The organism is Stenotrophomonas sp. Br8 (assembly GCF_014763005.1).
GTDB classification, from domain to species: domain Bacteria; phylum Pseudomonadota; class Gammaproteobacteria; order Xanthomonadales; family Xanthomonadaceae; genus Stenotrophomonas; species Stenotrophomonas lactitubi.
Window position 1 is genome coordinate 54,988 of the sequence record NZ_JACGTN010000016.1, and the last position, 113,464, is coordinate 168,451.

105 protein-coding genes and 2 riboswitches (1 of these 107 cut by a window edge) are annotated in these 113,464 nt (G+C 66.4%); of the genes, 45 read left to right on the top strand and 60 right to left on the bottom strand.

The window, feature by feature from the left end:
* Nucleotide 1 precedes the first annotated feature (1 nt).
* Complete coding sequence (locus tag H3005_RS14335; protein WP_100554437.1) at nt 2-352, bottom strand: head-tail adaptor protein; 351 nt, start codon at nt 350-352, stop codon at nt 2-4.
* Nucleotides 349-861, bottom strand: coding sequence for a head-tail connector protein (locus H3005_RS14340; protein ID WP_191078463.1), 513 nt, complete (start codon nt 859-861; stop codon nt 349-351). The genes H3005_RS14335 and H3005_RS14340 overlap by 4 nt, the downstream gene beginning before the upstream one ends.
* Nucleotides 862-1,243: 382 nt before the next feature.
* Here H3005_RS14340 and H3005_RS14345 point away from each other — a divergent pair, with 382 nt between their 5' ends.
* On the top strand, nt 1,244-2,200 hold the full coding sequence (locus H3005_RS14345) for a cation transporter (RefSeq protein WP_100554435.1): 957 nt from the start codon (nt 1,244-1,246) through the stop codon (nt 2,198-2,200).
* A 111-nt stretch (nt 2,201-2,311) separates the two neighbouring features.
* Nucleotides 2,312-2,737, top strand: coding sequence for an organic hydroperoxide resistance protein (locus H3005_RS14350; protein ID WP_004153735.1), 426 nt, complete (start codon nt 2,312-2,314; stop codon nt 2,735-2,737).
* A 148-nt stretch (nt 2,738-2,885) separates the two neighbouring features.
* Here the strand turns inward: H3005_RS14350 and mmsB are convergent, their stop codons facing one another.
* The 5 genes from mmsB to H3005_RS14375 are packed head-to-tail and all read right to left on the bottom strand — an operon-like array spanning nt 2,886 to nt 8,429.
* Nucleotides 2,886-3,776, bottom strand: a complete 891-nt coding sequence (mmsB, locus tag H3005_RS14355; RefSeq protein WP_089241468.1) for a 3-hydroxyisobutyrate dehydrogenase — start codon at nt 3,774-3,776, stop codon at nt 2,886-2,888.
* Entirely contained in the window at nt 3,773-4,951 is a 1,179-nt protein-coding gene (locus H3005_RS14360) for an enoyl-CoA hydratase/isomerase family protein (protein WP_100554434.1), read from the bottom strand. Before H3005_RS14360 ends, mmsB begins: the two co-directional genes overlap by 4 nt.
* Nucleotides 4,948-5,745 carry an enoyl-CoA hydratase gene (locus tag H3005_RS14365; RefSeq protein ID WP_100554433.1) on the bottom strand — a complete coding sequence of 266 codons (798 nt, stop codon included), beginning with the start codon at nt 5,743-5,745 and terminating at the stop codon, nt 4,948-4,950. The genes H3005_RS14360 and H3005_RS14365 overlap by 4 nt, the downstream gene beginning before the upstream one ends.
* Complete coding sequence (locus H3005_RS14370; protein WP_191078464.1) at nt 5,742-6,908, bottom strand: acyl-CoA dehydrogenase family protein; 1,167 nt, start codon at nt 6,906-6,908, stop codon at nt 5,742-5,744. The genes H3005_RS14365 and H3005_RS14370 overlap by 4 nt, the downstream gene beginning before the upstream one ends.
* Before the next feature lie 15 nt (nt 6,909-6,923).
* Nucleotides 6,924-8,429, bottom strand: a complete 1,506-nt coding sequence (locus tag H3005_RS14375; RefSeq protein ID WP_100554431.1) for a CoA-acylating methylmalonate-semialdehyde dehydrogenase — start codon at nt 8,427-8,429, stop codon at nt 6,924-6,926.
* An 87-nt stretch (nt 8,430-8,516) separates the two neighbouring features.
* Between H3005_RS14375 and H3005_RS14380 the strand changes: the two genes are divergently transcribed.
* Nucleotides 8,517-9,911 carry a short-chain fatty acyl-CoA regulator family protein gene (locus H3005_RS14380; protein WP_191078465.1) on the top strand — a complete coding sequence of 465 codons (1,395 nt, stop codon included), beginning with the start codon at nt 8,517-8,519 and terminating at the stop codon, nt 9,909-9,911.
* A 336-nt stretch (nt 9,912-10,247) separates the two neighbouring features.
* On the opposite strand, the gene H3005_RS14385 is transcribed toward H3005_RS14380, so the two are convergent.
* Together H3005_RS14385 and H3005_RS14390 are read right to left on the bottom strand one after the other, a co-directional pair.
* A complete protein-coding gene (locus tag H3005_RS14385; protein ID WP_100554428.1) occupies nt 10,248-10,685 on the bottom strand; it encodes a hypothetical protein in 438 nt (145 codons plus the stop codon).
* 42 nt (nt 10,686-10,727) lie between these two features.
* A complete protein-coding gene (locus tag H3005_RS14390; protein WP_331273769.1) occupies nt 10,728-12,605 on the bottom strand; it encodes a patatin-like phospholipase family protein in 1,878 nt (625 codons plus the stop codon).
* A 332-nt stretch (nt 12,606-12,937) separates the two neighbouring features.
* Between H3005_RS14390 and H3005_RS14395 the strand changes: the two genes are divergently transcribed.
* The 5 genes from H3005_RS14395 to H3005_RS14415 all read left to right on the top strand — a co-directional run bounded on the left by H3005_RS14395 (nt 12,938) and on the right by H3005_RS14415 (nt 18,172).
* Nucleotides 12,938-13,993, top strand: coding sequence for a bifunctional nicotinamide-nucleotide adenylyltransferase/Nudix hydroxylase (locus tag H3005_RS14395; RefSeq protein ID WP_191078506.1), 1,056 nt, complete (start codon nt 12,938-12,940; stop codon nt 13,991-13,993).
* Between the two features lie 80 nt (nt 13,994-14,073).
* Nucleotides 14,074-15,483 (top strand): nicotinate phosphoribosyltransferase, encoded by a 1,410-nt coding sequence (locus H3005_RS14400; protein WP_191078466.1) that lies wholly within the window; start codon nt 14,074-14,076, stop codon nt 15,481-15,483.
* 114 nt (nt 15,484-15,597) lie between these two features.
* A riboswitch (cobalamin riboswitch) is annotated at nt 15,598-15,813 on the top strand.
* A gap of 140 nt (nt 15,814-15,953) precedes the next feature.
* A complete protein-coding gene (locus H3005_RS14405) occupies nt 15,954-16,625 on the top strand; it encodes an epoxyqueuosine reductase QueH (RefSeq protein WP_191078467.1) in 672 nt (223 codons plus the stop codon).
* A 57-nt stretch (nt 16,626-16,682) separates the two neighbouring features.
* Nucleotides 16,683-17,309 (top strand): bifunctional nicotinamidase/pyrazinamidase, encoded by a 627-nt coding sequence (gene pncA, locus H3005_RS14410; protein ID WP_100554423.1) that lies wholly within the window; start codon nt 16,683-16,685, stop codon nt 17,307-17,309.
* A 143-nt stretch (nt 17,310-17,452) separates the two neighbouring features.
* Nucleotides 17,453-18,172, top strand: coding sequence for an NYN domain-containing protein (locus H3005_RS14415; RefSeq protein WP_100554422.1), 720 nt, complete (start codon nt 17,453-17,455; stop codon nt 18,170-18,172).
* On the opposite strand, the gene purU is transcribed toward H3005_RS14415, so the two are convergent.
* Nucleotides 18,165-19,016, bottom strand: a complete 852-nt coding sequence (purU, locus tag H3005_RS14420; RefSeq protein ID WP_191078468.1) for a formyltetrahydrofolate deformylase — start codon at nt 19,014-19,016, stop codon at nt 18,165-18,167. The genes H3005_RS14415 and purU overlap by 8 nt on opposite strands.
* Before the next feature lie 113 nt (nt 19,017-19,129).
* Between purU and H3005_RS14425 the strand changes: the two genes are divergently transcribed.
* Nucleotides 19,130-20,038 carry a LysR family transcriptional regulator gene (locus H3005_RS14425; RefSeq protein ID WP_191078469.1) on the top strand — a complete coding sequence of 303 codons (909 nt, stop codon included), beginning with the start codon at nt 19,130-19,132 and terminating at the stop codon, nt 20,036-20,038.
* Between the two features lie 3 nt (nt 20,039-20,041).
* On the opposite strand, the gene H3005_RS14430 is transcribed toward H3005_RS14425, so the two are convergent.
* The 3 genes from H3005_RS14430 to H3005_RS14440 all read right to left on the bottom strand — a co-directional run bounded on the left by H3005_RS14430 (nt 20,042) and on the right by H3005_RS14440 (nt 22,520).
* Nucleotides 20,042-21,145 carry an NADH:flavin oxidoreductase/NADH oxidase gene (locus H3005_RS14430; protein ID WP_191078470.1) on the bottom strand — a complete coding sequence of 368 codons (1,104 nt, stop codon included), beginning with the start codon at nt 21,143-21,145 and terminating at the stop codon, nt 20,042-20,044.
* A 114-nt stretch (nt 21,146-21,259) separates the two neighbouring features.
* Nucleotides 21,260-22,066 (bottom strand): NAD-dependent protein deacetylase, encoded by an 807-nt coding sequence (locus tag H3005_RS14435; protein ID WP_191078471.1) that lies wholly within the window; start codon nt 22,064-22,066, stop codon nt 21,260-21,262.
* Nucleotides 22,067-22,109: 43 nt separating this feature from the next.
* Entirely contained in the window at nt 22,110-22,520 is a 411-nt protein-coding gene (locus H3005_RS14440; RefSeq protein ID WP_089241503.1) for an acyl-CoA thioesterase, read from the bottom strand.
* Nucleotides 22,521-22,612: 92 nt separating this feature from the next.
* Here H3005_RS14440 and H3005_RS14445 point away from each other — a divergent pair, with 92 nt between their 5' ends.
* A complete protein-coding gene (locus H3005_RS14445) occupies nt 22,613-23,248 on the top strand; it encodes a LysE family translocator (RefSeq protein WP_100554417.1) in 636 nt (211 codons plus the stop codon).
* Between the two features lie 77 nt (nt 23,249-23,325).
* On the opposite strand, the gene H3005_RS14450 is transcribed toward H3005_RS14445, so the two are convergent.
* The 4 genes from H3005_RS14450 to H3005_RS14465 all read right to left on the bottom strand — a co-directional run bounded on the left by H3005_RS14450 (nt 23,326) and on the right by H3005_RS14465 (nt 29,231).
* Nucleotides 23,326-24,345, bottom strand: a complete 1,020-nt coding sequence (locus H3005_RS14450; protein ID WP_089241511.1) for a ribonucleotide-diphosphate reductase subunit beta — start codon at nt 24,343-24,345, stop codon at nt 23,326-23,328.
* Nucleotides 24,346-24,464: 119 nt separating this feature from the next.
* Nucleotides 24,465-26,876 (bottom strand): ribonucleoside-diphosphate reductase subunit alpha, encoded by a 2,412-nt coding sequence (locus tag H3005_RS14455; protein WP_100554414.1) that lies wholly within the window; start codon nt 26,874-26,876, stop codon nt 24,465-24,467.
* A 586-nt stretch (nt 26,877-27,462) separates the two neighbouring features.
* A complete protein-coding gene (gene zapE / locus H3005_RS14460; RefSeq protein ID WP_191078472.1) occupies nt 27,463-28,563 on the bottom strand; it encodes a cell division protein ZapE in 1,101 nt (366 codons plus the stop codon).
* Complete coding sequence (locus H3005_RS14465; RefSeq protein ID WP_191078473.1) at nt 28,560-29,231, bottom strand: CocE/NonD family hydrolase; 672 nt, start codon at nt 29,229-29,231, stop codon at nt 28,560-28,562. The genes zapE and H3005_RS14465 overlap by 4 nt, the downstream gene beginning before the upstream one ends.
* 43 nt (nt 29,232-29,274) lie before the next feature.
* Between H3005_RS14465 and H3005_RS14470 the strand changes: the two genes are divergently transcribed.
* On the top strand, nt 29,275-30,132 hold the full coding sequence (locus H3005_RS14470; protein WP_191078474.1) for an EamA/RhaT family transporter: 858 nt from the start codon (nt 29,275-29,277) through the stop codon (nt 30,130-30,132).
* Between the two features lie 57 nt (nt 30,133-30,189).
* Here the strand turns inward: H3005_RS14470 and H3005_RS14475 are convergent, their stop codons facing one another.
* The 3 genes from H3005_RS14475 to H3005_RS14485 form a co-directional block, all read right to left on the bottom strand.
* The gene (locus tag H3005_RS14475) at nt 30,190-31,629 is read right to left on the bottom strand and encodes an ExeM/NucH family extracellular endonuclease (protein WP_191078475.1); all 1,440 of its coding nucleotides are present in this window, start codon (nt 31,627-31,629) and stop codon (nt 30,190-30,192) included.
* A gap of 209 nt (nt 31,630-31,838) precedes the next feature.
* A complete protein-coding gene (locus tag H3005_RS14480; protein WP_088100772.1) occupies nt 31,839-32,357 on the bottom strand; it encodes a c-type cytochrome in 519 nt (172 codons plus the stop codon).
* Between the two features lie 195 nt (nt 32,358-32,552).
* Nucleotides 32,553-33,161, bottom strand: coding sequence for a TetR/AcrR family transcriptional regulator (locus tag H3005_RS14485; protein WP_089241525.1), 609 nt, complete (start codon nt 33,159-33,161; stop codon nt 32,553-32,555).
* Between the two features lie 160 nt (nt 33,162-33,321).
* Between H3005_RS14485 and H3005_RS14490 the strand changes: the two genes are divergently transcribed.
* From H3005_RS14490 to H3005_RS14505, 4 genes are all read left to right on the top strand, one after another.
* A complete protein-coding gene (locus H3005_RS14490; RefSeq protein ID WP_089241527.1) occupies nt 33,322-34,485 on the top strand; it encodes an isovaleryl-CoA dehydrogenase in 1,164 nt (387 codons plus the stop codon).
* A gap of 8 nt (nt 34,486-34,493) precedes the next feature.
* Nucleotides 34,494-36,104 carry a carboxyl transferase domain-containing protein gene (locus H3005_RS14495; protein WP_100554410.1) on the top strand — a complete coding sequence of 537 codons (1,611 nt, stop codon included), beginning with the start codon at nt 34,494-34,496 and terminating at the stop codon, nt 36,102-36,104.
* A 26-nt stretch (nt 36,105-36,130) separates the two neighbouring features.
* The gene (locus H3005_RS14500) at nt 36,131-38,113 is read left to right on the top strand and encodes an acetyl/propionyl/methylcrotonyl-CoA carboxylase subunit alpha (RefSeq protein ID WP_191078476.1); all 1,983 of its coding nucleotides are present in this window, start codon (nt 36,131-36,133) and stop codon (nt 38,111-38,113) included.
* Between the two features lie 221 nt (nt 38,114-38,334).
* Nucleotides 38,335-38,649: an NHLP-related RiPP peptide gene (locus H3005_RS14505; protein ID WP_165781032.1), complete on the top strand. Its 315-nt coding sequence runs from the start codon at nt 38,335-38,337 to the stop codon at nt 38,647-38,649.
* 24 nt (nt 38,650-38,673) lie between these two features.
* Here the strand turns inward: H3005_RS14505 and H3005_RS14510 are convergent, their stop codons facing one another.
* Nucleotides 38,674-39,831: a putative peptide maturation dehydrogenase gene (locus H3005_RS14510; RefSeq protein ID WP_191078477.1), complete on the bottom strand. Its 1,158-nt coding sequence runs from the start codon at nt 39,829-39,831 to the stop codon at nt 38,674-38,676.
* A 147-nt stretch (nt 39,832-39,978) separates the two neighbouring features.
* Here H3005_RS14510 and H3005_RS14515 point away from each other — a divergent pair, with 147 nt between their 5' ends.
* On the top strand, nt 39,979-40,275 hold the full coding sequence (locus tag H3005_RS14515; RefSeq protein ID WP_099819686.1) for an NHLP-related RiPP peptide: 297 nt from the start codon (nt 39,979-39,981) through the stop codon (nt 40,273-40,275).
* Between the two features lie 8 nt (nt 40,276-40,283).
* On the opposite strand, the gene H3005_RS14520 is transcribed toward H3005_RS14515, so the two are convergent.
* The 4 genes from H3005_RS14520 to aceB form a co-directional block, all read right to left on the bottom strand.
* Nucleotides 40,284-42,779, bottom strand: a complete 2,496-nt coding sequence (locus H3005_RS14520) for a putative peptide modification system cyclase (RefSeq protein WP_191078478.1) — start codon at nt 42,777-42,779, stop codon at nt 40,284-40,286.
* 15 nt (nt 42,780-42,794) lie between these two features.
* Nucleotides 42,795-43,835, bottom strand: coding sequence for a GGDEF domain-containing protein (locus H3005_RS14525; protein WP_191078479.1), 1,041 nt, complete (start codon nt 43,833-43,835; stop codon nt 42,795-42,797).
* A 368-nt stretch (nt 43,836-44,203) separates the two neighbouring features.
* On the bottom strand, nt 44,204-45,505 hold the full coding sequence (gene aceA / locus H3005_RS14530; protein ID WP_100554403.1) for an isocitrate lyase: 1,302 nt from the start codon (nt 45,503-45,505) through the stop codon (nt 44,204-44,206).
* A 69-nt stretch (nt 45,506-45,574) separates the two neighbouring features.
* Complete coding sequence (aceB, locus tag H3005_RS14535; protein WP_191078480.1) at nt 45,575-47,212, bottom strand: malate synthase A; 1,638 nt, start codon at nt 47,210-47,212, stop codon at nt 45,575-45,577.
* A 109-nt stretch (nt 47,213-47,321) separates the two neighbouring features.
* Here aceB and H3005_RS14540 point away from each other — a divergent pair, with 109 nt between their 5' ends.
* Together H3005_RS14540 and H3005_RS14545 are read left to right on the top strand one after the other, a co-directional pair.
* Entirely contained in the window at nt 47,322-48,290 is a 969-nt protein-coding gene (locus H3005_RS14540) for a LysR family transcriptional regulator (RefSeq protein WP_089241546.1), read from the top strand.
* Between the two features lie 364 nt (nt 48,291-48,654).
* Nucleotides 48,655-49,563 carry a LysR family transcriptional regulator gene (locus tag H3005_RS14545; RefSeq protein WP_100554401.1) on the top strand — a complete coding sequence of 303 codons (909 nt, stop codon included), beginning with the start codon at nt 48,655-48,657 and terminating at the stop codon, nt 49,561-49,563.
* A gap of 82 nt (nt 49,564-49,645) precedes the next feature.
* Here H3005_RS14545 and H3005_RS14550 read toward each other — a convergent pair whose 3' ends face one another.
* Together H3005_RS14550 and lepB are read right to left on the bottom strand one after the other, a co-directional pair.
* Entirely contained in the window at nt 49,646-50,902 is a 1,257-nt protein-coding gene (locus tag H3005_RS14550; RefSeq protein ID WP_100554400.1) for an MFS transporter, read from the bottom strand.
* Between the two features lie 122 nt (nt 50,903-51,024).
* Nucleotides 51,025-51,651: a signal peptidase I gene (gene lepB / locus H3005_RS14555; RefSeq protein WP_099819572.1), complete on the bottom strand. Its 627-nt coding sequence runs from the start codon at nt 51,649-51,651 to the stop codon at nt 51,025-51,027.
* A 254-nt stretch (nt 51,652-51,905) separates the two neighbouring features.
* Here lepB and H3005_RS14560 point away from each other — a divergent pair, with 254 nt between their 5' ends.
* Nucleotides 51,906-52,307 (top strand): hypothetical protein, encoded by a 402-nt coding sequence (locus tag H3005_RS14560; protein WP_100554399.1) that lies wholly within the window; start codon nt 51,906-51,908, stop codon nt 52,305-52,307.
* A gap of 3 nt (nt 52,308-52,310) precedes the next feature.
* A complete protein-coding gene (locus H3005_RS14565) occupies nt 52,311-52,757 on the top strand; it encodes a hypothetical protein (RefSeq protein WP_025875822.1) in 447 nt (148 codons plus the stop codon).
* A gap of 375 nt (nt 52,758-53,132) precedes the next feature.
* Here H3005_RS14565 and dcp read toward each other — a convergent pair whose 3' ends face one another.
* The 3 genes from dcp to arfB form a co-directional block, all read right to left on the bottom strand.
* Nucleotides 53,133-55,289, bottom strand: a complete 2,157-nt coding sequence (gene dcp / locus H3005_RS14570) for a peptidyl-dipeptidase Dcp (protein ID WP_100554398.1) — start codon at nt 55,287-55,289, stop codon at nt 53,133-53,135.
* Nucleotides 55,290-55,400: 111 nt separating this feature from the next.
* Nucleotides 55,401-56,003, bottom strand: a complete 603-nt coding sequence (locus tag H3005_RS14575) for a lysophospholipid acyltransferase family protein (protein WP_100554397.1) — start codon at nt 56,001-56,003, stop codon at nt 55,401-55,403.
* A 4-nt stretch (nt 56,004-56,007) separates the two neighbouring features.
* Nucleotides 56,008-56,439 (bottom strand): alternative ribosome rescue aminoacyl-tRNA hydrolase ArfB, encoded by a 432-nt coding sequence (gene arfB / locus H3005_RS14580; protein ID WP_089241560.1) that lies wholly within the window; start codon nt 56,437-56,439, stop codon nt 56,008-56,010.
* A gap of 134 nt (nt 56,440-56,573) precedes the next feature.
* Here arfB and H3005_RS14585 point away from each other — a divergent pair, with 134 nt between their 5' ends.
* Nucleotides 56,574-57,092 (top strand): DUF2059 domain-containing protein, encoded by a 519-nt coding sequence (locus tag H3005_RS14585; RefSeq protein ID WP_100554396.1) that lies wholly within the window; start codon nt 56,574-56,576, stop codon nt 57,090-57,092.
* An 84-nt stretch (nt 57,093-57,176) separates the two neighbouring features.
* On the opposite strand, the gene H3005_RS14590 is transcribed toward H3005_RS14585, so the two are convergent.
* The 4 genes from H3005_RS14590 to H3005_RS14605 form a co-directional block, all read right to left on the bottom strand.
* Entirely contained in the window at nt 57,177-57,914 is a 738-nt protein-coding gene (locus H3005_RS14590) for a pseudouridine synthase (RefSeq protein WP_100554395.1), read from the bottom strand.
* 146 nt (nt 57,915-58,060) lie between these two features.
* Nucleotides 58,061-58,648: an O-methyltransferase gene (locus H3005_RS14595; RefSeq protein ID WP_100554522.1), complete on the bottom strand. Its 588-nt coding sequence runs from the start codon at nt 58,646-58,648 to the stop codon at nt 58,061-58,063.
* Entirely contained in the window at nt 58,645-60,300 is a 1,656-nt protein-coding gene (gene ubiB / locus H3005_RS14600; RefSeq protein WP_100461861.1) for a ubiquinone biosynthesis regulatory protein kinase UbiB, read from the bottom strand. The genes H3005_RS14595 and ubiB overlap by 4 nt, the downstream gene beginning before the upstream one ends.
* A complete protein-coding gene (locus tag H3005_RS14605; protein ID WP_100554394.1) occupies nt 60,297-60,932 on the bottom strand; it encodes an SCP2 sterol-binding domain-containing protein in 636 nt (211 codons plus the stop codon). The genes ubiB and H3005_RS14605 overlap by 4 nt, the downstream gene beginning before the upstream one ends.
* 402 nt (nt 60,933-61,334) lie before the next feature.
* Between H3005_RS14605 and ddlA the strand changes: the two genes are divergently transcribed.
* Complete coding sequence (ddlA, locus tag H3005_RS14610) at nt 61,335-62,432, top strand: D-alanine--D-alanine ligase (protein WP_100554393.1); 1,098 nt, start codon at nt 61,335-61,337, stop codon at nt 62,430-62,432.
* A gap of 85 nt (nt 62,433-62,517) precedes the next feature.
* Here ddlA and H3005_RS14615 read toward each other — a convergent pair whose 3' ends face one another.
* The 3 genes from H3005_RS14615 to oleC form a co-directional block, all read right to left on the bottom strand.
* Nucleotides 62,518-62,673: a DUF1328 domain-containing protein gene (locus tag H3005_RS14615; RefSeq protein ID WP_025875842.1), complete on the bottom strand. Its 156-nt coding sequence runs from the start codon at nt 62,671-62,673 to the stop codon at nt 62,518-62,520.
* A 121-nt stretch (nt 62,674-62,794) separates the two neighbouring features.
* Nucleotides 62,795-63,781 (bottom strand): 2-alkyl-3-oxoalkanoate reductase, encoded by a 987-nt coding sequence (oleD, locus tag H3005_RS14620; RefSeq protein ID WP_100554392.1) that lies wholly within the window; start codon nt 63,779-63,781, stop codon nt 62,795-62,797.
* The gene (oleC, locus tag H3005_RS14625) at nt 63,778-65,436 is read right to left on the bottom strand and encodes an olefin beta-lactone synthetase (protein ID WP_100554391.1); all 1,659 of its coding nucleotides are present in this window, start codon (nt 65,434-65,436) and stop codon (nt 63,778-63,780) included. Before oleC ends, oleD begins: the two co-directional genes overlap by 4 nt.
* 102 nt (nt 65,437-65,538) lie before the next feature.
* On the opposite strand from oleC, the gene H3005_RS14630 reads away from it, so the two are divergent.
* Nucleotides 65,539-65,964, top strand: a complete 426-nt coding sequence (locus H3005_RS14630; RefSeq protein ID WP_004135417.1) for a YkgJ family cysteine cluster protein — start codon at nt 65,539-65,541, stop codon at nt 65,962-65,964.
* Between the two features lie 237 nt (nt 65,965-66,201).
* Here H3005_RS14630 and H3005_RS14635 read toward each other — a convergent pair whose 3' ends face one another.
* The 4 genes from H3005_RS14635 to H3005_RS14650 all read right to left on the bottom strand — a co-directional run bounded on the left by H3005_RS14635 (nt 66,202) and on the right by H3005_RS14650 (nt 71,717).
* Nucleotides 66,202-67,092 (bottom strand): alpha/beta fold hydrolase, encoded by an 891-nt coding sequence (locus H3005_RS14635; protein WP_191078481.1) that lies wholly within the window; start codon nt 67,090-67,092, stop codon nt 66,202-66,204.
* A gap of 141 nt (nt 67,093-67,233) precedes the next feature.
* Nucleotides 67,234-68,250, bottom strand: coding sequence for a 3-oxoacyl-ACP synthase III (locus tag H3005_RS14640; protein ID WP_100554389.1), 1,017 nt, complete (start codon nt 68,248-68,250; stop codon nt 67,234-67,236).
* A gap of 102 nt (nt 68,251-68,352) precedes the next feature.
* The gene (locus H3005_RS14645) at nt 68,353-68,670 is read right to left on the bottom strand and encodes a DUF4156 domain-containing protein (protein ID WP_025875855.1); all 318 of its coding nucleotides are present in this window, start codon (nt 68,668-68,670) and stop codon (nt 68,353-68,355) included.
* A gap of 197 nt (nt 68,671-68,867) precedes the next feature.
* The gene (locus H3005_RS14650) at nt 68,868-71,717 is read right to left on the bottom strand and encodes a pitrilysin family protein (protein ID WP_191078482.1); all 2,850 of its coding nucleotides are present in this window, start codon (nt 71,715-71,717) and stop codon (nt 68,868-68,870) included.
* Nucleotides 71,718-72,121: 404 nt separating this feature from the next.
* On the opposite strand from H3005_RS14650, the gene H3005_RS14655 reads away from it, so the two are divergent.
* Nucleotides 72,122-72,598 (top strand): hypothetical protein, encoded by a 477-nt coding sequence (locus H3005_RS14655; protein ID WP_108267397.1) that lies wholly within the window; start codon nt 72,122-72,124, stop codon nt 72,596-72,598.
* A 70-nt stretch (nt 72,599-72,668) separates the two neighbouring features.
* On the top strand, nt 72,669-73,148 hold the full coding sequence (locus tag H3005_RS14660) for a tRNA (cytidine(34)-2'-O)-methyltransferase (RefSeq protein WP_005407625.1): 480 nt from the start codon (nt 72,669-72,671) through the stop codon (nt 73,146-73,148).
* 314 nt (nt 73,149-73,462) lie between these two features.
* Here the strand turns inward: H3005_RS14660 and H3005_RS14665 are convergent, their stop codons facing one another.
* Entirely contained in the window at nt 73,463-73,927 is a 465-nt protein-coding gene (locus H3005_RS14665) for a hypothetical protein (RefSeq protein ID WP_191078483.1), read from the bottom strand.
* A gap of 82 nt (nt 73,928-74,009) precedes the next feature.
* Nucleotides 74,010-75,173 (bottom strand): acyl-CoA dehydrogenase family protein, encoded by a 1,164-nt coding sequence (locus tag H3005_RS14670; RefSeq protein WP_108267387.1) that lies wholly within the window; start codon nt 75,171-75,173, stop codon nt 74,010-74,012.
* Between the two features lie 303 nt (nt 75,174-75,476).
* On the opposite strand from H3005_RS14670, the gene H3005_RS14675 reads away from it, so the two are divergent.
* A complete protein-coding gene (locus tag H3005_RS14675) occupies nt 75,477-77,153 on the top strand; it encodes an electron transfer flavoprotein-ubiquinone oxidoreductase (RefSeq protein ID WP_191078484.1) in 1,677 nt (558 codons plus the stop codon).
* A 65-nt stretch (nt 77,154-77,218) separates the two neighbouring features.
* Entirely contained in the window at nt 77,219-77,620 is a 402-nt protein-coding gene (locus H3005_RS14680; RefSeq protein ID WP_191078485.1) for a c-type cytochrome, read from the top strand.
* Here H3005_RS14680 and H3005_RS14685 read toward each other — a convergent pair.
* Nucleotides 77,614-81,228 carry a transporter substrate-binding domain-containing protein gene (locus H3005_RS14685; protein WP_191078486.1) on the bottom strand — a complete coding sequence of 1,205 codons (3,615 nt, stop codon included), beginning with the start codon at nt 81,226-81,228 and terminating at the stop codon, nt 77,614-77,616. The two genes, H3005_RS14680 and H3005_RS14685, sit on opposite strands and share 7 nt — an antisense overlap.
* 75 nt (nt 81,229-81,303) lie before the next feature.
* Here H3005_RS14685 and H3005_RS14690 point away from each other — a divergent pair, with 75 nt between their 5' ends.
* The 7 genes from H3005_RS14690 (at nt 81,304) to pnuC (ending at nt 90,209) form a co-directional block, all read left to right on the top strand.
* Nucleotides 81,304-81,942: a response regulator transcription factor gene (locus H3005_RS14690; protein ID WP_100554383.1), complete on the top strand. Its 639-nt coding sequence runs from the start codon at nt 81,304-81,306 to the stop codon at nt 81,940-81,942.
* A 204-nt stretch (nt 81,943-82,146) separates the two neighbouring features.
* On the top strand, nt 82,147-83,082 hold the full coding sequence (locus tag H3005_RS14695) for a hypothetical protein (RefSeq protein ID WP_191078487.1): 936 nt from the start codon (nt 82,147-82,149) through the stop codon (nt 83,080-83,082).
* Between the two features lie 107 nt (nt 83,083-83,189).
* Entirely contained in the window at nt 83,190-85,217 is a 2,028-nt protein-coding gene (locus H3005_RS14700; protein ID WP_100554381.1) for a peptidoglycan-binding protein, read from the top strand.
* Between the two features lie 244 nt (nt 85,218-85,461).
* Entirely contained in the window at nt 85,462-85,872 is a 411-nt protein-coding gene (locus H3005_RS14705; protein WP_059063181.1) for a glycine zipper 2TM domain-containing protein, read from the top strand.
* 129 nt (nt 85,873-86,001) lie between these two features.
* Nucleotides 86,002-87,129, top strand: a complete 1,128-nt coding sequence (locus H3005_RS14710; RefSeq protein ID WP_100554380.1) for a phosphotransferase — start codon at nt 86,002-86,004, stop codon at nt 87,127-87,129.
* A 155-nt stretch (nt 87,130-87,284) separates the two neighbouring features.
* Nucleotides 87,285-87,380: riboswitch (TPP riboswitch) on the top strand.
* A 70-nt stretch (nt 87,381-87,450) separates the two neighbouring features.
* On the top strand, nt 87,451-89,631 hold the full coding sequence (locus H3005_RS14715; protein ID WP_191078488.1) for a TonB-dependent siderophore receptor: 2,181 nt from the start codon (nt 87,451-87,453) through the stop codon (nt 89,629-89,631).
* Nucleotides 89,628-90,209, top strand: coding sequence for a nicotinamide riboside transporter PnuC (gene pnuC / locus H3005_RS14720; RefSeq protein ID WP_089241607.1), 582 nt, complete (start codon nt 89,628-89,630; stop codon nt 90,207-90,209). The genes H3005_RS14715 and pnuC overlap by 4 nt, the downstream gene beginning before the upstream one ends.
* A gap of 108 nt (nt 90,210-90,317) precedes the next feature.
* Here pnuC and H3005_RS14725 read toward each other — a convergent pair whose 3' ends face one another.
* Both H3005_RS14725 and H3005_RS14730 read right to left on the bottom strand, forming a co-directional pair.
* On the bottom strand, nt 90,318-90,737 hold the full coding sequence (locus H3005_RS14725) for a hypothetical protein (protein ID WP_191078507.1): 420 nt from the start codon (nt 90,735-90,737) through the stop codon (nt 90,318-90,320).
* 159 nt (nt 90,738-90,896) lie between these two features.
* Nucleotides 90,897-91,871, bottom strand: coding sequence for a Dyp-type peroxidase (locus H3005_RS14730; RefSeq protein ID WP_100554377.1), 975 nt, complete (start codon nt 91,869-91,871; stop codon nt 90,897-90,899).
* A gap of 276 nt (nt 91,872-92,147) precedes the next feature.
* On the opposite strand from H3005_RS14730, the gene H3005_RS14735 reads away from it, so the two are divergent.
* Nucleotides 92,148-93,077: a DUF6624 domain-containing protein gene (locus H3005_RS14735; protein ID WP_100554376.1), complete on the top strand. Its 930-nt coding sequence runs from the start codon at nt 92,148-92,150 to the stop codon at nt 93,075-93,077.
* Nucleotides 93,078-93,095: 18 nt separating this feature from the next.
* Here the strand turns inward: H3005_RS14735 and H3005_RS14740 are convergent, their stop codons facing one another.
* The 3 genes from H3005_RS14740 to H3005_RS14750 form a co-directional block, all read right to left on the bottom strand.
* Nucleotides 93,096-93,464, bottom strand: coding sequence for a VOC family protein (locus H3005_RS14740; protein ID WP_100554375.1), 369 nt, complete (start codon nt 93,462-93,464; stop codon nt 93,096-93,098).
* A 69-nt stretch (nt 93,465-93,533) separates the two neighbouring features.
* Nucleotides 93,534-94,301 carry a helix-turn-helix domain-containing protein gene (locus tag H3005_RS14745; RefSeq protein ID WP_191078489.1) on the bottom strand — a complete coding sequence of 256 codons (768 nt, stop codon included), beginning with the start codon at nt 94,299-94,301 and terminating at the stop codon, nt 93,534-93,536.
* A gap of 115 nt (nt 94,302-94,416) precedes the next feature.
* Entirely contained in the window at nt 94,417-94,989 is a 573-nt protein-coding gene (locus H3005_RS14750; protein WP_191078508.1) for an Ax21 family protein, read from the bottom strand.
* A 513-nt stretch (nt 94,990-95,502) separates the two neighbouring features.
* Between H3005_RS14750 and H3005_RS14755 the strand changes: the two genes are divergently transcribed.
* A complete protein-coding gene (locus tag H3005_RS14755; RefSeq protein ID WP_089241667.1) occupies nt 95,503-95,772 on the top strand; it encodes a hypothetical protein in 270 nt (89 codons plus the stop codon).
* Nucleotides 95,773-95,928: 156 nt separating this feature from the next.
* Complete coding sequence (locus H3005_RS14760) at nt 95,929-96,630, top strand: hypothetical protein (protein WP_100554519.1); 702 nt, start codon at nt 95,929-95,931, stop codon at nt 96,628-96,630.
* 55 nt (nt 96,631-96,685) lie between these two features.
* On the opposite strand, the gene H3005_RS14765 is transcribed toward H3005_RS14760, so the two are convergent.
* On the bottom strand, nt 96,686-97,882 hold the full coding sequence (locus H3005_RS14765; RefSeq protein WP_100554373.1) for an ATP-binding protein: 1,197 nt from the start codon (nt 97,880-97,882) through the stop codon (nt 96,686-96,688).
* Nucleotides 97,883-98,125: 243 nt separating this feature from the next.
* Nucleotides 98,126-99,673, bottom strand: a complete 1,548-nt coding sequence (locus H3005_RS14770; protein WP_100554372.1) for an MFS transporter — start codon at nt 99,671-99,673, stop codon at nt 98,126-98,128.
* Nucleotides 99,674-99,824: 151 nt separating this feature from the next.
* Here H3005_RS14770 and H3005_RS14775 point away from each other — a divergent pair, with 151 nt between their 5' ends.
* The 3 genes from H3005_RS14775 to H3005_RS14785 all read left to right on the top strand — a co-directional run bounded on the left by H3005_RS14775 (nt 99,825) and on the right by H3005_RS14785 (nt 102,112).
* Complete coding sequence (locus tag H3005_RS14775; protein ID WP_100554371.1) at nt 99,825-100,709, top strand: LysR family transcriptional regulator; 885 nt, start codon at nt 99,825-99,827, stop codon at nt 100,707-100,709.
* A 206-nt stretch (nt 100,710-100,915) separates the two neighbouring features.
* Entirely contained in the window at nt 100,916-101,275 is a 360-nt protein-coding gene (locus tag H3005_RS14780; protein WP_165781034.1) for a helix-turn-helix domain-containing protein, read from the top strand.
* A 468-nt stretch (nt 101,276-101,743) separates the two neighbouring features.
* A complete protein-coding gene (locus H3005_RS14785) occupies nt 101,744-102,112 on the top strand; it encodes a hypothetical protein (protein WP_100554370.1) in 369 nt (122 codons plus the stop codon).
* Between the two features lie 30 nt (nt 102,113-102,142).
* Here the strand turns inward: H3005_RS14785 and H3005_RS14790 are convergent, their stop codons facing one another.
* Nucleotides 102,143-102,814 carry a hypothetical protein gene (locus H3005_RS14790; protein WP_100554369.1) on the bottom strand — a complete coding sequence of 224 codons (672 nt, stop codon included), beginning with the start codon at nt 102,812-102,814 and terminating at the stop codon, nt 102,143-102,145.
* A gap of 108 nt (nt 102,815-102,922) precedes the next feature.
* Here H3005_RS14790 and H3005_RS14795 point away from each other — a divergent pair, with 108 nt between their 5' ends.
* Nucleotides 102,923-103,399: a nuclear transport factor 2 family protein gene (locus H3005_RS14795; RefSeq protein ID WP_165781030.1), complete on the top strand. Its 477-nt coding sequence runs from the start codon at nt 102,923-102,925 to the stop codon at nt 103,397-103,399.
* A 96-nt stretch (nt 103,400-103,495) separates the two neighbouring features.
* Here H3005_RS14795 and H3005_RS14800 read toward each other — a convergent pair whose 3' ends face one another.
* The 5 genes from H3005_RS14800 to H3005_RS14820 form a co-directional block, all read right to left on the bottom strand.
* Entirely contained in the window at nt 103,496-104,521 is a 1,026-nt protein-coding gene (locus tag H3005_RS14800) for an NAD(P)H-dependent glycerol-3-phosphate dehydrogenase (protein ID WP_025875929.1), read from the bottom strand.
* Nucleotides 104,522-104,541: 20 nt separating this feature from the next.
* Nucleotides 104,542-105,060: a protein-export chaperone SecB gene (gene secB, locus H3005_RS14805; protein ID WP_025875931.1), complete on the bottom strand. Its 519-nt coding sequence runs from the start codon at nt 105,058-105,060 to the stop codon at nt 104,542-104,544.
* A gap of 99 nt (nt 105,061-105,159) precedes the next feature.
* Nucleotides 105,160-105,597: a rhodanese-like domain-containing protein gene (locus H3005_RS14810; protein ID WP_025875933.1), complete on the bottom strand. Its 438-nt coding sequence runs from the start codon at nt 105,595-105,597 to the stop codon at nt 105,160-105,162.
* 57 nt (nt 105,598-105,654) lie between these two features.
* Nucleotides 105,655-106,086: a hypothetical protein gene (locus H3005_RS14815; RefSeq protein WP_100554367.1), complete on the bottom strand. Its 432-nt coding sequence runs from the start codon at nt 106,084-106,086 to the stop codon at nt 105,655-105,657.
* 32 nt (nt 106,087-106,118) lie between these two features.
* On the bottom strand, nt 106,119-106,586 hold the full coding sequence (locus tag H3005_RS14820) for a YiiD C-terminal domain-containing protein (protein ID WP_089242022.1): 468 nt from the start codon (nt 106,584-106,586) through the stop codon (nt 106,119-106,121).
* A gap of 33 nt (nt 106,587-106,619) precedes the next feature.
* On the opposite strand from H3005_RS14820, the gene H3005_RS14825 reads away from it, so the two are divergent.
* From H3005_RS14825 to H3005_RS14835, 3 genes are all read left to right on the top strand, one after another.
* Nucleotides 106,620-107,408 carry a uroporphyrinogen-III synthase gene (locus H3005_RS14825; RefSeq protein ID WP_100554366.1) on the top strand — a complete coding sequence of 263 codons (789 nt, stop codon included), beginning with the start codon at nt 106,620-106,622 and terminating at the stop codon, nt 107,406-107,408.
* A gap of 104 nt (nt 107,409-107,512) precedes the next feature.
* On the top strand, nt 107,513-108,493 hold the full coding sequence (locus tag H3005_RS14830) for a uroporphyrinogen-III C-methyltransferase (RefSeq protein WP_100554365.1): 981 nt from the start codon (nt 107,513-107,515) through the stop codon (nt 108,491-108,493).
* Between the two features lie 6 nt (nt 108,494-108,499).
* Complete coding sequence (locus tag H3005_RS14835; RefSeq protein ID WP_191078490.1) at nt 108,500-109,807, top strand: heme biosynthesis HemY N-terminal domain-containing protein; 1,308 nt, start codon at nt 108,500-108,502, stop codon at nt 109,805-109,807.
* Nucleotides 109,808-109,964: 157 nt separating this feature from the next.
* On the opposite strand, the gene H3005_RS14840 is transcribed toward H3005_RS14835, so the two are convergent.
* Nucleotides 109,965-111,260, bottom strand: coding sequence for an acetyl-CoA C-acetyltransferase (locus H3005_RS14840; protein ID WP_100461806.1), 1,296 nt, complete (start codon nt 111,258-111,260; stop codon nt 109,965-109,967).
* A gap of 93 nt (nt 111,261-111,353) precedes the next feature.
* Between H3005_RS14840 and H3005_RS14845 the strand changes: the two genes are divergently transcribed.
* Nucleotides 111,354-112,241: a hypothetical protein gene (locus tag H3005_RS14845; RefSeq protein WP_100554363.1), complete on the top strand. Its 888-nt coding sequence runs from the start codon at nt 111,354-111,356 to the stop codon at nt 112,239-112,241.
* A gap of 141 nt (nt 112,242-112,382) precedes the next feature.
* Here the strand turns inward: H3005_RS14845 and H3005_RS14850 are convergent, their stop codons facing one another.
* Nucleotides 112,383-113,015 carry a superoxide dismutase family protein gene (locus H3005_RS14850; protein WP_100554362.1) on the bottom strand — a complete coding sequence of 211 codons (633 nt, stop codon included), beginning with the start codon at nt 113,013-113,015 and terminating at the stop codon, nt 112,383-112,385.
* Nucleotides 113,016-113,048: 33 nt separating this feature from the next.
* Nucleotides 113,049-113,464, bottom strand: the 3' portion of a protein-coding gene (locus H3005_RS14855; protein ID WP_100554361.1) for a superoxide dismutase family protein. It continues 154 nt past the right edge of the window; the window shows 416 of its 570 coding nt (coding positions 155-570); its start codon lies beyond the right edge, outside the window; the stop codon is at nt 113,049-113,051.

Here is a 113,464-nt window from a genome sequence, read left to right on the forward strand (position 1 = left end):
CTCAGGCCGTGCCTGAAGACTGTTCGGTGAACAGCACCGTGGTCTGGCGCCGACTGAAGTCCGGGGCAACACCGGTGATGTCGAAGACCCTGCCGTCGTGCACGATGCGCATGCCAGCCTGGATGCCGGCCTGCCGCGCGGCCGCAAGGCGGACATGGAACCGCTGGCGGCGGATCGTTGCCGGCAGTCGGCTCTCAAGCGTCAGCCGCTGCACGCTGTCGGTGGCATCGGCGGTGATGGCGGTCCATAGTTCCGCCACCGCTTGCCAGGCATCCAGCGGCTGTCCCCACGCATCTACGCGCCCATCCTGGCGCTCGATGCGGATGCGACGGTTGAAGTGACCGGCGTTCATGGGGTCGCCGCCAGTCGGTAGGGATCGAGCAGCGCGGCGACGCCGAACGGCAGCGCCATCGCGATGGCGACACTGCCAATCGGCACGTCGATGGCGGATGTGGAAACCACCACCGCTTCCCGATGCGCATACAGGTGGCCCAGCAGCAGGCGCACTGCAGCGCGGATGCTGTCGTTGGCCGGCAGGCCCTGCAGCAGCTGCGCGCTGCGCTCGGTGGCCACGGCCAAGCGGCGATCAGCAACGTCGCGCATGGCCTTTGCCTTGGCCGCGTTGGTCTCGGCATTGGCGGCGGCAACCGCGGCTTCATGCCCGGTCACCGCCGCCGCCATGTCCTGCGGCAACTGGTCAAGCGCCAGGTCCAGTGCCGGCTGGTCGGCAAACAGCGTCCGTCCCAGGTAGGCCGACGCCGCGTCGGTTGCGGCCGCCAGCAGGTCGCCCAGGATCGCGTCGTCGTAGTCGCCGTCGATACGGCAGTGCGTGCGGCACTGCTCAAGTGTCAGCAGGGGCATCGAATCCTCCTTCGTTGATGGATGTTGGATGCCCCGACCCTGCGCACGCGGCTACGCCGCACGCTGTCATCTAGGACGGCGCGAAAAGGGGCAGGGTCGGGGCGGAAACAGAAACGGCCCCACCAGGAATGGCAGGGCCGCAAGCACGATGACAAGGCGCCGCGGGCGGCATAAACGCAAAAAGCCCCCGGCGGTCGCCAGAGGCTTGTATGTCATCGTGGTTGAAAAGATACGCTGCAGGTGTGCACCCGTCAATCCGTAAACCGTCACCAGTCTGGTGACTTTTCCGGGGCCTGCGTCAGTGCGGTCACAGAGGCGTGCGGTCGTCTGGATAGAATGGTGTAGCGCCGCTTCCGCAGCGCGTTCACCGCTGGATTCCCGCATGCCTGCCACCACCGAACGCTATTTCGATACACGCACCGAACAGGGCGTGCTGCGCCTGTCCATCGTCGGCTCGCTGCTGTTGGCTGCAGCGGCGGTGGTGTTCGGCCTGCTGGCCAATTCTTCGCTGATCATCTTCGATGGCATCTACGGCCTGATCGACGTGGTGATGACCTGGCTGTCGCTGCTGGTCGCGCGGCTGATCGCGCTGTCCACCCAGACCGACGCCCTGCAGTCGCGCCTCAACCAGCGCTTCACCATGGGGTTCTGGCACCTGGAACCGATCGTGCTGGGAGTGAGCGGTACGTTGATGATTGGTGCAGCGCTGTATGCACTGGTCAATGCGATCGATGCGCTGATGTCCGGTGGGCGGCAGATCGCGCTTGGCCCCGCGATCATTTTCGCGGCGCTGTCGATCGTGGCCGAGAGCGCGCTGGCCTGGTTCGTGCTGCGTGCGAACCGGCGCATCGGCTCGGAGTTCATCGCGCTGGATGCGAAGAACTGGGTGATCGCCGCGAGCATGTCGGCCTGCTACCTGGCGGCCTTCCTCGGCGGTGTGCTGGTGCACGGCACGTCGTGGGCATGGGTCGGACCGTACATCGATCCGGCCATCCTGGCGTTCGTCTGCGTGCTGGTGATGATCGCGCCGCTGGGCACGGTGCGGCGCGCGCTGGCCGGCATCCTGCTGGTCACGCCGCCGGAACTGCAGGCGCACGTGGATGCGGTGGCGCGGGCGATCGTTGCAAAGCACGGCTTCGTCGAACACCGCAGCTATGTGGCGCAGGTAGGCCGTGGTGAACAGATCGAGCTGTTCTTCGTGGTGCGCGAGGACGACCCACCGCGGCCCCTGCTGGAGTGGGACCACCTGCGCGACGAAATCGGTGATGCGCTGGGCGAATCGTCGCCGGACCGCTGGCTGACCATCATGTTCACCACTGACCGGGAATGGACGATCTAGGCTGGCAGGACGTTCAATCAAATTTTTCGGACTTGTTGTAACCCAACGTGTTCAGAATCCGGGCAAAGTAGGCTCCAACGCACCACCCACCCACTGACCAGGAGCATCCCGATGTCCATCGAAAAGGTTCTGTACACCGCCCAGGCCACCTCCACCGGCGGCCGTGAAGGCCGTTCCGTGTCCTCCGACAACGTGCTGGACATCCAGCTGTCGACCCCGCGCGAGCTGGGCGGCGCTGGCGGCCCGGGCACCAATCCGGAACAGCTGTTCGCTGCGGGCTATTCGGCCTGCTTCCTCGGCGCACTGAAGTTCGTCGCCGGCCAGGCCAAGGTCGCACTGCCGGCCGACACCACCGTGACCGGCAAGGTCGGCATCGGCCAGATCCCGACCGGTTTCGGCATCGAAGCCGAGCTGACCATCAACGTGCCGGGCGTGCCGCGCGAGCAGGTGGAAGAGCTGGTGCAGAAGGCGCACATCGTCTGCCCGTACTCCAACGCTACCCGCGGCAACATCGACGTGACGCTGATCGTTGCCTGATGCGGTGATGCCGGCCAGCGGCCGGCACTACCAAACGACTGGGCAAAAAAATGGGCGGATGCCGGTCGAAACCGTGCATCCGCCCATCCCACCTTCGCTGTCCCGCAAGGGGGCATGAGGTTGCCGGCCAGCGGCCGGCACTACCAGGTCACTTCTCGCTCGTAATGAGCTGCACGACGCTGGAGAAATCCAGCTTGCCGCGGCCGGCCTGGTGATTCATCGAATACAGATTGCGGGCCACTTCGCCCAGCGGGATCGAGGCGCCGACGCTCATCGCCGCTTCCACCGCCAGGCCCATGTCCTTCAGCATCAGGTCGCTGCCGAAGCCGCCGCTGTAGCCGCGCGACGCCGGTGCGTTTTCCAGCACGCCCGGCCAGGGGTTGCACACTTCGGTAGCCCAGCTGCGGCCAGTGCTGACCGCCATCATCTGCGACAGCACCTTGGGGTCCAGCCCGTGCGCCACGCCAAGCGCGATGGCTTCGCCGGTGACGGCCATGATCACACCCAACGCCATGTTGTTGCAAAGCTTGGCAACCTGGCCGGCGCCACTGGCGCCCACATGGAAGATGTTCTTGCCCATTGCCTGCAGCACCGGGCGGGCGCGTTCCAGCGCGTCCTCCTCACCACCGACGATGAAGGTCAGCGTGCCAGCCTGCGCGCCAGCAGTGCCGCCGGACACCGGCGCGTCGATCATCTGCAGGCCTCGTGCGGCGGCCGCTTCGGAAACCTTGCGCGCGCTGGCCGGGGCGATCGTGCTGCAGTCGATGACCAGCGCACCGGCGGGAATCGCGGCAAGGATGCCGTCGTCGCCCAGGTACACGCCTTCGACGTGGCGACTGGCCGGCAGCATCGAGATCACCACCTCGGCGTCAGCCAGGGTTTCGCGTGCCGATGCAGAAGCACTGGCGCCCGCGTCGACTGCGGCCTGTACAGCAGCCGGCACCAGATCGAACACGCGCACGGTGTGGCCGTTCTTGACCAGATTGGCGGCCATCGGGCCACCCATGTTGCCCAACCCAATGAATGCAATGCGGCTCATGCCAGGCTCCTTTCAGCGACAGGGGTACCCAGGTCGGCCAGCGGATGCGCGGCATCGGCCCAGGGAGAAGCGAAGAACGTATCGGCCCATGCGCGGCTGGCATCGACCAACGTGGCCGGGTTCCACGATGGAGTGCGGTCCTTGTCGATCAGCAGCGCGCGGATGCCTTCGGCAAAATTGCCATGCGCAGCACAATGCAGGGCCGTGATGTATTCCAGCCGGTACACGCTCGCCAGGTCCTGACCAGCACTGCGGCGCTGCAGTTCGAAGGCCAGCCGTGCCGAACCCGGCGCACCGGCAGCCAGCGTCTTCTGTGCGGCCTGCAACCAGGCGTCATCGGTCTGCAGGGTGCTGATGCGTTCGACGATGGCGGCGAGATCATCGCCTTCGCACAGCGCATCGACCTGCGCGGCATTGGCCAGCAGCGGGCCGGTAGCCGCGTCGCTGGCGAACGACAGCAGCAGCTGCGACAGGCGCTCGTGGTTGCGTGCGGCATCGGCCGACCACGCGACCTGCAGCAGCGCATCGAACACCGCGCTGCGGCGCTCCTCGGCCACATGCACGTCGGCCAAACCTGCATAGATCGCATCGCCGGGGTTGAGCAGCGCACCGGTCAGGGCCAGGAACAGGCCGCCGTTGCCCGGCACACGCGGCAGCAGCCAGCTGCCACCCACGTCAGGGAACAGGCCGACCGTGATTTCCGGGAAGGCCAGCTTGGAACGCTCGCTGACCACGCGATGGCTGGCGCCGGACATCAGGCCGATGCCGCCGCCCATCACGATGCCATGGCCCCAGCACAGGATCGGCTTGGCGTAGGTATGGATCAGGTAGTCGACGCGGTACTCGACGTCGAAGAACTCGGCGGCGTAGTCGTTCTCGCGGATGTCCGTGTGGCCGGCCTCGCGGTAGGCGAGCATGCTCTGGTACAGGCTGTGCAGATCACCGCCGGCACAGAATGCCTTTTCGCCCGCGCCCTGCAGCACCACCAGCGCGATGCCGTCGTCGTCGGCCCAGGCGTTGAGCTGCTTCAGCAGCAGGTGCGCCATCGGCAGCGAGAAGCCATTGAGCGTACGCGGTGCGTTGAGCGTGGCGATGCCGATGCGCGTGCCGTTGCCAGCGGCGCGTTCTTCGAACAGTACCGGTGCTTCGGCAACGTTCGTGTCAACCGCGGTCATGCGTTCTTCCACTGCGCGGCGCGCTTTTCAAGGAAGGCACTCACGCCCTCGACCTGATCGGCGGTGTCGAACAGATCGACGAAGGCCTCGCGCTCGGCCACCAGTGCTGAAGCATGGGTGCCGGTGCGGGTGGACTGCACCAGGGTCTTGCAGGCGGCGATGCTGGTCGGGCTCTGCTTGCCAGCCTTCTTCGCCCATTCCAGTGCCAGCGCCTTGGATTCGCCCTTGCCGACCTTTTCTTCGGCAAGACCAATCCGCACCGCTGTCTCAGCGTTGATGCGCTCGCCGAGCAGGATCATGCGCTTGGCCCAGCCCTCGCCGACCAGGCGCGGCAGGTTCTGGGTGCCACCGGCGCACGGCAGCAGGCCAACGGTGGCCTCCGGCAGCGCGACCTGGGCATGGTCTTCGATGATGCGCAGATCGCAGGCCAGCGCGCATTCCAGGCCGCCGCCCATGGCGTAGCCGTTGATCGCGGCAATCGATACGCCACGGAACGCGGACAGCGCCTCGAAGGCTTCACCGAAACGGCGCGCCGCTTCGCGTGCGGCCGCCTTGTCGCCGGAGGCAAACTGGTTGAGGTCGGCACCGGCGGAGAAGAACTTCTCGCCGTCACCGGTGATCACCAGCGCGTAGATGTCGCGGTCTGCGTTGAGCGCGCCCACCAGGTCGCGCAGCGCCGACAGGCTGTGCACGGTCCAGGTATGCGCTGGCGGGTTGTTCAGGGTGACCACGGCGGTGTGGCCATCGGCCTCGACCTTCAGGCCCACGTGCTCCTGGGTACGCCAATCCTTCATCGCAGTTCCTCTTCGGTGTTGAGCAGGTGACGGGCAACGATCACCCGCATGATCTCGTTGGTGCCTTCCAGGATCTGGTGCACGCGGCTGTCGCGCAGCAGGCGCTCGATCGGATATTCGCGGATGTAGCCATAGCCACCGTGGATCTGCAGGGCTTCGTTGCAGATGTTGAAGCCGGCATCGGTGGCGAAACGCTTGGCCATCGCGCACCACACGTTGGCATCGCTGGCACCGGCATCGAGCTTGCGCGCAGCGGTATGCACCATCTGCCGCGCCGCGACCAGCTCGATGGCCATGTCGGCCAGCTTGAACTGCAGTGCCTGGAATTCGGACAACGCCTTGCCGAACTGGCGGCGCTCGCCCATGTAGCGGCGCGCTGCATCCAGCGCACCCTGCGCAGCACCCAGCGAGCAGGCGGCGATGTTGATGCGGCCACCATCGAGCCCCTTCATCGCCAGCTTGAAGCCGCCGCCTTCCTCTCCCAGAAGATGGCTGACCGGCACGCGGACGTTTTCGAAGGTGATGCCGCGGGTGGGCTGGCTGTTCCAGCCCATCTTCTCTTCCTTGCGGCCGTAGCTGATGCCCGGCAGGTCGGCTGGCACGGCGATCGCGCTGACCCCGCCTGCACCAGCACCGCCGGTGCGTGCCATCACCACCAGCAGTTCGGTGGCACCGGCGCCGGAAATGAAGGCCTTGGAGCCATTCAACACGTAGAAATCGTCATCGCGCACGGCGCTGGTCTTCAGCGAGGCCGCATCCGAACCGGCACCCGGCTCGGTCAGGCAGTACGAGGCCAGCTTGCTGCCCGATGACAGGTCATTGCCCCATGCATCGCGCAGGGCCGGCTGGCCCCACTTGGACACCATCCACGAGGCCATGTTGTGGATGCTGATGTAGGCCGCGGTCGACGGATCGACGTTGGCGAGCTCCTCGATGACGACGGCGGCGTCCAGTCGGCTCAGGCCGCTGCCACCTACTTCCGGGTCCATGTACAGACCGCAGAAGCCCAGTTCACCGGCCTTGGCGATCGCCTCGCGCGGAAAGATGCCCTCCGCATCCCATCGCGCGGCGTGCGGCGCCAGTTCGGCCTGTGCGAAGTCGCGCGCCGCTTCGCGGTACGCCTGCTGCGCTTCTTCCTGTTCCGTCGTCATCGAGTGGCTCATGGCTGCTCCCTGCTGTTACTTCAGGCTGATCGTGGTGTTGACGCCGTGGCTCAGCGTCTCGTCGTCGAACCAGCGCGCGGTGACGGTCTTGGTCTGCGTGTAGAACAGCACCACCTGCTTGCCGTACGGGCCCAGGTCGCCGAGCTTGGAAGCGCGCGAACCGGTGAACGAGAACAGCGGCACCGGCACCGGGATCGGCACGTTGATGCCGACCTGGCCGACGTCGATGTCTTCCTGGAACCGGCGTGCGGCTGCACCGCTCTGGGTGAACAGCGCGGTGCCGTTGCCGTTCGGGTTGCTGTTGACCATGGCGATGGCCTCATCCAGCGTTTCCGCTTCGAGGATGACCAGCACCGGCCCGAAGATTTCATCCTGGTAGATGCGCATGTCGGTGGTGACACCGGCAAAGATGGTCGGGCCGACGAAGTTGCCCTTCTCGAACCCATCGACCTGCGGCTTGCGGCCATCGAGCACCAGCTTGGCGCCCTGCTCCACACCCGACGCGATCAGGCCTTCGACACGCTCACGGGCGCTGCAGGAAATGACCGGACCGACGTCGGTGCCGGCGACCGTGCCACCACTGACCTTCAGGGTCTTGGCCTTCTCGACCAGGTCCTGCACCCAACCGCGCGCTTCACCGACCAGCACCAGGGTCGAGGCGGCCATGCAGCGCTGGCCAGCCGCACCAAAAGCGGCGCCGACCATCGCGTTGAGGGTCTGCTCCTTGTTGGCGTCCGGCAAGACCACGGCGTGGTTCTTGGCGCCCATCATGCACTGCACGCGCTTGCCGGCCAGCGAGGCGCGGTTGTACACGTGGGTGCCGACGCGGGTGGAACCGACGAACGAAACGGCCTTGATGTCGGGGTGGTCGCAGATGGCGTTGACCACTTCTTCGCCACCGTGGACGACATTCAGCACGCCCTTCGGAATGCCCGCTTCCAAGGCAAGCTCGACCAGGCGCATGGTGACCATCGGGTCCTGCTCGGACGGCTTGAGGATGAAGGTGTTGCCGGTGGCGATGGCCATCGGGAACATCCACAGCGGGATCATCGCCGGGAAGTTGAACGGGGTGATGCCTGCGCACACGCCCAGCGGCTGCATGATCGAGTAGGTGTCCACGCCGTTGGCCACGTTGTTGGCCAGTTCGCCCAGCTGCAGGTTGCCGATGGCGGCTGCATGCTCGACCACTTCCAGTCCGCGGAACACATCGCCTTCGGCGTCCGGCAGGGTCTTGCCCTGTTCGGCGGTGAGGATGTGCGCCAGCTCGCTCATGTTTTCGCGGATCAGCTGCTGGTACTTCAGGAAGATGCGCGCGCGGGTACCGATCGGGGTCTTGCGCCAGGTCTTGAAGGCTTCCTTGGCGGCGGCCACGGCCGCGTCGACTTCACCCGTGGTGGCGAACGGCACCTGGGCCAGCACGTCCTGGGTGGCCGGATTGATCACGTCCTGCCAGTGGGAGGTGGCCGATTCTACGAACTGGCCATCGATCAGCATGCGGATACGGGGCGCTGCAACAGTCATGACGACAATCCACGGGGTGCGAAAGATGCTTGGCATTATTCACAGCACCCGCCTCGATTTCCGGGCTGAATCCGCTTAATCTGGCCAATGCCCGCCACGATTACTGTTAATTCTGTGAATTATTCAGCCCCCCAGCGCCAACTCGGTCTGCGTCTGCTGCGCCTGCGCGAGCAGCGCGGCTATAGCCAGGCCGACCTTGCCCGCGCACTGGGGCTGTCGGCCAGCTACCTGAACCAGATCGAGCGCAACAAGCGCCCGCTGACGCCAGCGGTGCAGAAGAAGCTGGGCGAGGTGTTGGGCGATGTTTCCGCCCTGTTCGACGACAATGAGCCCGCCGCGCTGCAGGAGTCGCTGGGTGAGACCCTGCGCGACCTGGGCCTGGCCGACGTCAGCGCCACCGAACTGCGGGCGCTGGCCGGCAACCTGCCGCAGGTCAGCCGCGCGTTGCTGGACCTGCACCGCCGCCACCTGGCGCTGCGCGAACATGCCGCCGCGCTGGAATTCCAGTTGGGCGAGCCAGGCGCCGGCAGCACGCTGCCGGCCGGTGACCAAGTGCGCGAGTTCTTCAACCGCATGCACAACCACATCCCCGAACTGGATGAACTGGCCGAGCAGCTGTTCGCCGAATGGGGGCTGGCGCCGGGACACGTGGCACCCCGGCTGCGCCAGTTGCTGGCCGATCGCCACGGTGTGCTGGTGGAAGTGGCCGCGCTGCAGGCCGGCCGGGAGAAGCGCCAGTACGATGCCGGCAGCCGCACGTTGTGGCTGCCCGATTACCTGGAGCCGGGCCAGCAGGCGTTCCAGATGGCGGTCGAGCTCGCACTGCGCGGTTATCTGCCGCAGATCGACGCGGTGATCGCGCGCACCGGCTTCACCGACGAGGCCCGCATCGCGCAGGCACGCGTCGGCCTGTCCAATTACTTCGCCGGCGCGCTGGTGATGCCGTACATGCGCTTTCTGCGCGCGGCCGAGGCCAGCAGCTATGACATCGAGCTGCTGGCGCACCAGTTCGGCGTGGGATTCGAGGCGGTCTGCCATCGCTTGAGCACGCTGGCACGCCGCAGCGCGCCGGGCCTGCCGTTCTTCTTCATCCGCGTGGACCGCGCCGGCAACGTGTCCAAGCGCCACTCGGCCACCGATTTCCACTTCTCGCAGGTGGGCGGTTCGTGCCCGTTGTGGATCGTCTACGAGGCGTTCAACCAGCCCGGACGCATCCTCACCCAGACCGCGCGCATGCCCGATGGCCGCCGTCATTTCTGGCTGGCACGGCAGGTCAGCAGCGGCCCGGTGGGCCACGGCCAGCCACGCAAGACCTTCGCGGTGGCACTGGGCTGTGACCTGCAGCATGCCGACAGGCTGGTGTATTCGCTGGGGCTGGACGTGCAGAGCCCGGGTAATTCAGTGTCGATCGGGCCGGGCTGCCGGGTGTGCCCGCGCGAGGACTGCATGCAGCGCGCGTTTACCCAGTTGCCGGGAAGGTAGGGGTTGGTTCGGCAGGGCTGCGCCCTGCACCCGCCGAAGCGGTAGTGCCGGCTGCTGGCCGGCAACCTCAACAGCAACAGCGGGGATTCCGTGGGATGGCGGGGTGGGTCCGGTTGCGGGGGACGCCGTAAACCCATCCCTGGGGGCTTGGCCGCGGCATCCATGCCGCGGACACCCCCGTAACCGGACCCGCCCCGCCTTCGACAGGTTCCCGCCGCTGTTGGTGGGTGTCGACCTTGGTCGACACAGTAGATCCACGCCATGCGTGGATGCTCTTCGATGAATTGTCGACTATTCGATTTCGATGGAGATTCATCCACGCATGGCGTGGATCTACTAATCCCAGAACACGGTCAGCACGCGATTGCCCGCAGACGGCACCGGTGCATCGATGTGCTGTCCATATGGCCAACCTTCGCCGACGCCATCGCATTCCAAGCCCTGCAGCCAACCTTCCACGGTTGCCGTGTCGGTGCTGGTCAGCACGTGCACGTTCTCCGCCGCAGGCCATTCGCTGTCGTCTTCCAGCGCACTGCCCCAATCCTGGTGCAAGCCCACGTAGACACCTTCCACTTCGGGCATTGCGGCAATCGCGGCCAGGCGTGCGTATAGCTCGGCGATCGGCGGGCGGCCGTAGCCCCACTGGTTAGGTGCGATGCACTCTTCGAAATCGTTGCCTTCGAAGTACGTGACCAGCGGCACCACCGGCAGGTGTTCCGGGTCACGGGCGTCGAGACGTTCGAGCAGATCCAGCAGTTGCTGACGGGCGGACATCGGGCGTTCCTTGCAGAGGGGCAGTGATTGTATCGATCGCACTCAATAGATCGGCGTCACCTTCATCTGCGGCAACGGCCGTGGCGAGCCGTCGGTGAGGTCGGGACCGAGGTCATCCCAACTGCGTCCCTGCTCCACCATCAACCCCCACAGCTGCTGCGACGCCAACCGCTTGTCTTCCGAGCCCAACTTGTAGGAGGGCGGCGGCGGCGCGCCGGTGGCCACCATCGCATAGGCCGCGCGATAGGCCAGCACCTGCTGCGCCGGATCGTCGGTGCGCGAAATCTCCAGCGTGTAGCGCTGGTAGGCCGAGGCCAGGTTGCGCCAACGGATCCAGTAATGGTTCTCGAACGAGAACGAACAAAAGCGTGCGCCGGCCAGGCTGCCCTTGTCGGCGATGCGGGTCAGCACCTCCTGTGGCATGTCCAGGTTCATGCCGCCCTCGTCGCCCTGCAGGCTCACATGCACGATGCGGTCGCGATAACCGGGCGCACGCGCCTGCAGCAGGTCGCGCCAGTTCTGCATGGTGGCCACCACCGCAAACAGGAAGCGCCCCAGTTCGCCGGCAGCCAGTGGCGTGGCAATGGACTGGTAATGCCGCTGCCATCCATGACGGTTCTCGGTGGGCAGGAACACCGAGCGTTCCAGCGCCTGGCGGCTGTCGCTCTCGCGCACCACCGGCTCGGGGCGTTGCGGGTAAACCAGGTTGATGGCGAAGGTCGGCCAGCGCGGCAGCGCCGCATCGAACAGGTGGATCGGGAAGTTGCTGCTGATGCCGCCATCGGAGAACCAGCACACCCGGAACGCGGTGATCACCGGACCGCAGGCCTGCCCGGCGCTGGTCAGGCCCTCCATGCTGTCGGCCACGTTGTGCCCGGCCTCACCTCCCGCAGTCGACGTCGGCTCGCAGCGACGCTCGCGACGCGAGGGCTCATGCAGCGGCACCGCGCTGATCAGCAGCGGGAAGCTGAGGCTCATGCGCGTGGCCACCAGTACCGGCAGCGACGCGCCCTGCGGCAGGTGGTAATAGCTGCGGCCTTCAACCTCGCGCGGTGGACCAGCATGGTCGACCATCCACTGCACCACGCTGGCCGGAAACAGCTGCTCGAATTCCTCGCGCAGGAACCAGAACTGCGCGCCGCCCAGCGGCAATGTACGCGGTTCATTGTGCGACACGCAGGTGGTGATCATCTGCAGCGTGATCGCATGCGGGCTGTCCGGCTCGCCCGCATAACGCGGCGCGTCGTGCAGATCGGCGAAGGTCAGCGGTGCATCCATCGGTTTGCCTGACAACTGCTGCAGGCTTTCATGCAGCCACTCGGTCAGCGCCGGCGTGCCTGTGTCCCGGCTCAGTCCACTGCACAGGCCCAGCAGGTTGCGCCGCGCCACCCGTGCCACGCGCAGCGCCGCCCCGGCTACACCTGCACCATAGGCACACAACAGCGACGGCAGCAGGGTCGCCGCCACGCCGCTCCAGCCACCGCCCCACCAGCCCAGGCCGAGCAACAGTGCCAGCGACACCAGCACTTCCAGCGGCGCGATCTGGAACACCGCGATAGCCAGGCACAGCAGCTTGCGCGGCCAGCCGGCGTTGCCGGTCAGCACCACCAGCAGCCGATACGCTGCGCGCGCGCCAGCGGCGGGTTGGAACAGGCTGTAGATGAATCCACGCCGCGACAGCTGTGCCGACACCGCCGACAGGCCGCCATATCCCGCATCGCCCGGCAGGTGTTCGCCCAGTTGCTGGCGGCGGTCGCCGTATGCCGCAGCGGCCGCCACGGCAGCGGCGATCGCACCGGCCGAGGTGCCGCCGATGCTCTTGAAACGGTATTCGCGGGCCAGTGCGAGCACCGCGTTGGGATACACGATGCCGCTGGTGATGCCGCCTTTCATGACCAGATCGCAGTACTTGTCTGCCACTACCCTTCCTCCGCTTGCCAACGGCGCGCCGCAGCGCGTACTGCCATCCCTGGACCGGTGAGACCTGCCTGTCATTGCCATAGCGCTTGGGCGCGGCGCACGGGAACGTGTGAAAGGCTCCCATCCAACGCCAGGAATGCAGTATGACGTGGAGCCCTCTCACCGCCTGAGACCACCGCCGCAGTTGTGCAGGCACGTCGCCGGCAGGCAGCCACCACACCGTGCTGGCAGCTGTCTGGCACCACTGGCGGATACTTGACCGGCGGCACCGAAGGCGTAGCATCTGCAGCAAGCCAAGGGACAGACCCTTCGCTGCCACAACGACATGAGGGATTCTCATGGAATTCGACTATTTCGTCTTCATCGGGCGTTTCGAGCCCTTCCACAACGGCCATGCCGCCGTTGCCCGCCTTGCCCTGAGCAGGGCCCGCAAGCTGATCTTCCTGGTCGGCTCTGCCGATACCCCCCGCAGCCTGCGCAATCCCTGGACCGTGGCCGAACGCGCCGTGATGATCCAGGCCGCCCTCGATGGCAACGCCGATCGCCTGCTGATCCAGCCACTGCGTGACCACCTGTACAACGAAGCCCAGTGGATCGCCAGCGTGCAGCGTCATGTGGCCGAAGCCCTGCGCAACGATGGTGCCGCACCCGATGCGAAGGTCGGCCTGATCGGCATGGACAAGGATGCTTCCAGCTACTACCTGCGGGAGTTCCCGCAATGGCCGCTGGTCGACGTGCAGCACACTGCTACCTTGTCGGCCACCGAGCTGCGTCGTTACCTGTTCGAAGCCGGCGACGTGGATTTCCACGGTGCACTGCTTATGCTGCGCGGTAATGTGCCGGCACCGGTGTACGAGATGCTCGAGGCGTTCCGCAGAAGCTCACCGGCCTACGCGCAGCTGGTGGCCGAGTACCGTTTCATCGAGCAGTACAAGGCCGCCTGGAAGGATGCGCCATATGCGCCTACCTTCGTCACCACCGATGCGGTGGTGGTGCACTCGGGCCACGTACTGCTGGTCCGCCGTCGTTCGGCACCGGGCAAGGGCCTGTGGGCGCTGCCCGGCGGCTTCGTCGGCCAGGAACAGAGCCTGCTCGACAGCTGCCTGCGCGAACTGCGCGAGGAAACCCGGCTGAAGATTCCACTGCCGGTGCTGAAGGGCTCGCTGAAGGGCCAGCAGGTGTTCGACCACCCCGAGCGCAGCCAGCGCGGCCGCACCATCACCCATGCCTTCCACTTCGAATTCCCCGCTGGCGAACTGCCGGCGGTGCGCGGTGGCGACGACGCCGACAAGGCGCGCTGGATTCCGGTCAGCGAGGCGCTGGACATGGGCCCGCAGCTGTTTGAAGACCACCTGCACATCCTGGAGTACTTCCTGGGCCGGGGCTGATCCGACCGGGCCCTGCAGAACCCGTTTTCCCCACCGGCGGACAGACCGCCGGTGCCACTCGACGCGAAGGAGCTTCCGTCATGCATTACCTCGATAACCTTCTCCTCAACACCGACAGCTACAAGGCCAGCCACTGGCTGCAGTACCCGCCGGGTACCGACGCCACGTTCTTCTACGTGGAATCACGCGGCGGCCTGCACGATCGCACGGTGTTCTTCGGCCTGCAGGCGATCCTCAAGGATGCCCTGGCACGGCCCGTCACCCACGCCGACATCGATGACGCCGCAGCGCTGTTCGCCGCGCATGGCGAACCGTTCAACGAAGCCGGCTGGCGCGATATCGTCGACCGTCTCGGCGGCCATCTGCCGGTACGCATCCGCGCCGTACCCGAAGGCAGCGTGGTGCCCACGCACCAGGCACTGATGACCATCGAGTCGACCGACCCCGCCGCCTTCTGGGTGCCGTCCTACCTGGAAACCCTGCTGCTGCGCGTGTGGTACCCGGTCACCGTGGCGACCATCAGCTGGCATGCGCGGCAGACCATCGCCGGCTTCCTGCAGCAGACCAGCGATGACCCGCAGGGGCAGCTGCCGTTCAAGCTGCACGACTTCGGCGCACGCGGCGTCTCCAGCCTGGAATCTGCCGCACTTGGCGGTGCCGCGCACCTGGTCAACTTCCTCGGCACCGATACGGTGTCGGCGCTGTGCCTTGCACGTGCGCACTACCACGCGCCGATGGCGGGCTATTCGATTCCGGCCGCCGAGCACAGCACCATCACCAGCTGGGGCCGCGAGCGCGAAGTGGATGCGTACCGCAACATGCTGCGCCAGTTCGGCACGCCCGGTGCGATCGTAGCGGTGGTGTCGGACAGCTATGACATCTACCGTGCCATCAGCGAACACTGGGGTACCACCCTGCGCGAGGAAGTGATCGCTTCCGGCGCCACCCTGGTCATCCGCCCGGATTCTGGCGACCCGGTCGAGGTGGTCGCCGAGAGTCTGCTGCGGTTGGATGCCGCGTTCGGTCACACGATCAACGGCAAGGGCTACAAGGTGCTCAACCATGTCCGCGTCATCCAGGGCGATGGCATCAACCCGGATACGATCCGCGCGATCCTGCAGCGCACCACCGATGATGGCTACTCGGCCGACAACGTGGCCTTCGGCATGGGCGGCGCGCTGCTGCAGCGGCTGGACCGTGATACGCAGAAGTTCGCACTGAAGTGCTCGGCCGCGCGGGTGGACGGTGACTGGATCGATGTCTACAAGGATCCGGTCACCGATGCCGGCAAGGCCAGCAAGCGCGGCCGTATGCGCCTGCTGCGCCGTCTGGACGACGGCAGCCTGCATACGGTGCCGCTGCCGGCCGGTGGCGATGACACCCTTCCGGCCGGCTTCGAGGATGCGATGGTGACCGTGTGGGAGAACGGCCGACTACTGCACGACCAGCGCCTGGATGACATCCGCGCGCGGGCCGCTGCCCAGCGTTGAGGACCCATCCACGCATGGCGTGGATCCAGCTGGGTGTCAGAGCCTGTTGCGGGGCAACGGGATCCGGCCCCTGGGCCTTGACCGGCGCCGTCAACGCGTCCACCGTGGGCGCGCCGAAGGTATCCCTGCCGTGGTCTGGATGACGACAGGGATTTAAACGGGAATCCGGTGAAGGCGCCTCGCGCGCCCATTCCGGAGCTGCCCCGCAGCGGTGAATGGAAACGAATCCTGCCAACAGCACTGGGCTCGCGCCTGGGAAGCGGCAGGTAGTAGGTGGGCTGCGGCCCGTGTCCATCAGCCCGAATACCGGCCCCGGCCGGGGGACTCGACCGTCCCCTGACTCGACCTGGAATCTCCGCGGGGAGGTTGCCGGGGCCATCGTCGTCCTGCGCGTGCAGGCTGCGTGGCCGCGCGCGTCCTGTTCACGGTTTCCGGCCAGACCCGTTGCCCACGCCCAGACGCACCCGACGATGACCGAGCTCCAACGCCCCACCCTGACCCTTCCCGACGACGGCCAGCGCCTGTTGCTGCATTCGTGCTGCGCGCCGTGCTCGGGCGAAGTGATGGAGGCGATCACCGCCTCCGGGATCGACTACGCGATCTTCTTCTACAACCCCAACATCCACCCGGTGAAGGAATACGAGCTGCGCAAGCAGGAGAACATCCGCTTCGCCGAACAGCACGGCATTCCCTTCATCGACTGCGACTACGACACCGACAACTGGTTCAGCCGTGCGCGTGGCATGGAGAATGAACCCGAACGCGGCATCCGCTGCACGATGTGCTTCGACATGCGCTTCGAGCGCACCGCGCTGTACGCGCATGAACACGGCTACGACACCATCAGCTCCTCGCTGGGCATCTCGCGCTGGAAGAACATGGCGCAGATCAACGACTGCGGCGTGCGCGCCGCCTCGCACTACGAAGGCCTGCAGTACTGGGACTACAACTGGCGCAAGGGTGGTGGTGCCAGCCGCATGGTCGAGATCAGCAAACGCGAGCAGTTCTATCAGCAGGAATACTGTGGCTGCGTATATTCGCTGCGCGATGCCAACCGCCACCGCCGCGAGAATGGCCGCGAGCGCATCAAGATCGGCCTGCTGTATTACGGGCAGGACAACGACGCCGCCAGCGGCGATTGACGTGCGCGCGAGGGGCGGCCACGCTGGTCGCCCTTCTTCCGTTGTGCCGGACCTGCCATGACCGCCCTGCCCGCTGACGTCGCCCTGCTGGTGATCGACCTGCAGCCGGACTTCATGCCCGGTGGCGCCCTCGCCTGCGAAGAGGGCGATGCGCTGGTGGCGCCGATCACGGCACTGCTGGCCGAGCGCCGCTACCGCACCGTGGTCGCAACCCAGGACTGGCACCCGGCCGACCATGCCTCGTTTGCCAGCCAGCATCCGGGGCATCTGCCTTTTGAAGCCATCCTGCTGCACGCGCAGCCGCAGACGCTGTGGCCGGACCACTGCGTGCAGGGCAGCGCGGGCGCCGCACTGCACCCGGGAGTGGACTGGACCGTGGCCGACCTGATCCTGCGCAAAGGCACGCGCCAGCAGGTGGATTCGTACAGCGCCTTCCGCGAAAACCACGGCCCCGACGGCACGCGCCCGGCGACCGGACTGGCCGGCTGGCTGCACGAACGAGGGATCCGCGAGGTGCACGTGTGCGGGTTGGCGCGCGATTACTGTGTGCTGTGGAGCGCGCAGGACGCGGTGAAGTCCGGCTTCCGGGTGAAGTTCCTGTGGGAGCTGACCCGCCCGGTGACCGATGCCAACGACGGCATGGTGCGCGAGGCCCTGGCGAAAGCGAGGATTGCGGTCCTGTAAGCAGCATGTCGCCTCTGCCGCTTGTGTGCCTGATTCGCAACCTGCAGAATCGAGCCATCCAGCCCTCCCAGTACGCCCCCCAACAGATCGCGGGACGGCCGAACCGAGGGCTTTTCATTGGATGAAGCCAGGAGGGCAAAGGTATGCCGACGGCAGTTCTCATTGATGGCGGCTACTTCATCAAGCGCTTTCGCCGCATCGAGCCCCACAACGCTTACAACGCTCAACGCGCCGCCGAGGTCGCCCACCGATGGGCCATCGCCCATCTGAAGCATGCAAGTGGCGAGCGACGGGACCTCTATCGCATCTTCTTCTACGACTGCCCGCCGTTGCGCAAGAAGATGCACAACCCGATTTCCGGTTTGTGCATCGACTATTCGCGATCCGACGAAGCGCTGTTCAGAACCAGCCTGCACGAGGCACTGAAGCAGAAGCGGAAGGTCGCCCTGCGTCTTGGCCATCTCACCGACTTCAGTTCGTGGACGACCGGGTCACGAACCTTCGACGACCTGCTCAAGGGAAAGCGAACGTTCGGCGATCTTCAGGCCGACGAGCTGCAACCGAATGTGCGACAGAAAGGCGTGGATATGCGCATCGGCATCGATATCTCGTCACTCGCCCTCAAGCGTCAGGTCCGCCAGATCATTCTGATGGCGGGTGATGCTGACTTCGTGCCGGCCGCGAAGCTTGCCCGGCGTGAAGGAGTCGATTTCGTTCTGGATCCGATGTGGTCGTCCATTCCCAAAGGGCTGATGGAACACATTGATGGCGTGCGCTCTACCTGCCCCAGACCATTGGAGCAACAACGGGCGCATCGCGGGCAATTGCCTTGTGCCATCCCGGGAACCGCCAGCGCTACCTGAACACCACCGTGCGGTGCCCGTTGAGCAGGATTCGGTGCTCCACGTGCCGGCGTACCGCCCGCGCCAGCACCTGCGATTCGGTATCGCTGCCCAGCCGCACCAGCTCGCGGGGAGTCATCGCGTGGTCCACGCGGGCCACGTCCTGTTCGATGATCGGACCTTCGTCCAGGTCTTCGGTGACGTAGTGCGCGGTGGCGCCGATGATCTTGACCCCGCGCGCGTGCGCCTGGTGGTACGGCTGCGCGCCCTTGAAGCTGGGCAGGAAGCTGTGGTGGATGTTGATTGCCCTGCCCGCCAGCGCACGGCACAGCATGGGCGAGAGAATCTGCATGTAGCGCGCCAGCACCACCAGATCGATGCGCTCGCGCTCGACCAGATCGATGATCTGCTGTTCCTGCGCCGCGCGCGTGTCGGCGTTCACCGGCAAGTGATGGAACGGCACCTGGTAGGACGCCGCCAGCGCTGCGAAGTCCGCGTGGTTGGAGGCCACCGCTGCGATGTCCACCTTCAGCTGGCCGCTGTGTGCACGGAACAGCAGGTCGTTCAGGCAATGGCCCTGCTTGCTGACCAGTACCAGCAGCCGTGGGCGATGGCGCCCGTCATGCAGTTGCCAGTCCATGCCGAAGTCCGCTGCCAGTGCAGCCATCGCGTTGTGCACGGTATCCAGCGGCAGGCCCGCATCGCGGTCGAAGTGCACGCGCAGGAAGAAGCGACCGCTCTCCTCGTCGCCGAACTGCTGGGCGTCGAGGATGTTGCAGCCGTGGTCGAACAACAGGCCCGACACGCGGTAGACGATGCCGGTGCGGTCGGGACAGGAGAGGGTGAGGATGGAATCGGGGCGCATTGCCCGAGTGTAGGGCAGCATCGTTGCGCGGTGGACGATGGTCACCGATGCAACCGACTGCTTGGTACAGACCCAAGCGATACTTGGCCTTCCGCATGGCAAGCTGGTCGGTCATGAACCTGTTGCAGCTCATCCGCAGCTTCACCCGCACCGCAGAGACCGGCAGCATTGCCGCTGCGGCACGCACCCTTGGCATCAGCGCCACCGCCGTGGGCCAGAACATCAACCGCCTGGAAGCCCACCTGGGCGTGCGCCTGCTGAACCGGAGTACGCGCCAACTGGCGCTGAGCGAGGCCGGCACGGTGTACCTGGCACAGGTGCGGCATCTCGAAGCGGACCTCGCCCGCGCGCAGGCCATGGTCACCGGCGACGTGGAACCGGCCGGGCCCCTTCGCATCGCCAGCAGCAGCGCGTTCGGCCGGCACGTGCTGGCACCGCTGCTGCCCTCACTGCAGCAGCGCTACCCTCAGCTGCAGCTGGAACTGCGCCTGACCGATCGCGCCGTGCAGCACGGTGCCGAGGCGGTGGATGCAAGCATCCGCATCGGCGCGCAGCTGGAGGACGGGCTGGTGGCGCGGCCCTTGGCACGCATTCCGTTCGTGTTCTGCGCATCGCCTGCGTACCTGCAGGCACACGGCATGCCGCTGGAGCCGGCGCAGCTGGCCGCCCATCGCGGCCTGCTGCACCGCTTCCCCACCGATGGCCGGCCACTGCGCTGGGGCCTGCTGAAAGACGGTCAACGCGTGGACGCAGCACTGCCGCCGAGCATGGTCTGCGATGACATCGATGCGCTGGCCGAACTGGCCGCCGCCGGTGCCGGTATCACCCGGCTGGCGGCATTCGTGGCCGAACCGTACCTGCGCGACGGGCGCCTGCAGGCGGTGTTCGGTTGCGGCACCGACTGGCAGCCGGAACCGATGGACGTCTATTTCTGCGTCAGCGACCGCCGCGATTTCACCGCCAAGATCCGCGCGCTGTTCGAGCACCTGCAGGCCGGCCTGCCGCCGGCCTGGCAGGTGTAATGCTCAGCGCGGACTGAACACGCCGCGTGCGTCGCGCGGCTCGCAGCGCAGGTACTGCGGCGCCGGCACCACGCTGTCACCCAGCGCAGCAGCGGCGTGCCACGGCCAACGCGGGTCGTACAGGATGCCGCGGGCCAGCGCGATGGCATCGGCCTGGTTGTGGCGCAGGATCGATTCGGCCTGCTCGGGCTCGGTGATCATGCCCACCGCGATCACCGGCATGCGCACCTTCTTGGCCTTGATCGCCGCCGCGAACGGCACCTGGTAGCCGGGGCCGACGCTGATCTTCTGGCGCTCGTGCAGGCCGCCACTGGAGACGTGCAGGAAATTGCAGCCACGCGCGTCCAGCACCTGTGCCAGCGCCTCGCTCTGCACGATGTCCCAGCCGCCCTCGACCCAGTCGCTGGCGGAGATGCGCACGCCCACGGCCACCTTGTCCGACACCGCGGCACGCACCGCGTCGAACACTTCCACCAGCATCCGCAGCCGGTTCGGCAGCGAGCCGCCGTAGCCATCGGTGCGGCGGTTGCTCAGCGGCGACAGGAACTGGTGCAGCAGATAACCGTGCGCGGCATGGATCTCGATCAGCTCGAAGCCCAGGCGCTCGGCGCGCACCGCGCTGGCGGCGAAGGCAGCAACGATCTCGGCGATGCCGGCCTCGTCCAGTTCCTGCGGCGCCGGATCGGCGGCATGGAACGGCAGCGGCGACGGTGCGACCGTGGCCCAACCACGCGCATCGTCGGCCGGCAGCTGGCCACCGCCATCCCACGGGCGCGCCGTAGAGGCCTTACGGCCGGCATGGGCCAGCTGCACACCCAACGGCATCGGCGACCAGCGGCGAACGCTGGCCAGCACCTGCGCCAATGCCGCTTCGGTGCCGTCATCCCACAGGCCCAGGTCTGCCCAGCTGATGCGGCCGCGCGCTTCGACCGCAGTGGCCTCCAGGATCAGCAGGCCCGCACCGGACTGCGCCAGGTTGCCCAGATGCATGGCGTGCCAGTCGCTGGCGCGGCCGTCTTCGGCGGAGTACTGGCACATCGGCGCGACGACGATGCGGTTGGACAGGGTCAGGGGGCCGAAGGAGATCGGCGAAAACAGCTGGCTCACGGCAGTGGGGGGTGTATCAAAGGGGGGACGTATTGCACCGCTGTACGGCCGATAGATCAACCGTGTGGGTAGATCGCTGTTTCGTGGGAAGGCGCAGCCGAGCCCATGCTTGGCTCAGCGCGTGGTCCAGCCGGCCAGCGCCTCGGCGCAATCGCGCTCGTCCTTGAACTGCAGCAGGTCGTCGGCACGGGTGCGGCCACGGTTCAGCGCGGCCACCGGCAGGCCAGCCTTGGCTGCGGCCTGCACGAAGCGGAAGCCGGAATAGACCATCAGCGAGGAGCCCACCACCAGCACCGCATCCGCCTGCTGCAGGTGGTCGTGCACGGCATCCACACGCTCACGCGGCACGTTTTCGCCGAAGAACACCACGTCCGGCTTCAGCAGGCCGCCGCAGCGCGGGCAGTCCGGCACCGCGAACGTCGAGAAGTCGGTTTCCAGGTCGGCGTCGCCGTCGGGCGCGATACCGGCCTCCAGCGATTCCCAGCCGGGGTTGGCGTCCAGCAACTGCTGCTGGAAGCCCTCACGCTCGCTGCGACGTTCGCAGCCCATGCAGCGCACCAGATCCAGGCGGCCGTGCAGGTCGATCACGTTGCGGCTGCCGGCACGCTGGTGCAGGCCATCCACGTTCTGGGTCAGCAATACCTGCAGCTTGCCGCTGTCCTCCAGTGCGGCCAGCGCCTGATGCGTGCCGTTGGGCCGGGCCTGGCCGAAGCGCGGCCAGCCCAGCAGGCTGCGCGCCCAGTAACGCTGGCGGGTGGCGGCCTCGCCCATGAAGGCCTGGTAGGTCACCGGCGGCGTGCGCTTCCACTGGCCATCGGCATCGCGGTAATCGGGAATGCCCGAAGCGGTGCTGCAGCCGGCGCCGGTCAGCACGAACAGGCGTTGGGCGCGGTCGATGAAGTCGGTGAGCGGCAGGGTCATGGCAGCCAGATGGGGGCGCGCGGGCGCCCCCGCAAGCACGGGCTCAGGCCGCCGGCGCGCCGGGAAGCTGCGGCACGGTCACCGGGTGGCCATCCTCGCCCAGCGCGATCATCACGAAGTGGCCGCGGGTGCACAGCTTGCGCTCGCCGCTGTGCAGATCCTCGGCGATCAGCTCCACCTCGACCTTCATCGAGCTGCGGCCGACCTCGACGATGCGGCCGATGGTCTCCACCATCTGGCCGATGCGGATCGGCAGCTTGAAATCGACCTGGTCGCTGCGCGCGGTCACCACGGTGCGGCGCGAGTAGCGGGCGGCGGCCAGGAAGGCGGCCTTGTCCATCCATGCCAGTGCCTGGCCACCGAACAGGGTGCCCATATGGTTGGTGTGGTTGGGGAAGACGATTTCGGCCATGCGCACTTCGGTCGGCGGCACGGTCTCGGGAATGGGGGTCATGGGGGCGGTTCGGGTGTGGGGTAAGACGGATTTTAAGGCAGGTGGCGTGCAGGCGGCGCTACACTTCGGCACCCCCACTGCGTGAACCCACCATGCCCGCCACGTCCGACCTGCTGGCCTTCGCCCTTGTCTCGCTGGCCATGGTGCTGACACCTGGGCCGAACATGATCTACGTGATCTCGCGTTCGATCTGCCAGGGCCGCGTGGCCGGGCTGATTTCGCTGGGCGGGGTGGCGATGGGCTTCGTGTTCTACATGCTGTGCGCGGCGCTGGGCATCACCGCGCTGCTGATGACCGTGCCGTTCGCCTACGACGCGCTGCGCATCGGCGGCGCGCTGTACCTGCTGTACCTGGCCTGGCAGGCGTTGAAGCCGGGCGGCCGCTCGCCGTTCGCGGTGCGCGACCTGCCGGTGGACGGCCCGCGCAAGCTGTTTGCGATGGGCTTCCTGACCAATGTGCTGAATCCGAAGGTGGCGGTGATGTACCTGTCCCTGCTGCCGCAGTTCCTGCACCCGGACAGCGAAGGCGGCGTGTTGATGCAGTCGCTGGTGCTGGGTTCCACCCAGCTGCTGGTCAGCGTGAGCGTGAACGGCATCATCGCGATGATGGCCGGCAGCATTGCCGGCTTCCTGGCTGCGCGTCCCACCTGGCAGGCGGTGCAGCGGTGGTTCATGGGCATGGTGCTGGCCGGGTTGGCCGTGCGCATGGCGGTGGATGGGCGGCGGTAGCGCCAGGCCATGCCGTGGAAACGAAAAACCCCGGCGTTGGCCGGGGTTTCTCGTTGCGACAGTCCTGACCGGTTCGATCAGAAGTTCATGTCGAAGGCGACTTCGCCCTTCACGCCCACCTGGTAGGCCGAGGCGCGGCGTTCGAAGAAGTTGGTCAGTTCCTGCACGTCCTGCAGTTCCATGAAGCTCAGCGGGTTGCGCACGTTGTACTTGCGCTCCATGCCCAGGCGATGGAAATGGTTGTCGGCGCAGTGCTGCAGGTACTGGCGCATGTCACGGGTGGAAATGCCTGCCACGCCACCGGACAGCACGTCCTCGGCGAACTGCACTTCACACTCGATGGCTTCGGCCAGCATGTCGTAGACATCCTGCTTCATCTTGTCGTCGAACAGATCCGGCTCTTCCTCGCGGATCACGTCCACGCACTCGAAGGCGAATTCCATGTGCGCGCTTTCGTCGCGGAACACCCAGTTGGTGCCCGAGGCCAGGCCGTTGAGCAGGCCGCGCGAACGGAAGTAGTACACGTAGGCGAACGCGGCGAAGAAGAACAGGCCTTCGATGCACGCAGCGAAACAGATCTGGTTGAGCAGGAACTGGCGGCGCTCGTCGCGGGTCTCGATGCGCTTCAGGTCCTGGATCGAGTCGATCCACTTGAAGCAGAAATCGGCCTTTTTCTTGATCGAGTCGATGTTCTCCACCGCGGCGAAGGCTTTGACGCGCTCGTCCGGATCCGGCAGGTAGTTGTCCAGCAGGGTCAGGTAGAACTGCACGTGCAGCGCTTCTTCATACAACTGGCGCGACAGGTACATGCGCGCTTCGGGCGCGTTCAAGTGCTGGTACAGGTTCAGCACCAGGTTGTTGGACACGATCGAATCGCCGGTGGCGAAGAACGCGACCAGGCGGTGGATCAGGTGACGCTCGCCCGGCGACATCTTGCTGTGCAGGTCGCTGATGTCGATCTGGAAGTTGATCTCTTCCACCGTCCAGGTGTTCTTGATCGCGTTCCGGTACATGTCATAGAACTGCGGGTAGCGCATCGGGCGCAGGGTCAGTTCAAAACCGGGATCGAGCAGCATCTGCTTGGGCTTGTCGGCCATGGGTGTTTCCTTGAATTCCTGGGTGAGCGGCCGGGCATGGCCCGGCGCTACCGTGGGTGATGATCATCGGCCGGGGTTGCCGGCCAGCGGCCGGCACTACCACGCGGCGGTGCCGCGTATTACTGGCAGGCCTCGCAGGCTTCCGGGTTCTCCAGCGAGCAGGCGATGGCCTCTTCCGGGCTGAACACCTTTTCCGGTGCAACGCTGGCCACGTGGCTGACCGTGGTCTTGGCGATCTTGGTGGCCGGACGCGAACGCAGGTAGTAGGTGGTCTTGATGCCCTGCTTCCAGGCGTACATGTACATGGACGACATCGCGCCGATGCTCGGGCTTTCCATGAACAGGTTGAGCGAGGCGGACTGGTCGATGAAGGCGCCACGGTCGGCGGCCATGTCGATCAGCGAACGCATCGGCAGCTCCCACGCGGTGCGATAGACGTGGCGCAGCGTTTCGGGGATCTGGGTGATGGCCTGGATCGAGCCGTCGGCCAGCTTGATCGCATCGCGCATTTCCGGGGTCCAGTGGCCCAGCTTCTTCAGCTCGTTCACCAGGTAGCGGTTCACCTGCAGGAAGTCACCGGACAGGGTCTCGCGCTTGAACAGGTTGGACACCTGCGGTTCCACACACTCGTAGCAGCCGGCGATGGACGCGATGGTCGCGGTCGGGGCAATCGCGATCATCAGCGAGTTGCGCAGGCCGTGTTCCTTGATGCGCTCACGCAGGGCATCCCAGCGTGCGGCATCTTCCGGCACCACGTTCCAGGCATCGAACTGCAGCTCGCCGCTGGCCGCACGGGTGTCGGCGAAGGACGGATGCTTGCCACGTTCCTGGGCCAGTTCCACCGAGGTTTCCAGCGCGTGGAAGTAGATGGTCTCGGCAATCTTCTTCGACAGCGCGCGGGCTTCGGCGCCATCGAACGGCAGGCGCTTGCGGAAGAACACGTCCTGCAGGCCCATGCAGCCCAGGCCGACCGGACGCCAGCGCAGGTTGCCGCGACGTGCCGATTCGATCGGGTAGAAGTTCAGGTCGATCACGCGGTCCAGCTGGCGCACGGCCAGGCGCACGGTGTCGGCCAGCTTGTCGAAATCGAACTCGCCGTTGCCGTCGAAGTGATTGCCCAGGTTGATCGAACCCAGGTTGCACACCGCGGTCTCTTCAGCCGAGGTGACTTCCAGGATTTCGGTGCACAGGTTGGACAGGTGGATCACGTTGCCAGCGCGCAGGGTCTGGTTGCTGGCGCGGTTGCACTTGTCCTTGAAGGTCATCCAGCCGTTGCCGGTCTCGGCCAGGGTGCGCATCATCCGCGAGTACAGCTTGCGTGCGGAGATGGTGCGGTTGGCCTTGCCCTGTGCTTCGGCCTGCAGGTAGGCGGCCTCGAAGGCTTCGCCGAACAGGTCGGTGAACTCGGGCACCACGCGCGGATCGAACAGCGACCATTCCTGGTCCGATTCGACACGCTTCATGAACAGGTCCGGGATCCAGTTGGCCAGGTTCAGGTTGTGCGCACGGCGCGATTCGTCGCCGGTGTTGTCACGCAGCTCGAGGAAGTCCTCGATGTCGGCGTGCCAGGTTTCCAGGTACACACAGGCCGCGCCCTTGCGCTTGCCGCCCTGGTTCACCGCAGCCACCGACGAATCCATGGTCTTCAGCCACGGCACGATGCCATTGGAATGGCCGTTGGTCGACTTGATCAGCGAGCCACGCGAACGCACGCGGGTGTAGCTGACGCCGATGCCGCCGGAGAACTTGGACAGCTGGGCGATGTCGCCGTACTTGGAATAGATCGATTCCAGCGAATCCTGCGGCGAGTCCAGCAGGAAGCACGAGGACAGCTGCTCGTGGGTGGTGCCGGAGTTGAACAGCGTCGGGCTGGACGGCAGGTAGTCCAGGTTGCCCATGCGCTTGTACAGCGCCAGGGTTTCCGGCACGTCTTCGCTCAGCGCGCTGGCGATGCGCAGGAAGAACTGCTGCGGGGTCTCGATCACCTTGCGGGTGTGCGGATGGCGCAGCAGGTAGCGGTCGTACAGGGTACGCAGGCCGAAGTAATCGAAGTTCAGGTCCAGCGAGATGTCGATGGCATCGTTGAGCTTGCGTGCGTTGGTCTGCACGAAGTTCAGCAGGCGGTCGTTGATCAGGCCCACTTCGTGGCCACGACCCACCGACTGCGAGAACGCGTGGATTTCCTGGTTGGACACTTCCTTGGCGATGAAGTTGGCCAGCAGGCGCGCGGCCAGGCGGCCGTACTCGGGTTCTTCGCCGATCAGCAGCGCCGCGGTGCGGATGGACAGTTCGTCCAGCTCCTGGGTGGTGGCGCCGTTGTACAGGCCGGAAATGGTGCGGGTGGCCACGCGCATCGGATCGACGGCGTGCAGGCCTTCAGAGGAACGCTGCACCGCGCGGACGATCTTGTTCAGATCCACCAGTTCGGTCGTGCCATTGCGCTTGGTCACACTCATCGCGTTGGACGTCGGCGGCGACGTCAACAGGAATTCGCTTTCCTTCTCGATGGTGGCGCTGGTCTCGGTGGTCACGGCGTGTGTCCTCTTGGCGTGATGGATGGTGGCTCGGTGCATCGGATGACGCGGCCCGGGACGTGACACCCCAGGGTGGCAGACCGGTGTCGCAGGAATTGAGACCTGCGCCTGTGGCTGCTGCTGGCAGTGCTGACCGGTGCCGCTGCGGGCATGGAGGGCGTATCACCGGAGGCTCCGGCGATCCCTTCCATGGACCCGGCGGCTTGGGGTCCCCACAACCGACAGCCACAAGATAGTGGGGGTAGTGGGGTCCGTCAACGCCAAATGTAGTGAAATTCGGCAATCCCTTGCGCCGCAAGGATCGTGCCATCGGCGCCCGGTTTGGACGCTTTGGACCTGCTGGATCGGGCTGCGCAGTCAAGCCCGAAAAGCGTCGTGGTGGCGGTAATCAGCGCCCCACCAGCGGAACAATGACAGCTTCACATGACAGGGCCATGCAGGCGAGGGACAAGTCTGTGGATAGGTGGTGGGCAGCCAGTGGGCAGCCGGTGGACGGGCAGCACCGGGTAGTGCCGGCCGCTGGCCGGCAGCCCAAGGGCCTGGATGCATCGAGCGGATGCCGGCCAGCGGCCGGCACTACCCCTCACGCCCGGTGCGGGGTGCCCAGGTACTCGGCGCTCTGCATTTCGATCAGGCGCGAGGCCGTGCGCTCGAACGCGCCCTGCAGGCGTGTACCGGTGTACAGCTCTACCGGCGAGGTGCTGGCGGTGCAGACCAGGTTGACGTGGCGGTCGTACAGTTCGTCGATCAGGTTGACGAAGCGGCGCGCGGCATCCTCATTCAGGCGGTCGAAGGCCGGAATGCCGCCCAGCAGCACGGTGTTGAACTCGTGCGCGATCTCGATGTAATCCGACGGCCCACGCGGGCCTTCACACAGGGCGGCGAAGTCGAACCAGGCAATGCTCTTGCCACGCGCGCGCACCGGGATCTTGCGGCTCTCGATCTCGATGTTGCCGGCCTTGGCCGGTTGGCCGCCGCTCAGTTCGCCCCAGCGCGTGGCCAGCCAGGCGTCGCTGTCGGCGGCCAGCGGCGCGCGGTACACCGGCGAACGGGTCAGCGCGCGCATCCGGTAGTCCTCGGTGCCCTCGGCGTACAGCTCCACGCAGTAGCGCTGCAGCAGGCCGATGGCCGGCAGGAAGCTCTCGCGCTGCAGGCCGTTGAGGTACAGATTTTCCACCGCCGTGTTGGAAGTGGTGACCAGGGTCACGCCCTCGGCGAACATCCGCTCCAGCAGGCGCGCCAACAGCATGGCATCACCGATGTCGGTGACGAAGAACTCGTCCAGCACCAGCACGCGCAGGTTGCTGCGCCATTCCTGGGCGATCTTCGCCAGCGGGTCGCTCTGGCCCTGGTGCTCGCGCAGGCGCTCGTGGACGCTGCGCATGAAGCGATGGAAGTGGGTGCGGTACTTCTGCTTGATCGGCAGGCCGTCGTAGAACAGGTCGACCAGGAAGGTCTTGCCGCGGCCGACGCCGCCCCAGAAGTACAGGCCCTTGACCGGCTCGGGTTTCTTCCAGAACGAGGACAGGCGGTCCAGCCAGCCGTCCTCGGCGCTGTCCACCAGGGCCAGGTGGATCCGGTCCAGCTCGGCCAGGGCCGCATGCTGGGCCGGGTCGTTCTGCCAATCGCCGCGTTCCACCCCGACCGCGTAGCGCTGCGTCGGGGTCAGTTCCACCTCGCTCATGCCGCCGTGCCCAGCCAATGCTTGACGCCGTGGGTGAGCGCGCCGCGCAGGTCGATCAGCTTGCGGTGGAAGAAGTGGCTGGTGTCCGGCATGCGCACCAGCTCATGCGGCGCATCGAGGGTGTCCAGCCACTGGTAGACGGCCTGCGGGTCGACGATTTCATCCTGCTCGCCCTGGATCACCAGCCAGCGCGCCGGCGGCGCGATGCCGTCGAAGTCCCAACGGCCCGCCGGCGGCGCGATCGAGATCAGCGCTTCGGGCTGCAGTTCGGCAGCGGCCTTCAGCGAAACGAACGCGCCAAAGCTGAAGCCGGCCAGCCACAGGCGGTCGTCGGGACGCTGCTGGCGGACCCAGGCGGTGACGGCCTTCAGGTCCTCCTGCTCGCCCACGCCATGGTCGAATTCACCGGCAGAACCACCGACGCTGCGGAAGTTGAAGCGCACCGTGGCGATGCCCAGCTCGCGCAGGGTGGTGGCGGTCATGGTGACCACCTTGTTGTGCAGGGTGCCGCCTTCGGTGGACAGCGGATGGCAGATGACGGCCACGATCGGCTGCACCGGCACATCGGCCTTGGGCAGGTCGACGAGCACTTCCAGCGGGCCAACCGGGCCTTCCAGTGAGATGCAGGCGGTTTCGCCGGGGGCGACGGGGAACGAGGGCTTGTGCATGGCACCATGATAGCGTCCCCCGCCGCTGCCCTGTGCCCGCCCCATGCTCTACCTGTCCCTGGCCGTGATCTGCAGTGTGCTGGTTTCGGTGTTGTTGAAGGTGGCCGGACGCCGCCAGCTGGATGTTGCGCAGATGGTGACCTGGAACTATCTGGTCGCCGCGACGATGACGGCAGTGGTGCTGCAGCCGCCGCTGGATGCCTTGCGCGCACCGCATGCACCGTGGGTGTCACTGCTGGCGCTGGCGGTGGTGCTGCCCTCGATCTTCCTGGTGCTGGGTCGCGCGGTAGCGGTGGCCGGCATCGTCCGCAGTGATGTGGCGCAGCGGTTGTCGCTGCTGCTGTCGCTGGCAGCGGCATTCCTGTTCTTCGGGCAGACCGCCACGCCGTGGAAGCTGGCCGGGCTTGGCCTGGGCCTGCTGGCGATGGTGGCCATCAGCCTGCGTCCACGCGGCCCTGCAGTGGCCGCTTCCGCCGGTGGCTGGGGCTGGTTGCTGGGCGTGTGGGCCGGGTTCGCAGTGGTGGATGTGCTGCTGAAGCAGGTGGCGCTGTCCGGCACGCCGTCGATGGCGGCGGTGCTGGCCAGTTTCAGCGTGGCCTTCGTACTGATGCTGGTGCTGCAGCTGTGGCGGCATTTCAGTGGGCGCAGCCGTCTGGCCTGGCGCAACCTCGGTGCCGGCGCGCTGCTGGGCCTGCTCAACGGCGGCAATATCCTGTTCTACGTACATGCGCACCAGTCGATGCCGGAAAGCCCGGCCACCGTGTTCGCCGGCATGAACATCGGCGTGGTGGTGCTGGGTGCGCTGGTGGGCGTGTTCGCCTTCGGCGAGGCGACCACGCGCTGGAACCGCGCCGGCCTGGCGCTGGCGGTGCTGGCGATTGGTTTGATCGCCTGGGGGTAAGTGATGCCTGGGATCAGAGCCCATTCCGTGGGAATGGGATCCGACCCCGGCGCCAGGTTATCTGTCGAAGCCCAGCAGCAGCGGGTCGTGGTCGGAGCTGCGCCATGGGCCCTGCACGTTGCGGCCCTGGTAGCCGCTGGCGTCCTGCTCGTCAGCGTTGCTGTGCCACTCGGCAGCGCCACGCAGGCGCTTGGCCATCGTCGGGCTGAGCAGCGCGTGATCGAGGCGACCGGTATAGCCGTTGTAGACGTAGCTGTAGGGCTGTTCGACCTTCGCTACCTTGAAGGCATCCTGCCAGCCCAGGTCGTGCAGGGTGCGGATCGGATCTTCCATGGCGTAGGCGTTGAAGTCGCCCATCAGCACCACGTCCGTCACCTTCAGGCGCGCGGCTTCGGCCTGCACCCAGGTGTTGAGCTGCCTGGCCGATTCCACACGCGTGGCGTTCCAGCAGCCCTGCCCGTCATTGCGGTCGGCGTCGGCGCCGCTGGCCTCGCGGCAGCCCTTGGACTTGAAATGGTTGGCGACCACCATGAATGGTGCGCCCTTGCCCTGGAACGCCTGTGCCAGCGGCGCGCGGCTGTGTTCGACGAAGGGGCCGTCGAGCTTGGTCAGCGGCTTGCCGAGCGGTTTGAATTCGCTCCTGCGGTAGATGATGCCGACGCGGATCGGATTGCTGCCGGGGCCTTCACCGGCATCGACGAACGCCCACTGCTTGTCGGCCGCGAGACCGGCGTTGAGTGCGTTGACCAGTTCAGCGATGGCCGACTGCGGGCCGTAGCCGTCGTTCTCCAGTTCCATCAGCGCGGCGATATCGGCGCCCAGCGCGTTGACGGTAGCGACCAGCTTGCCGACCTGCGCCTTGTGCTCGTCCAGCGTGCGCGCGCCGCGCAGGGTCGGGAATCCGCCGCCCTGGCCGTCACCATTGAAGAAGTTCTCCAGGTTGAAGGCGGCGATATGCAGGCTGCCGGGCACGCTCGGCACGGCCGGCCGCTGCAGTTCCGGCAGCTTCAACGTGCCGTCGACCTGCAGGCTGGGGCGGCCCTGCGCATCGACGCGCACGGTGCCTTCCACGTTGCGCAGCTGCATGCCGGTACGCAGCACCGGGTTGCCCGGCAGATAGGCGACGCTGGCCGGGTCACGTGCATCGCTCCCGTCGTCCAGCACCAAGCGGCGCCGCTGGTTGTCGACCATCACCTGTTCGATACCGGCACTGCCGGGCACGGCTACTTCGGTCGGCTGCCAGAGGCGGCCATCGAAGGCGACGGTGAGCTGGCCGAAGCGTTCCAGGCCATCGGTGCCGGCCAGGGTGAGCGGCGCGGCGATGCGCACGTGCTGGCCCTCCAGTGCACGCCAGTCGGCCGGCGCGGCGGCCAGGGTGACGGTGGCCGGGCTGCGCGGCGCGGGCGCCGGGGTCGGCGCAACCTGCGGCTGGGCCTGGGCGAAAGCGGATGCCGGCAGCAGCAGGGACAGGGCAAGGGCGAGGGAACGGCGACGCATCGACAGACGACTCCACGGAAGAGGCGCACAGACTAACCCTGAAATGCGAAACCCCGCCTGCGCAGCGGGGTTTCGGCCTTGGTGGGCAAAGGGAGTGCCGGCCGCTGGCCGGCAACCTCATGACCTTTGTGCGATACGTGGTTGCCGGCCACCTGAGCGGGCACGCGTATCCGCAGTAGATCCACGCCATGCGTGGATGCGGCCGCGCGCTATTTCAGATTGCCCAGCATCCAGTCCACGGTGGCGTGGATCTGCTCCTCGGTGAGCGCCGGGTTGCCGCCCTTGGGCGGCATGATGCCGCCGTCAGGGCCGGTGTAGCCCTCGATGGCGTGCTTGTAGAGAGTGTCCTTGCCCTGCGCCAGGCGCTTGTCCCAGTGCGAGTGGTCCAGCGTCGGCGCCATGCCCACGCCAGTGGTGTGGCAGGCGGTGCACAGGTTGTCGAAGATCACCTTGCCGTCCTTGGTACCGCCGTAGGCCACCTGCGAGGCGGCCTTGGCCAGCGCGGCGGCATGCGCTGCAGCCTGCGCGGCCGCGCCGGTGCTGCCGGCGTACACCGCGCCGGTGGGCGAAATGCGCTGTTCGGTGCGTTTGGCGGCGGTAGGTGACACCTCGGGCGGAATCCGGGTGTGGATGAACGCGGCCAGGAGGATCAGACCGAGGGTGATGGCCATCAACAGCGCGATCACCATGGAGAAGCGTTTCAGGAACTCCAGATCGTAATTCCGCACTCTTCGTTACCCCTGGCTGATAGTCGTTGGACCACGGCTGAGCGACTGCGTGATGGGCCGAGTATAGAACGCACGCCGCGCCCGACAACAGGCGTCAGGGCTGGTGCGGCGCAGCATGCGGCCGTGGCCGCATGCGGGTAGCGCCCGGCGAGCGCGCAGCGCGGCAGAAGCCGCCCGGCACCCGCAATGGCGACATCACCCTGCGCCAACAGCCCGCAGGCAGAAACTGCAGATGGCCTCGACCAGCGCGTCCTCGTCGCGGTGCGCTTCGCGGCTGGGCGCGGTGGGGCCGACCATCGCTTCGGTGAAGGCACCCACCAGGCAAGCGGCGGCAGCGTGCGCGTCCTGCGCCGGCAGTTCACCGGCCGCCACACCCTCTTCCACCAGGCGCAGGAACACGTCGCCGAAGGCTCGGCGGCCGCGCATGCGCTCGGCTTCCACGTCCGGGTCCACCGGCTCGACGATGAAGGCGTGGGCCAGACCCGGACCGGCAAGGGCGCGGCGGACAAAGGCGGTGATGGCCTGCCGCAGGCGCACGCTGGCCGGCTCCGGCGCACTGGCAATGCGCTCCATGATCGCCACCTCGTGGGCCACGGCGGCGTTGAGCACTTCCACGAACAGCTCGGCCTTGGACGGGAAGTGGCGGTAGATCAAGCCGGTGGAGACCCCAGCCTGGGTTGCCACGGCCGTTACCGGCGCGTTGCGCCAGCCGCCGGTGGCGACCAGTTCGCGGGTGGCCAGCAGGATCCGTTCACGGGCCCCGGCCAGGCGTTCTTCCATCAATGCTGAGCGTTTATAGGCCATGTTCTGAGTCTGGTTTCAATTTTTGAATTTGTATTCACTTCTTACCCGAACCCCGCTACGCTGGGGTCCAATCGCCCGCGCGGGCTGCTGCTGTGAACAGCTGCCCGCTTCCCCCTTCCGGGTGCGTCCATTCCCCACCTTCCCTCGTGGAGCCATCGCAATGCACGTGCCATCCCTGAACTTCGACCTCGGCGAAGATATCGACCTGCTGCGCCAGAGCGTGGCCCATTTTGCCGCTGCCGAGATCGCGCCGCTCGCGGCCGAGACCGATGCGACCAACCAGTTCCCGTTGGCACTATGGCCCAAGCTGGGCGAGCAGGGCCTGCTGGGCCTGACCGTGGAAGAAGAATACGGCGGCACCGGCATGGGCTACCTGGCCCATGTGGTGGCGATGGAAGAAGTCTCGCGTGCTTCCGGTGGCATCGGCCTGTCCTACGGCGCGCACTCGAACCTGTGCGTGAACCAGCTGCGCAAGAACGGCACCGAGGCGCAGAAGCAGCGCTTCCTGCCGGACCTGTGCAGCGGCGCCAAGATCGGTGCGCTGGCGATGAGCGAACCGGGTGCGGGTTCGGACGTGGTGTCGATGAAGCTGCGCGCAGACAAGCGCGGCGACCGCTACGTGCTCAACGGCAACAAGATGTGGATCACCAACGGCCCCGACGCCGACGTGCTGGTGGTGTACGCCAAGACCGACGTCGAGGCCGGTGCCAAGGGCATCACCGCCTTCCTGGTCGAAAAGGGCATGAAGGGTTTCTCCACCGCGCAGAAGCTGGACAAGCTGGGCATGCGCTCCTCGCCCACCTGCGAACTGGTGTTCCAGGACTGCGAGATTCCGGAAGAGAACGTGCTGGGCGCGGTCGGTGGCGGCGTGCGCGTGCTGATGTCCGGCCTGGACTACGAGCGCGTGGTGCTGTCCGGCGGCCCGCTGGGCCTGATGGCTGCAGCGATGGACGTGGTGATGCCGTACGTGCACGAACGCCACCAGTTCGGTGAGCCGATCGGCAGCTTCCAGCTGATCCAGGCCAAGATCGCCGACATGTACGTGGGCCTGGGCGCCTGCCGCGCCTATGTGTATGCCGTAGCACGCGCCTGTGACCAGGGCCGCACCACCCGCCAGGATGCGGCCGGCGCGATCCTGTACGCCGCCGAGAAGGCGACCTGGCTGACCGGCCAGGCGATCCAGATCCTCGGCGGCAACGGTTACATCAACGAATACCCGACCGGCCGCTTGTGGCGCGACGCCAAGCTGTATGAAATCGGCGCCGGCACTTCGGAGATCCGCCGCATGCTGATCGGCCGCGAACTGTTCCAGCGCACCCTGTAAGGCACCCCATGAGCATCCTAGGCAGCCAGCTGCAACCGGGCAGCGATACGTTTGAAAGCAACCGCGCGGCGATGCAGGCAGTAGTCGACGACCTGCACGCCACCCTCGCCCGCACCGCCCTTGGCGGCAGCGAAGCGGCGCGCGCCAAGCACACCGCACGCGGCAAGCTGCTGGTGCGCGACCGCATCGATGCCCTGCTCGATCCGGGCAGCGCCTTCCTGGAAATCGCGCCGCTGGCCGCGCACGGCATGTATGACGATGCCGTGCCCGCCGCTGGCGTGGTTGCCGGCATCGGCCGCGTGAGTGGCGTGGAGTGCGTGATCGTGGCCAACGATGCCACGGTCAAGGGCGGCACCTACTACCCGGTGACGGTGAAGAAGCATCTGCGCGCGCAGGAGATCGCCGAGCAGAACCACCTGCCGTGCATCTACCTGGTCGATTCCGGTGGCGCCTTCCTGCCGCTGCAGGATGAAGTGTTCCCCGACCGCGATCATTTCGGCCGCATCTTCTACAACCAGGCCAACCTGTCGGCGCAGGGCATTCCGCAGATCGCCTGCGTGATGGGCAGCTGCACCGCCGGTGGCGCCTATGTGCCGGCGATGAGCGACGAGACGGTGATCGTGCGCGAGCAGGGCACGATCTTCCTCGGTGGCCCGCCGCTGGTGAAGGCGGCTACCGGTGAAGTGGTGACGGCCGAAGAGCTGGGCGGTGCCGACGTGCACACGCGTATTTCCGGCGTGGCCGACCACATGGCCGACAACGACCTGCAGGCACTGGCACGGGTACGCGCGATCATCGCCCAGCTCAACTGGCGCAAGCCCGAAGCAGCGATGGCGCTGCAGCCGGTGGAAGAACCGCTGCTGCCGGCGCACGAACTGTACGGGGTGATCCCGGCAGATACGCGCAAGCCCTACGACGTGCGCGAGGTTATCGCGCGGCTGGTCGATGGTTCGCGTTTCGACGAGTTCAAGCCGCGCTATGGCGCCACGCTGGTGACCGGCTTCGCCCATCTGCATGGCTATCCGATCGGCATCATCGCCAACAACGGCATCCTGTTCTCCGAGTCCGCACTGAAGGGCGCGCACTTCATCGAGCTGTGCACCCAGCGCAACATTCCGCTGCTGTTCCTGCAGAACATCACCGGCTTCATGGTCGGTCGCAAGTACGAACAGGGCGGCATCGCCAAGGACGGCGCCAAGCTGGTGATGGCGGTGGCCTGCGCCAAGGTGCCCAAGTTCACCGTGGTGATCGGCGGCTCGTTCGGTGCCGGTAACTACGGCATGTGCGGCCGCGCGTACTCGCCCAACTTCCTGTGGATGTGGCCGAACGCACGCATCGGCGTGATGGGCGGCGAACAGGCGGCCAGCGTGCTGGCCACGGTCAAGCGTGATGGCATCGAAGCCAAGGGCGGGCAGTGGCCGGGCGAAGAAGAGGATGCATTCAAGGCACCGATCCGCGACCAGTTCGAACAGCAGGGCCACCCGTATTACGCCAGTGCGCGGCTGTGGGACGACGGTGTGATCGATCCGGTCGATACCCGCCGGGTACTGGCCCTGGCCCTGTCGGCCAGCCTCAACGCTCCCCCGCAGCAGACGCGCTTCGGCGTGTTCCGCATGTGACCTGTGCCATGACCGAGTCTGTTGCCATGTTCAGCAAAGTCCTGATCGCCAACCGCGGTGAGATCGCCTGCCGCGTCATCGCCACCTGCCGTCGCCTCGGCATCGCCACCGTGGCGGTGTATTCCGATGCGGACCGCAATGCACGCCATGTGCGCCTGGCCGACGAAGCCATCCACATCGGCCCGGCTGCCGCGCGCGAGAGCTACCTGCGCAGCGATGCGATCCTCGATGCCGCACGCCGCACCGGCGCGCAGGCCATCCATCCCGGCTACGGCTTCCTGTCCGAGAACGCCGACTTCGCCGACGCCTGCGTCGCAGCGGGGATCACCTTCATCGGTCCGCCCGCCAGTGCGATCCGCGCGATGGGCGACAAGAGCGCGGCCAAGGCCTTGATGGCCAAGGCCGGCGTGCCACTGACGCCGGGCTACCACGGTGACCAGCAGGCGCCGGAGTTCCTGCGCACCCAGGCCGATGGCATCGGCTACCCGGTGCTGATCAAGGCCAGCGCTGGCGGCGGCGGCAAGGGCATGCGCAAGGTCGAGCGCAGCGAGGACTTCGTCGACGCGCTGGCCAGCTGCCAGCGCGAGGCCGCCTCGGCGTTCGGCAACGACCACGTGCTGGTCGAGAAGTATGTCGAGCGCCCGCGCCATATCGAGATCCAGGTGTTCGGCGGTGGTCATGGCGAGGCGGTGTATCTGTTTGAGCGCGACTGCTCGGTGCAGCGCCGCCACCAGAAGGTGCTGGAAGAAGCGCCGGCCCCGGGCATGAGTGCCGACCGCCGCGCCGCGATGGGCAAGGCCGCCGTCGATGCCGCGCGCGCGGTGGGCTACATCGGTGCGGGCACGGTGGAGTTCATCGCCGGCCCGGACGGCGATTTCTACTTCATGGAAATGAACACCCGCCTGCAGGTCGAACACCCGGTCACCGAATTCATCACCGGCACCGACCTGGTGGAATGGCAGCTGCGCGTGGCCGCCGGCCAGCCGCTGCCCAAGCGCCAGGACGAACTGACCATCCACGGCCATGCCCTCGAAGCGCGCTTGTACGCCGAAGATGCCGACCGTGGCTTCCTGCCGTCCACCGGCACCCTGCGCCGCCTGCGCCTGCCGACCCCGTCGGCGAACGTGCGGGTGGACACCGGTGTGGAGGAAGGCGACAGCATCACCCCGTACTACGACCCGATGATCGCCAAGCTGATCGTCTGGGACGTGGACCGCGACGCCGCGCTGCGGCGCATGAGCCAGGCCCTGGCCGACTGCCAGGTGGTGGGCGTGACCACCAATGCCGGCTTCCTGCGCCGCCTGCTGCACACCGATTCGTTCGCCAACGCAAAGCTGGATACCGCGCTGATCGAGCGTGAGCAGGCCGCACTGGCGGTGACCGGTGACGGTGAGCAGGCGCTGTGGGAACTGGCAGCGATCGCCGCGGTAGCAAGCACACCGGCCGCTGCCGCCGATGTGCGCGACCCGCATTCGCCGTGGCAGGCACAGGATGGCTGGCGGTTGGGTGCGCCTGCCGCGCGCGTGGTGCCGCTGCAGCAAGGAGAGCGGGCGCACACGCTGAAGGTGTGGGTCACGGCCGATGGCTGGCGTGTGCAGTGCGATGACGCCGCACCGAAGCAGGTCGTCGGCCGTGCCGATGGCCACACCTTGTCGGTGCAGCTGGACGAGCGTCGCTGGCGTTTGCAGCTGCAGCGCGATGGCGATCAGCTGTACCTGTTCGGCGACGATGGCCAGCACCGCTTCACCCTGCACGATCCGGTGGGCGAATCTGAACAGGCCAGCGCCGACGCCGGCAGCCTGCTGGCACCGATGCCCGGCAGGATCGTGGCAACGCTGGTGGCGGCAGGCACGCAGGTGAAGCGCGGCACGCCGCTGGTGGTGCTGGAAGCGATGAAGATGGAGCACACCCTGCAGGCACCGGCCGATGGCACGGTGAAGGGTTATCGTGCCAAGGCCGGTGACCAGGTGGGTGATGGTGCGGTGCTGGTGGATTTCGAAGCGGTGTGATGAATGGTGAGCCGGGCGCAGCCCGGCTCACAAATCGTTGGGCGTCTTGCGCCTGCGGACCACAGACTGCCTTGCAGGGCGTCGCTTCGCGGACAACCTTCAACGCGCTGTCGTCGCGGCACATACAGTGCCTTGATCATTTCAGCACGTCGCCGCCTGCTGATAGTCTTCGTTTGCCGCTCTGCGGCGCATCCATCACTTCGGCTATCACAGGAGTCACCATGTACCGAAAGCCCCCGCTGTCCACCGACAACGCCGTACGCCTGCTCGATCTGCTGTGCGACGATGACGCGTTCCGCAACGAATTCTCCGTTGATCCCAGTGCAGCGTTGGTTCGACATGGCCTGCAGCCGATGGCGGGTGGCAGCCCGTGTGCAATCCATGGCGTGCTGGCCAGCAAGGAAGAGTTTTCCGCCGTCCGTTCCCAGCTGGTGGCATCGCTGATCTGCGGCGGCCCCTTCAATGTCCCCTTCATGTTCGAGTCGGAGCAGCTGGGTACGGTGCTGTCGCCGGCGGTGATGAAGCACGCGGCCTGACCCGGCTTCCGCAGTTCTGGCGGCTTACTCCCGCCAGACCTGCTGCAGCGGGTCGAATTCACTGGTGACCTGGGCGGCCGCGCGCCACCCCAGGCCACATATCATCACCGGGCTGGCGTCGATGCCATCCAGCCCCAGCGCCTTCTCCACGTTGATTTCGTTGATCGCCGCAGTCACGTACGCGGCCAGCCCAAGTTCGGTGGCTGACAGCATCCACTGTTGCGAAAGGTGCCCCGCATCAAGCAGCACGGCCCTGTAGGCCTTTGGATGGCTGCGGTATTTCCAGAAGCTGCGTGGGAAGCGTGCCACCTGGATGATGTGCAGCGGAGCGTCGGCGAACCAGTCCTGCCCGGAAACAAAACCCAGCACCATGCTGCGCAGGTCATCGGTGGCGACGGCGACCGATCGCAATGCGTGTTCCATCGGATGGTAGTGATAGACGCCTGGCGCAAGACCGTCGACAGCCAGGGCGACCACATAGGTTTCCAACGGATGCAGGCCGCCGCCGGAAGGAATGTTCTTCTTCAGGAATTCCATGCCGTCCCCCGGCCGCAGAGCAGCGTGTGCCTGCACGGTCCGCTTGAGCACCTGCGCCACCAGCGGAAGCGCCAGCGCACGCTGCGCATCGAAGTTGCGGCAGGTTGCACGCTTTCGCAGCAGCTGGTCACGCGCATCGTCAGGCGTATCGGGTAACACCAAGGGATCGGTATCGGGCGCGTCCACTGCGACGGGCGGCGCACCGAACCTGGCATGCAGATCCTGCGCCGTGACCAGCTTGTGTTCACGCATCTCACGCGCGCTGTTGATATCTCCCCAGCGACCCATCCGGTGCTGTAGCGCCGACAGAGGCCACCAGTTGGCGTCGCGCACGCGCTGGTCGCGGTCCCGATGCGCCGCCCCACCAGGCGCCTGACTGATCACCAGACCAACCTCCAGCAGCCTTGCCAGCACGGCGCCTTCGATGCCGACCTGTGCAGGCTCCACCCAGCGATCCGACGCGATGCGGCCCAGCACGTCGACTTCCTCGATGCTCACCTCCACGGGTGCCTCCAGGTGGGCAGCAAGGGCCTGCCAATGCATGCGCGTGGCCAGGCCCGCCTGGCCCTGCAGCAGCAGGGAGAGGTCCAGCGAGACTTCGCTGCGGGGTTCGAACATCACGATCGCGCAACGTCGGATCTGCATCATTGGTCTTCCACCAGTTGAACCCATAGTATGCGGGTTGCCCACACCCGCCGCGGTACTGCGGCCGTGTTCGTGTGCAATGCACACGTCGCCCTAAATGCCGAGCGCTGGTGGCCGATACCGTAGGTTCTACTCTGGATGATCGACATGGCTACCGACCCCCGCCTTTCCGCTGAAGACGCCGGCGTACTGCTGGACAACCTCATCAACGATGCCGCGTTCCGCGAACGATTCGCCGAATCACCGGCTCAGGCCCTCTCCAGCATCGGCCTGGACGCCGCCTTGGGTGAGAAGGACTGCATGAAGATCGACTCGCTCGCCTCGGTGGAAGAACTCACCCGCGTTCGTGACGGCCTGCAGAAGCACCTGGCCAGCTCGCTGACCGCAATGAATGTGGTGTTCTGCTTCGAAGCCGGCAAAGTCGACGAGCGCATCGGCGGCTGATTACTGCCTCAGGGCGCGCCGACCGCTTTGGACGGTGCGGCCCAGGTCGATACATCGTGCACGTTCAGCGGCTGCCAGACCTGCATCGCCGTGACCTCAGCAATGGCCTGACCACGGTGACGGGCCAGCCATTCCTGCTCGCGGCGCACGCCGGCCTCATCGCGCTGCGCACGTAACGCATGCAGCAGCACCACGTGTGCCTGCACCGGTTCACTGCCATCGAGCATCGGCTCGATCAGCGCGCGCGCGGCGTCCGGCCGTTGCCCCTGCAGTTCGCCCATCGCAGCAACCACGCGCATCCATTTAGCGACCATCGGGCTGCGCTGTGCGCGCAGCAGCGCCTCGTTGGCATGCAGCCAGCCTTCGGCGACATCGGTCTGTCCCTGCCGCTGGGCCAGATAGACAAGGGCCAGCCACTGCAGGCTGCGGGCCTGCTGCATGGGATCGTCGCGATCTTCCAGCAGCGGCTGCAGCTGCGCTGCGATGGCCTGCAGCTCGGCTTTGTCGCCCGCCGCGCACAACGTGGTTACGCTGGCGTGCTGCAATCGCTGCTGCACCTGCATGTCCGCAAGCTCAGGTGCCGGTGCGTCCTCGCGCAAGGCCGCCTGCATCGACGCGCAATCACCCTGGTCAGCGGCCAGCAGCAGCTGTGCACGCAGTCGCATACGCTGCGCCAGCGCATCACCGGTGCGCAGCTTCACCAGCAGCTGTCCGGCCTGCACATAACGGCGCTGCGCCACCAACACATCGACCCCGGTGTCATCGGGATCATCGCGGCCGCGCAGCCCCTGTGCCTGCACCAGCGTTTCGGCGGCGAGCTGCGGTTGGTTGTGCGCGATCTGGATGCGTGCCAGCTGCACCATCGGATACAGCCGCAGCGGATCCTGCGGTACGGACGCCGCATGGGCGTAGGATTCGGCTTCGCTGAAACGATTGTCCTGCAGCAGCAGCCAGGTCGTGTTGGACAACCCGGCGAAGGAGTCGGGATAGACCTTGGCCAGCGTCCGCCACTGCTCCAGGGCCCAGCCGCCCGGTTCCAGCTCCGCCTGCCAGGCCTTCAGGTACAGGCGCTCGCGCGGTGGCAGGCGTTCCTGCTGGGCGAGCGCGTGCTGCATCGCCTCGCGGGCCTGCCGCCCTTCTTCGGTGCGGGCCAGCAGCTTGGCCACGCCCATGTAGGCCAGCGCAAAACCGGGGTCGATGTCGATCGCCGCCTGGTAGAGATTGCGTGCTTCCTCGAAGCGGCGCTGGCCCAGGGCATTCTCGGCCAGGGCATAGGCGCGCAGGGCGCGCAGGTCGCGGGTGGAAGCCTTCGGCAGCGGCAGGGACTGTTCCAGGCTGGCCACCGATTCGCCAAGACCGCGGCGCAGACGACCGACGACATCGTCCACCGCGAACATCATCTGGTCAGGGCCGTCGGCGGCGACGGTGAAGCTGCGCACCACCTGCCCGCTGCCGGGCGCCACCACATCGATTCCCAGCTGATAGCCCCCTGCCTTGGGGCGTACGGTCGGCAGCAGGACCGCTCGCGCACCTTCGCGCATGGCCACATCGATGGCTGCACCGCGGTTCAAGCGCGTATCGCCGGACAAGCGCGCCATTTCCAGGCTTTCGCGGATCTTGCCCTCGGACAGCACATTCACGTAGCGCGACTGTTCCAGCGCGATCAGGATCGCGTGGCGTGTCGATTCATCGAACACCGGCTCGCCGGTGAAATTCTCAAGGTCGGCCAGCACCACCCAATCGCGTTCTGAGAATGCGATGGCCGGCTCCGGGCGCAACAGAAACCAACCACCCACCACGACAGACGCCAGGATCAGGCTTTCCGCCAGCAACACCACCGGCTGTCGCCACAACGGCAGATCACGCCGCGCCTTGGCGTTGCCGCGCGGCAGTCGCAGCGGAGCAAAGCCGATCTCGCCAACTTCAATCACTTCCTGGACGGTCGGCATGCCCTTGAACCGCCAACGCCCGTGCGACTTCCACAGCAGGCGTTCGCCACGCTCGCCCAAGGCATCGGTGGCACGTCGGGTCAGCGACTCGGCAACGGCGGACATCAGGATCTGGCCAGGACGCGCCAGGGTCATCAGGCGCGCGGCCATCGGCTTGGCCAGGCCTTCGACTTCCATCGACTTGGCGCCGACCTTGACCGCTTCGGGACTGTTTTCCCAGGTCAGCACATCACCCACATGCAGGCCCGCCCGTGCACGCAGTTCAACCCTGCGCTGTTCGCCAAGTGCCTGCAGGTCGCGTTGGTAATCCAGTGCAAACCCGAGTGCATCCACCGGGCGTTCGAACAGCAGGAACAGACCATCCGAACGGTCGATCAGCTGTCCGTTCCAGCGATGCTGCAGCACCAGCACCAGACGGTCGTGTTCCTGGAACAGGGTGGCTGCGGCGGCGTCGCCGATACGCTCCACCAGCTGCAGCGAATCGCACAGATCGGTGAACAGCAGCGCCCGCAGTTGGGCGTTATGCGGGGTCGACGTTCCGTTGTCGCCATTCATCGCCTGGATCTCCGCTCATTGTCCATCTGGACCATCGGTCCACCGCAGGCAGTTGCCGCCTGCGCGCTTGGCTTGGTACAGCGCACGATCGGCGCGAGCGTACCACTCGCTCCAGTCCGCGTCAGGGGCCAGCAGGCTGGCCCCGATGCTGGCCAGACTCACGTGCGGGGTGCCATGGCTGCGTTCGAGCAGGCCGTGCACCGCACTCAGGATGAACTCGGCGGCGTGCTGCACGATCTCGACGTTGGCCCGGCGCAGGATCAGGCAGAACTCGTCGCCGCCCAAGCGACAGGCCAGGTCATGTTCACCAGCCATCGAGCGCAGGATGTTGCCCATGCTCTGCAGCACCCGATCGCCGGCCTGGTGGCCGTGGCGGTCGTTGATCTGCTTGAAGCGGTCACAGTCGATCAGCAGCAGGGCCTGTGGGGGCCCTTCTTCCTGCGTGCGGCATTCCTGCAGGTACAGGGCCAGGCCGCGGCGGTTGTGCAGGCCGGTCAGTTCGTCGGTGCGCACCAGCTCACGCGTGTGCGTCAGCTGGTGTGTGGTGATGTACAGGTTGTCCAGCGCAGCTTCCAGGTCATGGTTGCGCCGCCGCAGCTGGCTGATCAGGGCCTGCTCGTTGGTCAGCACGCGCAGGATCGTGCGTCGCAGGAAGTAGGCCACCAGGCCCGGGTCGGACTCGACCAGGCGATGGAAATCCGCCGGCCCCAGTTCCAGCACGTGGCAGTCGGCCATCACCCGCGCGCTGGCGCTGCGCAGATGGTCGCCCATCAACAGGCCGAGCTCACCGAAAAATTCATGCCGGCCGAGCGTCTTGAGCACCAGGTCCTCGCCGAAATCCAGCTCGATCAGGCCTTCGAGGATGATGTACATGCACTCGCCGCGGTGGCCGCGATGGAACAGCCACTGGCCCGCCTGCAGCCTGCAGGGCTGGGCGAACCGGGCGAACAGGGCAACCTCTTCTTCGGAGAGCAGCGCGTGCACGATCTCGGCCATCGCCACCTTGGCGATACCGGTTGTCGTGTCGATGTTCTCGGCCGCACCCCTGCCGGTCATTCCCTGCACCCGCCGCCAGCGTCCCCTGGTGAGCCGCGGAGCATATCAGTGAATCAAACTGTGCGCCGCTTCTCATTTTTGTGAAGACGCGGCACTCCGCCTCATTCACAGAGAAACGCCTCATTCACGCGTGTTGGCGGCAAAAGGAAAGCAAGCCATATCAATATCTTGGCGTGGCCGCGACGCCGATTGTCGCAGCGGCCACAGATACAACGACGCCGGCAGATCCCCCGATCTGCCGGCGTCGTCTGGCCCTTCCCTGGCCACCCTGATCGGATCCGCAGCCCCGGTAGAGCCGGCCGCTGGCCGGCTGCCACGCAGCGCCCGGAGCATCGTGTGGTTGCCGGCCAGCGGCCGGCACTACCGGATCACGCGGCGCGTTCGCTGCGCTCGCCGTGGAACTGCTCTTCCTCGGTCGAGCCGGTCAGCGCGGTGGTCGAGGACTGCCCCTGCTGGATGGCCTGGGTCACCGCATCGAAGTAGCCGGTGCCGACCTCGCGCTGGTGCTTGACCGCGGTGAAGCCGCGCTCGGCCGCTTCGAACTCGGCTTCCTGCAGTTCCACGAAGGCGCTCATCTGCCGGCGCGCATAGCCATGGGCCAGGTTGAACATGCCGTAGTTCAGCGCATGGAAACCGGCCAGGGTGATGAACTGGAACTTGTAGCCGTAGCTGCCCAGCTCCTTCTGGAACTTGGCGATGGTGGCGTCGTCCAGGTTCTTCTTCCAGTTGAAGCTGGGCGAGCAGTTGTAGGCCAGCAGCTTGCCCGGGAACTTCGCATGGATCGCCTCGGCGAATTTCCGCGCGAATTCCAGATCCGGCTTGCCGGTCTCGCACCACACCAGATCGGCATAGGGCGCGTACGCCAGGCCACGGCTGATGGCCTGGTCCAGGCCGTTGCGGGTCTTGTAGAAGCCTTCCACGGTGCGCTCGCCGGTAGCGAACGGCGTGTCGTTGCCATCGATGTCGCTGGTCAGCAGATCAGCAGCCTCGGCGTCGGTACGCGCCACCAGCAGGGTCGGCACACCCAGCACGTCGGCGGCCAGTCGCGCGGCGTTGAGCTTCTCGATCGCCTCGCGGGTCGGCACCAGCACCTTGCCGCCCATGTGCCCGCACTTCTTCACCGAAGCCAGCTGGTCTTCGAAGTGCACGCCGGCCGCACCGGCTTCGATCATCGCCTTCATCAGTTCGAAGGCGTTGAGCACGCCGCCGAAACCGGCTTCGGCGTCGGCCACGATCGGCTGCAGGAAGTCGATGTCATCCTTGCCTTCGGCATGGTGCAGCTGGTCGGCACGCAACAGCGTGTTGTTGATGCGCTTGACCACCGCCGGCACCGAATCGGCCGGATACAGCGATTGGTCCGGGTACATCTGACCGGCCAGGTTGGCATCGGCCGCCACCTGCCAACCGGACAGATAGATCGCCTTCAGCCCGGCCTTCACCTGCTGCATGGCCTGGTTGCCGGTCAGCGCGCCGAGCGCGTTGACGAAGTCGCGCTCATGCAGCGATTTCCACAGCTTTTCCGCACCCAGCCGGGCCAGCGAATGCTCGATATGGACGGTGCCACGCAGGCGCACCACGTCGGCGGCGCTGTAGTTGCGCTGGATGCCTTCCCAGCGCGGATTGGTGTCCCAGTCGTGCTGGATCTGTTCGGCAGTGGGCAGCGTGCTCATGTCTATCTCCAGTTCGGTTCGTGCGGATGCAGCGGGGAAGGAAGCGTCGAGAAAAGTGGCGTGCAGCGATCAGTCGATGCGCGCGTACGCCGGCAGGGTCAGGAAATCGGTCAGCTCGTTGCTGCGGCTCAGCTCGGCCAGCAGGGTGATGGCTTCTTCGATGCGGCCGCCACCGGGCAGCGCCGAGGTATCGCCGAGGCGCGCCGGCAGCTGCGCCAGGGTGGTATCGAGCAGCGCCAGATCAATCGCGGTGCCGTCGTCCAGCTGCTGGCCCGGCGTGTGCAGCCACTGCCACAACTGGCTGCGGCTGATTTCGGCGGTCGCTGCGTCCTCCATCAGGTGGTGGATCGGCACGCAGCCGTTGCCATCCAGCCATGCGGCCAGGTAGCGCACGCAGACTTCGACATTGCCTTCGAAGCCGGCGCGGGTGATCGTGCCCGGCGGACGCGCGATCAGTTCGTCGCGGCCCACGCGCACGTCCTGGCGCAACACGTGGTGCTGGTTGGGCGTGGGCATGTGCTCGTCGAAGATCGCCATCGCCACCGGAATCAGCGCCGGGTGCGCGACCCACGTGCCATCGTGGCCGGCGCTCACTTCGCGCAGCTTGTCGGCACGCACCCGCGCCATCGCCTGCTCGTTGGCGGCCGCATCGTTGTTGATCGGAATCTGCGCGGCCATGCCACCCATCGCATGTGCGCCGCGGCGATGGCAGGTCTGGATCAGCAGTTCCGAATAGGCCTTCAGGAACGGCTGGGTCATGGTCACCTGGCCACGCTCGGGCAGCACGCGGTCAGCGTGGCGGCGGAAGGTCTTCAGGTACGAGAAGATGTAATCCCAGCGCCCACAGTTGAGGCCGACGATGCGATCGCGCAGGGCATGCAGGATCTCGTCCATCTCGAACACTGCCGGCAGCGTTTCGATCAGCACGGTCACCTTGATCTGCCCGTGCGGCAGGCCGAGCATGCCTTCGATGTGCGACAGCGCGGTCTCCCACAGCGCCGCCTCTTCCATGCTCTGCAGCTTGGGCAGATAGAAGTACGGGCCGCGATCCCTGGACTGCAGCGCGCGCGCATTGTGGAAGGCGAACACCGCCGCATCGAACAGGCCGCCGGCGAGGAACTGGCCATCGACGCGCACATGCTTTTCGTCCAGGTGCCAGCCGCGCGGACGCACGATCAGCACCGCCTGCTCGTCGTAGGGGCGCAGCGCGTAGTGCTTGCCCGCCTTGCCGTTGGACGCCGGTGCGGTGTACTGCAGGTCGCCGCGCACCGCGGCAGCCAGCGATTGCTGACCGGCCAGCAGGTTGCGCCAGGTCGGCGAGGTCGAATCCTCGAAGTCGGCCATGAACACCTTGGCGCCGGAGTTCAGCGCGTTGATGACCATCTTCGGGTCGGTCGGCCCGGTAATCTCGACGCGGCGGTCCTGCAGCGCGGCCGGCAGCGGCGCCACGACCCAGCCACCGCTGCGGATCGCGGTGGTGTCCTGGCGGAAGTCCGGCAGGCCACCCTGGTCGAAGAACGCCTGACGCTCGCGGCGGGCCTGCAGCCGCGCCTGCCGGCCGGGTTCCACTGCCCGGTGCAGGGACACCAGCAGGGCCAGCAACGGCGCCGGCAGCACGGTGGCCTGGCCCGCCACCTGGGTCGCCAGGGCGATGCCCGGCGTGGCCTTGGCGGCGGTGGAGGGAACAGCGGAAGCGACGGCGGACATGGGAGGACTCCAGCGTGGGGGAACGACTCCACCGTGCCGCCGCAGCCCTGTATTTGGCAAAACAGTTTTTGCAATGCTTTACATAAATTGTGCTAATACTTGTGACGCCATGACCACGCGTCCCTCGCCAAGCCCCCGTTTTTCCTACAAATCCGATCGGCTGAAGCCGCTGCGCGCGTTCTGTCAGACCGTGCGTCTGGGCTCGGTCTCACGGGCGGCTGAGGCGCTTTTCGTCAGCCAACCGGCCATCAGCCTGCAGTTGCAGGCGCTGGAGCGCGAACTGGGGGTGCCGCTGTTCGAGCGCAGCGGCCGGCGCCTGGTGCCCAGCCGCGAGGGCCAGCTGCTGTATGAAATGGCACAGCCGCTGGTGGAGAGCCTGGACGGCCTGGAAGCGCGCTTCCGCGACAAGGTGCGCGGACTGGACGCGGGCGAACTGAACATCGCCGCCAACAGCTCGACCATCCTGTACCTGCTGCCGAAGATCGTCGAACGCTTCCGCCAGCATTACCCCGACGTACGCCTGACCCTGCACAACGCCATCAGCGCCGACGGCACCGACCTGCTGCGCGAGGATGCCGCCGATCTGGCGATCGGCTCGATGACCGATGTGCCGGCCGACCTCAGCTACGCCCCGGCCTACCGTTTCGAACAGGTGCTGATCGCCCCGCATGACCATCCGCTGGCCAGCGGTGGCGAGCTGGAACTGGCCGACATCGCCCGTTACCCGCTGGTGCTGCCGCCGAAGCGGCAGATCACTTACCGGCTGGTCGACCAGGTGTTCCAGCGCCACCGCATCGCCTACACGGTTGCGCTGGAAGTGGGCGGCTGGGAAGTGATCAAGCAGTACGTGGCGATGGGCATGGGCATTTCCATCGTGCCGGCGCTGTGCCTGAACGATGCCGACCACGAGCGGTTGGCCGCACGCTCGATGAAGCGTTGGTTCCCCGAACGCAGTTACGGGGTGATCGTGCGCCGCGGCAAGGCGCTGTCGGCGCAGGCGCGGGCGTTTGTCGAGCTGATCCAGCCGGAGTTGTTCAGTCCGCGCGATTACGACCAGAGCGGGCATTCGGAACGGTGAGGGGTGTTCGGCAGGGCTGCGCCCTGCACCTGCCGAAGCAACGGCAACGGCAACAGCCTGCATTCCGTGGATGGCGGGTCGGTGTGGGTGGGCAGGACACGCCGTAAACCCGTCCATGGGGGCTCGATGGCGCCATCCATGGCGCCAACGGTCCTGCCCACCCACACCGCCCCGCCTCTGACAGATTTGCGCGATCTGTCGGGGGTCGGATCCCGTTGCTGCGCAACGGGCGCTGACCCCTGCATCGTTCTGTGCTGCTGTTGGTAGGTGTCGACCTTGGTCGACACGGTAGATCCACGCCATGCGTGGATGACGTACGAATGATCTGGGCCCATTTGTGGCTGGCGATGCATAGACTGGGCGCATGTCCATCGAACTCCGCCATCTGCGTTACTTCCTCGCCGTTGCCGATACGCTGCACTTTGGCCAGGCGGCCGAGCGGTTGGGGATGTCGCAGCCGCCGCTCAGCCAGCAGATCCGGCAGCTGGAGGAGCTGATCGGTGCGCGGTTGTTCGTGCGCAGCCATCGACGTGTGCAGCTGACGGCTGCGGGGGAACTCCTGCAGGAACGTGCGCGCGGCATCGTGCAGCAGGTGGAATCGGCGGTGGATGAAGTGCAGCGCGCGCAGCGTGGCGAGCAGGGTGAGCTGCGTATCGGCCTGACCCGGGCTACGCCGTTGTCGCCACAGATTCCACGTTCGATCCTGCAGTACCGTCAGCAGTACCCGCAGGTGCGGTTGCAGCTGAGCGAGATGAATACCCTGCAACAGATCGATGCGCTGCTAGATGGTTCACTGGACGTGGGCATCATCCGCAAGCGCACGCTGCCGGCCGAGCTGGTGGCGCACAGCCTGTTCGTCGATCCACTGGCGTTGATCGTGCATGCCGGCCACCCTGCCCTGCGCCGACTGTCGAAAGGCGGCACGCTGGCGTTGCGTGACTTGGCGCAGGAACCATTCGTGGCATTCCGCCGCAGCGCCGGGGCGGGCATCCATGACCACATGATCGCGCTGTGTGCGGCGGCGGGCTTCACTCCACGCATCGTGCAGGAGGCCGGTGAGGCGTCGACGCTGATCAGCCTGGCTGCAGCGGGACTGGGTGCGGCGATCCTGCCTTCGTCGTGCGACCACATCCGGGTGGAAGGTGCGCGCTTCGTGCCGCTGGCCGATGCCGGCGCGCATTCGGAAGTGCAGCTGGCGTGGCGCCGCGAGGGTGTGACGCCGTTGATCCGCAATTTCGCCGGGCTGCTGCGCGAGGCGTTTGCCGAAGAATGAGGTGCATCGCACCCGGTAGTGGCCAACCGTGGTTGGCCCAGGGGCACAACGCCGACCAAGGTCGGCATCTACCGGAGCAGGATCAGGCCGTCACCGGCTGCGGCGCGCGCTGCTGCAGCGCCCAGACGATGCCACCGCCGATCAGGGTCAGCAGCGCGGCGAACGCGCACACGCCCAGCCAGTCCCACGCGGCATAGGCCAGGCCGCCCACGCCGCCCAGCACGCTGGAACCCAGGTAATAAGCGAACAGGTACAGCGCCGACGCTTCCGCTCGCATCGAACCGGCGCGGCTGCCGACCCAGCTGCTGGCCACCGAATGGCCACCGAAGAAACCGAACGTCACCAGCGCGATGCCCACGGCCATCGCCGACAGCCACGGCATCGCCAGCAGCACGATGCCGGCGGCGATCAGGCCGAAGGAGATCGACAGGATGCGGCCGCGCCCATAGCGCGTCGCCTGCTGGCCCATCCACGCCGAACTGAAGGTACCGACGAGGTACACGCTGAAGATCAACCCGACCACGGTCTGGCTGAGGTGGTACGGCGGCGCCAGCAGGTGGTAACCGAGGTAGTTGTAGAGGGTGACGAACACGCCCATAAGCACGAACGAGGTGGCGAACAACCACGGCAGGCCAGGATCGGCGAACAGCGTGCGCCAGCGCGCGGGCAACTGGCGCAGGCCACTGCGGCTCGCCTGGAAGTGGCGCGACGGCGGCAGCTGCAGCCACAGCAGCACGGTGCTGGCCACGGCGATGATCGAGACCACGCCGATGCCCCAGCGCCAGCCCCAATGGTCGGCGATGATGCCCGCCAGCAGGCGCCCGCTCATGCCACCGATGGCATTGCCGCCGATGTACAGGCCCATCGCCAGGCCCAGCGCGCGGCTGTCCATCTCTTCGACCAGATAGGTCATCGCCACTGCCGGTACGCCGCTCAGCGCCAGCCCCAGCAGGGTGCGCAGCACCAGCAGGGTGGCCCAGTCATCGACCAGGGCCGTGCAAAGCGACAACGTGGCCGAGGCCAGCAATGCAACGATCATCAGCGGGCGCCGGCCAACCGCATCGGACAGCAGGCCGGCCAGCAGCATGGCCACGGCCAGGGTGCCGGTGGTCAGCGACAGCGACATCGCGCTGCCCGCAGCGGACACGCCGAAGTGGCGGCTGAACTCGGGCAGCAGCGGCTGCACCGTGTACAGCAGGCCGAAGGTCGAAAAGCCGGCCAGGAACAGTGCCAGCGCGGTGCGGCGGAAGGCCGGCGTTCCCTGCTGGATGCGGGTGTCGGCGGCAGCGTGGTCAGTACGGAAACGGTCGGCAAGGGCCGCCGGGGATTCGCCAGTCATGGGGGGCGGTGGGCCGTGGGGGCGGCCGGAATGGAGGGGACGGGCCTCAGACTAGGCCCGTCCATCCAGTCGATCCATAACCTGCTAGGTCAGGATTGATACTTCTGGCATATCGATTCAGCTTACAGCCGCTGCCATTCGAAGCCGTCACCACGGCGGTAATAGACCGCCACCGCACGGCCGTAGATCTTGTCCGCATCGACGAAGCCGAAGAAGCGGCCATCGAAGCTGTTGCCGCGATGGTCGCCCAGCACCAGCACCTTGCCGGCGGGCACCTGCAGATCCGCGATGTCCGGGCCACCGCCCCTGTCCAGGTCGAGGCTGGCGCGGCGCTCACCAAAGGCTTCGGTATCGGCCAGGTCGGCGATCTGCAGCGGCTGGCCGTTGATGCTCAGGTGACCATCGTGCAGTTGCACGTGGTCGCCGGCCACGGCGGCGACGCGCTTGATCAGGCGGGTGCCGTCGGCCGGTGAATCGAACACCGCCACTTCACCGCGCTGCGGCGTGCCGGTACCCAGCAGCTCCTTGCTGGTGAACGGCAGGCGCAGGCCATAAGCGCGCATGTCCACCACCACCCGGTCGCCCGGTTGCAGCGTCGGCTGCATCGAGCCGCTGGGCACGACGTAGTGGTTGGCGAGGGTGTCGCGGGCGGCCGCGAGCAGGCCCAACATCACCAGCAGGGGCAGCGCTTCTTTCTTCAGCCAGGCAAGCGTGCGCTGCGAAAACGGGGGGCGGGCAACAGCATCCATGACAGGCTCCGGGTGGGTGGTATCGGCATCAGACCACATCAGGCCCGAAGAGGTTCCCGCGCCCGCATCCTGTAGAGCCGAGCCCATGCTCGGCTGCTGTTCCGTAGCGTCGAGCAAGCCGAGCATGGGCTCGGCGCTACAGGAGGGGTTACGCAGGTTTTACGCCTGGGCCGGGCACCGGGCATCGCACCTTTACGGCCACCACGCGCATCGTGTGCCTACCGCGCCGTACGGCGCTTTGCGCAAGGTGTTGTATGACCCTCCTGGTGATCCGGCATGCGTCGCCGTCGGTGCCGCGTCCGCTGCTGCCGGCCGAGTTGTCCGGCCATCCGGTGCTGTGCACCGACTGCGCCAGCCTGGCCGATGTGCGCCAGTGCCTGTGCCAGCCGCAGGCGCGCAGCGCGGACTGGGTGCTGCTTGATGTCGGCGCGGCCGACGAGGCGCAATGGTGTGCCGAGGGCGGTGCGCTGCAGGCGGCACTGGACGGTCTGCCTGCGGAGTACATCGAACTGCAGTCACCCCATCAGCCTGGTCTGGAAGCGCGCCTGCGCCTGCAGCATGGTCCGGCCGCCGTGGTGGTCGACCAGCGCAGCCAGCAGGCGGGTTATCCGCTGTCATTGGCCATCGTCGGCCGCCGCCTGGCACGGGAGGGCTGAGTCATGTCGATCTTCATCATCCGTGGCCCGGAAGCGGCTGGCGCGCTGATCCGTACCGCCGCGCCGCTGCCGGCGCCGGTGCTGAAATCACTGGTGCATCGTGCGATCGATGCGGGCACCAGCGTGGCGATCCGCGCCTGCGGTTCGGAACAGGAACTGCTGGACGCGCTGCGCGTGGCCGACCACAGCCGTGGCGAGGTGACGCTGCTCGATCCGGGCGCATGTGCCGACAGCCTGCGCCTGCAGCGGCTGCTGCCGTACCTGCACAACGCGTACGTGGAAGTGCATGACGACGGTGCGGTGGCCGAGCCGTGCCTGCCGGCGGGCGTGGGTCAGCGATTGGGGATCGCGGCCGGGTATGGGGCGCAGAGCTATGTGCTGGCGCTGGACATCGCGCTGGATCACCTGGGGTTGGCCGAGCAGGCGAACCGGGTGCACGTAGGGACCTGATGGCCGGGCTGCGCCCGGCACCCGGTAGTGCCGGCCGCTGGCCGGCAACCTCAACAGCAACAGCAGAGGCTGGATTTCCGTGGGATGGCGGGGTGGATCCGGTTGCGGGGGACGCTGCAAGTACGTCCCTGTAAGCTCGGTCGCGCCATCCATGGCGCTCACGCCCCCGCAACCGGACCCACCCCGCCTTCGACAGATTTCCGCGAACTGTCGGAATGGCATGGCCTGCTCTTGGTAGGTGTCGACCTTGGTCGACACATGGATCCACGCCATGCGTGGATGAGCGACAAACTGCGGAATCCGTCGATGGCATCGACGCAAAGAAAAACGGCGGGGTTGCCCCCGCCGTTTTTTCTTTCGTACTTCAGGCCGCGCTTACTTCAGCCCGCGGAACTTCAGCAGCGGTTCCACCGACGGGTCCTTGCCGCGGAAATCGCGGTACAGGGTCGACAGCTCCACGCTGTTGCCGCGCGAAAGGATCTTGTCGCGGAATTCCTGGCCGTTGGCGGCGGTCAGGCCACCGTGTTCGGTGAACCACTGGTAGGCGTCATGGTCCAGCACTTCCGCCCAGAAGTAGGCGTAGTAGCCGGCCGAATAGCCGCCACCCCAGATGTGGTCGAAGTAGGTGGTGCGGTAACGCGGCGGCACCTGCGGCAGGTCGACCTTGAACTTTTTCAGCGCGCTGGCTTCGAAGGCGCCGACATCCTGCAGCGGGGCATCGGCCTTCTGCGTGTGCCAGGCCAGGTCGAGCAGCGCGGCCGACAGGTACTCGGTGGTCGCATAGCCCTGGTTGAAGCTGCGCGCCTTGAGGATCTTGTCGACCAGTTCCTGCGGCATCGCTTCGCCGGTCTTGTAGTGCTTGGCGTAGTTGGCGAACACCTTCGGGTCCAGCGCCCAGTGTTCGTTGAACTGCGACGGGAACTCGACGAAGTCGCGCGAGGTGGCGGTGCCGGCGATCGACGGGTACTTCACGTTCGAGAACATGCCGTGCAGTGCATGGCCGAACTCATGGAACAGGGTGGTGACGTCGTCGAAGCTGATCAGCGCAGGCTGGCCAGCGGCCGGCTTGGTGAAGTTGCAGACGTTGTAGACCACCGGCTTGGCACCGGTCAGGCCGTCCTGTTCGACGAACACGTCCATCCAGGCGCCACCGGACTTGCTGTCACGCTTGAAGTAGTCGGTGTAGAACAGGGCCAGCGAGGTGCCGTCCTTGTCGAACACTTCGTACACCTTCATGTCCGGGTTGTAGGTCGGAATGTCGGTACGCGGCTTGAAGGTGATGCCGTACAGCTGGGTGGCGGCGTAGAAGACGCCGTTCTGCAGCACGTTGTCCAGCTCGAAGTACGGCTTGATCTGCGACTCGTCCAGATCGTACTTGGCCTTGCGCACCTGCTCGGCGTAGAAGTCCCAATCCGAGGCAGCCACCTGGAAACCACCCTTCTGGGCGTCGATCACCTTCTGGATCTCGCCGGCCTCGGCACGCGCCTTGGCGGTGGCGGCCGGCACGGTGTCGGTCAGCAGCTTCAGCGCGGCCGCCGGGGTCTTGGCCATCTGGTCGCCCAGCTGGTAGTCGGCGAAGGTGTCGAAGCCGAGCAGCTTGGCCTTCTGCGCACGCAGCTGGGCCAGGCGCTGCACGGTCTGCCGGGTGTCATTGGCATCGCCGCGCTCGGCACGGGTTTCCGAAGCCTTCAGCACGGCCGCACGCTGGTCGCGGTCGGTCAGCGAACCGAGCACCGGCTGCTGGGTGGTGTTCTGCAGCGGCAGCAGGAACTTGCCGTCCAGCTTGCGGTCCTTGGCGGCGGCGGCGGCATTGTTGACCGCATCGTCGTCCAGGCCGGCCAGCTTGGCCTTGTCGTCCACCACCACCGCGGCAGCGGCGGTTGCAGCCACCAGACGGGTGTGGAACTGCGTGGACAGCGTGGTTTCTTCCACGTTGAGCTTGCGCAGGCTTGCCTTGTCAGCATCGGACAGCTGTGCGCCCGAGCGCACCAGACCGTCGTAGTAATGCTCGACCAGGCGCTTCTGCACCGGATCCAGGCCCAGCGTCTCGCGCTGGTCGTACAGCGACTTCACGCGCGCGAACAGCTTCGGATCGAGGTTGATCTCGTCCTGGTGCGCGGCCAGCTTCGGTGCCACTTCTTCCTGGATCTTCTGGCGGGCATCGTTGGTATCGGCCTGGACCAGGCCGAAGAAGATGCGCGACACGCGGGTCAGGGTCTCGCCGCTGCGCTCCATCGCCACGATGGTGTTGTCGAAGGTGGCCGGCTCGGCGCTGTCGGCGATCTTGCGCACGTCGGCCAGATGCAGGCGCATGCCTTCTTCGAAGGCCGGCAGGTAATCGCTGTCCTTGATCTTGTCGAACGGCGGTGCCTGGAACGGCAGGCTGCTGGCGGTCAGCAGCGGGTTGGTGGAGGCTTCGGCCGGCTGCTGGGCCGGTGCATTCTGGGCTTCGGACACGGGGGTGGACTCCTTGCCGGAACAGGCCGCCAGCGCCAGGCTGATGGCGGCGGCCAGGACTACGGTACGCGACATGTAAAACGCTCCTTGGGCAGACGGTACGGGATGGCAGCCGTCCACCCTACTCCTGTCACGGGCGCCCGGCATGTGCCGGACGTGGCGTCTACGCTGCCGGCAGCGATCGGCTCAGACCGTGCCGCGGGTCTTGCCGATCCAGGGCCGGTAGAACTCGCGGATGGTCGCCATGTCGGCGACATCATCGCCGGTCGGCATGAACAGCGGACCGATGCCGATGATCTTCTCCGGGTAATGGAAATAGGCCGCCAGGATCGGCACGTCCGCCATCCGCGCGATCTTCAGGAAGCCGGCCTTCCATTCCTTGACGGCCTTGCGGGTGCCTTCCGGAGTGATCGCGAACCACATCTTCTCGTTGTTGCGCAGCAGGTCCACGGCCTGGCCCACGGTGCCCTGCGGCGAGCTGCGGTCCAGCGGGATCACGCCGAGCCTGTGCAGCAGCGGGCCCAGTGGCCACCAGAACAGCGAGGCCTTGCCCAGCACCTTCACTTTCATGCCCAGTGCGATCTTCGCGGCCATGCCCCACAGCCCGTCCCAGTTGGACGAATGCGGGGCGATGATGAAGACCACTTTCGGCACATCCGGCAGGGTGCCGGTCACTTTCCAGCCGCCCATGCGCAGCGTGCAGCGCGCCAGCCAGCGCAGGAAACGGTTGGGCTTGACCTGCGGCATGTTCGGCGGAATGGCCGGCAGCAACGGCGTCGGGTTGTTCAAGCAATCACTCCCAGTCACGTGATGAGCGCCCGCGCTTGATCTGCGCGCGCCCGCGTTTGGCGTCCAGACGACGCAGTTTCGACCCGAAGGTCGGCTTGGTGGCCTTGCGTGGTTTGGGCACGCTCAGCCCGGCCTGGATGAAGGCCGCCAGCCGCTCGCGCGCATCCTCGCGATTGCGATCCTGGGTCCGGAAACGTTGCGCGTCGATGACAAGCACGCCTTCGCCGGTCATGCGCCGGTCGCGCCGCGCCAGCAGGCGCTCGCGCAACGGTTCGGGCAACGAGGGCGAACCGGCCACGTCGAAACGCAGTTCCACCGCGGTGGACACCTTGTTGACGTTCTGGCCGCCGGCGCCACTGGCACGCACGAAACGCTCGACGATCTCGCCGTCGGGGATTTCAAGCTGCGCGCTGATGGTGACCGGTCCGTTGCCCATCCGCGCATTGTAGCGGCAGCCGCGTTGCCGTGGCTGCCATCGCGCACCGTATGCCGCCGATCAGGCACCGAACACGCCGCCTTCGCCTTTGCCGGGGGTATGCTTGCCGTCCCGTGTACTGCAGGACGCTCCGCATGATCCGCTTCGTTCCCTCCGTGTTGCGCCGCGCAACCCTGCTGCTGGTGCTGGCCGCAGCAAGCGCGCCGGTGCTGGCCGCAGCGCCCACCGATGGCGACATCAACCGCCTGCTGTCGGCCTCGCGTGCGCAGAGCATGATCGACACCATGCTGCCGCAGATCGAATCGATGCAGCAGCAGCAGTTCCAGCAGGTGGCCGCACAGCGCCAGCTCAACGCCCAGCAGCAGGAACAGCTGCAGCGCATCCAGGCCCGTACCAGCCAGACCCTGCGCCAGGCACTGTCGTGGCAGCAGCTGCGGCCGATGTACGTGGACCTGTACAAGAAGACCTTCAGCAAGGAAGACGTGCTGGCCATGGCCGAGTTCTACGAGAGCCCGGCTGGCCAGAGCCTGCTCGACAAGACTCCGGCGCTGATGCAGAACGTGATGGTGGCGATCCAGACACGCATGCAGCCGCTGTTCGCCGATCTGCAGAAGGATCTGGAAGCGATCGTCAACGAGCCTGAAAAAAAATGAGGCGGTAGCGCCGGGCCATGCCCGGCGAGCGCGAAGCGCGGCCGTTTCATCGCAGAAGCCGCCGGGCATGGCCCGGCGCTACCGCTACGGCACCTGCCAGCCGAACAGGTCCAGCGCCTTCTGGAACTCACCGTCGACCGGGGCGCGCACGTCCACCATGCCGCCATCCGGATGCGGGAAGCGCAGCCGCTCCGCATGCAGCAGCATGCGGTGCACGCCCTGCATGCGGAAGTTGCGGTTGTGCCGGCCATCACCATGGCTGGTATCGCCGATCAGGTGATGTGACAGGTGCTTCAGATGCCGGCGGATCTGCCGGAAGCGACCCGTCAGCGGCTGGCAGCGCAGCAGCGCATAGCGCGAACTGGCGAACTCCCCCACTGGCACCGACAGTTCGCCGGCCGCCAGGCGCTGGAAGTCGGTCACCGCTGGCTTCTTTACCGGCTTGCCCGGGCCACCATCCAAGTCATGATCGACCTGCCAGGCGTCCTCGGCAGGCCAGCCGCGGCAGATCGCCAGATAGTCCTTGCTCACTTCGCCGCCCATCAGCGCCTTGCCCAGCATGCTGGCAGCGTCGCGGTCGAAGGCCAGCAGCAGGCAGCCACTGGTGGCGCGATCCAGGCGATGGACCAGGAAGATCGGCCGACCCAGCTGCTCGCGCAGGCGATCGGCGAGGAAATCATCTTCGCCACGGGCCAGCTTGCTGTCGTGGACCATCAGCCCGGCCGGCTTGTTGACCACGGCCAGGCGTTCATCCAGGTGCAGCAGCTGCAGGGGCGCGGTTTCAATCTCGACCGCAGCGAGGGTGTCGGGTTCGGTGCTCACCGCGCGATTATCCGGATGACACGCTGAATAGGGTAGTGCCGGCCGCTGGCCGGCAACGTTGAGGTCGCCCGATGAAAGTGGTTGCCGGCCAGCGGCCGGCACTACCGGAGCAGACCAGCGACCGGCGTTGCCGGGGCGACGCCCGGTCAGGCGTTGCGCAGCGCCAGCAGTTCGCCATTGCCCACCGGCACCAGGCTGGTGGTGAACGCCGCGTCGGCGGCCAGCAGGGCGCGCAGCGGCTCCATCTCAGCGGCATGCGAGGTGGCGTTGTCGACCACCAGCAGACCGCCGGGGCGCAGTACACGGCGCAGCTGCGGCCACCAGCCTGCGTACTGCCCGCGATCCGAATCCAGGAACAGCAGGTCGATGCAGCCATCGGCCGCCTGCGCCAGCCACTGCCCGGCATCACCGTGGACCTGTTCGATGCGCTCACCCAATCCACTGCGCGCGAAATTCGCACGGGCCATCGCCACCTTGTCGGCGGCGAACTCCAGCGTGGTCACCCTGCCATCAATGGCAGCGGCGGCCTCGGCCAGCCACAGCGTGGAATAGCCATTGGACGTGCCGATCTCCAGCACGCGACGGGCATTGCCGAACCGCACCAGCACCGACAGCAGTTCACCGGTGTCGGCAGTGATGTTGAGCATGCGCCGGCCACGATCGGTTTCGCGCGCATCGTTGTCACTGCCAAACTGCGCCAGCTCGTGTTTGAGCGCGCTCAGCGCATCACTCATCGCCACCACGCACGCGCCAGTGCGAACACGCCGACGGTACCGGACACCCAGCTCCATGCCGGCACGTCGCCCCAGTACCAGCCCGGCGGCTGCAGCACGTACATCAATGCGGCAATCGCCAGTAGACCAACGCCAGTGATCGCTCCGACCGCGCGCTTCTGCAGCCGCTGCAGGCTGGCATCGAGCGCAACCAAGTCGCGCGAACGCATCGCCAGTTCATGCCGGCCTTCCACCTGCTGGGTCAGCCAGGCATGCACCAGGCGAGGCATGTCCGGCGCATGGGTCATGATTTCCGGCAGGCGCTTGCCGATCTCGCGCACCACGCGGCGCGGGCTGTAGCGCTCGCGCAGGATCTTCGCCAGCACCGGCTTGGCCACCGCCCAGATGTCGATCTGCGGATCGAGCTGGCGGCCGACGCCTTCGATGTTGAGCAGGGTCTTCTGCAGCAGGATCAGCTGCGGCTGCAGGGTCAGCTGGTAACGCTGGGCCACGCGGAACAGCTTCATCAGCACTTCGGCCAGCGAGATCTGCGACAGCGGGCGGGTGAAGTACGGCTCGCACACCGAGCGCACCGCCGCTTCCAGATCATCGATGCGCACGTTGTCGGGCATCCAGCGCGCCTGCACGTGCAGTTCGGCGATGCGGCGGTAGTCGCGGTTGAAGATGGCCATGAAATTCTCGGCCAGGTAGTACTGATCTTCCTGCGAGAGCTGGCCCATGATGCCGAAGTCCAGCGCGATGAAGCGCGGGTTGTCGCGGCGCATCGGATCGATGTCGACCCAGATGTTGCCGGCGTGCGCGTCGGCATGGAAGAAGTTGTCGCGGAACACCTGGGTGTAGAACACCCGCACCCCCTTGGCGGCCAGCGCCTTGCGGTCGATGCCGGCCTTGTCCAGTGCCGCGATGTCATCGGAGGGAATGCCCCATACGCGCTCCAGGGTCAGCGCGCGCTCGGCGGTATGGCTCCAGATCACTTCCGGCACGTACAGGTCGTCGGAGTTCTCCCAGAAACGGCGCAGCACGCTGGCGTTGGCGCCTTCGCGCTGCAGGTCCAGCTCGGCGGCCAAGGTGTTTTCGACCTCGGCCACCACTTCGCGCGGACGGATCTTGTCGGCACGCGGATGGGTGCGCTCGACCAGCGTTGCCAGCGAGTTGAGCAGGGCGATGTCGGCGTCGATCTGCTTCTCGATGCCCGGGCGCAGCACCTTGACCACCACCTGGCGGCCATCGGCCAGGGTGGCCGCGTGTACCTGCGCGATCGACGCCGAGGCCAGCGGTTCGGTATCGAAACTGGCGAAGGCTTCGCTGACCGGCAGGCCGAGCGCTTCCTCGACGATGCGGCGCGCGGCGTCGCCGTCGAAGGGCTTGACCCGGTCCTGCAGCAGGGTCAGCTCATTGGCCACATCCGGCGGCACCAGATCGCGGCGGGTCGACAGGATCTGCCCGAACTTGACGAAGATCGGTCCCAGGTCCTGCAGCGCCAGGCGCAGGCGCGCACCGCGCGACTGTGCGGCGATGTCGGCCGAAGCGCGCGGCACGAACGGCTTGGCCAGGCGCAGCCAGCGCTCTGCAGGCGTGTCCTGCAGCAGGTCGTCAAGGCGGTAACGCAGGATCACCCGGCCGATGCGGCTGGCCCGCAGCAGCGCCTTCATGCGGCACCCCGCAGGCGCTGCACGCGTGCGCCGAGGCGCTCGACATCATCGCGCAGTACGTCCACGTCGTCGTGGAAGGCATCCAGTTCGGCACGTGGCACCACGTCGCGCGATTCCTCGGTGATGAATTCAGCGGCACTGTGGGCCAGGTCGATCGCGCCCTGGCGGGCGTGCTGCAGGGCACTGCGCAGGGTGTTGGCCACCTGCACGCCCAGCACTTCACCGAACACGCTGACGAACGGCTGCTGCCAGTCCGGATCGAAGCCCTTGGCCAGTTGCTGCAGGCGGCGCGCCAGCTCGGCATCGCCGGCCACGCGCACGCGGCCCTTGCCGTTGTCAGCACCTTGGCGGGCGCGCGCCAGCAGCGGCAGCTGCGCCAGCACACCGGCCAGGCTGCTGCGCACGGCCAGGTCGGCTTCCTGCGCATCCACCGGGCCCACCCGCAACTGGGTGCCGTCGACGCTGATGCGCATCGCCAGCGGCGGTGCGTCCAGGGTCAGGTCGATGTGGCGACCGTCGAGGCTGGCCAGTGCATGGCGGGTATCCGGATCCAGCGCCAGCGCGCGGTTCAGGGCGATCTGCAGAGCGCGGCCAGCGACCGGCTTGAGGGACTTGAGCAGGGAAAGAGCCATGTGCGCATTCTACCTGCGTGGGTGGTGAGCTTGGGCCGGGCTGCCGCCCGGCACCCGCAGATGCAAGGTCAACGTCAGAAGCAGTCTGCTGAGGGAGTCGGGGTGGGAGGGGCAGGCGGGACACGCCGTAAACCCATCCATGGGGGCTCGTAGGCGCCATCCATGGCGCCTGCGGTCCCGCCTGCCCCTCCCACCCCGACTTCGACAGTTCCCTGCGACCTGTCGGAACGGCACGGGGTCGGCTGCTGCTGTTGGTGGGTGTCGACCTTGGTCGACACGGTAGATCCAGGCCATGCGTGGATGACACGCGCGACTGGATTTCTGGTTCATCTGTGCCTCACGCGGAAGGCCGATGAAGGTTCATGCTATGCAGCCACGCAACGCACAGGACATCGCACTTCCATGGCACGGACCCGGGTTGGCATCATCTTCGGTGGCAGGTCTTCCGAACACGAAGTTTCGCTGCAGTCGGCGAAGAACATTCTCGATGCGCTGGATCGGGAGCGCTTCGAGCCGGTGCTGGTCGGCATCGACAAGCAGGGCCAGTGGCACCTCAGCCAGCCGGATACCTTCCTGCTCAATGCGGATGATCCGGCGCGCATCGCCCTGCATGCTTCCGGTACTGCGTTGGCGGTGCTGCCCGGCACCGAGCAGGCGCAGCTGCAACCGACCGATGCGGGCAGCGCGCTGGGGCAGATCGATGTGGTGTTGCCGATCGTGCACGGCCCGCTGGGCGAGGACGGTGCGCTGCAGGGGCTGCTGCGCATGGCCAACCTGCCCTTCGTCGGTTCGCCGGTGCTGGGCTCGGCGGTGGCCATGGACAAGGACGTGACCAAGCGCCTGCTGCGTGATGCGGGCCTGCAGGTGGCGCCCTGGGTGTGCATCCGTCGCCATGAAGCCGATGCGGTCGATGTCGCGGCACTGATCGAAGCGCTTGGCCTGCCGCTGTTCGTCAAGCCGGCCAACCAGGGCTCATCGGTGGGCGTGAGCAAGGTCAAGGATGCAGAGGGTTTCGCCGAGGCATTGCAGACCGCGCTGCGCTACGACCATAAGGTACTGGTGGAATCGGCCGTGGTCGGCCGCGAGATCGAATGTGCGGTGCTCGGCAACGAGCGGCCGCAGGCCAGCGTCTGTGGCGAGGTTGTACTGCACGACGAGTTCTACGCCTACGACACCAAGTACATCAACGAAGACGGTGCTGAAGTGGTGGTGCCGGCCGCAATCGATGCGGCAACGCAGGCACGTATCCAGCAGATCGCGTTGCAGGCCTATCAAGCGCTGGAGTGCGCTGGCATGGCGCGGGTCGATGTGTTCCTCGCCGCCGATGGCCAGATCGTCATCAACGAAGTGAACACCCTGCCCGGCTTCACCCGCATCAGCATGTATCCGAAGCTGTGGGGTGCCAGTGGCGTGGACTACACCACGCTGATCACGCGATTGATCGAACTGGCGCTGCAACGGCACGAAGCCGATCGCGGATTGCATAGCGCGGTGCGTTGACCGCGCTTCGGTAGTGCCAGCCGCTGGCCGGCAACCCCGGGTTGTCGAGGTTGCCGGCCAGCGGCCGGCACTACCATTCAAGCGGTCATGTGCGCTTGCGGAACATCGAGATCACGGCCAGCACCAGGAACACCACGAACAGGATCCAGGCAATGTTGCTGGCGGCACCGGCAATGCCGGAGAAGCCGAGCACGGCGGCGATGATGGCGATGACAAAGAAGATGACGGCGTAATGCAGCATGGTGCTCCTCGCAGGTGGTCGGCCGTGGGTGGCGTTGTGTCCATCCTGCGCATCTGCCGGTGTGCAACCGGTGATGGCGATCTCTGCGCGTAATGAAGGCTTCAGCGCGGTGATGCCGCCGTCATGATGCCGCCTTCAGCCGTCGCAGTCCTTCTTCGATGCTGACCTGCGGCACGTAGCCGAAATCACGACGTGCCGGCTCCATGCTGTACCAGTGCGGCGTGCACAGCTGCTCGGCCAGGAAGCGCGTCAGCGGCGGCTCGCCACGCAGGCGCAGCAGCGGCCACAGCCGCTCGCAGATCGCGCCGATGCGATACGCGGTCTTGAAGCTGATCGCCTTCTCCACGGTTGGAGCGCCCACCGCCTGCAGCAGCTTGTTGACCAGCTCGCGCATCGGCAGCGGCTCGCCATTGGAAATGAAGTACGCCTTGCCGGCGCACGCAGCACCCGGTGCCAGTGCCTCGAAGGCAAGGAAATGCGCCAGCGCGGCGTTGTCGATGTAGGTGGTATCGACCTTGTTGTTGCCGTCGCCCACCAGGCGCAGGCGGCCAGCGCGTGCACGCTCGGCCAGGCGCGGCACCAGCTGCTGGTCACCCGGGCCCCAGATCAACCGCGGGCGCAACGCCACCGTCGCCAGCGTGGCGTCATTGGCAGCCAGCACCCGCTGTTCGGCAATCGCCTTGGTCGCCGCATACGGCGCCTGGAAGTCCTCGCCATAGGGCACGTCGTCCGCACCCAGTCCTTCCACCGGGTGCGTGGCGCGATGGGTCACGCTGGGCGTTGAGGTGTAGACCAGCTTGCCGATGCCATGGGCGCGGCAGGCCGCGATGACATTGTCGGTGCCGACCACGTTGGCCTGGTGATAGCTGTCATAGCTGCCCCAGGCGCCGGCCTTGGCACCGTTGTGGAACACCGCATCGACGCCGGCCACCGCATGCAGCACCGCCTGCGGGTCGGCCAGGTCGCCGCGGATCTGGCCCACACCCAGCGCCTGCAGTTCCGGGTAATGGCTGCGGTTGAACGCCAGCACCTGGTGGCCACGTTCGACCAGGCCTCGGCACAGCGCCTGGCCAAGGAAACCACCACCACCGGTGACCAGGATCTTCATGCGCGCTTCTCCAGTTCGGCGCGTGCCCAGACGGCGAGCTTCTCGCGGCCGATCTTGGCGTTGTGACGGATATCGACGGGGAACGCCGGATGCATCAGCACGTGTTCCAGCTTCATCTCGGGCAGACGCGCAGCGGCCGTGGCATGCAGCGCCTCGCGCAAGGCAGGGCTGTCGGACTGGCCACGCTGCAGCTCCACGCACAGCACCGGCACCTGCGCACCGGCTGCGCCGACGCCGACCAGCGCCGTGCGTGCCACCCCGGCCACGGTGTTGAACACCGGCTCGACCTGTTCGGTGTACATCGGCCCGTGCGCGGTTTCCACGCGATGGGTCTTGCGGCCACAGAACCACAGCCGCCCCTGCGCATCGAAGTAGCCGACATCGCCCATGCGATGCACGATGCGGACGCTGCCATCGGCCAGGGTTTCGCTGATCTTCGCCGCTGCCGTCGCCTGCGGGCGGTTGAAATAACTGTCGGTGGCGGTCGGCCCGGCCACGGTGATCTCACCGACTTCGCCCACGGCCAGCACGCGCGCCTGCGACCAGTCCGGCAGCGGCGCGTCGTCGATGGCGATGATGCGCACTTCGTTCGGTGCGACCACACTGCCGACGCAGGTGCCGGCGCCGCCCTCGGTGGCTGCACGCGTACGCTCCAGCTCGCGCCCCTCGACCACTGCCACCGGCAGGCACTCGGTGGCGCCATACGGTGTCCAGAACTGGGCATCGGCCGGCAGCAGGCTGCGGATGGTGGCGACCACGTCCGGCGGCACCGGTGCACCGGCGGAGGTCACCCGGGTCACCGACGGCAGCGGCCGCCCGTGCCGTGCCAGCACCCGCATCAACGCAGGCGAGCCGAACAGCTGGGTCACGCCGAAACGCTGGATGGCGTCATGCAGGCGCGCCGGGTCGGCCTGTGCCGGCCGGGTCGGGTCCATGTCCGGAATCACCGAGGTCAGGCCAAGCGCGGGATCGAACAGCGCAAACGGCGGGAAGGTCGGCAGATCCACCCCGCCCGCCTCCATGCCGAAGGCGCTGCCCAGCAGCTCGATCTGGCCGACGAAGTGGCGGTGGCGGTAGACCACGCCCTTGGGCACGCCGGTGGAGCCACTGGTGAACAGGATTGCCGCGGTGTCCTCGCCATCGGTGTCGGCCAGCATCGCGCCGCTGTTGGCGCCGGCACGCTCCAGTGCGGCCAGGGTGGTGCCACCCCAGCCGAGCCGACGGCCCACCGTGACCAGACGGGTCGCCGAGGGCGCCCAGCGCAGCGCCAGCCGCGCCACGTGGGCCAGCGGGATGCCGATGAAGGCCTGTGGCTGAGCCTCGTCCAGGCACTGCTTCAGCGCGCGCTTGTCGATGCCCGGATCGACCAGCACCGGCACCGCGCCCAGCTTGAACAGGGCGAACATCAACAGGAAGAACTCCGGCGACGGCCGCACCATGACCACCGTACGCACCCCGCGGCCGATCCCGTAGCCGGCCAAGCCGGCCGCCATCGCGTCGCTGCGGGCGTCCAGCTGGCGGTAATCCAGGGTCACGTCGTAGGCCGCCATGCCGTTGCCGGCGCCGCGGCGGCCGGGGCAGCGGATGGCGATCTGGTCGGGGCGTTCACGCGCCAGCTCGGGCAGCCGCGCGGCGATATTGCAGGATCGGTTCATCCGTTCATTGTCGCCGCTTACGGAATTTCTTGCGCGGCGGCCGCCAGCGTGGAAAATCCGCATCCTCGTCCCTTCCCCGATGCCGCCCGAGGCGGCTTGCCCATGCAACATCCCTGCATGACCTGCGGCGCCTGCTGCACCCAATACCGCGTGGCCTTCCACTGGATGGAATCGGACGAGGTCACTCCCGGCGGCGTGCCGCACCAGCTCACCGAAGTGCTCGACCCGCACCGCCTGTGCATGCGCGGCACCCATTCCAAGCCGGTGCGCTGCGTGGCGCTGGACGCGCAGATCGGCGTCTATTCGCGCTGCACGATCCACCCCAACCGCCCCAGCGTGTGCCGCGAGGTGGACGCGTCGTGGGAGTACGGCAAGGCCAGCCCGCAGTGCGACAAGGCCCGTATCGCCTATGGCCTGGATCCGCTGACCCTGGCCGACTGGCGCTGGCGCGATGAAGCAGGCAACGACGACGACCACCCGGACGACAACGGCAACAGCCCCTCGCCACAGGCCCCGATCGCGGCGTAGTCCGGCGTGCCGACCAACGGTCGGCACCTACCCAATCCTTCTTCCGGTGGGTGCCGACCGTTGGTCGGCACGCCGATCAGATCGGATTCTTGTCCAGGAACGCCCGGATCTCCGGCACCAGCACCTCCGCCGCATGGCGGTAGTGCCGGCCGCTGGCCGGCAACCTCATGAACCCGGCGCGCATTGCGCGCTTGCCGGCCAGCGGCCGGCACTACCAGGGAAATCCGGGTAACAGGATTACAGCGGATTCGCGTCCAGGAACGCCCGGATCTCCGGCACCAGCACTTCATGCTTGTCTTCCAGCACGTAGTGGCCGGCATCTTCGAACGCATGTACCTGCGCCTGCGGCAGTGCGGCCTGGAAACCCTTCAGGAAGTGGTGGTCGAACACGAAATCGCGCAGGCCCCAGCCGAGGAAGGCCGGACGATCGGCGAAGGACGGCAGCGCCTTGCCGGCACGCTCCAGCAGTGACCACGCCTTGTCGGCCGGCGACAGCGGGATGTCCTGCATGAAGCGGATGGTGCTGATGCGGTTGGCGTAGCTGTTGTACGGCGACACATAGGCGCGGCGCACGTCGGCCGGCATCTTCCGCTCCACGCCCAGCCACGACGCGCCGGAGGAGAACGCATTGAAGGTGCAGATGATCCACTCGCCGATCTTCCAGTGCCGCCCCAGCGCGATCTGCCACGGCATCTTCTTCGCCGCCGGCATCGGGAACGCGGCGGTGTTGAGCACCACCAGGCGCTTGACCTGATCGTGGTGCGACAGCGCCCAGCCGAAGCCGATCATGCCGCCCCAGTCGTGCACGGCCAGGGTCACCGGGCCGGTGATGCCCAGATGCTTCAGCAGCGCATCCAGATCATCCACGCGCGACTGCAGCGTGTACTCGTAGCGGCTGTCGTCGGGCTTGTCCGACAGGCCCATGCCGACATGGTCCGGCACGATGCAGCGGTACCGGTCCGACAGGCCGGCCACCAGCGTGCGCCAGTAATAGCTCCACGACGGGTTGCCGTGCACCATCACCACCACCTCGCCATCGCGCGGGCCTTCGTCGAGATAGTTCATCGACAGGCCGGGGCGAACCTCGAAACGCTGCGGGTGGGCGGGGTAACCGGGAAGATCGCGCATGCGGAGCACCTTGGAAGAATCGCGGCGCAGTGTAGAGCCGAGCCGATGCTCGGCTGCTCTCCGGTCAGGCCGCGGAAGAACCGCGCTGCGCGCGTGAGCCGAGCGTGGGCTCGGCTCTACAGGGAGTCTGGCAGAAGGGTCTTACCAGACCACTTCGGCCATCGAGCAGTTCAGGCCCGAGCCGATACCCAGAAGCGCGATGCGATCGCCCTTCTTCAGCTTGCCCAGCTGCTTGAGCTTGCTCAGCACGATCGGCACCGAGGCCGGACCGATGTTGCCGTGCTCGCCGAAGATGGTCATGACCTTCTTCGGGTCGATGCCGAAATTCTTGATGAACGCAGCGGTGTGCGGCTGGCTGACCTGGTGGATGACGAACTGGTCCAGCTCTTCCACCGCCCAGCCCAGTGCGATCTTGGCGGCGGCGAAGGTCTTCTGGGCCAGCTTGATGCCCTCGATCAGCAGCATGCGGGTGTCGGTGACCATGCGGTCCAGGTTGCCCAGGCACAGCTGGTTCCACTCGGTGGCCGAACGGGTCACGCCACCCTTGTAGCGCGGCGCGTCAGGCACCAGCTCCGAACGGGCCATCACCATCGCAGCCGCACCGGAACCGGTGGTCAGCGCCGCCAGCTCGTTGCGGAAGTCGTCGGCGGTGACGTCCGGCGCGGTCATTCGCTCCAGGGTCTTTTCGTACACCAGGTTGGCGGTCTCGCCATCCACCACCAGCGCGTAGTCGATCTCACCGCGCTCGAGCATGCGCGCCGCGATGTCCATGCCGTTGATGAAAGCGAGGCAGGCATTGGCGACGTCGAAGGTCATGCATTCGTCGCTGACACCGAGGTTGCCGGACACGATGGACGCGGTGGACGGCTCCAGGTAGTCACGGCTGACCGAGGTGTTGATCAACAGGCCCACCTGCGTCGCATCGATGCCTGCGTCTTCCAGTGCCTTGCGGCCGGCCATGGTGGCCGCGTCGGACGCCAGCACGCCGTTGTCCCACAGGCGGCGTGCGTGGATGCCGGCGATGTCACCGAGGACATCGGTACGGATACCAAGGCGATCCAGCGTCGGCTGCAGCCGTTCGTTGATTTCCTTGGTCGTCAGCGTGTGCGGCGCATCAACGTGAGCCAGGCCGGCAATCGAGACATTCTTGAAGAGCATCGAGGTTAGCGCCAAGGCTCAGGCAAAGGGGGCGCTATTCTATAACCCCCCGGGCCTTCACCGCATCTTTACGAATTCAGCCTTGGCCGTATGGTGAAGGATTCAGCGCGGCGGGCACTGGAAAGCGGCGAAGCGCTGGCTGCCATCGGCGGGGGCCGCAGCGGCCTGCACGGCGTTGGCGCCGGTGGTCGGAGCTTCATTGCGGGCCAGGGTTTCCAGCTCTTCCTGCACGCGCAGCGGGTTGCGGTTGTAGAAGCCGACCTTGCTCTTCACGGTCACCACCACTTCGCCCTTGGAGATGCACCCGGCCGGTACCGGGCCTGCCGGCAGCACGCGGGTCGCCTTGCCGGCCGGTTCGATCGGCACCCAGGTGCAGGCGGTGACGGTGAGCAACAGGGACGACAGCAGCAGAACGCGCATGGGCAGGATCCTGGAAGGGAATGTCAGGAGTGTGCCTGAACCGTCTGAATCAGGGATAGCCGGAGCGGGGCTGCGGTAGCGCCGGGCCATGCCCGGCGGTTCTTCGAAGACGTCCAGATGCCGCGCTACGCGCTCGCCGGGCATGGCCCGGCGCTACCCGCAGGAGGCCTGCCCGCTAGAGCGGGCAGGCCTGTCCCTTATTTCTTGACCGGGTTGCCTTCGGCATCAATCACGGTCACTTCGCCCAGGTTCAAGGCGCGCACGGCCGCTTCGGTCTGCTTGAGGTCACCCACCACCACCCAGGTCAGCGCCTGTGGCTTGATCTCCGCCGCCGCCTGCTGCACCTGTGCCGGGGTCATCGCTTCGATCTCGGCCTTGCGGCGCAGCACGTAGTCATCCGGACGCTTGAACTGCACGATGGTGCCGATGGTCGCGGCCACCGCGCTGGCGGTCTCGTAGGCACCGGGCAGGCTCAGGGTCTGGATGTTGCGGATGCGCGCCACTTCAGCGTCGGTCGCCGGCTTGCTGCCGTTGGCGAACTCGGCGATCTCCTTGCGCATTTCGGCCATGGCCGGGCCGGTCTTGTCGATCTGCACCGGTGCCATCGCCATCCACGGGCGCTGGCCCACGGTGTTGCTGGCGCTGGTGCGGGCACCGTAGGACCAGTGCTTGTCCTCGCGCAGGTTCATGTTCAGGCGCGAGGTGAAGTCGCCACCAATCACACCGTTGGCGATGTCGAAGCGGGTCGAGCGAGCGTCGCTGGACGGCGGCACGACCTGGCCGGCGAACAGGTTGGCCTGCACCGCGCCCGGCTGGTCGATCAGGAACACGCGCGGGCTCTTCGGCAGCGCCACGGCGGTGGTGGCCTTGATCGTCGGCGCATCACCGGTGGCCTTCCAGTCACCCAGCTGCTTGTCCAGCAGCGGCACGATCTCGGCCAGGGTGGTATCGCCGACCACGATCAGGGTGCCGTCCTGCGGACGCAGCCAGTCGCGGTGGAAGTCGACCAGGTCCTCGCGGCCCAGGCTGCTGATCGCCGCTTCATCACCGCTGCCGGTGAACGGAATCGCGTAGGGGTGGCCCTTGCCGTACAGCAGCGGCGGCAGCACGCGCATCGCCACCGCACCCGGATTGACCTTCTCCTGCTGGATGCCGGCGATCCAGGTCGCCTTGACCCGGTCGATCTCGCTCTGCTCGAAGCGCGGCTCGCGCAGCAGGCTGGCATACAGCGCCAGCGACGGCACCAGGTTCTCCTTCAGCGCGGACAGTTCAACGTCCACCGAATCCAGGCCGGCGGAAGCATCCAGGTCCGCACCCAGCGCATCGGCCGCATCGGCGAAGGCCAGCGAACCCAGCTTGCCGGCGCCTTCGGTCATCAGGCTCATGGTGAAGTTGGCGGTGCCCGGCTTGCGGCCCTGGTCAGCGGTGAAGCCGCCCGGGAACTGGTAGCTGAACTGCACCACCGGAATTTCATGGCGCTCGGCCAGCACCACCTGGGTGCCGTTCTTCAGCGTGGCGCGCTGCAGTGCCGGGAACTTCAACTGCGGGAACTCGCGGGTCTGCGGCACGCCGGCCTTGCGGTCCACCTGCTCGGGCAGGGTGCTGTACTTGCTGTCCACCGCCGGCACGTTGAACGGCTTCGGCGCCTGCGACGGATCTTCCTTCAGCGCAACGCGTTCACCCGGCTCGACCACCAGGGTGTGGCTGCCCTTGTCCAGCCACTGCGCGCCCAGGCGCTTGAGGTCGGCAGCGGTGGCCTTGTCGATGTTGGCCAGCGAGGTGCGGAAGCAACCCGGGTCGCCGGTGTACACCGTGCATTCGGCCAGCGCGTCGGCCTTGCCGCCGAAGCCGCCGATGCGCTCGATACCGCGGATGAAACCGGCACGGGAGCCGGTCTTGGCGCGTGCCAGTTCTTCGGCGGTCGGGCCATCCTTGAGCAGGCGCTCGATTTCCTCATCGATGATCTTTTCGACCTTGGCCGGATCCTGGCCCTGCTTCACCGTGGCCATCACCATGAAGTTGGAACCCAGCTGCGAGGCGTAGGCGCCGGCGCTGATGTTGTCCACCAGCTTGTCCTGGTGCTGCAGGCGCTGGCTCAGGCGCGAAGACTTGGCGCCGCCGAGCACATAGGCCAGCAGCTGCAGCTGGTCGACGTCGGTGGTGCCAACCTGGGCCACGTTCCAGGCGCGGTAGATGCGCGCCTGCGGCACCTTGTCGGTCATCACCTCGCGGGTGTCGGCCGGGCGCTTGGCAACGTCGACCTTCGGCTGCGCCATCGTCGGGCCAGCCGGGATGCTGCCGAAGTACTTGGCGGCCTTTTCCTTTGCCGTGGCCAGATCGATGTCACCGGCCAGCACCAGCACTGCGTTGTTCGGGCCATACCAGGTGCGGAACCAGGTCTTGACGTCATCCAGCGAGGCGGCGTTGAGATCGTTCATCGAGCCGATCACGCTGTGGTGGTACGGATGGCCCACCGGGTACAGCGCGCGGTTGAGCTGTTCCCACACCTGGCCATAGGGCTGGTTCTCGCCCTGGCGCTTCTCGTTCTGCACCACGCCACGCTGCTCATCCAGCGCGGCCTGGTCGATCGCGCCAACCAGATGGCCCATGCGATCCGACTCCATCCACAGCGCCATGTCCAGCGCGGTGGTCGGCACGTTCTCGAAGTAATTGGTGCGGTCGGTATTGGTGGTGCCGTTCTGGCCGGTGGCGCCCACCTGCTTGAAGGGCTCGAAGTACTCGCCGTCGTGGTTCTCGCTGCTCTGGAACATCAGGTGTTCAAACAGATGCGCGAAGCCGGTACGGCCGGCGGGCTCGTCCTTGCTGCCGACGTGGTACCAGATGTTGACCGCGACGATCGGTGCCTTGCGATCGGTATGCACCACCACCCGCAGGCCGTTGGGCAGGGTGAACTGCTCGAACGGGATGTCGACCTTGCTGGTCGCGGCCGGCTTGGCCGCCAGCGCGTAGGTCGGCGCGAGCGTGCCGAGAGCAGTACTGAGAGCAACAGCGAGCAGCGCGGCGCGCGGGCGCAGGGTGAGCGACATATCCGGGTCCTTGGTCACATAGGTGAATCCCGATCCTAGCGCGGGCGTGCGGCCACCGGTACCGGCCACCAGTCACTGGGGGTGATCGGCCACATCGGCCATCGCGATCGGCGTTTCAGGGTCACGAACGGCGGTGATTCACGTCCGGACAGTGTCCGCGGCACCCCGAATGGACAGGTGTCCGCCCAGCGGACACTTTTCAGGTGCCATAAAACCCTTACGAATCAATAGGTAAAAGTTGGCACGGGGATTGCTTTGTACTTCCTGCGCCAGCAAGGGCTTCAGACAAAACCTGACTGAAGACTGAACAAAAGCAGAAAATCGAAAATTCCGCTTGCATCCCCAGAACTGGTGTTCTACCTTACTACCACACCACCGCTCACCAACACTAAACAGGCCCCGTCATGAACGCCAAGACCATTGCCATTGCCATCGCCCTGATCGCCGGCACCGCGGTTGTTTCGTCGGTGCAGGCCTCCGAATCCATCAAGACCCTGTCCACCGTGCAGGTCCGCCCGGCCGCCGACCAGCTGGTCCAGCAGGCCTGGGAACAGGCCAGCGGCATCCGCACCCTGGCCACCGTTGAAGTGCGCCCGAGCAGCGACCAGCTGGCCGAGCGCGATGGCTTCATCGCCACCCCGGTCGCCGCCGCGCTGCCGATCACCACCCTGGCCTCGGTTGAAGTGCGCCCGAGCCTGGAGCAGCGTGTCGCCCTGGCTGCCGAGCACGAGGCCCAGCGCTACGCCGCCACCCTGGCTGCCGCCGCCACCAGCGTCGCCAACCAGGTGATCGTCAACCTGCCGGCCCTGCAGGTGCGTCCGAGCGCCGCCCAGCTGCAGGCCTTCGCTGCCGAAACCGCCCAGGTCCTGCTGCGCCCGTAAGCGACGTCCGCCCTGCCCATCGCAGGGCGTGCGTCGTAAAGGCGGCGGCCGTCGCAGGTACACTGCGCCGATGAATGCCGCGCCCCAGTTCCACGTGATCCTGTTCCAACCGGAAATCCCGCCCAACACGGGCAATGTGATCCGGCTCTGCGCCAACACCGGCGCGCAGCTGCACCTGGTCGAGCCGCTCGGCTTCGCACTGGAAGACAAGCAGCTCAAGCGCGCCGGCCTGGACTACCACGAGTACTCGCGCCTGCAGGTGCATCCAGACCTGGACACTGCGCTGGCACGGATCGCACCGAAGCGGTTGTTCGCCCTGAGTACGCGTGCCAGCGTCCGCTATGACAGCGTGGCGTTCGAAGACGGTGATGCCTTCCTGTTCGGCCCGGAAAGCCGAGGCCTGCCGCAGGACGTGCTGGATGCCCTGCCCGATGGTCGGCGCCTGCGCCTGCCGATGCGGCCGGACAACCGCAGCCTCAACCTGTCAAACACCGTTGCGGTGGTGATGTACGAAGCGTGGCGACAGCACGGGTTTGCCGGCGGCGCGTGAGGCCATGCTTCTCCCTTGCGCCCCATTGCTGAAGCGCGCGCATGCGTTCATGGGCGTTACTTTTCTTTCCGCGCGGAAAGAAAAGTAACCAAAAGAAACGCGCCGCCATCCGCGAGCCGGTGCTGCGCACCTGCGCTCCTCGGCCCGCCGGGGGACGGCGCGGAACTCGCTGCGCTCAGACACCCGCGCCTCTTCGCCCCCGCCGGACCTGCGGTGCTCGGCTCGCTTCAAGGCGGACCCAACAGCCGCGCAGTAGATCCACGCCATGCGTGGATGTCTTCCACCTGGATCAATCAGGTGCGGGCGCCATGGCGTTACCTGGAACGCGTGCGATTGCCCACAAAAGAAAACTCCAGACCATCAATATCAGCATGCGTGCCGCACAATCCAAAACCCGTTGCCGTCGGGTCGATCCCGCCGGATGAGACTCTCAGCGCACCTGCATGTTTCTCGATGGCCACTGTGCCTAGTTCGGACTGATGAATCAGCTTTCCGCCCTCTGGCTTCATGTGCAGCACAAAGGAGCAGACGTGCTGCATCGCCTGGGTACTGTGCAGCTCAACCCTGTAGCCCAGTGATTCTTCGACAATCGACAGGCTGTCCCTGAATCCATCGCGGCAACTACGCCCGCTGCCCGGTTCGGTACACAGATCGCTCGCCTGCGAATAGCTGCCTGCCCATGCCCCATCATCCCTGTTGCCTGCCCACGCCATCTGCAGCACGGAGGCTTGGAAGAGCAGCGGGAGGCACAGCAGCCTTACAGAGGGATTGTTCTTCATTCAGCTTGCATCTCCGGATAGGCGTCCTTTGCCGCCCACCCTACTCGGCAACGCCGGCCAGCGGCCGGCACTACCGGTGCACTCAGAACGCGTTGATGCCGGTCAGCTCACGCCCGATCACCAGTTGGTGCACGGTTTCGGTGCCTTCATAGGTGATCACCGATTCCAGGTTCAGCGCATGGCGGATCGCCACGTGCTCGGTGGTGATGCCAGCGCCACCCAGCAGATCGCGACACTCGCGGGCGATGTCGATCGCCATGCGGCAGTTGTTCCACTTGGCCAGGCTGACCTGCTGCGGCTGCACCTGCCCCGCCTCCTTCAGGCGACCGAGCTGCAGCGCCAGCAGCTGCGCCATGGTGATGCGCCGGGCCATGTCGGCCAGCTTGATCTGCGCGCTCTGCGTGGCGGCCAACGGACGGCCGAACAGCACGCGCTCCTTGGCATAGCCCAGCGCTTCGTCCAGGCAGGCGATGGCCGAGCCGATCGGGCCCCAGCTGATGCCGAAACGCGCCTGGGTCAGGCAGCCCAGCGGACCCTTCAGCCCCTTCACGTTCGGCAGGCGATGGCTGTCAGGCACGCGCACGTCGTCGAAGAACAGCGCGCCGGTCAGCGACGCGCGCAGGCTCATCTTGTGCTTGATTTCCTGTGTGGTGAAGCCGGGCATGCCCTTCTCCAGCACGAAGCCCTGGATGCCGTCTTCGGTCTGCGCCCAGATGATGGCCAGGTCTGCCACCGGGCCGCTGGTGATCCACATCTTGCTGCCGCTGATGCGCCAGTCGCTGCCATCGCGCACCGCGCGGGTCTTCATGCTGGCCGGGTCGGAACCACCATGCGCCTCGGTCAGGCCGAAGCAGCCGATCAGTTCGCCGCGCGCCATCGCCGGCAACCACTGCCGGCGCTGTTCTTCACTGCCGTACGCGTAGATGGGATACATGCACAGCGAGCTCTGCACCGACACGAAGCTGCGCAGGCCCGAATCACCGCGCTCCAGCTCCTGGCAGATCAGGCCGTAACTGACCGCGCCCAGATCGCCGCCGCCGTACTCGGCCGGCAGCGTGGCGCCGAGCAGGCCAAGCGAGGCGATCTCCGGCACCAGTTCCGACGGGAAGCGCGCCTGGTCGAAGGCATCGCCGATGATCGGCAGCACGCGCTCGTTGGTGAAGCGGGCCACGCTTTCCTGGACTGCGCGCTCTTCCTCGCTGAGCAGGGAACGGACATCGAACAGGTCGTACGGATCCAAAGCCATGGCACTCACACGCAGACGGGACCTGGCCATTGTCGGTCATCCGGGTGGGTTTGGTGTGCCGGTAGAGGCCGACCCTGGTCGGCGCTGGGGTTTCCGCAGACGCCAACCCAGGTGGGCGGCTACCGACGCTGCGTACGCTGCACTGCAGCAATCGCGGTGTGAACATCGGCGATCTAGCTCGATCACGCGCAGCCCGGTACCCTGACAACATTCAAACAACCGTTTCGCCCGTGGCTGCACGCGCGATTCCCAGGCAACCGCCGGTGGCCCCGATGCCGGCACTACCCACGAGTCATGCAATCGATGAGTGCTGAAGCCAACGCCCTGCCCCCGCGTGAAGTCATGGAATTCGACGTGGTCATCGTCGGTGCCGGCCCGGCCGGCCTGGCAACCGCGATCCGTCTGCGCCAACGCGCGATCGAAGCCGGTCGTGAACTGTCGGTCTGTGTGCTGGAGAAGGGTTCCGAGCCTGGCGCGCACGTGCTGTCCGGTGCGGTGATGGACCCGCGCGCGCTGACCGAACTGTTCCCGGACTGGGCCGAGCGCGGCGCACCGCTGAAGCAGAAGGTCACCCGCGACGAGTTCCTGTTCCTCAGCGAGACCGGCGCGCGCACCACCCCGCACGCGCTGCTGCCCGAGTGCTTCCACAACGAAGGCAACTACATCATCAGCCTGGGCGAGGTCACCCGCTGGCTGGCGCAGCAGGCCGAGGCGCTGGAAGTGGCGATTTTCCCGGGCTTTGCCGCCGCCGAAGTGCTGTACGGCGACGACGGCGCGGTGATCGGCGTCGCCACCGGCGACATGGGCATCGAAAAGGACGGCACGATTGGCCCGGCGTTCGAACGCGGCATGGCGCTGCAGGCGAAGTACACCGTGTTCGCCGAAGGCGCGCGCGGCCATCTCGGCCGCCAGCTGATCAGCCGTTTCAAGCTGGACGAAGGCAAGGATCCGCAGGCCTACGGCATCGGCATCAAGGAACTGTGGCAGATCGACCCGGCCAAGCACGAGCCGGGCCTGGTGGTGCACGCCGCCGGCTGGCCGTTGGACACCGATACCTACGGCGGTGCGTTCCTGTACCACGCCGACGGCGGCAAGGTCGCCATCGGCTACGTGGTCGGCCTGGATTACAGAAACCCGTGGCTGAGCCCGTTCGAGGAGTTCCAGCGCTTCAAGACCCATCCGTCGATCCGCAAGCACCTGGAAGGTGGCACCCGCATCGGCTACGGCGCGCGTGCGATCACCGCCGGCGGGCTGATGTCGCTGCCGAAGACCGTGTTCCCCGGCGGTGCACTGGTCGGCTGCGAGGCCGGCTACCTCAACGTCAGCCGCATCAAGGGCAGCCACGCGGCGATCAAGACCGGCATGCTGTGCGCCGATGCCGCCTTCGACGCGCTGGTGTCCGATCGCCAGCACGACGAACTCAGCGCCTACCCGGCAGCCTTTGAAACCAGCTGGCTGCACGACGAACTGAAGCTGTCGAAGAACTTCAAGCAGTGGTTCAAGAAGGGCCAGACCGTGGCCACGCTGATGACCGGCATCGAACAGTGGCTGCTGCCAAAGCTGGGCGTGCGCAATCCGCCGTGGACCCTGCGCCACAGCATCCCGGACCATGCCTGCCTGGAGCCGGCGTCGAAGCACGCGCGCATTGCCTATCCCAAGCCCGATGGCGTGCTGACTTTCGACCGCCTCAGCTCGGTGTTCCTCAGCAGCACCAACCACGACGAGAACCAGCCCAGCCACCTGACATTGAAGGATGCAAGCATCCCGGTGAAGGTGAATCTGGCCGAGTACGCTGGCCCGGAAGCGCGCTACTGCCCGGCGGGTGTGTACGAATTCGTCGGCGACGGCAACGATGCGCGGCTGCAGATCAACGCGCAGAACTGCGTGCACTGCAAGACCTGCGACATCAAGGACCCGACCCAGAACATCGTCTGGGTGACCCCGCAGGGCGGCGGCGGACCGAACTACTCCGGCATGTGACCGGTGATGGGGCTGCGACCGCCGGTCGCAGCTCCACGTAGCGTGCGACCGTTATCCTGCCCGCCATGCGCGCCTTTCATCTGCTTCTTGTTGTTGCCATGACCCTGGCCGCCAGCGCGTGCCAGCGCCAACCGGCTGTGCCCAGCACGCCGGAACAGGCACGCCAGCAGGCGATGCAGCAGGCGTTCGAACTGTGTGTCGGCTGCCACACCGTCAAGGCCGGCGGCATCCACCGCTACGGGCCCAACCTGCACGGAGTGATCGGCCGTCGTGCGGGCAGCCTGCCCGACTACGGATACTCGCAGGCCATGCGCCGCGCCGACATCGTGTGGAGTGCTCAGACCCTGGACACCTTCCTGCAGTCGCCCACCCATCTGGTGCCCGGCACGCGCATGTACAACGCGTTCCCGAGCGCGGAGCGTCGCGCGCTGGTGATCGCCTACCTGCAGGAACACGCAGCTCAGTGAGCCATGCGCTGCAGCTGGTGCTGCAGATGCTCCACGAACTGTCCGGCATCAGCGATCGCCGCTGCGATCTCGGCATCACCTGCGGCCTGCAACCGTTCCACCAGCGCGTTGGCACGATCGGCCAGGCCCCGTGCACCCACCGCGCCCAGCGCACCGGCCTGCCGGTGCAGATGCAGCGCGGCCGTCACCCGGTCGCCTTCCTGCAGCGCGCGCTGCAGGGTCGCGATGTCATCGTCACTGGCCTTCAGCAGGCTGTCTCGCAGTTGCTGGGCGATCTCGCGCGAACCGAAGCGCCGCTGCAGGGTCGACAGGTCGGGCAGGCCCTCGTCGCCATCGGGTTCATCGTCGCTGTCCACTGCGGTCTGGTCATCCTCCACATCGTCCGCGCGCGGCAGCCAGCGCAGCAGCGCCTGGCGCAGCGTCGCCAACGACAACGGTTTGGCCAGCACGTCATCCATGCCGGCTTCGCGGCAGCGGCGTGCGTCGTCGTCAAGCACGCTTGCGGTCAGCGCCAGTACCGGCATCCGCGGCTGGCCGTTGCGGCCCTCGCGCTCGCGCAGCAGGCGGGTGAAGCCGAATCCATCCAACACCGGCATGCGGCAATCGGTGATGACCAGATCGAAGGATTCCGATTCCTCCGCCAGCCGGTCCAGGGCCTGCTGCCCGTCATCGACCAGCACATGCGGCACACCCAGCTGCTGCAGGCGCCAGGCCATCATCGCCTGGTTGGTGGGATGGTCTTCAATGACCATCACCCGTGCCTGGCGCAGATCAGGGGGCAGCAACGCGATCTGCTGATGCTCGGCCTGCAGCGCCATCACATCCTCGCTGCGCGCCTCCACCAGCGACAGCAGCACTTCCACCCGCGTCCCTTCGCCCAGCGTGCTTTCCAGCTTCATTTCGCCGTCCATCTTCTGCACCAAGCGCCGGCAGATGCTCAGGCCCAGCCCGGCACCACCATGGTCGCGCTGGATGTACGCGCCGGCCTGGGTGAAGGGTTCGAACAGGGTCGGCAACTGCTCCGGCGCAATGCCGATGCCGGTATCGGTGACACTCAGGCGCAGCGGCTGGCTGCCATCCTCCGCAGTGGGTCCCAGCACCTCCAGCTGCAGCCGCACCGAGCCCTTCACGGTGAACTTGATGGCATTGCTGACCAGGTTGAACACGATCTGCCGAAAACGCACGCCATCCACTTCATGGGCCTGGGCCAGCTGTTCGTCGATGTCCAGCTGCAGGTCCAGGCCGCGCGCCGTGGCCTGCGGCAACAACAATCGATGCACCCCTTCCAGCAGGGGCCGCACCGGCAGCGGTACCGGCTCCAGTCGCAGCGCGCCCGCTTCCATCCGCGAATAGTCGAGGATGTCGTCCAGGATCTGCCGCAGCATCTGCGCCGAGTCTTCGATCACGCCGAGGATGCGTTGCTGTTCGGCGTCCAACGGCGAATGCGCCAGCACTTCCAGCATGCCCAGCACACCACTCATCGGCGTGCGGATTTCATGGCTCATGGTGGCCAGGAAGCGCGACTTCGCTGCCGCCGCCTGTTCGGCTTCGACCATCGCCGCCGCCAGCGCGTCGGCCTGCGCGCGCGCCTGGCTCACGTCCACCCAGTAACCACTCCAGGTCACCGCGCCCGCTTCGGTTGAATACGGATGGGCCTGGCTGCGCACCCAGCAGGGCACGCCTCCGTCACGATGGATACGGAACTCGAAGGAAAGCGGCGCGAAATTGCGCGCCGCCAGTTCCATCGCACGCAACACCTTTTCACGGTCATCGGCATCGATGCACGCCAGCAACGCCTGCCCATCCGCTTCCGCCTGCTGCCGGCTGATGCCGAACATCGACTGCACATCGCCGGCAATGAAGGGAAAGCTCAAGGTGCCGTCCGCTTCGCGGCGGGCCTGGTAGACGATGGCAGGCAGGTTGTCGGTCACCTCGGCCAGGCGCTGCTCCAGCTCACGGCGGCCGGCCACTTCGCGGCGCAACCGCCAGTGCCCCAGCCCGTGCACCGCCACCGCGGTGGCCAGCACCAGCAGCAGGGGAAGGCCCCAACGCAGGAGCGTGCGCCAGTCCACCCCATCGCGATATTCCACCGCCAGCCAATCGCCGCGCAGGGCCTCGCGCTGGCGTGGCCCCATCTGCAGCAGCAGGCGGTCGAAGGTGGTGGCCAAGGCCGCATGGCGGCGCTCCACCGCCAGCGCCAGCTGGTCGTTGAACCCGGCTGGCGCAGCCAGTTGCAGGCGCCCCGGAAAGCGGTTGCGCAGCAGCTGGTCGACCAGCGCCAGGTTGCCAACGTAGGCATCGGCCTCGCCATCCGCAAGACGTTGCAGGGCCTGCTCGGCACTGCGCGCGGCGACGATCTTCACCGACGGCGCCTGCTGCTGCACGTAGCCGCGGATGCGCTCCGGATCGGACAGCAGCACGCGTTTGCCGTCCAGGTCCGACAAGCCCAGCATCGACGGACCATCCGTGCGGGTGACGATCACGTTGGGCACGGTGATGAAGGGCTGGCTGAACACCCATTCCGGCCCCAGATAGCGCGAATCGGAAGGAATGCCGATCACCGCCTGCAGTTCCCCGCGACGCGCCTTCTCGCGCACCTCGTACCAGTCATGGCTGTTTTCAACCTGCAGGTTGGCGCCGGCCTGCAGCAGGCGCTGCAGGTATTCATTGGTCAGGCCACTGGGCTTGCCATTCCTGTCGGCGAACGACAGCGGTGCGGCGTTGGGCGCAAAGCCGATCTTCAATGGCTGCTGCAGCACGCGTTTCTCGGCCTGGCTCAATGCCAGCTGCGCCGACGCCGACCACTGCGGCGGTGGCAGCCAGCGCTGCGCGAGGGTGTCGCGCTGAGCTTCGCTGACAGCGGCAAGCGCCAGATCCAGTGCTTCGGACAACGGTTGTTTGCTGTTGGGCACACCGAAATGCAACTGCTCGGGGGGCAGATCGCTGGGCCGCAGCAACACCACACCCTTCAACTTGGCGGCGGCGATCAGTTCCGTTGCCACGTAGGCATTACCGATGAAAATGTCGGCTTTGTCGTCTCTGACCATATTCAAGGCGGTCAGCGTGTTGTCTGCGACAAGTTGTCGTGCCCGTGGGAATCGCGCACGCACCTGCGGCCCGGTCATGAAGTCCTGCTCGACCACAACGCGCAGGCCATCCAGATCGGGTGCCTCCGAAGCACGCAGGTCCTGGGGACGCCCGACCATGGCCAGCGGTGCTTCGGCATAGGCGGCGGTGTAGACCATGCAACGGGTGCGCTCGGCGCTGAGCGCGATGTTCATTACCACGTCGATCTCGCCGCGACATGCCGCATCCAGCACCGAGGGCCAGTCTGCAAAGCGGCGCGTCTCCACCTTCAGTCCAAGCTGACGGGCCGAAAGCGTCAGGTAGTCCGGGCCGAGGCCCACCTGCTTCCCGTCCTGGATCGACTCAAAAGGGGGCCAGCCACTGTCATACTGTCCAACAACGACAACAGGGTGTGCGGCCAGGTATTCGCGCTGCAGGGGACTGAGCGGCAACGGTCCCGGCGCGGACGCGGACTGGGCCAGCGCCGGCAGAGCCAGCAGGGTCGTCAACAGGATCAGTCCACGAGCCGCCCAGCTGCGCATCTGCAACGATCTCCTGGAAGTCCTGCCAAGGACCGCGATAGTCGCGGTCCGGCGTGCCGGTGGCCATACTAGAGCATGACCTTGCGCATCATCATCGCAGACGATCACCCCGTGGTCCGCATCGGTACCCGCGCCGTCATCGAGTCCAGCGGCGTTGGCAAAGTCGTTGGCGAGGCCGACAACGCCCAGGCGCTGATGACCCTGCTGACCACCCAGCCCTGCGACCTGCTGGTCACCGACTATTCGATGCCCGGCAGCCCCCAGGCCGATGGCTTCGCCATGATCGGCATGATCCGCCGCCGCCATCCCGACCTGCCGGTGCTCATGCTCAGCGTTTCCAACAACCTGGCGATCCTGCGCATGGTGCTCGACAGCGGCGTGCTCGGCCTGGTCGACAAGAGTTCGTCGATGGATGAACTGCCGCAGGCGATCCAGGCGGTCTATCGCGGCCAGTCCTACATCAGCCGCAGCCTGCGTGAGCGGGTGGAGGAAGCCGGCAGCTGGCGCATGCGCGAGGGCGATGGCAAGCCGTTGTCACCGCGCGAAGTGGAGGTACTGCGCCTGCTCGGCACCGGCATGACGGTGAAGGAAATCTCGCTGCAGCTGCACAAGAGCGTCAGCACCATCAGCCGTCAGAAGGGCGATGCCATGCTCAAGCTGGGGCTGAAGGGCGACGCGGAACTGTTCGACTACCTGCGCGACGGCAGGATCTGAGACACCGTTCACAGCTCTTTGGGGGAGCCTCCCCCCTGCCCCCTGTGATCATCGTCGCATCTGTGCCATCATCGGCCCTGATGGGTTTTCCTATGCGAGGTCGAAGGAATCGACCGGCTCATCACGACGTTCCCCCCTCACTTGGGGTGGGGCGTGTTCTGCGTTGGCCTTCCTGCCCGACGCCCGCAAACCATGGAGAGGTGCATGAAGATCCTTCCGGAATCCCGCTTGGCCCGTGTCCGCCCACGTCTGTGTGCGACGTTCGCCGGCCTGCTCGTAGCGTTGCTTGCCAGCGCCTGCACCCCCTCGACTTCGACCGCGTCACCACAGGGCGCCACCGCGCCACGACAGGATGTTGCCCCGATGCAGAGCTCCGCCACACCCGCCACCACGGCCACCGCCACGCCCCCCGATGCCGGCAGCGTGCTGTATTTCATCTACGACGTCGACGGCGATGGCGCCGTTTCGTATGAAGTAGCCAATGGCAGTGTCGCCACCTTCTGGTTCGGCCATGCCTTCGAAGTGGCCGGCACCCGCTATTACACCGGCTTTGCCTGGAACACGCCGCAGAAGTACGGCAAGCCCGGCGAGGACGACGTCGGTCCGGACAGCCAGGTCACGCTCACCGAGGCCACCTTCACCCTGACCGGCGACAAGCCGGATCGGCCGTGGGTGTTCAAGGGCGCCGAACCGTGGATCGGCACCGTCGGCGCCAACGGCACCGCGCCGGACATCGACAGCAAGCGCAAGCCGCTGGAGTACCGCACCCCGGCCGGCAAGCTGGTACTGGCGGTGCCGACCAGCACCTTCGCCACCGGCACCAGCATCGAAAGCTACGCCGTGCTGGTGTTCAACCCGGACTACGAGAAATCCGAAGACGGCCAGGTCTGGGCAAGCCTGGGCACGGTGATCACCGGCGAAGACAATTCGGCCGCCTGCGACGACGGTCAGGTGATGCCGTGCGTCAGCAACCAGGGCGTTCTGGCCTTCAACGCCGTCGCCGGCAGCGACCTGCCCACCATCAGTGTCACCGCCACCGGCACCACCATTTCCGGCCCGGGCCAGACCCGTGCGCTGGGTGCGGCCGATGCACGCCAGTACCACTACGACGCCGCCCGCAAGGCCTACGTCGAAAAGTAAGACGCAACACCCCGCAGCACCTGTTGACCGACATGTTGAAGACTCACGGATGAGTCCGGTTGGCGTATCGCGGCAAAGGCCGCACCATCAACCCCAGAGGAAGTGTCATGGCACAACGTGACTACAGCAGAAAGGAAGTTCTCGACATCATCGAGCAGGTTGCACAGCGCAAGGGCATCGCCAGCGAAGACTTCCTGCGCTTTGCCCACATCGAGACCGGTGGCCGCTTCAACGAACGCGCGCACAACGACAAGACCGATGCCAAGGGCCTGTTCCAGTTCCTGCCGTCGTCGGCCAAGCAGTACGGCCTGACCGGCCACGAGTACGACCCGACCCGCAACACCGAAGCGGCAGCGGAGATGTTCAAGCGCAACCTGGTGGACATGGAAAAGCGCCATGACCGCACCGGCCACCCGTACCTGTCCGGTGATGACAAGCCGAGCGGCCTGGACCTGTATCTGGCACACCAGCAGGGTGCGGCCGGCTACGGTTCGATCCAGACCGCGATCGCCACCGGCACGTTCGGCCTGGTGCGTGATGGCCACGGCGATCCGATCAACATGCGCCCGCGCATCATGGGCCAGATCGGTGGCGACGTGGAAGCGCTGACCGGGCACACGCGCACCGAGATGCGCACGATGAATGATCGTGACCTGGCCAGCACCTTCGCCCAGTACTACGACCGCAAGTACGACGCGATCAGCATCCCGGAAAAGAACATCGCACCGATCACCGAGGCCCAGGCACGTCCCGCACCGGTGCAGGCCGCACCGACGCAGACCGTGACCCCGGCCGCGCAGGCCGCTGTTGCGGCCGGTGCCGCGACCATCGCTGCCACCGCCACGGCTGCCGCAGCCAAGCCGGATGCACCCGGCATTTCGCTGGATGCGGCCTACAACGCCGGCGTGAAGTACGACAACGTCAAGTACGCGATCAACATCGAATCCAGCCAGTACTACCGTGGCAAGGGTGTCACCGGCAAGAACGTCGAGCAGGGCTACATCGACTGCTCCGGCTGGGTCGGCACGATGCTCAACAAGACCCAGGACGAGATCAACCAGAAGGCCGGCCACGCGGTGTTCGCCGACGCCGACAAGATCAAGCTGGGCTTCGCCGGCTCCGGCGGGATCGTGCACGAGGCCTACAAGGACTCGGGCGTGCTGCTCAAGCGCGACGACATCCTCAAGCCGGGTGCGCTGAAGGAAGGCATGGTGATCGGCCTGGATACGGCCAAGACCAAGCACGAGCACTGGAATGGCATCGACCACATCGTGATGGTGGTGCGTGACCCGAACACCGACAAGCTGCTGATCAGCCAGTCCACCGGCAAGCTGGGTGTGCACACGATGCCGGTGGAGGATTACCTCAAGCAGGTGAAGGACCACCCGAACTGGAAGCTGTTCGCCTCTGATCCGCTGCACCAGGCACGCGACCTGCTGGAGAACCGCAGCCAGACGCATGAGCAGGCGCAGGCCAAGAGCGCGTCCGAGCCGAAGCCGGCAGCGCCGGAAAAGCCGCAGACCAGCAACGAAGTACATAAGCAGGGTGCGCACGGCGAAGGTGTGCGCAGGGCGCAGGAACAGCTGGGCCACCTGGGATATGTGGGCGCCGACGGCAAACCGCTGGTCGAAGATGGAAAGTTCGGTCGCAACACCGAGGCTGCCGTGCGCCAGCTGCAGAAGGACAACGGTCTGGCAGTGGACGGCATCATCGGCCCGAAGACGCTGGATGCGATCAAGGACGCGCGCGAGCGTCCGCTGCTCAATGACGAGCGCCATCCGCAGAACCCGATGTACAACCAGGCCGTGAAGGGCATGGAAGGCCTGCCGGCAGGCACCTTCAAGGACCGCCATGCACTGGAGGCCGCCGCCGCTGCACTGACCAAGGAAGCGCAGGCCAGCGGCATGCAGCGCATCGATTCGGTGGTGCCCAGCACCAACGGCGAGCGCATGTTTGCCGTACAGGGCACCGCCGGCGACCCGGCCGCCTGCCGCGCGGCGGTGGAAACCCGCGCTGCCAGCGAGCAGAGCATGGCGCTCAGCAGTGGTGCGGTGCACGGTGCACCGAATGTCCTGCAGCAGCAGGACGCCCAGCAGGAGCAGGTGAAGCAGGCCCAGCGCGCCATGGGCCACTGAGCCAGGCAGGCGGAGACCAGGGGAAGGGCCGCGTACTGCGGCCCTTTTCCTTTCTGGCAGCTGAGCGGCCGCAGCGCTTTCAGCCTCGCTTCATGCCGCCTGACGCTAGATGAATGCGCAAGCCGCACGGGGATCGCGCGCAATGTTCCGGCAATGTCCGGGCACCAGCGTGGTCCCTACGGCAGCCGGGGCGCCCAGCGCCCTCCCTGCCCACCGTGGCATGCACCTCACAGGAGAACCCAACATGCTCAGCACTTCCGCACTCAGCTTCCGTGGTCTGGCGATGGCCCTGGCACTTCTTGCCGGCGTGGCCGTGGTCAGTGATGCCAGCGCGATGTCGAGGAAGGACAAGCGCACCGTGGTCGGTGCCGTGGTCGGCGGCGTGGCGGGTCACCTGATCTCCAACGGCGACCCGGCCGCCACCGTCGGCGGCGCGGTTGCCGGCGGCGCCATCGGCAACCTGACCACCTCCGACCGCCATGATCGCCGCTACGACGGGCGCTATGACCGCCGTTACGACCGTGGCTACGACCGCCGTTATGACCGGGGCTACAACCGCGGCTATGGCTACGACCGCCGCGATGACCGTCGCTGGCAGCGCGAGCGCCATGACAACCGTTACTACCACGACCGCGGCCGCCATCGCGGCTGGTAAGCGCGCCGGCCACAGGCCGCACATGATGTCCCTGACGGGCGGGTCGATGACCCGCCCGTTTGCGTCTGTGGCGTCCATGGCGTTGAATGCGCAGCCTTGGATGTTCCTTTACTCACCAGCGGCCGTGGCATGACTTCTTCCCCCCATCGCGTGCAGGGCCTCAACAACGACGAGGTCGCCGCCGACTGGCCAGCGATCGACGCGCAGGAGATCACCTGGCTGCATGGCCACTTTCCGCAGCTGGGCGCGGACAGCACGCTGCGCTGGCACAGCCCGCGTCCGTTGTCGGCCGCGGCCATCGTCGACGGCACGGGCGGTCCGCTCTTCATCAAGCGCCACCATCACAGTGTGCGCAGCGCTGGAAGCCTGGAGGAAGAACACCGTTTCATCGCACATCTGGCGACTGCCGGCATGCCGGTGGTGCAGGTGCTGGCCAGCAACGATGGCCGCACCGCACTCGAACACGACCAGTGGACCTACGAACTGCATGCGGTGGGCACCGGCAAGGACCTGTATCGCGAACTGCCTTCGTGGTCGCCGTTGACCGACGTCGCCCAGGCCCGCGAGGCAGGGCGCATGCTGGCCACGCTGCACCGCGCCGCGGCCAGCTACCACGCCCCGCAACGCAGTACCCATCTGCTGGTGGCACGCGACGACCTGATCCGCGCCGATGACCCGATCGCCGCGCTGAAGGCCGACCTCGGCAACCGCCCCGGGTTGGCCCGCTACCTGGCGCGCATTCCCTGGGAAGAACAGCTGCACCGCGACGTCCTGCCCTGGCACCACGGCCTGGCCGCGCGCCTGCAGGACGAACCACGGCTGTGGGCGCACAACGACTGGCACGTCTCCAACCTGCTGTGGAACGACGACGGCACGATTGCCACGGTGCTCGATTTCGGTCTGGCCTCGCCGACCAGCGCGCTGTTCGACCTGGCCACCGCGATCGAACGCAACGCGGTGGCCTGGCTGCAGCTGGAGCGCGGCACCGACGCGGTACGCATCGATATCGCCCTGGCCCTGCTGGACGGCTACCGGCAGGAATTGCCGCTGTCGCCCACGCGCGTGCACCTGCTGGCCGACCTGCTGCCGATGGTGCATTTCGACTTCGCTCTGTCCGAAGTGGAGTACTTCGAGGGCGTCACCGGCTCCACCGCGAATGCCGACGTCGCCTGGCAGCCGTTCATGCTCGGGCATCCGGCCTGGTTCGCCACGGCCCCCGGCCAGGCCCTGCTGGCGGCCCTGCACGCCGCCGCGTAAGCCGCGAGCCACCCAACACGCTGGGTACCCGGTAGATCGACGCCATGCGTCGATGATGCGCTCGGCCGCGGTCAGATCCCTTTCCGCTGGAAAGGGATCTGACCGCGGCTGAAGGGAGGTAGCTCGCAAATCCGTACCATTTGTAGTGAAATGGTCACCTGAAGCGGGGGTGCCTGGATCTGCCAGGCTGAGAGAGTCCCTTGGAACCTGATCCGGTTTGCACCGGCGTAGGGAGCTTTGAGCCGCAGCCACACCCCCGTCATGGGCCGGTGCACCTGCGCGCCGTCGCTTCGTCTCCCTTGTTGTCTGAAGACGAATCGAATGAACCGCTGCCTGCGCCCCACCCTGCTCGCCCTTGCCCTCTGCGCTGCCCTGCCGCTGTACGCCAGCGAGGCAGGCGCCGACGCCGTTGATGCTCCGCCGTCCTCGCCCACCGAACTGGCGGCAGTGCGCGTGCAGGCCGGCAAACCGAAGGCCGATACCTCGCGCGTCAACGCATTCGGCGGCGGCTCCTGGAAGGACACGCCCGCCTCGGTCAACGTGCTGGAGCGCGACTACCTCGACCGTCGCCAGGTACGTTCGCTGTCCGAGCTGGCCAGCAATGACGCCTCACTGGGCGATGCCTATGCGCCGGTGGGCTACTACCAGAGCATCGCCATCCGCGGCTTCGCGCTGGATGCGGCCACCGGCTACCGCTTCAACGGCATGTCCATCGCCGGCGAACAGCGCCTGGCGCTGGAGAACATCCAGGAAGTGCAGATCCTGAAGGGCGAAGCCGGCTTGGCGGCTGGCGTGATGGCGCCCGGCGGCATCATCAACTACGTGGGCAAGCGCCCGGCCGAAGTACGCACGGTCACCCTGGGCACCGATTCGGAGGGCTCGCGCTATGCCGCCGTGGATGTCGGCCACTGGCTGACCCCGCGCTTCGGCGTCCGTTTCAATGCCGCCTGGGATGCCAGTGATTCCTACGTCGAGCATGCCGACGGTCGCCGCAACTTCTATTCGCTGGCCACCGACTGGCTGATCGGCGAACACGGCAAGCTGGAAGTGGATGCCAACTACCAGACCAGCTCGCAGCGCTCGGTGTCCGGCTTCCAGCTGCTGGGCGCGCGCGAGCTGCCGCGCGGCGTCGACCGCGAGCGCCTGCTCGGCTACCAGCCGTGGCAGCGGCCGGTGGACATCGCCAGCACCAACATCACCGCCCTGCACACCTACGACTTCAACGACGCCTGGCAGTCGCGGCTGTCGATCGGTCACAGCCGCTCGGTGATCGATGACAACGTCGCCTTCGCCTACGGCTGCTACTACACCGCAGGGTGCGCAGACGGCAGCGTGCCGGGCAACTATTTCGCCCCCAACGGCGACTACGACATCTACGACTACCGCAGCCCGGATGACACCCGCCGTAACCAGCAGGCGCGTGCCGAACTGCGCGGCAGCTTCGACACCGGCAGCGTCGGCCACCAGCTGAGCATCGGCGCCGACTACTTCCGCCGCACCGTCGACAAGCGCCCGAGCGTCAACGAGTACGTCGGCACCAGCAACATCCACGATGCGCAGGTGCCGGTGTTCGAGCCCTCGCCGAAGATGCCGGGTGCATCGGCACGGCGCCTGGACAGCCGCCAGACCGCGTTCTTCGCGCTGGACCGGATGAGCTTCGGCGATGACTGGCAGTGGCTGGCGGGCGGCCGCTTCGTGCGCCTCGACGAGCGCGCCTACGACAAGCGCGGCACGCCGCAGCGCCACAGCCGCCTGTCGCGCTTCCTGCCGCAGACCGCGCTGGTGTGGAAGGCCACCGACCAGCTCAACGCCTACGCCAGCTACGTGCGCGGCATTTCGCTGGGCCAGGAAGCACCGTTCTGGACGTCCAACGCCGATACCTTCCTGCCGTCGATGCAGTCACGGCAGCTGGAAGTGGGTGTGAAGTACGTGCCGGTGGACGCCCTCACCCTGGGCGCCGCGGTGTTCCGCACCACCCAGCCCTACCAGTACGCAAAGCCGGACGGCAGTGATGCCGGCTACACCTTCGTCGAGGAAGGGCAGCAGACCCATACCGGCCTGGAACTGACCGCCAACGGCCAACTGACTGACGCGCTGCAGATCGTCGCCAGCGCCAGCGTGCTGCAGGCGCGCGCCCGCGACACCGGCACCCCGGCCTATGAAGGCCATCAGCTGGTGAACGTGCCGAAGGTGCGTGCCAGCGTGCATCTGGCCTACGCGCTGCCGTTCGCCGAGGGCCTGGACGTGACCGGTGGCTGGCGCTATGCCGCCGCCAACGTCGCCCGCGCCGATGGTGGTGTACGTGCACCGGACTATTCGGTGTTCGACGCCGGCCTGCGCTTCCAGCATCGCCTGCACGACCGCGCGGTCAGCTGGAACCTGTCGGTGGACAACCTGTTCAACCGCTTCTATTGGCGCGACACCGGCAGCAGCGGCGGTGACTACTACCTGTTCCCGGGTGCGCCGCGACAGGCTCGCCTGTCGGTGACGTTCGCGCTGTGAGCGGCGTCGCGCTCGAGTGGACCGCGGCCCTCTTCAGCATCCTCGGGGTGTGGCTGATGGCAAAGCGACGACTGGCCGCGTGGCCGGTCGGCCTGCTGTCGGTCGCGCTGTACGGCGCGGTGTTCGCCGAGGCCAAGCTGTACTCGGACACGCTGCTGCAGGTCGCCTTCGGCGGTTTCCTGGTCTACGGCTGGATCAACTGGCGCCAGCACGCGGCCGATGAAGGCAGCATCCGCATCGTGCCGCTGGCGCGCGGCACGCTGCTGCGCGACCTCGCCATCGGCCTGTGTGGCGGCGTCGCGCTTGGCGCCGGCATGCATACCTTCACCGATGCGGCGCTGCCGTGGCTGGACGCGATGCTGACCGCGTTGAGCCTGGTCGGGCAGTGGTGGCAGGCACGCCGACACGCCGCCTGCTGGTGGGTGTGGATCGTGGTGGACGTGGTCTACGTGGGCGCGTACCTGTTCAAGTCACTGCACGTGACCGCTGCGCTGTACGTGTTCTTCCTGGGCCTGGCATTGTTCGGGCTGCGGGCGTGGCGTGCAGCCGCACGTGAACCGCAGCTGGCAACGCGGTAGAGCCACGCCATGCGTGGCTGGCGGGCACCGGTAGACGCCAACCTTGGTTGGCGCTCACGTGCCGACCAAGGTCGGCATCTACCAAACGCAGCCACGCATGGCGCGGCTCTACCTGGGTTGCAGCACCAGCCCCAACCGCAGCGGCTGGCGCATGTCCTTCGGCGGCGCCGCCGGCAACGCCGTGGCCTGCAGCGTCGCACGCAGATCGGCATCCACCTGGGCATCACCCAAGCTGTCGAATTCCAGTTTGGAGATCGCGCCATCGCGGGCGATCCACACGCTCACCACCAGCGGTGTCGGCGTATCGGGATACTCCTGCAGCCAGGCCAGCAGGCGCTGGGCGCGTGGATCCTGTTCCTGCTGGAGGCGCTGCTGCAGTTCGCCGCTGACGGAGGCGGCATAGGCCATCCAATGCGCAGGCGCGTCCTGTGCGGACACGCTGGCGCTGCCCAGCGCCAGCAGGCCCAGCAACCATGCCAACGGGCGCCAACCACGGCGCGTGGTGCGCCTGTTGCCTGCAGAATCCATCACCCACGTCTCCACTGCCGTCCAACGCGCCATGGTCGGCGCTGCAGATGACAGGCAGATGGCGGCGCAGTAGAGCCACGCCATGCGTGGCTGTTCTGGGCAACCGGTTGATCCATCCACGCATGGCGTGGATCTACCTGGCTGCCCCACCCGGCGTGATCAGTCGCCCAGGTCGGCCAGCACCTTGCGCGAGGGGGCGAAGAAGGTGACGCCGGTGGTCGCGGTGGAGAAATCGAGAATGCGATCGTGCAGCGGCGCGGGATTGCCGATGAACATCCGCTCCAGCATCTTCTCGATCACCCACAGCCGACGCGTGTAGCCGATGAAGTAGGTGCCGTACTCGCCGCGCCCCGGATTGGCGAACGGCATGTTGTCGCGCAGGATCTCGTGCTCGCCGTCGGCATCCTCGATGGTGCACAGCGTCTTGTGCGACTTCTGCGCGTCGGCCGGCGCGTCATCCAGCTCGATGTTGTCGTGCTTGGTGCGGCCGATGATTGCTTCCTGCGCTTCGGTCTTCTGCGCACGCCAGGCATCGAGGTTGTGCAGGTACTTCTGCACCACCACGTAGCTGCCACCGGCATGGTCGGGATCTTCGTCGCCGACGATGGTCGCCTCCGGCAGCGACAGCCCCTCCGGGTTGGCGGTACCGTCGACGAAATCGAGCAGGTCGCGGCCGTCGAAGTAACGGAAACCGGCCACGTCATCCACCGCTTCCACGGCATCGCCGAAGGCCAGCAGAAGATTCTTCTCGAACGCCACGATCAGGTCCATCGTGCGTGCACGGATGTGGTACAGCAGGTCGCCCGGCGTGGACACGGCAGTGTGGGCAGCACCCTTCACTTCCTGGAACGGCTTCAACTCGCGCGGCGGCGTGCTGCCCACCAGCGGCGCCCACACGCGGTGGCCGATGGCCACGTTGCAGGTGAAGGTGCGCTCGATCTCGCGGATGGCGGTGTTCTTGATCAGGTCATCGGTGCTGGCCAGCACCTCGCGCACTTTCGCCAGCGACGCCTCATCGTCCTTCACCGTCAGCACCAGGAACGCGGCCGAATGGGTCAGCGGTGCGGTGATCTGCTGCGGCTCGTTGTCGAGCGTGTGGTTGAGGGCGGTGATGGGGGCGGGCTGGGCGTTCACGGCAGTTCCTGCTGGCTTGAGGCGGGCAAATCGCATGGGGCGATGTGCGGGCGATCATAGCGGAACGGCCTTGCGGGCGACGGAGCGGTTCTCAGTTCGCGGCGAGCGTAAGCCATCCGCTGGCAAGCGCGTGCGCCTGTTGCTCAGTGTCGGTGATCGAATGCTCCGGCTGCTCTGGCCGCCTGTCAATTTGAGGCCTCGCCATGACACTGCTAGCCTGCAGACATGCGGCCTGCAAGGGCTCGCCATCCACGCACTTCACGGAGGAAGCAGCCGATGTTCCGTTCACTGATGCGATGGCCGCATGTGCCCGTTGCCGTAGCACTGGCATTGCTGCTGGCCATCCCGATGCAGATTCGAGCCTCCAACGAAGGCCCCTTCTTCAGCGCGCTCGAACGCTATGGCGCCGATGACTTCAGCGGATGTGCGCAGTTGCTGGATGATCTTTTGCAACGTGGAGGCCGTTTTCCCGAGGGTGGCGAACTGCTGCTGGTTGAATGCACGGCAGCGGCCGGCGAGCGGGTAAAGGCGATGAACTACGTGACCACCTTGCTCCCCAGCGGCAGGCTGTCGTTCGATGACCTGCTGCACAAGGACCGGCCGGGATTGAATGCACTGCGCAACGACCCGGCGTGGCCGGACTTGCACAAACAGGTGCTGGCCGCCGAGCAGCGGCGCCTCGCATTGGTGGACGCGCCCCTGCGCAGGGAACTGCTGGAGCGCGCCGAGCTCGACCAGGTGGCACAGCACGCGGCTGTCGACGCTGGCGGTGGCGAGGCATTCAAAGCAACAGCTCCAGTGATCAAGGCCAACGCCGACTGGCTGAAATCGGTGGTAGCTGACAAGGGTTGGCCGACGTATGCCCTGGCTGGACATGATGGTGCCAAAGCCGCGTGGCTGCTGGTCCAGCACGCCGATCACGATCCCGTGTTCCAGGCCGATATGTTGCCGTTGATCGAGAAGGCCGCCAAAGCCGGTGAAGCTGATTCTGCAGATCTGGCACTACTGACTGATCGCGTGCTGCTGGCGCAGGGCAAACCGCAGCGCTATGGCAGCCAGTTCACACAGGCCGATGATGGCGCGATGGAACTCCGCCCCACCGAAGACATGGAAGGCCTGGATGCGCGCCGCGAGGCGATGGGGCTGCAGCCACTGGCGCAGTACAAGGCCACGCTCGCAGAGATGTACCGCAGGCCGGTCCGCTAGCACCGGGGCAACCAAGGCTCAGCCTTGGTCGCTCCATACTGCCAGCACGTAGCCGTCCAGATCGCGGAAGTGGAAGCGACGGCCACCGGGGAAAGCAAACACGTCCTGCACGATTTCGCCGCCGGCCGCGACGATGCGCTGCTGTGCATCTGCCAGATCCGAACAGTAGAGAATCACCAGCGCACCTCCCGTGGCTGCCACCGCCTCGTCAGCGACGAAACCCCCTTTGAGGCGGCCATCATCGAACTCGGTATAGGCCGGACCGTAGTCGGTGAAGGACCAGCCGAAGACCTGCCCATAGAACCGCTTGCTGCGGGCGATGTCGGCGACGTTGAATTCGATGTTGTCGATGCGGCGTTCGGCAGCAGTGGTGTCTGCGTGACTCATGGGGCGGCTCCGTGGTTGGAGCGCACAGCATCGGTCAGCGTTGAGCAGGCGTCTTGAACGAAACGGCCATCAACGCGCCCACTCCTGGCGCAGCGCACTGGCGGTCAGGCCGGACAGCTCGCGGGACTCGCGGCTGAGGTGCGCCTGGTCGGCATAGCCCGCCTCGGCGGCCAGCATCGCCAGACTGTGCGCGGGCTGTGCCTGGCTGCAGCGCAGGAACCGCTGCAGGCGCAGGATCCGCTCCAGCGACTTTGCACCGTAACCGAACTGCGCCTGGCTGAAGCGGCGCAGGGTGCGCGGGCTCATCGCCAGGTGGGTGGCGAGTGCATCGACGCTGACGTCGCCCTTGGCAGCGTGCGCGAACAGCACATGCGCACGTTTCGTGTGTTCGTCCACCACGGCCGCAGGCATGTTCTGTTGCAGGCAATCGGCCAGACGTTGCAGACGCTGCTCAGGCGCGGCATCACCAATCGAGGCCGCAACCTGCGTTGCCCATCGGGCATTGAATTCAATCAGCGGCACGGCCTGACCGACGATGTCAGACAAGTCGATGCCAAGTGCCGCCGATGCCTGCCCGGGCCGGAAACGCGCGCCCAACACCTGCGCACCAGGCGCCAGTTGCGGGTGTGCGGCGGTCCGGTCCGGCCCCACCACGAACAGGGCACCCTCACGCCAGAGGATATCCACGCAGCCATCGGGCAGCACGGTGATGCTGCCGCTGGCGTCGGCCGACAACTGGCTCTGCCAGAGCTGGCCGAACTGGCCACGCAGCAGCGCAGGCGCCAGGTGTTCCTGGTAGGCCGTGCCGGTGCCAGCGAGAGTGGAAGGTTCGCCCATGCCCCATTGTGGCAAAGCGAAACCGGAAAAAGAGAAGCCCGGCACGAGGCCGGGCTTCACTGGCGTATGGGAGAGAGGTCACACGCCAGTTACACGCACTAACGACAGGCGTTTGTTACCAGCTGAAGCGCGGGCCCACGAACCACTCGCGGTCGCCGGCCTTGGCCAGCTTCACTTCGCCACTCAGGCCCCAGTTCTGGTTGAACTTGGCGGTGGCGCCGACGCGGCCGTAGAACTCGCCGTCCGGGTTGATACCGTGCTTCTTGCTGTAATCCTCGTAACCGGCCAGCGCATAGCCTTCCAGGTACGGGTTGAACGCGGTGCGCACGCCCACTTCAGTGGAGTAGCCGTTGAAGTCCAGGCCGTGCTTCATATCAAACTTCTGGTACGCAACACGAGCCACCAGGTCGGTGTTCGGTGCGATGCCGTAGTTGTAGCCGGCACCGATGCGCCACTGGGCGACATCATTCTTGAAGGTGTCGGTTTCCTGCTTGCTGTAATCACCGAAGACATGGAAGTTCGGGTGCACGGCAACCGAGCCCTTCACGCCCCAGCCATCAGAGTGGCCGCCCTTGGCATCGGTGTTCACATAGCCGCCTTCAACGTAGTTGTACGACAGACCATCGGCAGCCGATGCGGCGAACGGCAGCGCGGCCAACAGACCCAGGGCAAGCAGCGAATTCTTGATCATCGGGATACACCTTTAATTATTTTGGTTTCGTCGAACGCCCCTCGGGAGGGGAGGGATAAGGGGCGTTCGACAGGTGTGAATTATCCGTTTGTTGATGAAATCAGCCCTGAATATTGAACTGACCGGTACATGAATGAGGTTCCTGTTCAGGGAACTCTCGATACGTCATGTAGTAGCCGTCGGGCGCAGGACGAAGGGCATGACCGCTTCGTGCATCTGAGAACTGCACGTGTAGCAGTGAGGTGCGGGCGTAGCTGTTGCGCGACGCTCATCTGCGCCCATTCATTAGGACAGCGTGAGCCCGCTTCATCCTGATGAATTGGCTGTATCGAAGCGGCGCAAGGGCATCGACCGATGCAGCACAGCTCGCTTGTTCCCGCTTGTTAAGGTTGGCTGCTTGCCGCACCTTCACGGCCCATCCACGTCTTCCAACTGCAGCTGAAAGCACTTCGCAGCGCCGGGAACAAACGCCGCTATATTCCAGACTCCCCAGACGAAGGAGGGAGTGGAATGTTCCTGACCAAGCAGCAAATCAACGCGGCACGTGCCGTCACCGTAGCCATCGTTGCTACCGTAAGCCTCGGTGCTTGCGCCACCTACAAAGACGAATTCGCTTCGATCAACTCACGTCTCGACCAGCTCGACGTGAAGGTGCAAGGCGCGGCGCAGAGCGCCGAATCCGCCAACCAGTCCGCACAGCAGGCCAACCAGCGTCTGGATCAGATTGAAGGCCGCGTCCAGCAGCTCGAAAGGGTCCCGGGCCGCAAGCCGCGCGGGTAACCGCTCTCCCACCCACTTTGATGAACGCTTGAACCAGACACCAGTGGCCTTCGCCGGCCACTGGTGTCTTTCAACCTCTCGGTCTTCATCCGAAGGAGCCGTCCCATTCGTACGTACTCATTCCCTGCACGCCGGGCCGTGTCGGCCGCGCTGACCATCGCGCTGGCATTGGCAGGCACCAGCGTGGCCAGTGCCAAGAATGGCAAGGAAGCAAAAGAAGCACCTGCCGCGGAAACGGCGAACGCCGCCGATGAACTTCCGCAGGGCCAGGAAGTATCCGAGACCGTCATTGCACTGGCCGGCTGGGTAGTCGCCAGCAAGGACAACCAGGGCTATCCGTTCGCGATCATGGACAAGGCCGCTGCGCAGGTCCTGGTCTTCGGCGGTGACGGCAAGCTGCGTGGCGCGGCGCCGGCATTGTTTGGTTCGGCCATCGGCGATCACTCGGCGCCCGGCGTCGCCAAGCTCGCGCTGAGCGCGATTCCAGGCCACGACCGCACCACCCCGGCCGGCCGTTTCATTGGTGGCTATGGCCCGTCCGAGGACGCCGGACGCGTGCTGTGGGTGGACTACGATTCCGCCGTGTCGATGCACCCGCTCCCCCCGGGCACCCCGAAAGAGAAGCGCAGCGAACGACTGGCATCCGCCACGCCGGACGACAACCGCGTCACCCACGGTTGCATCAACGTCTCACCCGGGTTCTACGAGCAGATCGTGAACCCCACGTTCGAGAAGGGCGGTGTGTTCTACGTGCTGCCGGACAAGGACTCGATCGAGGAAACGTTCCCAGAGTTTGCGCAGAGTCGCGCGGCTGCGAAGGGCGTGGATGAAAAAGACGCGCGACACGCCCGCAAGTGAAGGACGTTGAGGGCTGAAGACGCAGTCAGGGCGGAGCGCAGCGAGACCTGCCTCTCTACGCAAGTTCCAGCCGCGGCATCTTGAACGTGAACAAGGTGCCGGTGGCCGCGCTGGACTGCACCTCCAGCGTGCCGCCATGAGCGCGCGCAATCTCCGACGCAATGTAGATGCCGAGGCCGAGGCCGGGCCGTGGCTGCTCACTCTTCTCGCGAGAGAACGGACTGAATATGGCGTCCATCCTCTCTGATGGAATGTGTCCGTCGTTGTGTACTTCGAGCGTAAGCATTTCGGGCGTGGCGTTGACGGTCAGCGCAATTGGCGACGAGCGCGCTCCGTGTTCGGCTGCATTGGTGAGCAGGTTGGCCAGGAGCTGCGCCAATCTGCTCGGATCACAGACCACGTTGTCGTCCATCTGCATGCGGACCTTGATGTCCTGGCGGCCAGTGGCGATGGCCACCTCTTCCACAACCTTTTTCAGGTCTTCTTCCAGCGTGCTGGTCAGCTGCAGCGCGATGGGAATACCGCCGCCCAGACGCCCCCTGGCGAAATCAAGCACGTCGTTGATCAGTCCATCCATTCTGGCAACGCCTGAGGCGATGTGCGCGAGCATTCGTTGCTGACCTTCAGCGTTCAGCTCACATGCCAGCGAATCCGCGGCGATGCTGATTGCCTGCAGAGGACTGCGCAGGTCATGACCCAGCACGGCAATGAACTGGTCGCGCAGGTCGGCGACGCGGTGCGCGTCGGAGAGCGCAGTTTCCGCTCGCTCGAGGCGATCTTCCTTGTCGAGGTAGCTTCCTACCAGATCGGCCAGCAGCTCCATGGATCTCTGCACGTGGGCCACGTCGAAGCTGGCCGGTGCCGAGTCAATCGCGCAGAGTGTGCCGAAGAAACTTCCGTCCGGCCGATGGATGGGAACGGACGCATAACTCTCGAGCCCGTAGATCCGCGGCGTGTGATGCGTGGCGTAAACCGGGTGCTTGCTCGCATGCGCAAATACCACCGACGTTGCCGACTGCCTGATCTCATCGCAGATGGTTGTCTCGAGCACCAGTTGGCCACCCGGAACAAGCCCAAACCCCAGGGTGTCGAACGTGGCGCACGCGGTCCAGGTGGTCTGGGTCACGCGGGCAATGGCGGTGAAGCGCGAGCCCGTGATGTGGGCTACGGTCTCCAGGATGCGCGGCACGGCCTGGATTCGACCAATCTCGGCGATGTCGTCCAGCAGATGGGGGTCCGTCAGCTTCTGCATGGTCGTTCGTCCGGTGGGCAGCGCATCATCCCATGGAACCCGGGCGAAGGCTGATGCGAGGGCGATTGCCGCCTTTTCAGGCCAAGCCGTGGCGGGCCCCTGAGGCTGTCGCCTGAGGTAAACGAGCGGTTCTAGCTGGAAGCGGTCCCTGGGTGCCTCCCCCCAAAGACCGTAGCGCTTCAGCGCAGACCTTTTGCGCCCAGGCTACGCTGCTACGAACGTTCCGCTCGTTCCCCAGGCACCTCACAGCACTTTCGATTCGTTGGTGGACGACGCCATGGAGTGACGACTGCCCCGGAACGCAAGCGCACTGGCAACTGCCAGGACACAGGCACATGCGCCCGAGTAAGCCATGGCGAGTCGATAGCCGAAAAGCAGAGACTGATGCGCGACGTCACTGGACACAACCTGGCCAGTGGCCGCCAATTCATCCAGACGCGCAGTACCCGCGGACAAGCCCTCCGCAAGCGATCGCAGATGCGAAGGGTCGCCCCAGGGCAGGTTCGTTCCAAGTGCGTAGTCGGTACCTTTCACCAGGATCAACCCCACTACGGCGATGTTGATGGCGAGGCTGATGAATCTGGCGCTGGTATCCATGCCGGACGCCATGCCGGCACGATCGCTGGGCACCGAGTTGGTCGTTGTGTTGGTGATGGGCGTATTGATCACGCCCAGGCCTGAGCCTGCAAGAACACAGCCTGGCAGCATCGTCAGCCAGCTCGCGTTGTCCGCGCCTGCACCGATCGCCATCATGAGCATTCCGCCACCCATGACAGACATCCCGACAGGGATCACACGCTCGGGCCCGAAGCGCACAGCGAGACGCTCGCCATAAGGCGGAAGCAGCAGCGACGGCAATGTGTATGCCAGCACGGATAGGCCGGTCGCGATGTTCGAGTAGCCCAGTCCGTGCTGGAAGAACAATGGCAGGTACACCATAAGTGGCCAGAAACTGAAGTTCATGCCCATCGAGCCCAGCAATGCGCCCGAAAAGCGCCGGTTGCCAAAGATGGAAAAATCGAACATCGGGTCCGGCGCCCTGCGCTCGACCGCGATGAATACCGCCAGGCTGATGCCAGCAACCAGGGCGGCCGCCATGGAAGAGCCGCTTGCCAGGCCTGCAGGAATGCCCTGAGTGATGTACCAGGTGAAAGAGAAGACGGCCACCGAGAGCGAGACGATCCCCGCAAGGTCCAGTTTGCGGCGACTTGGCGCTCGGGATTCCCTGAAGCCCAGCGCGGCAAGAACCGTCGCGCCAATTGCCAAGGGCGCATGCACCAGAAACACCCAACTCCAGTTGCTGATGGCCACGACGCCAGCCCCAATGACCGGGCCGAAACCCAGTCCCACGCCAAAGACCACGCCCCAGATACCAAATGCCTTGGCTCGCTGTGCGGAATCACTGAACTGGTGGGAAAGCACCGTAAACACGCAGACCAGCATTGCGCCTCCCGCCGCGCCCTGCAGCGATCGAGCCACGATCAAGGCTGGCCCGCTGCGCGCAAGGCCGCAGGCCAAGGATGTGATACCGAACAGCAGCAGGCTGACCACGAATACACGCTTGCGCCCATAGCGATCCGCCAGTGCACCAGCCGCCATCAGCACCGTCGTGCAGGCCAGGGTGTAGGCATTCATGATCCACTGCAGGCCACTGAAGCTGCTACCCAGCTCTGCCTCCAGTATCGGCAGGATGACCGGCACGCTCGAGATTTCCAGCCCGAACATCAGGGATGCCACGCATGCCGCTGAAAGCGTCAGGCGGTCTCGAGCAGCAGGTGAAAGGGAAGTCATGGGTCTCCTCAGGCAGGTCCGGGATCTGGCACGCAGCAGCGTCGAATGAAGCTGCGCGTGTCGAATGAGCTGCCATCTTGGGGAAACCTCAAAGATGATAAAAATGATTTGATTTAATAGAATTGATCAATCTTCATCATGGATCGCTCCGGTGTTCTTTGACCCCGACCTGCTACGCGCCTTTGTCGCCGTCGTAGAGACAGGTGGCTTCACCAAGGCGGGTGAGCGCATGAGCCTTAGCCAATCCGCCATCAGCCACCAGATCCGGAAGCTGGAAGAGCAGGCGGGCAGCGCCTTGCTGAAGCGGACCACGAGAAGCGTGACACTCACCGAAGACGGCGAGGACTTCCTGCGTCATGCGGAGCAGATCCTTGCTGCCCAGAGCCTGCTGGTTCGCCGATTCCAGAAGGCTCCCGTTACCGGCGCAGTGCGCCTTGGCGTGCCCGAGACCTATGCCGGCGATCTGTTGACCGCAATGCTGTCGCGCTTCTCCCGCAGATTTCCGGCGGTGCGGTTGGATGTAACCGTGGAGCCCTACGGAGCGCTGAACGAGCAGATACATGCAGGAACACTCGATCTGGCGGTGAACCTGTTTCTGCGGGAGGACGTTGACTGGCCGCTTCTGAGGCGAACGCGTTTCGTCTGGGCCATCGGTTCGGGGTACGAGCATGAACCGGAGAAGGCGCTGCCACTCGCCCTCGCGCCCAGTCCGTGCATGCACCGGGACGTGTGCGTTGAAGCACTTGTTGAAGCCGGCCTCGAGTGGCGCGTCGCCTTCAGCTCGGCGAGCCAGCAGGGCTTGCGATCGGCTGCAAAGTCGGGGCTCGCCATCACTATCGCGCTTGAGGATGACATCCAGGATGGCTTGGTCATTGCCGGCGATGGCTTGGGACTTCCCGCGCTCCCCGCAGCGAGCTTTCGGCTGATGCGTAGTGCGGCCGCCGGCACACCCGCGGTAGAGGCACTGGAAGAGCAGTTGATTGGCACAGGCGACGTCGCGTCTTCGATTCGTACGCTCGCTCAGCGCAGCGGCTGAAACCCAGCGAGTGACCGGTAGGCTTGTTGATGGCCGGAAATGGATATCAGCGTGAGATCAGCGTTGTTGATCGGGAGCCGGGCGGAAGTCCGCTCCTGGCCCGAAGCTGACACGGTCCTGCAGGCGCGCCCTACATGCGCCGTTTGTTCAATGCAACTCGTGCTCAGCCAGACATGATCTATCGGTCCCAATGCAATCTCGCACCGATGACAGATTCCGACACGCGCCGTTCGCCAGTCCAAAGTACCTTCCGACGTTGTGTCATCGGCGGAGAACGAAGGGACAGATCGGCCCCACCGCAGGTAACGGATGGGGCGATAGCCTTCTCGACCCTGTCTTCCCTGGCCGCAGTATTGAGCGATGAGAACCGCCGGCTGTTGCGACTGCTGCGCGAACTTCAACCCAGGTCCCTCACCCAGCTGTCTGAGCAATGCGGGCGTAAGGTTCCAAGCCTTTCTCGTACCCTTCGGATGATGGAAGGCTATGGACTGGTTGAACTGAAGCGGGTCGGGGCGTCTGTCGTGCCATCTGCCATGGCCACGCGCTTTCTCATAGAGCTCGATTAGAACCACGTTGTGCCGCCCAATCGCGGAGTTCTGTCGTCATTGCCTCGCTGAGGCGACAGCACACTACGCAGGCAACCACGACGCATGTCGCATATTCCTCTATCGCTTAGGGCCCTTGCGCCATCGGCGTTTGGGGCGGCTTAACAGCATGCAAGAATGCCGAAAGCGTCTTGCATCAAGCGTTGAATGCAACTCTTCTGATTGGCGCTACGCGTCGGCACAGGTACAGATGACGAGCCACCTCATCTGGGGTGGCCGGGCCTCGAAAACCCGTATCGACAATGAAGTGATTGCGCTTGCCGGCCGGCGTCACCTCGCGTGGCGCCGGTCGGCAATCCGTCTGCCGGCTACGGCGGGCGGAGCGTGGAGGCCCTGTGCCTGCCGGTTCATTGTCCCGGTTTTCGAGCCACGTCTCCGCCCGCCACCTTTGTGTGGCGGCTACCGTCTGTCCTGCACGGAGCCCCAGCCATGACTACACCGGAATTCCCTCGCCCCCACCCCTATCGCGTTGCGGGCGATGAGGTATCAGAGCAACCACCTGCGCTCGACCCCACGGCTTTCATTGCCACCCTGACGCGGATCGGCAACGGCGCAGCCGCCGACGGCCAGCCGTGGCCGGAGCGTCATCAGATGCCGGGCCGTCGCATGGCACTGGCCGATGCGGACTGCGCACTGGCAGGCCTGCGCATCGCGCTGGAGATGCTGCTGGCGGCCGAGCGCGTCCGCCAGAACGGCCCGGACGACGAATACGTGGGCGATCGGGTGATGGAGGGTTTGATGATGGCGTGCCTGGCGCTGACCGCGCAGGTCAGTGCGCGGATGCGACCGGAGGAATAACGCCGGAACCTCTTCCGGCGTTAGCGCCCATCACTCGCAGGAATCGCCTTCTTCCTTCAGCATCGCTTCGTCCACCGGCCGCTCGCGATCGATCAGGGCACGCTGCTCCGCGTTCGGCTCGCCCAGCCACCACACCTTGCAGCGGGCCGTAAGGCGGCCGACCATCTTCGACTGCGTCGGCGAGTACAGCATCGCCAACGCGGTGGTCGGGCACTGGTGCGCCTGGCAGGCGGTGTAGAGCCACCACGGCTCGCCCTGCAGCACCATCAGTTCGCCAGGCCCGCTGGGACCACTCAGCAGGCGTTCACGCAGGGAGGGGATGCTCTTGTCGGGCGATTCGGCCGCCGCAGTGTTCTTCATCAGGGCATTGAACGCGGCCAGCACCTTCGGGTCCTTGCGGCCGCAGTCGTCCACGGTGTTGCCGCCGACCAGGGTGAAGAAATAGGTGGCCAGCGGATTGTCCTTGCAGGTGAGCTCCGCGCCGGGGGTCTCGCCTTCCGGCTCACCTTCGTTGTCCCACACCGAAGGGTCCACGCCGTCTTCGATGGACGGCTCGTTTTCGACCACTGTAGCGGTGGCGGCTGGAGCTTCTGTCGCCGGTGCGGCGGCAGCGGTGCCTGCGTCCGGTGCGGGTGCCGGTGTCTGCGTGCAGGCGGCCAGCAACGCGACCATCGCCGCCATTCCAATCATTCGAGACGTCATTCCCTGTCCTGTGTGCATTCGCCCAGCTGGCGCCCGCGTGATTCTACCCGCCAGCCAAGACGGATACTCTGGCAGTCATGCTTTCCATCACCGCCAGGATGCAGACGCATGCACCGTTCAAGACTTGCCGTGATTGTTCTCAGTGGCCTGTTGCTGGCCGGGCCTGTTGTTGCGCAGGAATCGGCTGCCCCCTCGCCCGCCGCACGTGTTGCCGATGTCGCCCTGCCCGCTGCGCTGGATCGGGTGCTGCGCGATTACGAACAGGCGTGGCGCACGGGTGATGCGAAGGCATTGGCGGGGCTGTTCGCCAAGGACGGTTTCATCCTGCAGAGCAACCAGCCGCCTGTGCGCGGGCGCGCGGCAATCGAGGCAGCGTATGCCGGCCAGGGAAGCAGCCCGTTGCGACTGCGCGCGCTGGCCTATGCCGCCGAGGAAACCACCGGTTACATCATCGGCGCCTACACCTACGGCAACAACGTGGGCGATACCGGGAAGTTCACGCTGACGTTGAAGCGGGTAGCGGGTGGGCCGTGGATGATCTTTTCGGACATGGACAATACCAACGCACCGCCGCGGCCGCGATGATGGGCGTTACGGGTTCCACAGCAGATCCACGCCATGCGTGGATGGGGTTCGCGCACGCACAAAAAAAACCCCGGCGCTGGGCCGGGGTTTTTCGATTCACTTGAACAGCGTGTCCGGATACTCCGGTTTCTGTTCGCGTGCCAACAGCGCACGCAATCCTTCTTCCGGGGTCTGCTCGCCATGCAGCACGGCGCGCACGCGGTCGGAGATGGGCAGGTCGATGCCATGACGGCGCGCCTGTCGCATCACTTCGTCGGCGGTCTGCACCGACTCGACCACCTGGCCGATTTCGCGGATGGCGTCCTGCAGCGTCTGCCCGCGGCCCAGGGCCAGGCCCAGGCGGCGGTTGCGCGACAGGTCGCCGGTACAGGTCAGCACCAGGTCGCCCAGGCCAGCAAGGCCCATCAGCGTTTCCGGCTTGGCGCCGATTGCTGCGGCCAGGCGAAGCATTTCGTTGAGGCCGCGGGTGATCAGGCCGGCACGGGCGTTCAGGCCCAGCTGCATGCCATCGGCCACGCCGGTGGCCACGGCCAGCACGTTCTTCATCGCACCGCCCAGCTCGGCACCGACCATGTCGTCGCCGGTGTAGGCGCGGAACGCCGGACCATGCATCGCCTCGGCCACCGTCTGCGCGAACTCGGGCACGTCGCCGTGCACGGTGATCGCGGTCGGCAGGCCCAGGGTTACTTCCTTGGCGAACGACGGCCCGGTGACAACGGCCAGCGGCACGTCCTCGCCCAGCACTTCGCGCGCCACTTCATGCAGGAAGCGGCCAGAGCCGGGCTCGAAGCCCTTGGTCGCCCAGGCCACGCCGGCACCGGCCGGACGCAGCGGCGCCAGCGCGCGCACGGTTTCACCGAATGCGTGCGACGGGGTCACCACCAGGATCCAGGCGGCACCCTCCACCGCCGACGCCAGGTCGGTGGTGGCGCGCAGCGATTCCGGCAACGGAATGCCCGGCAGGTAGCGCGGATTCTCGTGGCGCTGGTCGATGGCTTCAACCACGGCGGCATCGCGCCCCCACAGCACGGTCTGGCGACCGTGCCGGGCGAGCAGCGTAGCCAGCGCGGTTCCCCAGGAACCGGCGCCGAGTACGGCAATCTTGTCAGCGGTAGTGCTCATCCGTGACGTCGCGGCCGGGATCAGGCGTTGCCGGCCGGCTCGGAGTCAGCCAGCGACGGTGCGTCGCCCTGCTCCTGGCGCTGGCGCAGGGTTTCTGCGTACAGGCCTTCGAAGTTGATCGGCTGCAGGAAGAACGGCGGGAAGCCGCCGGCCTGGATCAGGTCGCTGACCAGCTGGCGCACGTACGGGAACAGGATGTTCGGGCACTGGGTGCCGAGCAGCACGTCGATCGACTGCGGGTCCAGGCCGACCAGGCCGAACACGCCGGCCTGCTTCACTTCGGCCACGTACGCGGTGCGCTCGCCGGCCTGGCAGGTCAGGGTCACGGCCAGCACGACTTCAAAGGCATTCTCGCCCAGACGCTGGACCTGCTGGTTCAGGTTGAGCTGCAGTTCCGGCTGCACCTGGTCGTTGAAGATCGACGGAGCATTCGGCGACTCGAAGGAAACGTCCTTGACGTAGATCTTCTCGACGGTGAACGCGGGGCCGGTGGCGGCATCGACCGGCGCGACAGCGCCGTTGGTGGTCTCTTCGGACATTTCCAGTAACTCCAGTGAATGCAATGAAAACGATGGTCGAATTACTGCGATGGGGGCGGCGGAGGGCGCAAACAAGGCCACTTCCGCCACCGCCTGCGATCAGTTGCGGCCCTTGACCAGCGGCAGTTCTGCCTGCTGCCACGCGGGGATGCCGCCGTCGAGCACGAAGACCTTCTCGAAGCCGGCCTTCTTCAACGCCTTGGCGGCGGTCTCGGACGCGTTGCCGCTGCGGCACACCAATACCACCGGGGCCTGCTTGGCGTTGGCCACCAGCTTGTGCTCGGGGCCGAACGCGCTGGCCTGGGCACTGCGGCTGCCGGCGATATGGCCCTTTTCGAAATCGGCGCTGGGCGACAGATCCACCACCACCGTGCCGCCCGCATTGATCAGCTGGGTCAGTTCGGCGGGCTTGATGCCCTTGAAGCCCCGGAACAGGCGGCGGATTTCGGTGACGATGAGGGCCACGGTCAGGCCGACCAGGGCCGCGGACAGCATCGGGTTTCGGCCTGCGAAGGCCAGCAACTCTTCGTAATTCACTCAGGTCACGGGTCGATTAAGCGGGCGCCGATTGTCGCACAAGCCGGACGCGACCCGTCACTGCCCCTGCCAGAGGTCCGGCAGGCCCGCGCTTTGCCACCAGCGCTTGGCTTCCGGATCCCAGCGCCAGCGCTCGGTCACCACCACGGTGCGCTCGGCCTGGGTGTTCTGGTTGATCACCCCGATTTCCACCCGGCGCTCGACCAGGCCGCCATCCAGCGCTGCCGTGCTGCGCTCGCGGTAGGACGACACGCGCAGCTGGGCATAGCGGTTGAGTTCGAATTCGGTCGGCGGCTTGGACTTGCGCAGCTGCGGGTCCAGATAGGCGATGGCGTCGTCCATGCTGCCCCAGCGGATGGTGGCGCCGTAGGCGATCTGGGTCTCTTCCAGCAGCTTGCGCTGCTTGCGGCTGAGGTCGTCGGCGGCAGCGCCGGCGGCGGCGCTGAGCAGCAGCAGGGAACACAGGAGGATCTGGATGAGGCGGCGCATCGGTGGGTTCCGCAGGGCGTCAGCCTGCCATCCTACCCTTTGGCGAAGGCAACGAAACGACCACTGAATTCGGCCGCGGCCTTGCCATCGGCGCCCGGCTGGGTCGCGACAATGCTGATGCGGGCCTTGCCGCGCTGGCGGAACGTGGCCAGGAAGGTGTCCCAGGCGCCGCTTCCGGTGGCTTCGGCGTGGGCGTGCAGGTCTTCATAGACCGGCGCCAGGTAGCGCAGGTTGCTGTCGGCCACGTAGACCTCGGCGTCGTGGCCGGCCAGGCGCAGGCGCAGGCTGACCAGCGCCCAGCCGGACAGGGTCAGCACCGAGGCCAGGCTGCCGCCGAACGCGTTGCCCTTGTCGTTGACGTTGGCCACCAGCGGCGCGGTGATGCGCAGCACGCCGTCGGCATAGCCATCCAGGCGGATCTGCATCGCGCGGACCGCCGGCATGCAGTCCAGCACGTCCTGCAGGGCAGCCAGCGAAGAGGTCAGGGCATCAACAGCCATCAGCAGCAACCACGACAACAAAGGGCCCGCATAATGACGGGAATGGCCAACCATACGATACCCACTGGCTGGACCCTGATCTCACTGCGCCCGCAGGGTCAGCAGGCGGCGCTGCGCCACGCCGCAGCAGCGCTGGGAGGCCGTACCGTCGCGCTTTCGCCCTGGCGGCTGCAACGTCTGCAGGACATTGCCGCATTGCAGCAATTACAACGGGCGCTGACCAGCGATCGGGTGGTGTTCACCAGCCCGGCCGCTGTCGCGGCGGCGGCCAGCCTGCTACCGCTGGCGGCAGCGCAACGCAGCCCGTGGCTGACCGTGGGTGAAGGCACCGCGCGCGCGCTGCTGGCGCACGGCGTCGCCGACGTCCATGCGCCCCAGCGGATGGACAGCGAGGGCCTGCTGGCGATGCCGGTGCTGGGCGATGTACGCGGCATGCAGATCGGGCTGGTGACCGCACCGGGCGGGCGTGGGCTGATTGCCGCCGAACTGCAGGCCGCAGGCGCACAGATCATCCGCGCCGATGTTTACCGACGGCTGCCGCTGCGCTTGTCGCGGCGCATGCTGGCGCGTTTGGCCCGTTCTCCGACGCCCTGGCTGCTGGCAGTCAGCAGTGGCGAGGCATTGCAGCGTTTCTGGCAGCAGTTGCCTGCACACTGGCAGCAGCGGCTGCAGGCGAACGCGATCGCACTGGTGGCCAGCGAGCGACTGGGCGCGCAGGCGCAGGCACTGGGGCTGACCCGGGTGGTGCGCAGCGAAGGCCCCACCCATCTTCAGTTGATCGCCGCTGCACACACGGCGCTCACCGGCCCGGCAGCGACCTGAACAGGCACCCGGCAGTGGCTTGCCGGTGTCGTTGGCAACAGTGATGCTGTGCACAACGCTGCCTGCCGGATCTGTTCCGGCGTTGCCGCCGACAAGGAAGCCCGATGAACGACACTCTGCCGCCCGCTCCATCGCCCCATCGCCCCGTGCGCTGGCTGCTGCCGCTTGCCGTGCTGGCGGTGCTGGGCGCGGGCGGCTATGCCGGTTACCACTATTGGCAGAAGCAGCAGAGCGACCAGCTGGCACAGGCACAGACCACCGCCGTGCAGCTGAAGGGACTGGAGGCCACGGTCGAGGCTTTGCGCCGCGACCAGCGCGCTGCCAGCCAGCGCCTGCAGGATGCGGCCACCACCAATCGGGTGCTGCGCGATGAAATGCTGGGCCTGTCGCAGCGCAGTGCCTTGCTGGAAGAAAACCTGGCCAAGCTGGCCGACAGCGCCAACCAGGGCCGCCAGGCGGTGCAGCGCGATGAGGCCGAACTGCTGCTGACCCAGGCCGCGCAGCGTCTGGCGTTCGCCGATGACGTGGATGGCTCGCGCCGGCTGTATGCGCTGGCCGCCACTGCACTGGCCGATCTTCCCGACAGCGACGGCCTGAACCTGCGCCAGGCACTGGTGCAGGAACGCAACGCGCTGGATGCGTTGGGCGCGGGCCCTCGCGTGCAGTCGCTGCAACGCCTGGACGCGCTGGGCAAGGCCCTGCAGGGCCTGCCTTCGCAGATCGCGCAGACGCCCGCCGACAACACCGCGAAACCGTGGTGGCAGGCCGCGCTGGCGCCCTTCGTGGACATCACCCCGAGCCGTCTGAACGGTCCGCTGACCACGGCCGAGCGCACCACCATCGACACGGCGCTGCAGCTGGAACTGACCCTGGCCCGCGCCGCGATCGAGCGCGGCGATGGCAGCGGCCGCGATGCCGCGCTGAACAGAATCGATCTCTGGGCGCAGCGGCGCTGGCCGGATTCACCGGACCTGCGCGCGCAACGTGCTGAACTCCATGCCCTGCGCACGCTGCCATTGCAGGCCGATGACACCGTGCTTGGCAGCACCCTGCAACAACTGCGTACCCAGACCGACCGGAGGTAAGCCCCTATGAAACCCCTGCAATCACTGGTCGTGCTGTTACTGGCAGTGGCGATTGGCGTGGTTGCCGCGCAATGGCTCGGCACCGATGACCTGAACCGCTACGGCGAAGTGACCCTGCGCTACGCCGGCTACGACTACCACAGCAACCTGCCGAAGGTGGCACTGCTGTCGGTGATCGGCGTGCTGGTGCTGTGGCTGCTGTGGAGCCTGATCGCCGCACCGTTCCGTGCCTGGGGCCGCTACCGCCGCAAGCAGGGCCGGGTACGCCTGATCGATGGCCTTCTGGCCTACGAGCATGGCCAGTGGCAGCGCGCCGAGAAGCTGCTGGACGGCGCCGCCAAGGATCCGGAAGTGAGTGGCGTTGCGCTGGCCAATGCCGTGCGCAGTGCGCAGGTCCGCGCCGATGCACCCGCTGCCGAGGCGCTGCTGCAGCGTCTGGGCGAAAGCGATGCGACGTTGCAGGCGCTGCTGCGCGCCGAACAGCTGCTGGCCAACGATCTGCCGGTGGATGCGATCAACGCACTGGATGTGGCGGCGATCCAGCCGCTGCCGCCGCGCGGTCTGTGGCTGCGTACTGAAGCGCTGGCCCGTGCTGGCCGCGCGCATGAGGCTTACGGCCAGCTGGGCGCACTGCGCCAGACCAAGGTGCTGCCGGCCGAGGCCAGCAGCGAACTGGAAGCCCGCCTGGCCGCGCAGGCACTGCTGGAAGCCGGCGACGTCAACGCACTGGCTACGCAATGGGAAGCCACGCCGAAGGCGCTGCGACCGACCCCGGACGTGGTTGCCGCCTACGCCACCCGTGCGGTTGCACTGGACTGGGACGAACCGGCACTGCTGGCGCTTGAGCAGGCGCTGGACCATCGCTGGGATGACGAACTGGTGGCGCTGTATGGCCGTCTGCCGGCCGAACGTCTGGCTACACGCCAGGCCAACCTGCAGCGCTGGCGCAACGTGCACGACGATTCGGCCGCCCTGCGCCTGGCCCAGGGCCGCATCGCGCTGGCGCAGCAGCAATGGGATGCCGCCGACGCGTTCCTGCATGAAGCCATCGCCGCTGGTGCCGGCGCCCCTGCATGGGAAGCGCTGGGCGAAGCCTTCGCACAGCGTGGCGAGCACGTGCTGGCCGCGCAGTGCCTGACCAACGCACTGCGCCTGCAGCGCGGCGAGGACAGCGTGGCGCTGGTACGGGCATCGGCAGCGGCCACTGAAACGCCGCTGCATGCGACCGTCGAAGAGCAGTCGATTGCACCGTTGCCGCCGGTGTATGACGCCAACGAAGAGCGCGACGAGTTCGGCAACCCGCGGTTGCCGTAGCCCGCTTCGGTAGACGCCAACCTTGGTTGGCGTGTGGCCGCACCGGGATCACAAGAACGCCGCCCATCGGGCGGCGTTCTTGTGTGTAGATCCACGCCATGCGTGGATGCTCATCGAGCAGTGCCAAGCGAGCTTGGCATCTACCAGAGCAGTCGCATCAACGTTCGACGATCGCCACCACGCCCATGCCGCCGGCGGTGCAGATCGACACCAGCGCACGGCCACCGCCGCGCTCGGCCAGCTGCTTGGCCGCCGTGGCGATCACGCGTGCACCGGTGGCGGCGAACGGGTGGCCGGTGGCCAGCGACGAACCCAGCAGGTTGATCTTGTCCGGGTCGATACGCCCCATCGGTGCATCCAGGCCCAGGCGGTTGCGGCAGTAATCCTCGCTCTCCCACGCACGCAGGGTGCACAGCACCTGTGCGGCGAAGGCTTCGTGGATCTCGTAGATGTCGAAGTCCTGCAGGGTCAGGCCGTTGCGCTTGAGCATCTCCGGCACGGCCACGGTCGGTGCCATCAACAGGCCTTCGCCGTGCACGAAATCGACGGCCGACACGTGTGCATCGCGCAGGTAGGCCTGCGGCTCGTGGCCATGCGCCCGCGCCCACTCCTCACTGGCCAGCAGCACGGCGGCGGCGCCATCGGTCAGCGGGGTGGAGTTGGCAGCAGTCAGGGTGCCGCGGCCGGACACCTTGTCGAATGCCGGCTTCAGCGTCGCCAGCTTTTCCAGCGAGGTGTCGGCGCGCAGGATGTTGTCGCGCTCGACGCCGCGGAACGGTGCGATCAGGTCGTTGAAGAAGCCACGCTCATAGGCGGCAGCCAGCTTCTTGTGCGAGGACACCGCCCACTCGTCCTGCGAGTCGCGCGAGATGTTCCACTCCTTGGCCATGTCTTCGCAGTGGTCGCCCATGCTCTTGCCGGTACGCGGCTCGGCCACGCCCGGGAACTCCGGCTTGAGCTCGGCGAACTTGAAGCCGGAGGTCAGCGCGCGGATCTTGTCGCCGGTGGTCTTGGCTCGGTTGGCGGCCAGCAGTCGCGCGCGCAGCTTCTTGCCGTACACGATCGGCACATCGGAAGTGGTATCCGAACCGCCGCCGATGCCGGACTCGATCTGGCCCAGCGCAATCTTGTTGGCAACCGTGATGATGCTGTCCAGCGAGGTGCCGCAGGCACGCTGCAGGGTGATGCCGGGGGTCAATGGCGACAGACCCGAGGACAGCGTGGCTTCGCGGCCCAGGTTCCAGTCGCTGGAGTGCTTGATGACCGCACCCATCGCCACTTCACCCAGCTGCTGGCCGTGCAGGCCGAAGCGCTCGACCAGCGCTCCCAGCGTGCGCACCGACATGCCGAGGTTGCCGACATCCGAATACGCGGTGTTCTGGCGGCAGAACGGAATGCGGACGCCACCGAGGATGGCGACGGGACGAGCGTTGGGCATGGAGATACCTGGCATGGATGAGGGTGTCTGCAACATGGCCTGCACGACAGAGCAGGCATAATGGGGCCAAGTGTAGCTGCCGCCCTGTGATGGGCCAACCGTGGAACCATGAGCAAACCCGACCCTGCGATGAATGCCCTTGGCGTGCTGGCCCTGGAACTGGCCGGCGGCGAAATCCCCCGCCAGGCGGTGCTCAGCGCTGAACAGGCCGGTGAACTGGCCGAACGCGTCGGCCGCGACCTGTCCAAGCTGGTGCCACAGGTGGCCGAGCTGGACCTGGTGTTCGCCGCCGCCCATTTCGATCCGGCCGAAGTGCTTCGCCCGGGCTGGCCGATCCATCGCCGCCTGGAAGAACTGCAGATGCGCGCGCCCGGCCGCAACCAGGGCCCGCGCGTGCTGGCCTTCGGCGCCGATGCCAGCGGTGATGTACCGCTGCCATTCCAGGCCGACGCCACCCTGGTAGGCGGTGGCCTGCGGGTGGTGCCGTTCCTGCTGACCGGCAGTGACGTGGCAACCACGGCGGCCGTGGCCGATGCACTGGAAGAGGTGCTGCTGGCCAATGGCATGGCCCATGCCGACACCGCGCTGATGGCACAGAACACGTTCGGTGCACGCGTCGAGCACGCACGCTATTTCACCGTGAACGACCTGGCCGCGATGATGTCGATGCAGTACGACAACCAGGGTCTGGCCGCGCTGTGGCCGCTGATTGAAACCGCGATCATGGCTCCGGGCCAGGACGAGTGGCTGAGTGACGCGCCCGAGCCGTTGCTGCGCTATACGCAGGGTGAAGCGCGCATGGCGCTGTTCGATCCGGCCGGCTGGTGCGCGCATTACAACCACGGCAAGGGTGACTGCGAACGCCTGCAGGGCATCTACGAGCAGTTCCTGATGCGCCAGCGGCAGATGGCCGCAGTGCTGGAAGCGCACGGTGTGCCGGTGCTGTTCGTGCATTGCGAAGCTGGGCAGGACGCGCGCGAACTGCTGGCGCGCTGATAGGAAACGGTGGCCGCGACGTGTTGTAGAGCAGAGCCCATGTTCGGCTCAGGGCCCCGGAAGAGCAGCCGAGCGTGGGCTCGGCTCTACAGGAAGCAGTGCAAAGAAAAACGCCGGCTTGCGCCGGCGTTTTTTCATTTCTTACGGGGCCTTGCTGATCACCGCGCACGCCAGTCGCGCACCGGCGTTGCCGGTCGGCTGGGTCTTGTAGTCGTCCGCGTCGGCGTGGACGATCAGACCGCGGCCGATGATGTCGAAATCATCACCCTTGCCGATGTTGACGTTGCTCGACACCGGGCTGTCGATGGTGGCTACGCCCTTGTCGTCGGCCTTGATGTTGGGCATGTCGCCACCGTGGTGCGGGTCGGTGGCCACGTTGCCGTGGTCCTGCTTGCCCGGGTTGAAGTGGCCGCCGGCGCTCATGCCGTCCGGCGCGCTGCAGTCACCCTTCTCGTGGATGTGGAAGCCGTGCTCGCTGCCCGGCTTCAGGCCGGTGATCTGGCCGGACGCGTGAACCTTGCCGTCGACCAGCTTGAAGGTGATCGAACCCTTGGTTTCATTGCCCTGGGTCGGTGCCAGCTCGGCAGTGGCCGAGGTATTGGCTGCCGGGGCCGCTGCGGTAGCCGGTGCAGTGGCCGGATCGGCCGGTGCTGCCGAACCTTCGGCCGGGGTGGTGGCCGGGGCTTCGGCGGCCGGTGCGGCCGGTTGCTGGTTGCAGGCGGCCAGGCCCAGTGCAGCGATGGCGGCGAACAGCGAAGTGTGGATCAGACGCATGGAAACTCTCCTTGGAAAATGCCGGGGGCGTGATCAGCGGGTTACCCGGATCACGCCGCAGGCGATGCGGACGCCGGCATTGCCGGCGGGCTGGCTGCGATAGTCGTCGGCCCTGGCATGCACCACCAGTGCACGTCCGGCGATATCCGTGGCGGCGCCTCCACCCAGAGTAACGCCCTTCAGATGCACATCGATGTTGGCACGACCCTGCGCATCGGCCTGCAGGTTGTCGATGTCGCCCAGGTGGTGCTTGCCGCTGCCGGCACGACCGTGCGCGACACCGGCAGGATTGAAGTGGTTGCCGGCGCTGCTGGCATCCACCGCGCTGCAGTCGCCGCGCTCGTGGATGTGGAAACCGGCCTGCTGCATCGGCTGCAGGCCTCCCACCAGACCGGTGAGGTGCACGCCGCCCGGTTCCACCATCAACGCCAGGCGGCCACTGACGATGC

Coding starts and splice junctions, on each gene's coding strand:
- H3005_RS14335 (WP_100554437.1), bottom strand. CDS start 352: ATGAACGCCGGTCACTTCAACCGTCGCATCCGCATCGAGCGCCAGGAT.
- H3005_RS14340 (WP_191078463.1), bottom strand. CDS start 861: ATGCCCCTGCTGACACTTGAGCAGTGCCGCACGCACTGCCGTATCGAC.
- H3005_RS14345 (WP_100554435.1), top strand. CDS start 1,244: ATGCCTGCCACCACCGAACGCTATTTCGATACACGCACCGAACAGGGC.
- H3005_RS14350 (WP_004153735.1), top strand. CDS start 2,312: ATGTCCATCGAAAAGGTTCTGTACACCGCCCAGGCCACCTCCACCGGC.
- mmsB (WP_089241468.1), bottom strand. CDS start 3,776: ATGAGCCGCATTGCATTCATTGGGTTGGGCAACATGGGTGGCCCGATG.
- H3005_RS14360 (WP_100554434.1), bottom strand. CDS start 4,951: ATGACCGCGGTTGACACGAACGTTGCCGAAGCACCGGTACTGTTCGAA.
- H3005_RS14365 (WP_100554433.1), bottom strand. CDS start 5,745: ATGAAGGATTGGCGTACCCAGGAGCACGTGGGCCTGAAGGTCGAGGCC.
- H3005_RS14370 (WP_191078464.1), bottom strand. CDS start 6,908: ATGAGCCACTCGATGACGACGGAACAGGAAGAAGCGCAGCAGGCGTAC.
- H3005_RS14375 (WP_100554431.1), bottom strand. CDS start 8,429: ATGACTGTTGCAGCGCCCCGTATCCGCATGCTGATCGATGGCCAGTTC.
- H3005_RS14380 (WP_191078465.1), top strand. CDS start 8,517: ATGCCCGCCACGATTACTGTTAATTCTGTGAATTATTCAGCCCCCCAG.
- H3005_RS14385 (WP_100554428.1), bottom strand. CDS start 10,685: ATGTCCGCCCGTCAGCAACTGCTGGATCTGCTCGAACGTCTCGACGCC.
- H3005_RS14400 (WP_191078466.1), top strand. CDS start 14,074: ATGCATTACCTCGATAACCTTCTCCTCAACACCGACAGCTACAAGGCC.
- H3005_RS14405 (WP_191078467.1), top strand. CDS start 15,954: ATGACCGAGCTCCAACGCCCCACCCTGACCCTTCCCGACGACGGCCAG.
- pncA (WP_100554423.1), top strand. CDS start 16,683: ATGACCGCCCTGCCCGCTGACGTCGCCCTGCTGGTGATCGACCTGCAG.
- H3005_RS14415 (WP_100554422.1), top strand. CDS start 17,453: ATGCCGACGGCAGTTCTCATTGATGGCGGCTACTTCATCAAGCGCTTT.
- purU (WP_191078468.1), bottom strand. CDS start 19,016: ATGCGCCCCGATTCCATCCTCACCCTCTCCTGTCCCGACCGCACCGGC.
- H3005_RS14425 (WP_191078469.1), top strand. CDS start 19,130: ATGAACCTGTTGCAGCTCATCCGCAGCTTCACCCGCACCGCAGAGACC.
- H3005_RS14435 (WP_191078471.1), bottom strand. CDS start 22,066: ATGACCCTGCCGCTCACCGACTTCATCGACCGCGCCCAACGCCTGTTC.
- H3005_RS14440 (WP_089241503.1), bottom strand. CDS start 22,520: ATGACCCCCATTCCCGAGACCGTGCCGCCGACCGAAGTGCGCATGGCC.
- H3005_RS14445 (WP_100554417.1), top strand. CDS start 22,613: ATGCCCGCCACGTCCGACCTGCTGGCCTTCGCCCTTGTCTCGCTGGCC.
- H3005_RS14450 (WP_089241511.1), bottom strand. CDS start 24,345: ATGGCCGACAAGCCCAAGCAGATGCTGCTCGATCCCGGTTTTGAACTG.
- zapE (WP_191078472.1), bottom strand. CDS start 28,563: ATGAGCGAGGTGGAACTGACCCCGACGCAGCGCTACGCGGTCGGGGTG.
- H3005_RS14465 (WP_191078473.1), bottom strand. CDS start 29,231: ATGCACAAGCCCTCGTTCCCCGTCGCCCCCGGCGAAACCGCCTGCATC.
- H3005_RS14470 (WP_191078474.1), top strand. CDS start 29,275: ATGCTCTACCTGTCCCTGGCCGTGATCTGCAGTGTGCTGGTTTCGGTG.
- H3005_RS14475 (WP_191078475.1), bottom strand. CDS start 31,629: ATGCGTCGCCGTTCCCTCGCCCTTGCCCTGTCCCTGCTGCTGCCGGCA.
- H3005_RS14485 (WP_089241525.1), bottom strand. CDS start 33,161: ATGGCCTATAAACGCTCAGCATTGATGGAAGAACGCCTGGCCGGGGCC.
- H3005_RS14490 (WP_089241527.1), top strand. CDS start 33,322: ATGCACGTGCCATCCCTGAACTTCGACCTCGGCGAAGATATCGACCTG.
- H3005_RS14495 (WP_100554410.1), top strand. CDS start 34,494: ATGAGCATCCTAGGCAGCCAGCTGCAACCGGGCAGCGATACGTTTGAA.
- H3005_RS14500 (WP_191078476.1), top strand. CDS start 36,131: ATGTTCAGCAAAGTCCTGATCGCCAACCGCGGTGAGATCGCCTGCCGC.
- H3005_RS14505 (WP_165781032.1), top strand. CDS start 38,335: ATGTACCGAAAGCCCCCGCTGTCCACCGACAACGCCGTACGCCTGCTC.
- H3005_RS14510 (WP_191078477.1), bottom strand. CDS start 39,831: ATGCAGATCCGACGTTGCGCGATCGTGATGTTCGAACCCCGCAGCGAA.
- H3005_RS14515 (WP_099819686.1), top strand. CDS start 39,979: ATGGCTACCGACCCCCGCCTTTCCGCTGAAGACGCCGGCGTACTGCTG.
- H3005_RS14520 (WP_191078478.1), bottom strand. CDS start 42,779: ATGAATGGCGACAACGGAACGTCGACCCCGCATAACGCCCAACTGCGG.
- H3005_RS14525 (WP_191078479.1), bottom strand. CDS start 43,835: ATGACCGGCAGGGGTGCGGCCGAGAACATCGACACGACAACCGGTATC.
- aceA (WP_100554403.1), bottom strand. CDS start 45,505: ATGAGCACGCTGCCCACTGCCGAACAGATCCAGCACGACTGGGACACC.
- aceB (WP_191078480.1), bottom strand. CDS start 47,212: ATGTCCGCCGTCGCTTCCGCTGTTCCCTCCACCGCCGCCAAGGCCACG.
- H3005_RS14540 (WP_089241546.1), top strand. CDS start 47,322: ATGACCACGCGTCCCTCGCCAAGCCCCCGTTTTTCCTACAAATCCGAT.
- H3005_RS14545 (WP_100554401.1), top strand. CDS start 48,655: ATGTCCATCGAACTCCGCCATCTGCGTTACTTCCTCGCCGTTGCCGAT.
- H3005_RS14550 (WP_100554400.1), bottom strand. CDS start 50,902: ATGACTGGCGAATCCCCGGCGGCCCTTGCCGACCGTTTCCGTACTGAC.
- lepB (WP_099819572.1), bottom strand. CDS start 51,651: ATGGATGCTGTTGCCCGCCCCCCGTTTTCGCAGCGCACGCTTGCCTGG.
- H3005_RS14560 (WP_100554399.1), top strand. CDS start 51,906: ATGACCCTCCTGGTGATCCGGCATGCGTCGCCGTCGGTGCCGCGTCCG.
- H3005_RS14565 (WP_025875822.1), top strand. CDS start 52,311: ATGTCGATCTTCATCATCCGTGGCCCGGAAGCGGCTGGCGCGCTGATC.
- dcp (WP_100554398.1), bottom strand. CDS start 55,289: ATGTCGCGTACCGTAGTCCTGGCCGCCGCCATCAGCCTGGCGCTGGCG.
- arfB (WP_089241560.1), bottom strand. CDS start 56,439: ATGGGCAACGGACCGGTCACCATCAGCGCGCAGCTTGAAATCCCCGAC.
- H3005_RS14585 (WP_100554396.1), top strand. CDS start 56,574: ATGATCCGCTTCGTTCCCTCCGTGTTGCGCCGCGCAACCCTGCTGCTG.
- H3005_RS14595 (WP_100554522.1), bottom strand. CDS start 58,648: ATGAGTGATGCGCTGAGCGCGCTCAAACACGAGCTGGCGCAGTTTGGC.
- ubiB (WP_100461861.1), bottom strand. CDS start 60,300: ATGAAGGCGCTGCTGCGGGCCAGCCGCATCGGCCGGGTGATCCTGCGT.
- H3005_RS14605 (WP_100554394.1), bottom strand. CDS start 60,932: ATGGCTCTTTCCCTGCTCAAGTCCCTCAAGCCGGTCGCTGGCCGCGCT.
- ddlA (WP_100554393.1), top strand. CDS start 61,335: ATGGCACGGACCCGGGTTGGCATCATCTTCGGTGGCAGGTCTTCCGAA.
- H3005_RS14615 (WP_025875842.1), bottom strand. CDS start 62,673: ATGCTGCATTACGCCGTCATCTTCTTTGTCATCGCCATCATCGCCGCC.
- oleD (WP_100554392.1), bottom strand. CDS start 63,781: ATGAAGATCCTGGTCACCGGTGGTGGTGGTTTCCTTGGCCAGGCGCTG.
- oleC (WP_100554391.1), bottom strand. CDS start 65,436: ATGAACCGATCCTGCAATATCGCCGCGCGGCTGCCCGAGCTGGCGCGT.
- H3005_RS14630 (WP_004135417.1), top strand. CDS start 65,539: ATGCAACATCCCTGCATGACCTGCGGCGCCTGCTGCACCCAATACCGC.
- H3005_RS14635 (WP_191078481.1), bottom strand. CDS start 67,092: ATGCGCGATCTTCCCGGTTACCCCGCCCACCCGCAGCGTTTCGAGGTT.
- H3005_RS14640 (WP_100554389.1), bottom strand. CDS start 68,250: ATGCTCTTCAAGAATGTCTCGATTGCCGGCCTGGCTCACGTTGATGCG.
- H3005_RS14645 (WP_025875855.1), bottom strand. CDS start 68,670: ATGCGCGTTCTGCTGCTGTCGTCCCTGTTGCTCACCGTCACCGCCTGC.
- H3005_RS14650 (WP_191078482.1), bottom strand. CDS start 71,717: ATGTCGCTCACCCTGCGCCCGCGCGCCGCGCTGCTCGCTGTTGCTCTC.
- H3005_RS14655 (WP_108267397.1), top strand. CDS start 72,122: ATGAACGCCAAGACCATTGCCATTGCCATCGCCCTGATCGCCGGCACC.
- H3005_RS14660 (WP_005407625.1), top strand. CDS start 72,669: ATGAATGCCGCGCCCCAGTTCCACGTGATCCTGTTCCAACCGGAAATC.
- H3005_RS14665 (WP_191078483.1), bottom strand. CDS start 73,927: ATGAAGAACAATCCCTCTGTAAGGCTGCTGTGCCTCCCGCTGCTCTTC.
- H3005_RS14670 (WP_108267387.1), bottom strand. CDS start 75,173: ATGGCTTTGGATCCGTACGACCTGTTCGATGTCCGTTCCCTGCTCAGC.
- H3005_RS14675 (WP_191078484.1), top strand. CDS start 75,477: ATGAGTGCTGAAGCCAACGCCCTGCCCCCGCGTGAAGTCATGGAATTC.
- H3005_RS14680 (WP_191078485.1), top strand. CDS start 77,219: ATGCGCGCCTTTCATCTGCTTCTTGTTGTTGCCATGACCCTGGCCGCC.
- H3005_RS14685 (WP_191078486.1), bottom strand. CDS start 81,228: ATGCGCAGCTGGGCGGCTCGTGGACTGATCCTGTTGACGACCCTGCTG.
- H3005_RS14690 (WP_100554383.1), top strand. CDS start 81,304: ATGACCTTGCGCATCATCATCGCAGACGATCACCCCGTGGTCCGCATC.
- H3005_RS14695 (WP_191078487.1), top strand. CDS start 82,147: ATGAAGATCCTTCCGGAATCCCGCTTGGCCCGTGTCCGCCCACGTCTG.
- H3005_RS14700 (WP_100554381.1), top strand. CDS start 83,190: ATGGCACAACGTGACTACAGCAGAAAGGAAGTTCTCGACATCATCGAG.
- H3005_RS14705 (WP_059063181.1), top strand. CDS start 85,462: ATGCTCAGCACTTCCGCACTCAGCTTCCGTGGTCTGGCGATGGCCCTG.
- H3005_RS14710 (WP_100554380.1), top strand. CDS start 86,002: ATGACTTCTTCCCCCCATCGCGTGCAGGGCCTCAACAACGACGAGGTC.
- H3005_RS14715 (WP_191078488.1), top strand. CDS start 87,451: ATGAACCGCTGCCTGCGCCCCACCCTGCTCGCCCTTGCCCTCTGCGCT.
- H3005_RS14725 (WP_191078507.1), bottom strand. CDS start 90,737: ATGGATTCTGCAGGCAACAGGCGCACCACGCGCCGTGGTTGGCGCCCG.
- H3005_RS14735 (WP_100554376.1), top strand. CDS start 92,148: ATGTTCCGTTCACTGATGCGATGGCCGCATGTGCCCGTTGCCGTAGCA.
- H3005_RS14740 (WP_100554375.1), bottom strand. CDS start 93,464: ATGAGTCACGCAGACACCACTGCTGCCGAACGCCGCATCGACAACATC.
- H3005_RS14745 (WP_191078489.1), bottom strand. CDS start 94,301: ATGGGCGAACCTTCCACTCTCGCTGGCACCGGCACGGCCTACCAGGAA.
- H3005_RS14755 (WP_089241667.1), top strand. CDS start 95,503: ATGTTCCTGACCAAGCAGCAAATCAACGCGGCACGTGCCGTCACCGTA.
- H3005_RS14765 (WP_100554373.1), bottom strand. CDS start 97,882: ATGCAGAAGCTGACGGACCCCCATCTGCTGGACGACATCGCCGAGATT.
- H3005_RS14770 (WP_100554372.1), bottom strand. CDS start 99,673: ATGACTTCCCTTTCACCTGCTGCTCGAGACCGCCTGACGCTTTCAGCG.
- H3005_RS14780 (WP_165781034.1), top strand. CDS start 100,916: ATGACAGATTCCGACACGCGCCGTTCGCCAGTCCAAAGTACCTTCCGA.
- H3005_RS14785 (WP_100554370.1), top strand. CDS start 101,744: ATGACTACACCGGAATTCCCTCGCCCCCACCCCTATCGCGTTGCGGGC.
- H3005_RS14790 (WP_100554369.1), bottom strand. CDS start 102,814: ATGACGTCTCGAATGATTGGAATGGCGGCGATGGTCGCGTTGCTGGCC.
- H3005_RS14795 (WP_165781030.1), top strand. CDS start 102,923: ATGCACCGTTCAAGACTTGCCGTGATTGTTCTCAGTGGCCTGTTGCTG.
- H3005_RS14800 (WP_025875929.1), bottom strand. CDS start 104,521: ATGAGCACTACCGCTGACAAGATTGCCGTACTCGGCGCCGGTTCCTGG.
- secB (WP_025875931.1), bottom strand. CDS start 105,060: ATGTCCGAAGAGACCACCAACGGCGCTGTCGCGCCGGTCGATGCCGCC.
- H3005_RS14815 (WP_100554367.1), bottom strand. CDS start 106,086: ATGCGCCGCCTCATCCAGATCCTCCTGTGTTCCCTGCTGCTGCTCAGC.
- H3005_RS14820 (WP_089242022.1), bottom strand. CDS start 106,586: ATGGCTGTTGATGCCCTGACCTCTTCGCTGGCTGCCCTGCAGGACGTG.
- H3005_RS14825 (WP_100554366.1), top strand. CDS start 106,620: ATGACGGGAATGGCCAACCATACGATACCCACTGGCTGGACCCTGATC.
- H3005_RS14830 (WP_100554365.1), top strand. CDS start 107,513: ATGAACGACACTCTGCCGCCCGCTCCATCGCCCCATCGCCCCGTGCGC.
- H3005_RS14835 (WP_191078490.1), top strand. CDS start 108,500: ATGAAACCCCTGCAATCACTGGTCGTGCTGTTACTGGCAGTGGCGATT.
- H3005_RS14840 (WP_100461806.1), bottom strand. CDS start 111,260: ATGCCAGGTATCTCCATGCCCAACGCTCGTCCCGTCGCCATCCTCGGT.
- H3005_RS14845 (WP_100554363.1), top strand. CDS start 111,354: ATGAGCAAACCCGACCCTGCGATGAATGCCCTTGGCGTGCTGGCCCTG.
- H3005_RS14850 (WP_100554362.1), bottom strand. CDS start 113,015: ATGCGTCTGATCCACACTTCGCTGTTCGCCGCCATCGCTGCACTGGGC.